General features: G+C 63.1%; 110 protein-coding genes, 3 tRNA genes and 2 pseudogenes (2 of these 115 running past the window's edge). 44 read left to right on the top strand and 71 right to left on the bottom strand.

Features of this window, described 5'->3' with window-relative positions; all coding sequences use genetic code 11:
• From dnaA to ACUYV6_RS00840, 8 genes are all read left to right on the top strand, one after another.
• Positions 1–1,218: the 3' portion of a chromosomal replication initiator protein DnaA gene (gene dnaA / locus ACUYV6_RS00875; protein WP_449277136.1), read on the top strand. The gene continues 186 nt to the left of window position 1, outside the view; 1,218 of the gene's 1,404 nt are visible here — the last part of the coding sequence; the start codon falls outside the window, past its left edge; it ends in the stop codon at positions 1,216–1,218.
• Positions 1,219–1,658: 440 nt separating this feature from the next.
• A complete protein-coding gene (dnaN, locus tag ACUYV6_RS00870; protein ID WP_449276759.1) occupies positions 1,659–2,801 on the top strand; it encodes a DNA polymerase III subunit beta in 1,143 nt (380 codons plus the stop codon).
• A 9-nt stretch (positions 2,802–2,810) separates the two neighbouring features.
• The gene (recF, locus tag ACUYV6_RS00865; RefSeq protein WP_449276758.1) at positions 2,811–4,145 is read left to right on the top strand and encodes a DNA replication/repair protein RecF; all 1,335 of its coding nucleotides are present in this window, start codon (positions 2,811–2,813) and stop codon (positions 4,143–4,145) included.
• On the top strand, positions 4,142–4,633 hold the full coding sequence (locus ACUYV6_RS00860; protein ID WP_449276757.1) for a DUF721 domain-containing protein: 492 nt from the start codon (positions 4,142–4,144) through the stop codon (positions 4,631–4,633). Before recF ends, ACUYV6_RS00860 begins: the two co-directional genes overlap by 4 nt.
• A gap of 196 nt (positions 4,634–4,829) precedes the next feature.
• Complete coding sequence (gene gyrB, locus ACUYV6_RS00855; RefSeq protein ID WP_449276756.1) at positions 4,830–6,827, top strand: DNA topoisomerase (ATP-hydrolyzing) subunit B; 1,998 nt, start codon at positions 4,830–4,832, stop codon at positions 6,825–6,827.
• Positions 6,817–9,387 (top strand): DNA gyrase subunit A, encoded by a 2,571-nt coding sequence (gene gyrA, locus ACUYV6_RS00850; RefSeq protein WP_449276755.1) that lies wholly within the window; start codon positions 6,817–6,819, stop codon positions 9,385–9,387. Before gyrB ends, gyrA begins: the two co-directional genes overlap by 11 nt.
• The gene (locus ACUYV6_RS00845; RefSeq protein ID WP_449276754.1) at positions 9,380–9,787 is read left to right on the top strand and encodes a DUF3566 domain-containing protein; all 408 of its coding nucleotides are present in this window, start codon (positions 9,380–9,382) and stop codon (positions 9,785–9,787) included. The genes gyrA and ACUYV6_RS00845 overlap by 8 nt, the downstream gene beginning before the upstream one ends.
• 75 nt (positions 9,788–9,862) lie before the next feature.
• A tRNA-Ile gene (locus tag ACUYV6_RS00840) sits at positions 9,863–9,936 on the top strand.
• Positions 9,937–9,998: 62 nt separating this feature from the next.
• On the opposite strand, the gene ACUYV6_RS00835 is transcribed toward ACUYV6_RS00840, so the two are convergent.
• Genes ACUYV6_RS00835 through ACUYV6_RS00825 form a run of 3 tightly spaced genes read right to left on the bottom strand, consistent with a single transcriptional unit; the run spans position 9,999 to position 11,526 of the window.
• A complete protein-coding gene (locus tag ACUYV6_RS00835; protein WP_449276753.1) occupies positions 9,999–10,757 on the bottom strand; it encodes a hypothetical protein in 759 nt (252 codons plus the stop codon).
• A 2-nt stretch (positions 10,758–10,759) separates the two neighbouring features.
• A complete protein-coding gene (locus ACUYV6_RS00830; RefSeq protein WP_449276752.1) occupies positions 10,760–11,263 on the bottom strand; it encodes a hypothetical protein in 504 nt (167 codons plus the stop codon).
• A gap of 5 nt (positions 11,264–11,268) precedes the next feature.
• The gene (locus tag ACUYV6_RS00825; RefSeq protein WP_449276751.1) at positions 11,269–11,526 is read right to left on the bottom strand and encodes a hypothetical protein; all 258 of its coding nucleotides are present in this window, start codon (positions 11,524–11,526) and stop codon (positions 11,269–11,271) included.
• A gap of 356 nt (positions 11,527–11,882) precedes the next feature.
• On the opposite strand from ACUYV6_RS00825, the gene ACUYV6_RS00820 reads away from it, so the two are divergent.
• Complete coding sequence (locus tag ACUYV6_RS00820) at positions 11,883–12,542, top strand: hypothetical protein (RefSeq protein ID WP_449276750.1); 660 nt, start codon at positions 11,883–11,885, stop codon at positions 12,540–12,542.
• 29 nt (positions 12,543–12,571) lie between these two features.
• On the top strand, positions 12,572–13,447 hold the full coding sequence (locus ACUYV6_RS00815) for a hypothetical protein (RefSeq protein WP_449276749.1): 876 nt from the start codon (positions 12,572–12,574) through the stop codon (positions 13,445–13,447).
• A 70-nt stretch (positions 13,448–13,517) separates the two neighbouring features.
• On the opposite strand, the gene ACUYV6_RS00810 is transcribed toward ACUYV6_RS00815, so the two are convergent.
• Positions 13,518–15,635 (bottom strand): trehalose-6-phosphate synthase, encoded by a 2,118-nt coding sequence (locus ACUYV6_RS00810; RefSeq protein WP_449276748.1) that lies wholly within the window; start codon positions 15,633–15,635, stop codon positions 13,518–13,520.
• Positions 15,636–15,739: 104 nt separating this feature from the next.
• Here ACUYV6_RS00810 and ACUYV6_RS00805 point away from each other — a divergent pair, with 104 nt between their 5' ends.
• The 3 genes from ACUYV6_RS00805 to ACUYV6_RS00795 are packed head-to-tail and all read left to right on the top strand — an operon-like array spanning position 15,740 to position 18,587.
• Positions 15,740–16,963: an NAD(P)/FAD-dependent oxidoreductase gene (locus tag ACUYV6_RS00805; protein ID WP_449276747.1), complete on the top strand. Its 1,224-nt coding sequence runs from the start codon at positions 15,740–15,742 to the stop codon at positions 16,961–16,963.
• On the top strand, positions 16,960–17,865 hold the full coding sequence (gene folP, locus ACUYV6_RS00800) for a dihydropteroate synthase (protein ID WP_449276746.1): 906 nt from the start codon (positions 16,960–16,962) through the stop codon (positions 17,863–17,865). Before ACUYV6_RS00805 ends, folP begins: the two co-directional genes overlap by 4 nt.
• Complete coding sequence (locus tag ACUYV6_RS00795; protein ID WP_449276745.1) at positions 17,862–18,587, top strand: pyrimidine reductase family protein; 726 nt, start codon at positions 17,862–17,864, stop codon at positions 18,585–18,587. The genes folP and ACUYV6_RS00795 overlap by 4 nt, the downstream gene beginning before the upstream one ends.
• Here the strand turns inward: ACUYV6_RS00795 and ACUYV6_RS00790 are convergent.
• Positions 18,571–19,563 carry an FUSC family protein gene (locus ACUYV6_RS00790; protein WP_449276744.1) on the bottom strand — a complete coding sequence of 331 codons (993 nt, stop codon included), beginning with the start codon at positions 19,561–19,563 and terminating at the stop codon, positions 18,571–18,573. The two genes, ACUYV6_RS00795 and ACUYV6_RS00790, sit on opposite strands and share 17 nt — an antisense overlap.
• A 181-nt stretch (positions 19,564–19,744) precedes the next feature.
• On the opposite strand from ACUYV6_RS00790, the gene ACUYV6_RS00785 reads away from it, so the two are divergent.
• Together ACUYV6_RS00785 and ACUYV6_RS00780 are read left to right on the top strand one after the other, a co-directional pair.
• Positions 19,745–19,817, top strand: a tRNA-Ala gene (locus ACUYV6_RS00785).
• A 148-nt stretch (positions 19,818–19,965) separates the two neighbouring features.
• Entirely contained in the window at positions 19,966–20,457 is a 492-nt protein-coding gene (locus ACUYV6_RS00780; protein ID WP_449276743.1) for a hypothetical protein, read from the top strand.
• On the opposite strand, the pseudogene ACUYV6_RS00775 reads toward ACUYV6_RS00780, so the two are convergent.
• From ACUYV6_RS00775 to ACUYV6_RS00725, 11 genes and pseudogenes are all read right to left on the bottom strand, one after another.
• A pseudogene (locus tag ACUYV6_RS00775) lies at positions 20,377–21,420 on the bottom strand (recombinase family protein); the annotation flags it as partial. The gene ACUYV6_RS00780 and the pseudogene ACUYV6_RS00775 sit on opposite strands and share 81 nt — an antisense overlap.
• A 457-nt stretch (positions 21,421–21,877) precedes the next feature.
• Positions 21,878–22,564, bottom strand: a complete 687-nt coding sequence (locus ACUYV6_RS00770) for a DNA alkylation repair protein (RefSeq protein ID WP_449276742.1) — start codon at positions 22,562–22,564, stop codon at positions 21,878–21,880.
• Positions 22,565–22,768: 204 nt separating this feature from the next.
• The gene (locus ACUYV6_RS00765) at positions 22,769–23,551 is read right to left on the bottom strand and encodes a class I SAM-dependent methyltransferase (RefSeq protein WP_449276741.1); all 783 of its coding nucleotides are present in this window, start codon (positions 23,549–23,551) and stop codon (positions 22,769–22,771) included.
• Between the two features lie 27 nt (positions 23,552–23,578).
• Positions 23,579–23,929, bottom strand: coding sequence for a PadR family transcriptional regulator (locus tag ACUYV6_RS00760; RefSeq protein ID WP_449276740.1), 351 nt, complete (start codon positions 23,927–23,929; stop codon positions 23,579–23,581).
• Between the two features lie 139 nt (positions 23,930–24,068).
• A complete protein-coding gene (locus ACUYV6_RS00755) occupies positions 24,069–24,320 on the bottom strand; it encodes a hypothetical protein (RefSeq protein ID WP_449276739.1) in 252 nt (83 codons plus the stop codon).
• Positions 24,321–24,401: 81 nt separating this feature from the next.
• Complete coding sequence (locus ACUYV6_RS00750; protein ID WP_449276738.1) at positions 24,402–26,648, bottom strand: FtsX-like permease family protein; 2,247 nt, start codon at positions 26,646–26,648, stop codon at positions 24,402–24,404.
• Entirely contained in the window at positions 26,645–27,442 is a 798-nt protein-coding gene (locus ACUYV6_RS00745; RefSeq protein WP_449276737.1) for an ABC transporter ATP-binding protein, read from the bottom strand. The genes ACUYV6_RS00750 and ACUYV6_RS00745 overlap by 4 nt, the downstream gene beginning before the upstream one ends.
• A gap of 219 nt (positions 27,443–27,661) precedes the next feature.
• Positions 27,662–28,438: a MerR family transcriptional regulator gene (locus ACUYV6_RS00740; RefSeq protein ID WP_449276736.1), complete on the bottom strand. Its 777-nt coding sequence runs from the start codon at positions 28,436–28,438 to the stop codon at positions 27,662–27,664.
• A gap of 15 nt (positions 28,439–28,453) precedes the next feature.
• Positions 28,454–29,227, bottom strand: coding sequence for an ABC transporter permease (locus ACUYV6_RS00735; protein WP_449276735.1), 774 nt, complete (start codon positions 29,225–29,227; stop codon positions 28,454–28,456).
• Positions 29,224–30,027, bottom strand: coding sequence for an ABC transporter ATP-binding protein (locus ACUYV6_RS00730; RefSeq protein ID WP_449276734.1), 804 nt, complete (start codon positions 30,025–30,027; stop codon positions 29,224–29,226). The genes ACUYV6_RS00735 and ACUYV6_RS00730 overlap by 4 nt, the downstream gene beginning before the upstream one ends.
• Complete coding sequence (locus ACUYV6_RS00725) at positions 30,024–30,392, bottom strand: DUF1048 domain-containing protein (protein ID WP_449276733.1); 369 nt, start codon at positions 30,390–30,392, stop codon at positions 30,024–30,026. Before ACUYV6_RS00725 ends, ACUYV6_RS00730 begins: the two co-directional genes overlap by 4 nt.
• 68 nt (positions 30,393–30,460) lie before the next feature.
• Here ACUYV6_RS00725 and ACUYV6_RS00720 point away from each other — a divergent pair, with 68 nt between their 5' ends.
• Positions 30,461–31,477 (top strand): ABC-three component system protein, encoded by a 1,017-nt coding sequence (locus ACUYV6_RS00720; RefSeq protein WP_449276732.1) that lies wholly within the window; start codon positions 30,461–30,463, stop codon positions 31,475–31,477.
• A 3-nt stretch (positions 31,478–31,480) separates the two neighbouring features.
• Here the strand turns inward: ACUYV6_RS00720 and ACUYV6_RS00715 are convergent, their stop codons facing one another.
• Complete coding sequence (locus ACUYV6_RS00715) at positions 31,481–32,506, bottom strand: hypothetical protein (protein ID WP_449276731.1); 1,026 nt, start codon at positions 32,504–32,506, stop codon at positions 31,481–31,483.
• A gap of 691 nt (positions 32,507–33,197) precedes the next feature.
• On the opposite strand from ACUYV6_RS00715, the gene ACUYV6_RS00710 reads away from it, so the two are divergent.
• Positions 33,198–34,202, top strand: a complete 1,005-nt coding sequence (locus ACUYV6_RS00710) for a hypothetical protein (protein WP_449276730.1) — start codon at positions 33,198–33,200, stop codon at positions 34,200–34,202.
• 116 nt (positions 34,203–34,318) lie between these two features.
• Here ACUYV6_RS00710 and ACUYV6_RS00705 read toward each other — a convergent pair whose 3' ends face one another.
• From ACUYV6_RS00705 to ACUYV6_RS00665, 9 genes are all read right to left on the bottom strand, one after another.
• Positions 34,319–35,155 (bottom strand): hypothetical protein, encoded by an 837-nt coding sequence (locus ACUYV6_RS00705; RefSeq protein WP_449276729.1) that lies wholly within the window; start codon positions 35,153–35,155, stop codon positions 34,319–34,321.
• The gene (locus tag ACUYV6_RS00700; RefSeq protein ID WP_449276728.1) at positions 35,152–35,724 is read right to left on the bottom strand and encodes a hypothetical protein; all 573 of its coding nucleotides are present in this window, start codon (positions 35,722–35,724) and stop codon (positions 35,152–35,154) included. The genes ACUYV6_RS00705 and ACUYV6_RS00700 overlap by 4 nt, the downstream gene beginning before the upstream one ends.
• Complete coding sequence (locus ACUYV6_RS00695; protein ID WP_449276727.1) at positions 35,724–36,413, bottom strand: hypothetical protein; 690 nt, start codon at positions 36,411–36,413, stop codon at positions 35,724–35,726. The genes ACUYV6_RS00700 and ACUYV6_RS00695 overlap by 1 nt, the downstream gene beginning before the upstream one ends.
• A complete protein-coding gene (locus ACUYV6_RS00690; protein WP_449276726.1) occupies positions 36,410–36,958 on the bottom strand; it encodes a hypothetical protein in 549 nt (182 codons plus the stop codon). Before ACUYV6_RS00690 ends, ACUYV6_RS00695 begins: the two co-directional genes overlap by 4 nt.
• Entirely contained in the window at positions 36,955–37,599 is a 645-nt protein-coding gene (locus ACUYV6_RS00685) for a hypothetical protein (RefSeq protein WP_449276725.1), read from the bottom strand. The genes ACUYV6_RS00690 and ACUYV6_RS00685 overlap by 4 nt, the downstream gene beginning before the upstream one ends.
• Positions 37,596–38,060: a hypothetical protein gene (locus ACUYV6_RS00680; protein ID WP_449276724.1), complete on the bottom strand. Its 465-nt coding sequence runs from the start codon at positions 38,058–38,060 to the stop codon at positions 37,596–37,598. The genes ACUYV6_RS00685 and ACUYV6_RS00680 overlap by 4 nt, the downstream gene beginning before the upstream one ends.
• Complete coding sequence (locus ACUYV6_RS00675) at positions 38,057–38,896, bottom strand: hypothetical protein (RefSeq protein ID WP_449276723.1); 840 nt, start codon at positions 38,894–38,896, stop codon at positions 38,057–38,059. The genes ACUYV6_RS00680 and ACUYV6_RS00675 overlap by 4 nt, the downstream gene beginning before the upstream one ends.
• Before the next feature lie 357 nt (positions 38,897–39,253).
• Positions 39,254–39,994, bottom strand: coding sequence for a MerR family transcriptional regulator (locus tag ACUYV6_RS00670; RefSeq protein WP_449276722.1), 741 nt, complete (start codon positions 39,992–39,994; stop codon positions 39,254–39,256).
• 198 nt (positions 39,995–40,192) lie between these two features.
• Positions 40,193–40,741, bottom strand: coding sequence for a YdeI/OmpD-associated family protein (locus tag ACUYV6_RS00665; protein WP_449276721.1), 549 nt, complete (start codon positions 40,739–40,741; stop codon positions 40,193–40,195).
• A gap of 117 nt (positions 40,742–40,858) precedes the next feature.
• Between ACUYV6_RS00665 and ACUYV6_RS00660 the strand changes: the two genes are divergently transcribed.
• The 4 genes from ACUYV6_RS00660 to ACUYV6_RS00645 all read left to right on the top strand — a co-directional run bounded on the left by ACUYV6_RS00660 (position 40,859) and on the right by ACUYV6_RS00645 (position 43,981).
• Positions 40,859–41,302, top strand: coding sequence for a VOC family protein (locus ACUYV6_RS00660; RefSeq protein ID WP_449276720.1), 444 nt, complete (start codon positions 40,859–40,861; stop codon positions 41,300–41,302).
• Positions 41,303–41,368: 66 nt separating this feature from the next.
• On the top strand, positions 41,369–42,301 hold the full coding sequence (locus tag ACUYV6_RS00655) for an EamA family transporter (protein ID WP_449277135.1): 933 nt from the start codon (positions 41,369–41,371) through the stop codon (positions 42,299–42,301).
• Between the two features lie 71 nt (positions 42,302–42,372).
• The gene (locus ACUYV6_RS00650) at positions 42,373–43,470 is read left to right on the top strand and encodes an alpha/beta hydrolase (RefSeq protein ID WP_449276719.1); all 1,098 of its coding nucleotides are present in this window, start codon (positions 42,373–42,375) and stop codon (positions 43,468–43,470) included.
• A 67-nt stretch (positions 43,471–43,537) separates the two neighbouring features.
• Entirely contained in the window at positions 43,538–43,981 is a 444-nt protein-coding gene (locus tag ACUYV6_RS00645; protein ID WP_449276718.1) for an NUDIX hydrolase, read from the top strand.
• Positions 43,982–44,042: 61 nt separating this feature from the next.
• Here ACUYV6_RS00645 and ACUYV6_RS00640 read toward each other — a convergent pair whose 3' ends face one another.
• Positions 44,043–44,537 carry a DNA/RNA helicase gene (locus ACUYV6_RS00640; protein ID WP_449276717.1) on the bottom strand — a complete coding sequence of 165 codons (495 nt, stop codon included), beginning with the start codon at positions 44,535–44,537 and terminating at the stop codon, positions 44,043–44,045.
• A 156-nt stretch (positions 44,538–44,693) separates the two neighbouring features.
• On the opposite strand from ACUYV6_RS00640, the gene ACUYV6_RS00635 reads away from it, so the two are divergent.
• Positions 44,694–45,203, top strand: coding sequence for a peptidylprolyl isomerase (locus ACUYV6_RS00635; RefSeq protein ID WP_449276716.1), 510 nt, complete (start codon positions 44,694–44,696; stop codon positions 45,201–45,203).
• Between the two features lie 8 nt (positions 45,204–45,211).
• Positions 45,212–46,159 (top strand): rhomboid family intramembrane serine protease, encoded by a 948-nt coding sequence (locus ACUYV6_RS00630; protein WP_449276715.1) that lies wholly within the window; start codon positions 45,212–45,214, stop codon positions 46,157–46,159.
• Between the two features lie 149 nt (positions 46,160–46,308).
• On the opposite strand, the gene ACUYV6_RS00625 is transcribed toward ACUYV6_RS00630, so the two are convergent.
• Positions 46,309–46,581 (bottom strand): cell division protein CrgA, encoded by a 273-nt coding sequence (locus ACUYV6_RS00625; protein WP_449276714.1) that lies wholly within the window; start codon positions 46,579–46,581, stop codon positions 46,309–46,311.
• Between the two features lie 60 nt (positions 46,582–46,641).
• On the opposite strand from ACUYV6_RS00625, the gene ACUYV6_RS00620 reads away from it, so the two are divergent.
• Genes ACUYV6_RS00620 through ACUYV6_RS00610 form a run of 3 tightly spaced genes read left to right on the top strand, consistent with a single transcriptional unit; the run spans position 46,642 to position 48,199 of the window.
• Positions 46,642–47,412 (top strand): class E sortase, encoded by a 771-nt coding sequence (locus ACUYV6_RS00620; RefSeq protein WP_449276713.1) that lies wholly within the window; start codon positions 46,642–46,644, stop codon positions 47,410–47,412.
• On the top strand, positions 47,409–47,567 hold the full coding sequence (locus tag ACUYV6_RS00615) for a hypothetical protein (protein ID WP_449276712.1): 159 nt from the start codon (positions 47,409–47,411) through the stop codon (positions 47,565–47,567). Before ACUYV6_RS00620 ends, ACUYV6_RS00615 begins: the two co-directional genes overlap by 4 nt.
• Positions 47,564–48,199 (top strand): anthranilate synthase component II, encoded by a 636-nt coding sequence (locus ACUYV6_RS00610; RefSeq protein ID WP_449276711.1) that lies wholly within the window; start codon positions 47,564–47,566, stop codon positions 48,197–48,199. Before ACUYV6_RS00615 ends, ACUYV6_RS00610 begins: the two co-directional genes overlap by 4 nt.
• 167 nt (positions 48,200–48,366) lie before the next feature.
• On the opposite strand, the gene pknB is transcribed toward ACUYV6_RS00610, so the two are convergent.
• The 7 genes from pknB to ACUYV6_RS00575 form a co-directional block, all read right to left on the bottom strand.
• The gene (gene pknB / locus ACUYV6_RS00605) at positions 48,367–50,085 is read right to left on the bottom strand and encodes a Stk1 family PASTA domain-containing Ser/Thr kinase (protein ID WP_449276710.1); all 1,719 of its coding nucleotides are present in this window, start codon (positions 50,083–50,085) and stop codon (positions 48,367–48,369) included.
• A 72-nt stretch (positions 50,086–50,157) separates the two neighbouring features.
• On the bottom strand, positions 50,158–51,882 hold the full coding sequence (locus ACUYV6_RS00600; protein WP_449276709.1) for a protein kinase domain-containing protein: 1,725 nt from the start codon (positions 51,880–51,882) through the stop codon (positions 50,158–50,160).
• Positions 51,879–53,366, bottom strand: a complete 1,488-nt coding sequence (locus ACUYV6_RS00595; protein ID WP_449276708.1) for a peptidoglycan D,D-transpeptidase FtsI family protein — start codon at positions 53,364–53,366, stop codon at positions 51,879–51,881. Before ACUYV6_RS00595 ends, ACUYV6_RS00600 begins: the two co-directional genes overlap by 4 nt.
• Positions 53,363–54,766 carry an FtsW/RodA/SpoVE family cell cycle protein gene (locus ACUYV6_RS00590; protein ID WP_449276707.1) on the bottom strand — a complete coding sequence of 468 codons (1,404 nt, stop codon included), beginning with the start codon at positions 54,764–54,766 and terminating at the stop codon, positions 53,363–53,365. The genes ACUYV6_RS00595 and ACUYV6_RS00590 overlap by 4 nt, the downstream gene beginning before the upstream one ends.
• Positions 54,763–56,013 (bottom strand): Stp1/IreP family PP2C-type Ser/Thr phosphatase, encoded by a 1,251-nt coding sequence (locus tag ACUYV6_RS00585; RefSeq protein ID WP_449276706.1) that lies wholly within the window; start codon positions 56,011–56,013, stop codon positions 54,763–54,765. The genes ACUYV6_RS00590 and ACUYV6_RS00585 overlap by 4 nt, the downstream gene beginning before the upstream one ends.
• A gap of 2 nt (positions 56,014–56,015) precedes the next feature.
• Positions 56,016–56,591: an FHA domain-containing protein FhaB/FipA gene (locus ACUYV6_RS00580; RefSeq protein WP_449276705.1), complete on the bottom strand. Its 576-nt coding sequence runs from the start codon at positions 56,589–56,591 to the stop codon at positions 56,016–56,018.
• Complete coding sequence (locus ACUYV6_RS00575; RefSeq protein ID WP_449277134.1) at positions 56,588–57,355, bottom strand: FhaA domain-containing protein; 768 nt, start codon at positions 57,353–57,355, stop codon at positions 56,588–56,590. The genes ACUYV6_RS00580 and ACUYV6_RS00575 overlap by 4 nt, the downstream gene beginning before the upstream one ends.
• 183 nt (positions 57,356–57,538) lie before the next feature.
• Between ACUYV6_RS00575 and ACUYV6_RS00570 the strand changes: the two genes are divergently transcribed.
• From ACUYV6_RS00570 to ACUYV6_RS00560, 3 genes are all read left to right on the top strand, one after another.
• Positions 57,539–57,622 (top strand) — tRNA-Leu (locus tag ACUYV6_RS00570).
• Positions 57,596–57,982, top strand: coding sequence for a hypothetical protein (locus ACUYV6_RS00565; RefSeq protein WP_449276704.1), 387 nt, complete (start codon positions 57,596–57,598; stop codon positions 57,980–57,982). The genes ACUYV6_RS00570 and ACUYV6_RS00565 overlap by 27 nt, the downstream gene beginning before the upstream one ends.
• A 69-nt stretch (positions 57,983–58,051) precedes the next feature.
• On the top strand, positions 58,052–58,360 hold the full coding sequence (locus ACUYV6_RS00560; RefSeq protein WP_449276703.1) for a hypothetical protein: 309 nt from the start codon (positions 58,052–58,054) through the stop codon (positions 58,358–58,360).
• On the opposite strand, the pseudogene ACUYV6_RS00555 reads toward ACUYV6_RS00560, so the two are convergent.
• From ACUYV6_RS00555 to ACUYV6_RS00545, 3 genes and pseudogenes are all read right to left on the bottom strand, one after another.
• A pseudogene (locus ACUYV6_RS00555) lies at positions 58,250–59,293 on the bottom strand (recombinase family protein); the annotation flags it as partial. The gene ACUYV6_RS00560 and the pseudogene ACUYV6_RS00555 overlap by 111 nt on opposite strands.
• 278 nt (positions 59,294–59,571) lie before the next feature.
• Positions 59,572–60,219, bottom strand: coding sequence for a hypothetical protein (locus ACUYV6_RS00550; RefSeq protein WP_449276702.1), 648 nt, complete (start codon positions 60,217–60,219; stop codon positions 59,572–59,574).
• A gap of 104 nt (positions 60,220–60,323) precedes the next feature.
• Positions 60,324–60,815 carry a single-stranded DNA-binding protein gene (locus ACUYV6_RS00545; RefSeq protein ID WP_449276701.1) on the bottom strand — a complete coding sequence of 164 codons (492 nt, stop codon included), beginning with the start codon at positions 60,813–60,815 and terminating at the stop codon, positions 60,324–60,326.
• Between the two features lie 141 nt (positions 60,816–60,956).
• Here ACUYV6_RS00545 and ACUYV6_RS00540 point away from each other — a divergent pair, with 141 nt between their 5' ends.
• Positions 60,957–61,181: a DUF2188 domain-containing protein gene (locus ACUYV6_RS00540; protein WP_059062908.1), complete on the top strand. Its 225-nt coding sequence runs from the start codon at positions 60,957–60,959 to the stop codon at positions 61,179–61,181.
• Here ACUYV6_RS00540 and ACUYV6_RS00535 read toward each other — a convergent pair.
• From ACUYV6_RS00535 to nrdI, 22 genes are all read right to left on the bottom strand, one after another.
• On the bottom strand, positions 61,178–62,950 hold the full coding sequence (locus tag ACUYV6_RS00535) for a TraM recognition domain-containing protein (RefSeq protein WP_449276700.1): 1,773 nt from the start codon (positions 62,948–62,950) through the stop codon (positions 61,178–61,180). The two genes, ACUYV6_RS00540 and ACUYV6_RS00535, sit on opposite strands and share 4 nt — an antisense overlap.
• Positions 62,951–63,020: 70 nt before the next feature.
• Positions 63,021–63,566 carry a hypothetical protein gene (locus tag ACUYV6_RS00530; protein ID WP_449276699.1) on the bottom strand — a complete coding sequence of 182 codons (546 nt, stop codon included), beginning with the start codon at positions 63,564–63,566 and terminating at the stop codon, positions 63,021–63,023.
• Positions 63,538–64,089, bottom strand: coding sequence for a hypothetical protein (locus ACUYV6_RS00525; RefSeq protein WP_449276698.1), 552 nt, complete (start codon positions 64,087–64,089; stop codon positions 63,538–63,540). The genes ACUYV6_RS00530 and ACUYV6_RS00525 overlap by 29 nt, the downstream gene beginning before the upstream one ends.
• Entirely contained in the window at positions 64,086–65,591 is a 1,506-nt protein-coding gene (locus ACUYV6_RS00520) for an ATP-binding protein (protein WP_449276697.1), read from the bottom strand. The genes ACUYV6_RS00525 and ACUYV6_RS00520 overlap by 4 nt, the downstream gene beginning before the upstream one ends.
• A 58-nt stretch (positions 65,592–65,649) precedes the next feature.
• On the bottom strand, positions 65,650–67,110 hold the full coding sequence (locus ACUYV6_RS00515) for an SCO6880 family protein (protein WP_449276696.1): 1,461 nt from the start codon (positions 67,108–67,110) through the stop codon (positions 65,650–65,652).
• Between the two features lie 132 nt (positions 67,111–67,242).
• Positions 67,243–68,667: a conjugal transfer protein TrbL gene (locus tag ACUYV6_RS00510; protein ID WP_449276695.1), complete on the bottom strand. Its 1,425-nt coding sequence runs from the start codon at positions 68,665–68,667 to the stop codon at positions 67,243–67,245.
• Positions 68,668–68,703: 36 nt separating this feature from the next.
• The gene (locus ACUYV6_RS00505; RefSeq protein WP_449276694.1) at positions 68,704–69,027 is read right to left on the bottom strand and encodes a DUF6112 family protein; all 324 of its coding nucleotides are present in this window, start codon (positions 69,025–69,027) and stop codon (positions 68,704–68,706) included.
• 102 nt (positions 69,028–69,129) lie between these two features.
• Positions 69,130–69,432, bottom strand: a complete 303-nt coding sequence (locus tag ACUYV6_RS00500; RefSeq protein ID WP_449276693.1) for a DUF6112 family protein — start codon at positions 69,430–69,432, stop codon at positions 69,130–69,132.
• A 70-nt stretch (positions 69,433–69,502) separates the two neighbouring features.
• Positions 69,503–70,672: a M23 family metallopeptidase gene (locus ACUYV6_RS00495; RefSeq protein WP_449276692.1), complete on the bottom strand. Its 1,170-nt coding sequence runs from the start codon at positions 70,670–70,672 to the stop codon at positions 69,503–69,505.
• Positions 70,673–70,684: 12 nt separating this feature from the next.
• On the bottom strand, positions 70,685–71,374 hold the full coding sequence (locus ACUYV6_RS00490) for a hypothetical protein (RefSeq protein WP_449276691.1): 690 nt from the start codon (positions 71,372–71,374) through the stop codon (positions 70,685–70,687).
• A gap of 81 nt (positions 71,375–71,455) precedes the next feature.
• Positions 71,456–72,604: a ParB N-terminal domain-containing protein gene (locus ACUYV6_RS00485; RefSeq protein ID WP_449276690.1), complete on the bottom strand. Its 1,149-nt coding sequence runs from the start codon at positions 72,602–72,604 to the stop codon at positions 71,456–71,458.
• Positions 72,601–73,443 (bottom strand): hypothetical protein, encoded by an 843-nt coding sequence (locus ACUYV6_RS00480; protein ID WP_449276689.1) that lies wholly within the window; start codon positions 73,441–73,443, stop codon positions 72,601–72,603. Before ACUYV6_RS00480 ends, ACUYV6_RS00485 begins: the two co-directional genes overlap by 4 nt.
• 283 nt (positions 73,444–73,726) lie before the next feature.
• Positions 73,727–74,131 (bottom strand): hypothetical protein, encoded by a 405-nt coding sequence (locus ACUYV6_RS00475; protein WP_449276688.1) that lies wholly within the window; start codon positions 74,129–74,131, stop codon positions 73,727–73,729.
• The gene (locus ACUYV6_RS00470) at positions 74,124–74,930 is read right to left on the bottom strand and encodes a DUF2637 domain-containing protein (protein WP_449276687.1); all 807 of its coding nucleotides are present in this window, start codon (positions 74,928–74,930) and stop codon (positions 74,124–74,126) included. Before ACUYV6_RS00470 ends, ACUYV6_RS00475 begins: the two co-directional genes overlap by 8 nt.
• A complete protein-coding gene (locus ACUYV6_RS00465) occupies positions 74,927–75,901 on the bottom strand; it encodes a bifunctional DNA primase/polymerase (RefSeq protein WP_449276686.1) in 975 nt (324 codons plus the stop codon). Before ACUYV6_RS00465 ends, ACUYV6_RS00470 begins: the two co-directional genes overlap by 4 nt.
• Positions 75,902–76,071: 170 nt before the next feature.
• Positions 76,072–77,445 carry a hypothetical protein gene (locus ACUYV6_RS00460; RefSeq protein WP_449276685.1) on the bottom strand — a complete coding sequence of 458 codons (1,374 nt, stop codon included), beginning with the start codon at positions 77,443–77,445 and terminating at the stop codon, positions 76,072–76,074.
• 218 nt (positions 77,446–77,663) lie between these two features.
• Positions 77,664–78,062: a hypothetical protein gene (locus ACUYV6_RS00455; RefSeq protein WP_449276684.1), complete on the bottom strand. Its 399-nt coding sequence runs from the start codon at positions 78,060–78,062 to the stop codon at positions 77,664–77,666.
• A 216-nt stretch (positions 78,063–78,278) separates the two neighbouring features.
• On the bottom strand, positions 78,279–79,136 hold the full coding sequence (locus ACUYV6_RS00450; protein ID WP_449276683.1) for a helix-turn-helix domain-containing protein: 858 nt from the start codon (positions 79,134–79,136) through the stop codon (positions 78,279–78,281).
• Between the two features lie 12 nt (positions 79,137–79,148).
• A complete protein-coding gene (locus tag ACUYV6_RS00445) occupies positions 79,149–79,715 on the bottom strand; it encodes an NADPH-dependent FMN reductase (RefSeq protein ID WP_449276682.1) in 567 nt (188 codons plus the stop codon).
• A 49-nt stretch (positions 79,716–79,764) separates the two neighbouring features.
• A complete protein-coding gene (nrdF, locus tag ACUYV6_RS00440; protein ID WP_449276681.1) occupies positions 79,765–80,790 on the bottom strand; it encodes a class 1b ribonucleoside-diphosphate reductase subunit beta in 1,026 nt (341 codons plus the stop codon).
• Between the two features lie 37 nt (positions 80,791–80,827).
• Positions 80,828–82,984 (bottom strand): class 1b ribonucleoside-diphosphate reductase subunit alpha, encoded by a 2,157-nt coding sequence (gene nrdE, locus ACUYV6_RS00435; RefSeq protein ID WP_449276680.1) that lies wholly within the window; start codon positions 82,982–82,984, stop codon positions 80,828–80,830.
• On the bottom strand, positions 82,981–83,469 hold the full coding sequence (gene nrdI / locus ACUYV6_RS00430; RefSeq protein WP_449276679.1) for a class Ib ribonucleoside-diphosphate reductase assembly flavoprotein NrdI: 489 nt from the start codon (positions 83,467–83,469) through the stop codon (positions 82,981–82,983). The genes nrdE and nrdI overlap by 4 nt, the downstream gene beginning before the upstream one ends.
• 205 nt (positions 83,470–83,674) lie before the next feature.
• On the opposite strand from nrdI, the gene ACUYV6_RS00425 reads away from it, so the two are divergent.
• The 7 genes from ACUYV6_RS00425 to ACUYV6_RS00395 all read left to right on the top strand — a co-directional run bounded on the left by ACUYV6_RS00425 (position 83,675) and on the right by ACUYV6_RS00395 (position 90,560).
• The gene (locus tag ACUYV6_RS00425; protein WP_449276678.1) at positions 83,675–84,361 is read left to right on the top strand and encodes a pyridoxamine 5'-phosphate oxidase family protein; all 687 of its coding nucleotides are present in this window, start codon (positions 83,675–83,677) and stop codon (positions 84,359–84,361) included.
• Positions 84,358–86,190 (top strand): phosphoenolpyruvate carboxykinase (GTP), encoded by a 1,833-nt coding sequence (locus ACUYV6_RS00420; protein WP_449276677.1) that lies wholly within the window; start codon positions 84,358–84,360, stop codon positions 86,188–86,190. Before ACUYV6_RS00425 ends, ACUYV6_RS00420 begins: the two co-directional genes overlap by 4 nt.
• A 123-nt stretch (positions 86,191–86,313) precedes the next feature.
• The gene (locus ACUYV6_RS00415; RefSeq protein ID WP_449276676.1) at positions 86,314–87,264 is read left to right on the top strand and encodes a metal ABC transporter substrate-binding protein; all 951 of its coding nucleotides are present in this window, start codon (positions 86,314–86,316) and stop codon (positions 87,262–87,264) included.
• A gap of 104 nt (positions 87,265–87,368) precedes the next feature.
• The gene (locus ACUYV6_RS00410; protein ID WP_449276675.1) at positions 87,369–88,058 is read left to right on the top strand and encodes a metal ABC transporter ATP-binding protein; all 690 of its coding nucleotides are present in this window, start codon (positions 87,369–87,371) and stop codon (positions 88,056–88,058) included.
• The gene (locus ACUYV6_RS00405) at positions 88,055–88,990 is read left to right on the top strand and encodes a metal ABC transporter permease (protein ID WP_449276674.1); all 936 of its coding nucleotides are present in this window, start codon (positions 88,055–88,057) and stop codon (positions 88,988–88,990) included. The genes ACUYV6_RS00410 and ACUYV6_RS00405 overlap by 4 nt, the downstream gene beginning before the upstream one ends.
• Entirely contained in the window at positions 88,987–89,874 is an 888-nt protein-coding gene (locus tag ACUYV6_RS00400; protein ID WP_449276673.1) for a metal ABC transporter permease, read from the top strand. Before ACUYV6_RS00405 ends, ACUYV6_RS00400 begins: the two co-directional genes overlap by 4 nt.
• Positions 89,875–89,903: 29 nt before the next feature.
• The gene (locus ACUYV6_RS00395; protein ID WP_449276672.1) at positions 89,904–90,560 is read left to right on the top strand and encodes a metal-dependent transcriptional regulator; all 657 of its coding nucleotides are present in this window, start codon (positions 89,904–89,906) and stop codon (positions 90,558–90,560) included.
• 34 nt (positions 90,561–90,594) lie between these two features.
• Here the strand turns inward: ACUYV6_RS00395 and ACUYV6_RS00390 are convergent, their stop codons facing one another.
• From ACUYV6_RS00390 to ACUYV6_RS00350, 9 genes are all read right to left on the bottom strand, one after another.
• The gene (locus tag ACUYV6_RS00390; protein ID WP_449276671.1) at positions 90,595–91,272 is read right to left on the bottom strand and encodes a metal-dependent transcriptional regulator; all 678 of its coding nucleotides are present in this window, start codon (positions 91,270–91,272) and stop codon (positions 90,595–90,597) included.
• Positions 91,273–91,344: 72 nt separating this feature from the next.
• Positions 91,345–92,421: a DNA-methyltransferase gene (locus tag ACUYV6_RS00385; RefSeq protein WP_449276670.1), complete on the bottom strand. Its 1,077-nt coding sequence runs from the start codon at positions 92,419–92,421 to the stop codon at positions 91,345–91,347.
• A 325-nt stretch (positions 92,422–92,746) separates the two neighbouring features.
• Positions 92,747–93,496: a helix-turn-helix domain-containing protein gene (locus tag ACUYV6_RS00380; RefSeq protein ID WP_449276669.1), complete on the bottom strand. Its 750-nt coding sequence runs from the start codon at positions 93,494–93,496 to the stop codon at positions 92,747–92,749.
• Between the two features lie 159 nt (positions 93,497–93,655).
• Positions 93,656–95,317: a copper resistance protein CopC gene (locus ACUYV6_RS00375; RefSeq protein WP_449276668.1), complete on the bottom strand. Its 1,662-nt coding sequence runs from the start codon at positions 95,315–95,317 to the stop codon at positions 93,656–93,658.
• A 44-nt stretch (positions 95,318–95,361) separates the two neighbouring features.
• Positions 95,362–96,102, bottom strand: coding sequence for a YcnI family copper-binding membrane protein (locus ACUYV6_RS00370; protein ID WP_449276667.1), 741 nt, complete (start codon positions 96,100–96,102; stop codon positions 95,362–95,364).
• A 42-nt stretch (positions 96,103–96,144) separates the two neighbouring features.
• Complete coding sequence (locus tag ACUYV6_RS00365; RefSeq protein ID WP_449276666.1) at positions 96,145–96,738, bottom strand: DUF5134 domain-containing protein; 594 nt, start codon at positions 96,736–96,738, stop codon at positions 96,145–96,147.
• A 106-nt stretch (positions 96,739–96,844) separates the two neighbouring features.
• A complete protein-coding gene (locus ACUYV6_RS00360) occupies positions 96,845–99,085 on the bottom strand; it encodes a heavy metal translocating P-type ATPase (protein ID WP_449276665.1) in 2,241 nt (746 codons plus the stop codon).
• Entirely contained in the window at positions 99,082–101,097 is a 2,016-nt protein-coding gene (locus ACUYV6_RS00355) for a cytochrome c oxidase assembly protein (protein WP_449276664.1), read from the bottom strand. The genes ACUYV6_RS00360 and ACUYV6_RS00355 overlap by 4 nt, the downstream gene beginning before the upstream one ends.
• 50 nt (positions 101,098–101,147) lie before the next feature.
• Positions 101,148–101,369, bottom strand: coding sequence for a heavy-metal-associated domain-containing protein (locus ACUYV6_RS00350; RefSeq protein WP_449276663.1), 222 nt, complete (start codon positions 101,367–101,369; stop codon positions 101,148–101,150).
• Between the two features lie 205 nt (positions 101,370–101,574).
• Between ACUYV6_RS00350 and ACUYV6_RS00345 the strand changes: the two genes are divergently transcribed.
• The 5 genes from ACUYV6_RS00345 to ACUYV6_RS00325 all read left to right on the top strand — a co-directional run bounded on the left by ACUYV6_RS00345 (position 101,575) and on the right by ACUYV6_RS00325 (position 109,492).
• Positions 101,575–101,952: a BlaI/MecI/CopY family transcriptional regulator gene (locus tag ACUYV6_RS00345; protein ID WP_449276662.1), complete on the top strand. Its 378-nt coding sequence runs from the start codon at positions 101,575–101,577 to the stop codon at positions 101,950–101,952.
• 66 nt (positions 101,953–102,018) lie between these two features.
• The gene (locus ACUYV6_RS00340) at positions 102,019–102,777 is read left to right on the top strand and encodes a M56 family metallopeptidase (protein WP_449276661.1); all 759 of its coding nucleotides are present in this window, start codon (positions 102,019–102,021) and stop codon (positions 102,775–102,777) included.
• A gap of 165 nt (positions 102,778–102,942) precedes the next feature.
• Positions 102,943–106,434: a MobF family relaxase gene (gene mobF, locus ACUYV6_RS00335; RefSeq protein WP_449276660.1), complete on the top strand. Its 3,492-nt coding sequence runs from the start codon at positions 102,943–102,945 to the stop codon at positions 106,432–106,434.
• Positions 106,435–106,627: 193 nt separating this feature from the next.
• On the top strand, positions 106,628–106,963 hold the full coding sequence (locus ACUYV6_RS00330; RefSeq protein WP_449276659.1) for a hypothetical protein: 336 nt from the start codon (positions 106,628–106,630) through the stop codon (positions 106,961–106,963).
• Positions 106,964–107,206: 243 nt separating this feature from the next.
• Positions 107,207–109,492 carry an AAA family ATPase gene (locus ACUYV6_RS00325; RefSeq protein ID WP_449276658.1) on the top strand — a complete coding sequence of 762 codons (2,286 nt, stop codon included), beginning with the start codon at positions 107,207–107,209 and terminating at the stop codon, positions 109,490–109,492.
• Here the strand turns inward: ACUYV6_RS00325 and ACUYV6_RS00320 are convergent.
• Both ACUYV6_RS00320 and ACUYV6_RS00315 read right to left on the bottom strand, forming a co-directional pair.
• Positions 109,489–109,839, bottom strand: coding sequence for a helix-turn-helix domain-containing protein (locus tag ACUYV6_RS00320; RefSeq protein WP_449276657.1), 351 nt, complete (start codon positions 109,837–109,839; stop codon positions 109,489–109,491). The two genes, ACUYV6_RS00325 and ACUYV6_RS00320, sit on opposite strands and share 4 nt — an antisense overlap.
• A 210-nt stretch (positions 109,840–110,049) precedes the next feature.
• Positions 110,050–110,502: a tyrosine-type recombinase/integrase gene (locus tag ACUYV6_RS00315; protein WP_449276656.1), complete on the bottom strand. Its 453-nt coding sequence runs from the start codon at positions 110,500–110,502 to the stop codon at positions 110,050–110,052.
• A gap of 74 nt (positions 110,503–110,576) precedes the next feature.
• On the opposite strand from ACUYV6_RS00315, the gene ACUYV6_RS00310 reads away from it, so the two are divergent.
• Positions 110,577–112,676, top strand: coding sequence for an MMPL family transporter (locus ACUYV6_RS00310; protein WP_449276655.1), 2,100 nt, complete (start codon positions 110,577–110,579; stop codon positions 112,674–112,676).
• Positions 112,642–112,914, top strand: partial view of a sensor histidine kinase gene (locus ACUYV6_RS00305; RefSeq protein WP_449276654.1) — the beginning only. The gene runs 1,011 nt beyond the window's last position; 273 of the gene's 1,284 nt are visible here — the first part of the coding sequence; its start codon is at positions 112,642–112,644; its stop codon lies beyond the right edge, outside the window. The genes ACUYV6_RS00310 and ACUYV6_RS00305 overlap by 35 nt, the downstream gene beginning before the upstream one ends.

Here is a 112,914-nt window from a genome sequence, read left to right as displayed (position 1 = left end):
AACTTCATTGTGCTCGTCGATGTCGATGCGCAGCCGGCTATTGATCCTGAGCCGACAGAAGTGGCCTCACCCGAGGCGGCGCCGTCATCGTTCCCGCCGGCGACAGCAGTTCCCACGCCGGCAACGGAGCCGGTGCAGCGCTTTCTGGGAACGCCGTTTTCCACGAACGGCGTCGCAGATGATCACGAGAATCGACTCAATGAGAAGTACCGTTTCGACAGTTTCGTCATCGGGCAATCCAACCGACTTGCACACGCGGCTGCGTACGCCGTCGCCGAGGCGCCCGCCAGGGCGTACAACCCGCTCTTCATCTACGGCGATTCCGGTTTGGGCAAGACTCACCTGCTGCATGCGATCGGCCACTACACGCGAGAGCTCTTCCCTGCGAGCCGTGTGCGATATGTCAGCTCCGAGGATTTCACGAACGACTTCATCAACTCGATCGCGAATAATCAGGGTGCAGCGTTTCACTCGCGCTATCGCGGCGTCGATCTGCTCCTCATCGACGACATCCAGTTCCTCGAAGGCAAGGCGGAAACCCAGGAGGCGTTCTTCCATACCTTCAATACCCTGCATAACCAGAACAAACAGGTCGTCATCACCAGTGATGTTCAGCCCAAGCAGCTGCGCGGCTTCGAGGAACGAATGCTCTCGCGCTTCGAATGGGGCCTCCTCACCGATATCCAGGTCCCCGATCTCGAGACTCGCATCGCAATTCTGCGCAAGAAGGCGCAGCGGGAAGACCTCGAGATTGACGACAGCATCCTCGAATTCATCGCATCGAAGTTCACCTCGAATATCCGTGAACTCGAGGGAACACTGATTCGCGTCACAGCTTTTGCGAGCCTGAATCAGCAGCGGATCGACATGAATCTCGTACAGACCGTGTTGAAGGATCTCATTTCCCTTGACGAGGACAACGAGGTGCAGCCGTCGGACATCATCAATCGGACGGCTGAGCACTTCGACCTTGCAGTCGATGACCTCTACGGCCCCTCTCGTGCACAACAGATCGCCACAGCCCGACAGATCGCCATGTACCTCTGCCGTGAACTCACCCCGATGTCGCTGCCGAAGATCGGACAGCTCTTCGGAGGTCGCGATCACACAACGGTGATGTACGCGCATAAGAAGATCGCCCAGCTCATCGCTGAACGACGCTCGATCTACAACCAGGTCACGGAACTGACGACCCGAATCAAGCAGGGTTCGCGCTAACGGCGCGTCGCCTTTGTTCACCTCAGAGGATCGCGTTTTCTCCACACTTCTCCACATGTCTGTGGATAACTGGGGACAACTTCGTTCGATTTGTGGACGGTTCCACTCAGGCTGTGTAGAAGCCAGATCACCTCGGGGCTCGCATGTTCATGCGGTTTCGTCCCGATACCCACCCGTTCGACAACTCACAATGTTGTAGTTCCCATGCGGAGTCTGGCCGAGGTCGAGTTATCCACAGTCTCCACAGCCGTTAACACTGTTAACACTTCTCATACACTCTTCGGCGATTCCATCACGCTGTGGATGAACGGGCCTTCCACCCTCCGATTCAGAATGACACCCTCTGCGATGAGCCAGAGTATGCAAAGATTGTGGGGCCGAACCTGCGCGACGGAGCTGCGTCATTGTCAGCACCGGCCTGTATCGAATTGAGGGACCAGATGCGTTTTACCGTCAACCGCGACGTGTTTAGCGAGGCCGTATCGTTCGTGGCGAAGCTCCTCCCGCAGCGTCCCACTCAGCCACTGCTCAGCGGAGTCTTGCTCGAGGCACACGAAGGCGAGCTCATCCTCTCCTCGTTCGACTACGAAGTTTCGGCTCGCACCGCCATCACCGCTGATGTCAACGAGGCCGGTCGTTCGCTGGTTTCCGGTCGCTTGCTCGGTGAGATTGCGCAGCGTCTTGCGCACGCGGATGTCGAGATCTCCCTCGTCGAGAACCGGGTTCAGGTGCGGTGCGGGTCGGCATCGTTCAGCCTGCCGGCCATGCCGGTGGAGGAGTACCCGCAGGTTCCGCGCATCGACGAGGTTTCGGGCTCGGTACCCGCTGAGGTCTTTTCTGAGGCCGTCGCCCAGGTCTCGCTCGCGGCATCGAAGGATGATGTCACCCCGGTCATCACCGGCGTGCAGTTCGAGATCACTGAGAACTCGCTCACCCTGACGGCTACCGACCGGTATCGTGTCGCAACGCGGGGCATCGATTGGGAGAACCAGACCGGCGAGGATCACCTCAGTGCCCTTGTCCCCTCGAAGATCGTGACCGAGGTCGGCAAGACCTTCGGTTCCAGCGGTCAGGTGCGGGTTGCGATCGTGAAGGATGGCGAGCGCGAGCTCGTAGCCTTCTCGGGCGGCAACAAGACGGTGACCTCCCTGCTGATCAAGGGAAACTATCCACCGGTTGGCCGGCTGTTCCCGGACGTCGTCGAGAACTACGCAGTGGTGAACACCTCTGATCTCATTGAGGCTGTTGGTCGTGTTGGCCTGGTGCTCGAGCGAGAAGCCGCGCTTCGCTTCTCCTTCTCAGAAGGCCGTGTCACGCTCGAGGCCGCCGGCACCGAATCTGCTCAGGCAGTGGAAACAGTCGACGCGCACCTCGTGGGAGATGAGATGGTCGTCTCTCTGAAGCCGCAGTTTCTGCTGGATGGGCTGCGGTCGACCCATTCGGAGTTCGCGCGTATCGGGTTCACGCGTACCGACAACCCAGGCAAGCCCGGTCCCGTGCTCATCACGAGTCAGCGCAGCAAGGACGAGGCGAACGAGGAGAGCTTCCGCTACCTGCTTCAGCCGAACCTGCTGCTTCGATAGGAGTATCGGGTGCGGGTGACGCATCTCTCGCTGCTCGACTTCCGCAACTACCGCACCGTCGAGCTTCCTTTGGAGCCCGGCGCTAACCTGATCGTCGGGCGCAATGGGCAGGGCAAGACGAACCTGGTTGAAGCGATCGCCTACTTCTCTTCGCTTCGGTCTCATCGTGTGTCCGGAGACTCCGCGTTGATTCGCGCGGGTGCGTCGGCGGCCATTGCAAGGCTGGGCGTTCGTGCTGAGGAACGAACGGTCAGGCTGGAGCTCCAGATCAATCGATCTGGCCAGAATCGTGCGCAGATCAACGGCAACACTGCGCGATCTCGGGAGCTGATGAGGTGGTTCTCGTCGGTCACGTTTGCTCCGGAGGACCTCACGATCGTTCGTGGAGAACCATCCGTGCGGCGTCGGTTTCTCGATGACGCCTTGGTCGCGCGTTCACCGGCTGCTGCGGGGGTGCTCTCCGACTACGAACGCGTCGTGCGTCAGCGCACGTCGCTTTTGAAGTCGGCGCGCGCGAACGGCGCTGGGAGTGGCGTGGAAGCGACGCTGTCGGTGTGGGATGAGCAGCTGATCGAGTATGGCACTCGCATCATGGAGGCGCGCAGACAGCTCATCATCGATATGGCTCAACCAGTCCGCGAAGCATACGGTCGCCTAGTGGGGGAGGATCACTCGCCGGCGATGAGCGTGAACGAGACGCTGCTCACTGCGCTGGAGCGCGGAAATGTTCCACGTGAAACGCTTGAGCAACTGCGGAGTCCTGACGTTTCACGTGAAACACTCGCCGACTTCTACCGCCAAGCGCTCTGGGGTGTGCGCCAGCAAGAGCTGGAACGGGCGGTCACGTTGATCGGGCCGCATCGTGACGATCTCGGCATGGAGCTTAACGGGCTTCCCGTAAAGGGTTATGCAAGTCACGGAGAATCGTGGTCTTACGCTCTGGCACTCAGACTGTCACTCGCATCGATCTTGCGCGATGAGTCGCTCGCGGGTGATCCAGTGATCATCTTGGATGATGTCTTCGCCGAGCTTGATGCGGGGCGGCGTGCGCGCTTGATGCATGCGTTGAGCGACTTCGAGCAAGTCATTGTGACCGCCGCGGTCGAGGGGGATGTGCCAGATACCGTCGACTGGAGTCGTACGGTCATTCGTGCCGGCGAAATCGTCCCGGCGACGGAAACGTCAGTTCGTGATGGTGACGAGGCAGGAGAACACGACAGGAGCGTGCCTGATTCGAGTGAGGTCTCCGATGTGAGCGAAGGGCGCGATGAACGCGCACCCCGTCAGATGCCATCGGATCCTTCCCATGAGGAAGAAGTCCCAGATGAGGGTGCAGAACAATGAGTGCGCAGCCGAAGGATCCAGGCTTCGCAAGCGCCGCCTATCTCCATGCCAAATCCGTGTGGAAGGGCATTCCGGTGTCGCGCCGACGAACTCGAAGCCAGAACACGGGAGAGGGGATGGCCTTCGGAAAAGGGCGGGATCCCAGACCGCTCGGCGCTGTGCTGAACGCGACCGCGAATGACATGGGATGGACTCCGGAGCTGGACCTCGCTCGGTTGCTCGCAGACTGGGAGAGCTTCATCGGGCAACCGACCGCGGAGCACACAGAAGTGCTGGGCATGCAGCGCGGTGTTCTCCAGGTGCAGTGCGATTCGACAGCCTGGGCGACGGAGTTGCGCAGGCTTCGAGCACAGATCCTCACCCGGATCCTTGAGAAATACCCTGATGCGGGTATTTCCGAGCTTCGCTTCCTCGCACCCGGTGCCCCGAGCTGGCGTCATGGTCCGCGCAGTGTTCGCGGACGTGGGCCTCGGGATACCTATGGATGATCTCGGCGCTTTCTCGGTCGGCGCTGTGACCCTCGGATCCGATTGTGTCGTGACACGGGGGCGATCTTGGACAGGAAATGCCCTTCACACGCCCGGAAACGGGCATTTCCCGGCTCAGAATTGGTAAGCTGAAGGGCGGATACTACCCGGGGGTCCAAATGCGCTCTACGACGCCCAGAGAGAGATTAATCAAGGCATGAGTTCAGAACAGGCCGCGACTGCGGATGAGTACGGCGCCGGCGATATCCAGGTGCTCGAGGGACTTGAAGCGGTTCGCAAACGTCCCGGCATGTATATCGGATCGACCGGGCCTCGTGGACTCCACCATCTTGTATATGAGATCGTCGATAACTCGGTCGACGAGGCACTGGCCGGCTACTGCGATCGAATCGACGTTCGTATTCTCGCCGATGGATCCGTACGCGTAGTCGACAACGGGCGCGGTATTCCCGTCGATCCGCACTCCAGTGATCCGAGCAAGTCCAGCGTCGAGGTCGTCCTGACGGTCCTGCACGCCGGCGGAAAGTTCGGCGGCGGCGGCTACGCGGTCTCCGGCGGTCTGCATGGAGTGGGATCCTCCGTCGTGAACGCGCTCTCGACCCGCTTCGACGTCGAGGTCAAGCGTCAAGGTTTCACGTGGAACATGTCCTTCACCGACAGCGTTCCGGACGCCCCGCTCGCGCAGGGTGAGCCCACTTCGGAGACTGGCACAACGATCACTTTCCTGCCGAGTGCGGAGATCTTCGAGACCGTCGAGTTCGACTATCAGACTCTGCGCACGCGTTTCCAGCAGATGGCGTTCTTGAACAAAGGGCTGCGCATCGTGCTCACCGACGAGCGCCCGCAGGAGTCGGAGTTGAATGAAGAAGGCGAGCTCGTCGAGCCCCCGGCTCCGCACGACGAGTTCCACTACGAACGCGGCATCGAAGACTACGTCAAGCACCTGAACACGGCGAAGCGCGCCGACCTCGTGCACGATGAGATCATTTCATTCGAGTCGGAAGATACTGAACGGAAGATCGCCGCCGAGATCGCCATGCAGTGGACGACTTCCTACTCGGAGAGCGTCCACACGTTCGCGAACACGATCAATACCCATGAGGGCGGTACTCACGAGGAAGGATTCCGAGCGGCGCTCACGAGCCTCGTGAATCGATACGCTCGCGAGAAGAATCTGCTCAGGGACAAGGATGACAATCTCTCCGGAGATGACGTCCGTGAAGGATTGACCGCGGTCATCTCTGTGAAGTTGGGTGAACCCCAGTTCGAGGGACAGACCAAGACGAAGCTCGGGAACACCGAGGCAAAGGCCTTTGTGCAAAAGGTCGTGGGGGAGCAGCTCACCGACTGGTTCGATCGCAACCCGAGCGCGGCGAAAGACGTCATCCGCAAGGCCATCCAGGCCGCCACTGCCCGTCTCGCGGCTCGGAAGGCGCGCGAGACCGCACGCCGTAAGGGCCTCCTGGAATCCGGCGGCATGCCCGGAAAGCTCAAGGACTGCTCTTCCAAGGACCCGTCCGCATCCGAGATCTTCATCGTCGAGGGAGACTCGGCAGGTGGCTCGGCCGTCCAAGGCCGCAACCCTGAGACGCAGGCGATCTTGCCGCTGCGCGGCAAGATCCTGAATGTCGAGAAGGCGAGACTCGACCGCGCGCTGGGCAATGCCGAAGTGCAGGCCATGATCACGGCATTCGGTGCGGGCATCGGCGAAGAGTTCGAGTCCGAGAAGGCCCGCTACCACAAGATCGTGCTGATGGCGGATGCTGATGTCGATGGACAGCACATCACGACACTGCTGCTCACCCTGCTCTTCCGGTACATGCGCCCATTGATCGACCTGGGCTACGTGTATCTCGCGCAACCGCCGCTCTACCGTCTGAAGTGGTCGAACGCAGAGCACGAGTATGTGTTCAGCGATGACGAGCGCGATGCGAAGCTCGAGGAGGGCCTCGGCAGTGGCCGGAAGATCCCGAAAGACAACGGGATCCAGCGCTACAAGGGCCTGGGCGAGATGAACTACGAAGAGCTGTGGGAGACCACGATGAACCCCGAGACCCGCAGCCTGCTGCAGGTCACCATGGACGACGCAGCAGCGGCCGACGAGATCTTCGCCACCCTCATGGGCGAAGATGTCGAGGCCCGCCGCAGCTTCATCCAGCAGAACGCGAAGGACGTGCGCTTCCTTGACATCTGAGAACACCACCCCCGAGACCGCAGACTCTGCGCTCGACGCGAGCGAGCAGACGAACGATTCGTCGCAGGGGCGCATCGACAGCGTCGATCTCCAGCTCGAGATGCAGCGCTCCTACCTCGACTACGCCATGAGCGTGATCGTCGGGCGAGCCCTGCCCGACGTCCGAGACGGGTTGAAGCCTGTGCACCGGCGCGTGATCTACACGATGTTCGACGGCGGGTACCGCCCGGATCGCGCGTTCTCGAAGTGCGCACGTGTCGTCGGCGACGTCATGGGCAATTACCACCCCCACGGCGACTCCGCGATCTACGATGCGCTCGTGCGACTCGTGCAGGCGTGGTCGCTGCGGTATCCGCTCGCGCTCGGTCAGGGCAACTTCGGATCCCCCGGTAACGATGGGGCAGCTGCGCCGCGATACACCGAAACGAAGATGGCACCGCTCGCGCTCGAGATGGTCCGCGACATCGACGAAGAGACCGTCGACTTCCAAGACAACTACGACGGACGTACGCAGGAGCCGACCGTGCTCACGAGCAGGTTCCCGAACCTGCTCGTCAACGGTTCCGTCGGCATCGCCGTCGGTATGGCGACCAACATTCCCCCGCACAACTTGCGAGAGGTCTCCGAAGCGGCGATCTGGCACCTGGAGCACCCCGACGCTGATCGCGAAGAGCTCCTCGAAGCGCTCATGCAGCGCGTCAAAGGCCCCGATTTCCCGACCGGCGCACAGATCCTGGGCACCCGCGGCATCCGCGATGCGTACACTACGGGTCGCGGATCCATCACGATGCGCGCGGTCGTCAACATCGAAGAGCTCCAGGGTCGTACCTGCCTCGTCGTGACTGAACTGCCGTACCAGGTGAACCCCGACAATCTCGCGATCAAGATCGCGGACCTCGTGAAGGACGGGCGCGTCCAGGGCATCGCCGATATCCGCGATGAGACCAGCGGACGAACCGGTCAGCGGCTCATCATCGTGCTCAAGCGCGATGCCATTGCGAAGGTCGTACTGAACAATCTCTACAAGCACACGCAGCTGCAGGAGAACTTCGGCGCGAACATGCTTGCCATCGTCGATGGGGTGCCGCGCACGCTGCCGCTCGACGGTTTCATCACCCTGTGGGCGAAGCACCAGGTCGAGGTCATCGTTCGCCGCACCGAGTACCGGCTGCGGAAGGCCGAGGCGGAAGCCCACATTCAGCGCGGCTATCTCAAGGCGCTCGATGCGCTCGACGAAGTGATCGCACTGATCCGCCGTTCGCCCACCGTGGACGAGGCCCGCACGGGGCTCATGGAACTGCTCGACGTCGATCAGATCCAGGCCGACGCGATTCTCGGCCTGCAGTTGCGTCGACTCGCCGCTCTCGAACGGCAGAAGATCCTTGATCTGGCGGCCAAGCTCGAAGCGCAGATCGCGGAGTACCAGGGCATTCTCGCGTCGCCGGAGGAGCAGCGCTCGATCATCATCAGGGAGCTCACCGAGGTCGTCGATAAGTACGGTGACGAGCGCCGCACCAACATCCTGCACGGGTTCGACGGCGACATGTCGATGGAAGACCTGATTCCCGAAGAGGAAATGGTCGTCACTGTGACGCGCGGCGGGTACATCAAGCGCACCCGCATCGATAACTACCGTTCCCAGCACCGCGGGGGCAAGGGTGTTCGTGGCGCGCAGCTGCGTGCCGATGACATCGTCGAGCACTTCTTCGTCACGACGACGCACCACTGGTTGCTGTTCTTCACGAATACCGGTCGCGTCTACCGGGCGAAGAACTACGAAGTGCCCGAGGGCGGTCGCGATTCGAAGGGACAACATCTCGCGAATCTGCTGGCGCTGGCGCCCGATGAGCAGGTCACGCAGATCCTCGATGTGCGCGACTACAGCAACACGGGGTATCTGGTGCTCGCCACACGGGACGGTCTCGTCAAGAAGACGAGCCTCGCCGAGTACGACACGAACCGTACCGGCGGCATCATCGCCATCAAGCTTCGCGAGGGCGACGAGCTCGTCTCCGCGCTCGTCGCTGAGGCCGACGACGACATCCTGCTCGTGTCTCGCCAGGGTATGTCGCTGCGATTTACTGCGTCTGATCAGGCACTCCGCCCGATGGGACGTTCGACGAGCGGCGTGCGAGGAATGAACTTCCGTGATGGCGATGCCCTACTCACCGCGCGCCGTATCGGCGAGGGTGGATACGTCTTCGTGGTCACCGAGGGTGGCTATGCGAAGCGCACCTCAGTCGATGAGTACCGGGTGCAACAGCGTGGTGGCTACGGGATCAAGGTCGCGAAGCTCGACGAGCAGCGCGGCGATCTCGTCGGCGGTCTTATCGTGGCAGAGTCGGATGAAGTGCTCGTCGTACTCGCCAGTGGCAAGGTGGTCCGCTCGAACGTCGATGAGGTACCTGCCAAGGGCCGCAATACGATGGGCGTCGTCTTTGCACGATTCCCAGAGCAAGACCGTATTATTGGCATCGCGCGAAATTCTGAGCGCGGTCTCGAGGAGGCCGAATCGGGTACCGAGACCGCCGCCGAAGACAAGGACGAAGTGAATGAGTAACACGGTCGCCGACAAGCTCGCGAGGAAGACCCGGAAGAAGGCTCCTTCCAAGCAGGTTCGGCTGAAGCTCGTCTACCTCGACTTCTGGTCTGCGGTGAAGTTCTCCTTCCTGCTATCGATCTGCTTCGCCGTGGTCGGTATCGTCGCGGTCGTCTTGAGCTACACCGTGCTGCTGCAGACCGGCGTGCTCGAGAAGGTCGACGAGCTCTTCATGGACATCGTCGGTGAAGAGAACAGCCTGATGAACATTCTGGGCTTCACCCAGATTCTCGGATTCTCGGTGGTCGTCGGGATCCTGAACATCATTGTGGGTACGGCGCTCGGTGCTGTCGGTGCGCTCGTCTACAACCTGTTGGTGCGCGTGCTGGGCGGATTCCAGCTCGGCTTCACCAGCAACTGACGGAGATGACTCGCCGGGCTCGCACGGCCGATTTCTGATTTCGCGCGAGTTCCGGTAAAGTCGATTCTCGGTCAAGGGGCTATAGCTCAGGCGGTTAGAGCGCTTCACTGATAATGAAGAGGTCCCAGGTTCAAGTCCTGGTAGCCCCACCGTATTACATGCCTCACAGGGCAGCAGCAGTTCGGGAACCGCCCGCTTCAAGCGGTATCGATTAGAGTCCTGTGCGACTCAGTTCGACGCGAAGCTGATGGAACCACGGATCGGTATTCTCAGTGCCGAGCGCGGAGTATCTCGGATACAGCTGATCCGCAATCGTGCGTGCGCGATGTCCCTGCCCAGCCAGAACGAGGAATGTGCCGTAGCCCGAGGCGATGAACATCGTGTAGGCGTGATCAGGGCCGAGAGTTCTGAGCACGATACGCAGGGCAGTTCGGCAGAGGCGTGCAGGGCGGATGACGTGCCCCTTCTGCGCGAGTGTGTCGGCGCGGTCGAGGAGCTTATCCGCGTAGCCCGTGGTTCCCCGGTCGCCCACCGATACGACGATGACGGCGACCCCTAGGATAAGCGTCAGCCAGAGCCCGACGCCTGGCGATGCACCCCCCAGGGGTTCGGGAATGCCGACCTCGTTGATCTCGAGCAAAACCACGAGCGCCCAGAGTGAGATGAATAGGCCTAACAGTACCGACGCCGACCGTACCCATGATGTACCGAGTCGGATGATGCCGAAGAGGTTCACCCCGACGATCGCGACTGCGAGGAGGGCGAAGATCAAACGGGCGTCGCTGATGCGGATGATGTCGGCGGCAGCGTCGTGTCCGCCTGTGATGAACGGTAAGAACGCTGCCCCGAGGATCAGCAACCCGAGAACTGTATTGATCAGGCGGAACAGTCTCCCCGCGAGCCAGCTCTCTACTGGCGGGGGCACGGGCGCGGGGCCGGTGGGCACTGTCTCTTGCGGCTGTGCGGTCATTGTCATACCCCCGCTCGTACGAAGGTGTTCCAGGAGATGGTGCCGAGGAGTACGACGAATGCGACGAGTAGCACCGCGAGTACCCAGAGCACGGCGCGGAACTTCGGGGCACGGGCTGGGCCGATCAGGAGGGTGAGGAGCAGCGGCAGGCCCCCGACGATGACGGCTGTCGTCGTGATGCCGAGGAACCCGCGGAGCGGGCTCGTACCGATGGAGGGAAGGAGGAACGCGAGGGGAAAGCCCGCCGCAAGCCCATAGACGCCGTTCTTCACGAGCCCCATGAGGCCGACGATCACGGGCCAGAGCACCGCCACGGCGATACCGATGCCGAGTAGGTAGGTGCCGACTCCGGGCCTTGTTGACTGAGCCGAACCATATATCGGATTGAGCCCTCGGCTGCGGAGCACGTCGTCAGCTTTGTCAGCTCGCCCTGCGCTCGCGAGCTCGGCGGCGTCCGATCGCGCGAGGTCGCGGTCTAGCCAGATGTCTCGATCTCCGATGCTCATGATCGCTACCCTCTCTCGTATTCTGACGCGAGCTTCACGCTGTTCCGTTTCGCGGTGAGAACGATCAGAGCGATCAGCGAGCCCAGCGCGGGAGCGATCCACACCCAGGGCAGCGCCCCTGATCCGTCACCACCCCAGTACTCGAAGAGCTGCGACGTCACAGGAATCAGCGAAAGGCACCCGGCGAAGCCGATCCAGAGCATCAGAAACAGCCACCATGGCGGACTGACCGAGCGGCCGCTCTCGTACTCGTTGCGAGGCATGGCAGCTCTCCAATCTGGAACGGCAGAACATGCGCCCCTGGCTAGCAGTCTTAATTGACACTAGTCTATGTATACGTCGTGTCGAATGTAAGTGACAGCGGTGGAACGTATACGACCAGGCATGTGGCAGGGTGCCTGCTACCCAGCGAAGGAGCATTGGTGTGGCATCGTTACGCAACAAGCGGGCAAGAGTCGCCGTTTCTCTTTCAGTGTTTGGCTTGCTTCTTACCGGGTGCACGAGCGCTCCTGTTCCGACACCAGCTGAAGAAGTGACGCCGGTGGAGGAAGCACCCGAATTCTCCATCGAAGATGTCGATTTCACGACGTTGGAATGGTCTCTCTCTCACCATGGGCAAATGATCCCAACAGACGGTCTGAGCTTCGCAGACGGTCCCGCGATCATCGAAACAGTCGAGTACACGATCGGGGCAGACGGGATCGTCTACAGCGATGCAGACGGCGACGGCGATCTTGATGCCATCGTTCCGGTCAGTGCCGTCGATGTGGTTGGTGGCGGAGTGGATCTTGGCACAGCCTGGTATCTGTGGGCTGATGAGGAGGGCTCTGCGGTGCAGGCCCCCGTTCCCGCTGCGCTCAGCCATTGCGACATCGTCGTGGAGAGCGTCGCAGCGGTGGACGGCGGCTTCGAGGTTCGCGAGTTCCACCTCCGCTCCGGTGAGGAGACCTATACCGAATGCGGTGAACTCGGCAGCGACGAGCGGACCCGCACGGTGACGATCAGCGCCGACGGCCCGGATGGGGAACTCTGGCCCGCGCAGACGGCTCCTTTCGAGTCGTTCGGCGGAGCGTGCCCGATCTCGACGGCTTTCCACGGAGACCCGGCGAACGCTGACCATTTCCCAGTACCGAATGCGGAGGCCACGCCGCTCGCGGGCGACCAGATCAATACATGGCCGGTCGAGGAGTGGCAGATCTTCCGCGACGGGTATCAGGGTTGGAAACTCGTCGGCGTGAACGTCGATGGCAGCTCCGGCTGCGCTTGGACCAGGCTCTAACCTGCACGCATTCGACTGAGGAGTAGCCAATGCCCCGATCCACCCGCTTCGCCCGACCAATGCGTTCGAGCCTTGCATGTGTTGGCACCGTGATGGCCGTGGCGAGCTTGCTTCTCGTCGGTTGCGCAACGGCAGAGCCTGCGCCTGTCACACCAGTTCAAACTGAGGATCCCGTCGAAGAGGAGACGCCGGTTCCAGTTCTTGAGGACTTCGACTTCGGCAACGCCGACTGGTTGTTCGTGTCCCATACCGAGACCTACCCACCCCTCGCGGTCTCACTGACCGATGGAGCCGCCGACGTCGAGGGTGTGCAGTACACCGTCGTCGCTGACGAAGTACTTTTCAGTGACGCTGATGGCGATGGTGACCAGGACGCAATCGTTCCCGTTGAAGCGTACGCGGGAGGCAACTCGGTTGACCGGCAGTGGTACCTCTGGGCCGAACACGACGGCGAGGCCGTGCAGGTTGAGATGCCTGTTGCGCGGACGATCCACTGCGGCACGGTTACCGCGAACGTCACCGCAGTTGATGACGGCTTCGAGATCCACGAGTTCCGACACGCGATGGGGGAAGACAACCTTGCATGCACTGATCGTGGTTCCGATGAACGGGTACGCACAGTAGGGATCACCGATCAAGGCCCGAACGGGACGCTTTGGCCGGTGCAAATCGCACCCTTCCCCGCGTACGGCGGGATCTGCCCGGCCTCGGCCGAGTACGACACGTATCCCCTCGGTATTGACGTCTTCGCCGTACCGAATGATCAGGCTGAGCCGATAGCGGCTGAAGGGCTGCACGAGTGGCAGCTCGAATCATGGTCGATCTACTCTATGACCGTCCCCGATTGGGGGCTTATCGGAGTGCACGTCGGTGCAGACTTCGGGTGCGCCTGGGCGCCGAGGTAGACATCAAGTTGCCTGAGCCTTCTCTACCGATCGCGGTGAAGCGCCCGGGCGTCTGTTGACGTATCGGCGGCTATCGTGATGATTCGTCTGATCGAGATGCTGCTTGCGAGCACGGTCGCGCCGTGACGCAACAGGTTTCCGGCCGTGAGTCGGGTTCTGCCCGAAGCTCAGCGCAGCCCGATGCATCGAGCGCACCTTGCACATACTGCTGATTCGCCGAACACACCACCTCGCGATGTGTGCGGGCGAGGGAGTCGAATGGGCAGTTGTTGAGCCGGATCGATCCCGCCTCGATCTCTGCCTCGAACCCGAGGGCCCCGAGCGCGGCCGTACCCCGGGAGAGTGGATCATCGGCGTCGCAGTCCGGTTGCGCACCGCCTGTCACCGCTTCGACTCCGCTCAGGAAGGCGGATTCGCGTACCGCCAGATCAAGGTCAGCTGCGCTCCCGTCGCTCTTTGCACCACGAGAGAGCATGATCGAGCGAGCGAGAATATGCCCCATGGTGTCGTAGCTGCGCGAGGGGAGCGAGATCGGAAAGGCGGTGCGCGACCTGCGGTAGTGCTTCGCGGGGCGGCCCGCACCGGGCCCCTCACGGCCGGTGGTGCGCCGCGACTCCGTCTCGAGCAGGCCGCGAGATGCAAGACGCTCGAGATGAAACTTCGCGGTGCTCAGGGGCATCCCTAAGCCGCGCGCCACGTGTTCCCGGCTCACCGCATCGTGCTGTGCAACCACGAAGTCGTACACGCGGTGCCTCGTCGAGTCGGCGAGCTCACTGACGGCCTGCAGACTCTCTTCGTAAGATGCGGTCTGGCCTGTCGCATCGTCACCCGCGCCGCATGCCCGCAACATCTCGCGTGCCCACGCGTGCACGTCACGCCCGAGCACGCGTGCTCGCAGTGCCCGCATGCGCTTACCTACCCCACCAGTCGGCATGTCGAGCGCGGCACGCATGCCATTCGTCATGCTGTCGGGTGAGGAGGGATCCACCATGATGGCCTCTGCAAGTTCATCGGCCGCACCGGCGGTCTGACTCAGCACGAGCACGCCGGATTCGTCGATGCGCGCCGTCGCGAACTCCTTGGCGACAAGATTCATGCCGTCGCGCAGCGGCGTCACGCACATGACGTCGGCCGCGAGAAAGAAGTCGGCAAGTTCAGGCACCCCGATCGAGCCGGTGACCGTCTGAATAGGTGTGTACCCGACGGTGCCGTAACGATCGTTCACGCGCGCGGTTGCGGTCGCGACCTGGGCCGCATACTCCTGATACGTGGGAATGCGCTCCCGGGTGGGGGTGATGACCTGCACGAGCACGGGGGGTGGATCAGCCCGGTCCCATGATCGGAGCAGCGCTTTGAAGGCACCGATGCGTTCGGGGATGCCCTTCGTGTAGTCGAGACGATCCACACTGAGCAGCATCTGACGCCCCGATGCGCCGTACCGCGCGCGCAGTGACTGTGCCGAACCCTGCTCGAGTGAGGTGCGGGCCGCGAGCAGCACCGGTGCGGTGTGGAGCGAGATCGGGAATGCGCGCACGTCAGGGGATGGGTGCGGGCCAAGTGCCTCGAGTGCGACTCGCAGGTGCGTCGCGTCGGCTTCGCGCTGCGTGCCGATGAGGTCGGCTGCCCCGACACCCACCATGAGTTCCTGCGCCCACGGTTGCGCTTCGAGCATCTCGGGGGGCGGGAACGGGATATGGATGAATACGGCGATGCGAAGATCTGGGCGCAGGTCTCGGAGCATCTCGGGGAGTAGCAGCAGGTGGTAATCCTGCACCCAGACGAGCGCATCGCGTGATTCGGTCCTGGCGATGCGTTCTGCGAATGCGCGATTCACCTTGCGGTAGGCGTCGAACCAGAAGGCAATGTCACCCGCCGTCGCCGAATGCGTCGCGTACTCGGGGAGGCCGTGGAAAAGCGGCCAGAGCACCTGGTTCGCGAAGCCCTCGTAGTACGGCTCGTACTGCGACGGCTCGGTGCGGACGGCGACGAATCTCTGGCCGGCGATCGTGAAGGGCTCCCCGGGTGCATCATCGAGACATCCGACCCAGGTGCACCCGAGCGAAGCCGACACGGGAGCGAGAGCGCTCACGAGCCCTCCGGGCGCGAGTGACATGCGTCGGTCGCCTGTCTCGGTCGTCTCCCATACGATCGGCAGGCGGTTCGCGGCGATGATGATCTCCGTGGTCATTGACAGCCATTTTCTATCGACAACATTCCTTGCTTAAATTGCATCATAAGCCTAATCTGGGGCTACGCGGGGTACAGCAGACTCGATTCGACAAAGGAGTGGCGATGCCCGGAACAGTGATCATCGGCGGTGGCCTTGCAGGCGGTCGTGCGGCGCGCACGCTGCGAGAGCTCGGGTACGCGGGCGACGTGACCATCCTCACGGGCGAAGAACACTACCCGTACGAGCGCCCGCCGCTCTCGAAAGAGGTGCTGCAGGGCAAGAGCGAACCCGAATCGGTGCTGCTGAAACCAGAGGAGTGGTACACCGAGCAGCGCATCGAGGTACGCACCGGGGCGCGGGCGGCCGCGATCCACCCCGATACCCGTACCGTGGTGCTCGACGACGGAACAGAGCTCGACTACGAGAAGCTGGTCATCGCTACGGGCGCGCGTGCGCGCACGCTGCCACTCGAGGGATGCGACCTCGACGGCGTGCACTTCCTTCGCACGCTCGACGATGGAGTGAGGCTGCGCGAGGCGCTCGCGTCGGGTGATCGGCGTCTCGTGGTGGTGGGCGCGGGGTGGATCGGCATGGAGGTTGCCGCCTCGGCGCGAACTCTCGGCAACGAAGTCACCGTTGCAGCCCGCGACGGCGTGCCACTCGCGAGCGCGCTCGGTGACGAACTCGGAAGAGCCTTTCAGCGCATGCACGAAGGTCACGGTGTGCAGTTTCGCATGCGTGCGAAGGTCGAGCGGATCGTCGGTGACACCCAGGTGACCGGCGTGGTGGTCGATGGAGAGACCATTGCCGCCGACACGGTGGTGATCGGCGCGGGGGCGATCCCGAATACCGAACTCGCCGAAGCTGCTGGGCTCAGCACAGACAATGGGATTCTGACCGACGAAGGATTCGCGACGAGCGCCGGGGACATCTATGCCGTGGGTGATGTCGCGAGTGTGATGCATCCCGTCGCGAAGCGCCGCCTGCGCAGTGAGCACTGGGCGAACGCCCTCAATCAGGGAAAGGCGGTGGCGCGCGTGCTCACCGGTGAGACGGTGAGTTACGACGAGATCCCGTACTTCTACACCGACCAGTTCGACCTCGGCATGGAGCTCTCCGGGTACCCTCACCTCATGCAAGACGCGAAGATAGTGGTGCGCGGCGATCTCGCTGCGAAGAAGTACATCGCCTTCTGGGTGCGAGAGGGGAGCGTCGTCGCCGGAATGAACGTGAATATCTGGGACGTCAATGAAGCCGTGCAACAGCTCATTCGCGGCGGCAAGCAGATCGATGAGTCGAGGCTCGGCGACACGAGCGTCAGCCTCGAAGATCTGATCGCTTCGTGATCGTCGACCCGCGCATCGACGCCGAGGTCCATCGCCTCGGCGACACGACGATCGATCTCCATCGCAGCGTCGCCGTGATGGCGATCGTGAACCGTACCCCCGACTCGTTCTACGACCGTGGCGCGACATTCGAACTCGATGCTGCGGTGCAGGCGGGGGTGCGCGCATTCGGTGATGGGGCGGATCTGCTCGACGTCGGCGGAGTGAAGTTCGCCCCGGGCCCGCAGCTGCCGATCGACGAGGAGACTGAGCGCGTCGTGCCGTTCGTGCGCGAACTCGCACCGCACGGCCCCGTGAGCGTCGACACCTTCCACCCCGAGGTCGCGCGTCGCGCCATCGAGTCCGGCGCCGCCGTCATCAACGACACCACCGGGTTGCACGATCCGGCGATGGCCGACGTCGTTGCCGACAGCGACGCGCTGCTCGTCATCGCGCACAGCGTCGCGAAGCCCCGCACCAAACTTGTCGGGCCGATGTACGAGAACGTGGTTGCCGAGGTGCTGCAGTTTCTCGAGGCGCGAGTCGAGCTCGCCCTCGCGCACGGGGTGCGCCCCGAGCAGATCATCGTGGATCCGGGTCACGACCTCAACAAGAACACCCTGCACAGCCTCGAGATCACGCGGAGGCTCGAGGAGTTCGCGACACTCGGGTATCCGCTGCTCGTTGCGCTCTCGAACAAAGACTTCATCGGGGAGTCACTGCACCGCGAACGCTCCGAGCGGCTGCCCGGTTCGCTCTCGAGCGCCGTGTGGTGCGTGACACAGGGCGCACGCATGGTGCGCGTGCACAACGTTCCCGAGACGGTCGACGCGATCCGCATGTTCGAAACCATTCAGGGCTGGCGGGAGCCCGCGTACCTTCGACACAACATGCCGATGCTCGGAGCGGAGGTGCACGCATGAGCGAATCGACCGAACTCGACTGGTGGAGCGCATACCCGTTGCCGCCTGCCGGCCGCGCTCATGTGCGCATGAACTTCGTGTCGAGCGCCGATGGCGCGGTCACGATCGATGGTCGCAGCGGTTCGCTCGGGGGAGCGCACGATCGTGAGCTCATGCTGGTGCTGCGCACCCTGTGCGACGTCGTGCTCATCGGCGCGGGAACAGTACGCGCTGAGGGGTACGGCGGCCTCGGCCTGCCAGATGGGTTGCAGAGGCGGCGCGTATCACTCGGGCTTACCGAGGTGCCGCGCATGGCGATCCTCAGCGGGTCGCTCGATCTCGCACCCGACATGTCGGTGTTCACGAAGGCTGAGCACCGACCGCTCGTGATCACGCGCGAGGGCGCGCCGAGTGAGCGGCGTGAGGCGCTCGAGCAGGTCGCCGATGTGCTCGATTTCGGGGAATCTCGGGTGGATCTCGGCGCTGCGCTCGCGCACCTGGCCGATCACGGCCTCTCTCGGGTGCTCTGCGAGGGCGGCCCATCGCTGTTCGGATCGCTGCTCGAGGCCGATCTGGTCGATGAGGTGTGTCTCACCATTTCGCCGAAGTTCGTCGCAGGCGAAGCCCCGCGTATCGCGAACTCGTCGGCAGCGCACCCACGGGATTTTCGTATCGGGAGCCTGCGCTCAGATGATGAGGGCTTCGTGTTCTTGCGTTACGAGCGGACTACCTCCGATGCATGAGGGCGGTGAGGATTGCGAGAAGCGCGCCCACCAGGGTATCGACGACGCGTTCAAGCGCAAAGGCAACGTATCCGCCGCTTGAGGAGACGGTCGAAGTGATGAGGAGCACGAGTGGTGTGATCATCATGAGCGCGAGCGCGTAGTTTCGCACGACGACGAGTTCGATGGTGAACTGCAGGGCTCCGATGAGCACGGCGAGAAGTACCGGGTATGCGCCGACAGGTGCGATGATCATGAAGAGGAGCGCCCCGATCACCGTGCCGATCGTGCGGTGCAGGCCGCGCTGCAAAGAGAATCGGCGGCCACCGACGAGCCCCACAACCGCGATGCTCGAGCACACCGTCCAATACGCGTGTCCCTGATCGAGCCAGACGAGACTGATCGCGGTTCCGAGGATCGCGGCGATCCCGATGCGTGTGATGAGCATGAACTCGTCACGACCGATCCATGGCCCGGGGAGCAACTCGCTGAGCGGGCGGGCCGGGAGCCTGCGCTGCGATCGCAGCACGAGGGGGAGGATCGCGAGGAGGTAGGCGAAGCACGTGCCGAAGAGCATTGCCCCGAGTAAGACCAGAGGATCGTTCGCTCGCTCACCGTCGACGATGCCGGTGACATTCGAGGCGAGCCCGTAGGCGAGCACGAAGAAGACCGGGCCGGGAGGGCCCACCCGAAAGCCGAAGCACAGTGCTGAGGCGGAGATCGCGACGAACACGAGTCCTGCGGCGAACGCCAGGGGCCACGGGGTGAGCAGCACGCCGCAGACTGCACTGAGCAGGAGTGCGAGCATGATGAACGGGAGCGCTTTCGCTCGCTCTTTCGCGTTCGCCTGGGCGGCGAACAGGGCGATGAATGCTCCGGCAGCGGTTTGCAGCCCGATGTCTTGATGTCCGAGCAGCGTGAGTGCCAGCAGCGGCACCGCGATCGCAAGGCCGGCACGGGTCGCGACGCCGTATCGCGGCGGACCGGGTTGCGGCATGCGAACGAGGCTGCGAAACGCTCCTACGACCGCGTTCGAGCGAGTCGGTTCACCTGATCCACTCACGTATCTACTGTACTCGCGGCCCGATTTGTCCCCTGCACCGACATCCGGCTATAGTATTCAAGTCCGAGCAACGGTTTCGCACTGAAGTTCGGAAGAGCGACACCAGTTGTCACTCGGGTCCTTAACTCAGTTGGTAGAGTGCCTGCTTTGCAAGCAGGATGTCGGGAGTTCGATTCTCCCAGGATCCACAATTGAAGACGTACTAGAACACCTGACATCAGTCGAATCCGGTGTTGGTGTGAGGGCGGCGAAGGGCTCGGCGAGTCGGATCGTCGCCCTTTCGTCTTCGCTGATGTCGATGCCGTTGGTGAGTGCCTGGTTGGCGAGCCGCTTGCCGTGGGCGTTGGTGCGGGCGTAGAGGGTCGCGCAGTCGACCAGCAGGCTGAGTGCGGTGCTCAGTTGTTTGCGTGCTCCGGTGTGGTGATCGTGTTCGGTGGCGAGGCGGCGGTCGATGTCGGCGAGCCCGGAGCGGATGCGGTCTTGGTGGCGCTTCAAGGTCTCCAGGTCGATGGCGTCGGCGAAGTGCGCGGCGAGGAGCTTGTCGCTCTCGATCTGGAGCCGCTTGCGGTTCTCAGTCAACTCGGCCAGTTCCTGGGAGCGGGAGGCCAGGCGTTCGTCGAACGCCGCCTCGACCTGCGCGGCGAGGGTGGCGTACTCGGCCTCGGTGATCGCGATGTCTCTGTAGCAGTCGGCGACGAGTTGCTCGGCGACGCCGACCGGCACGGCCCGCCGGGTGCAGTTCTTACGCTTGGAGGCCCGGCCGGAACAGACGTAGTAGCCGTAGCGGACGCCTTGCTTGTTGGCGGGGTAGTCCAGTTGCATCCTTGATCCGCACGATCCGCACGATCCGCAGTACAGGGTGCCTTTGAGGTAGTGGTCGTGGGAGCGTCGCCGTTCGGAGGCGATCTTGCGCGAGTCGAGGAGTCGTTGGACGTGCTGCCAGGTGTCAATGTCGATCAGTGGCTCGTGGGTGCCGGGCTGCTCGGCGCCTTTGTAGCGGACGATGCCGATGTAGTAGGGGTTGCGCAGCAGTTTGAAGAACCCCGACCGTGCCACCGGTCCGGAGGGTCGCTTCGGCGTCGGCACGGTGGTCAGCCCGCGGGCGGTGACTTCGGTGAGCAGGTCGACGACGGTGCGGTCTCCGGTGGCGTACTGCTCGAACACCCACCGTACGAGGGGTGCGCGTTCGGGGTCGATCTCCACCGTGCGGTACTCGCGGCCCTGCTCGTCGCGTTTGCGGACGTTGAGGTAGCCGATGGGAGCGCGCATCGGCGTGCTGCCGGTCTCGAACTTCTGCGTCAGGCCCTTGGTGACTTCGGTGGCGAGGTTCTTGGAGTAGAACTCGGCGATGGACGACATTATGCCGTGCAGCAGCATCCCCGAGGGGGTCTCGTCGATGTTCTCCGTCGCCGAGACCAGCGTGACCCCGGCTTCGACGAGGCGGCGGTGGATCTCCACGTCATCGACCCGGTTGCGGGCCAACCGGTCGACCTTGTGCACGATGCAGTACGTCACCTGGTGGGTGGCGATGTAGTCCAGCATCCGTTGCAGGTCGGGTCGGTCAGCTGAGCGGGCGGATTCTCCGGCGTCGACGAACTCTGCCACGACCCGCGCGCCGAGAGACTCGGCTTTGCGGGTGTTGGCCTCACGCTGAGCGGGGATCGAGAACCCCTCGTCGCGTCCGCCCTTTGAGGCTTGCTCTTTGGTGGAGACCCGCTGATAGGTCACCGCCGTCAACAACGGGAAGGTTTCAGTCGGGCGAACGGGTGCTGGGGCGATACGTGGGGTCATGGTCTTCTGCTCCTTGCTCACCCGCCCTCGGTGCGGCGGGCGTTGACTCTGCTTCGTTTCGTTGCGTGTCGATGTGGCGCTGGTGCTGGTCGAGTTCGTGGGCGTGGAGTTCGTCGGCGAGGTGCAGCACGAGCGCGACCAGACGCTTGTGGTCAGCCGCTGTGCGCGGCCGAAGTTCGGCTGAGATGCGTCGGCCCGTGCTCGTGCTGCGGTAGTGCCTCATACTCCGCAGGTACGCGCACAGTCCGCTGGGGCGTCGCGAGGCGTTCCCTGGCCTCGACGCGAGCTTGACGGCGCTCGCTGCGGCGGACCCGGATCAGCCGCACGAGGCTGATAGGGCCGTGGATGAGGAACTTGAAGCCGTTGAGGATGCACAGCAGTCGGAGTTGCAGCCACGGCCTCGGAGCTGGCTATGGGCTCCCACTCGGGACGGCTACGCGTGAGCATGCGAAGCGCCTTAGAGCGCCTTCTGCACCTGGTCAGGTAGCAGGTAGGTGGCGAGTCGCAGTGTTGGGCGGCTCATTCGATTCCTGTGCTTGTCGAGGAAGTCGAGGAGCCGCTGTTGATCGATCTTGCCGACTTCCCGCAGTGCGGTTCCGACGGGCTTGGTGACGATCTCGCTGGGGTCGTCGAGGAGCAGTTCTGCTAGTGCGATCGGGTCGTCGAGGTCGCTTTGGCGGATCAGCCAGAACGATGCGGTGATCGCCGTTCGTCGCTCGATCGGGGCTTCGGATCGGGCGAGGTCGAAGAGGGGCTGGCGTGACTTGTCGAGGAGGTACCACCCGATCACCCGCGGAGCCGCACGGTCGACGAGATCCCAGATGTTGATGAACTCGTGGTGACTCATATAGGTGTCGTAGAGGCGGCGTCGTTCGTCATCGGGTAGACCGCGGCGTCGTGCTTTGAAGTCGAGGACTGACACGCCGACCATCCGCATCTCGTACCAGGGACTGGACAACAGTTCTGGAACGTGCTCAAGATCGAGGTCGGTCCACTCCTTGGCCGTGTCGAATACGTCCTTCATGCGCACGCCGATCGCGTCTAAGCCGCTGCCGGCTGGCAAGCGTCGAACGATCTTGTCCTTCTCAGTTGCGCTCTGCAGGTCAACCAGTGCGTCATGGATCTGACGTTGAGGTCGTGTCATCCTGTTCCTTTCTTCGTAGGGATCGGGGAGCGACAGTTTCAAGTTTTATCGATAGCCCTGGGCGTCGGCGGGTTTACGGGCGTCTTGGGCCTCTCGTAGCGCCAATAGCCCGGCCAAGATTCTGTTCCCGGGTTCTTTCGATCCGCGGATGGGCGCGACTGTGCTCGCTCGATGAAGCGTGGCGATTCGGAGATCGCCGGCACTTTAGGTGACGAGCCCACGGCCGAGCAGGTGGATCGAAAGGTGTGGTGCGTGCCGCTCGGCAATTCGGGCGGTGCGAATCGCATAGTCGTTCAGCCCGGTATCCTCTCGTGCGGCTGCGCCGAGTGGTCCCTCGATCCCGAGGACTTCGATATCACGCAGGTTAGCCGCCTGAAGCTCTGTTTCGAACTCCGCTGGGTCATGGTTGTACGAGACCCGGTCAAAATCAGTGCCGTTAGGATCATTGCCCCCGCTCAGTACGGCCTCCAGATGGCGTTGGATCTCCGCATCAGCGAGCTCGCCTCGGGAGGCGCGCACTGCAGGCTTCGCCCACCTGGACATCGCCGCAGCGATCACCTGCCCGCCAGAACGACAGACTCGGGTTGCTTCGGCTAGGGCACGCTGACGGTCTTCGGCGAGCGGGAGGTGATAGAGCGGTCCCATGAGCAGAACGGCGTCTACGCTGCCAGTCGCCTGCGGCAACTCGCGTGCGTCACCCGGTTCCGCGTTGATCCCCTTGGCCCGTGCCTGCTCGACATGCTTGGTCAGGAGATCGATCACGAGGACGCTATACCCGAGCGAACTGAGCCACTGTGCGTATCGACCCGACGCGCCGCCTACGTCGAGGATTGTCGCAGGCGCATTCGGCAGCCAGCGACGGAGCAATTCGCAGGTGCGATCCCACTCCACGAAGTTCTGGGGCAAGACCATGCGGGCATCTTCATCACCTTCCTGATACAGGCCGCGGAGCACCTCATCGGCGTCAGTCATTGTGTCGTCGATCATTACCAACCTTCTAGATGTGTGATGCGGTCACGGTCTAGCTATTCCTGTGGCTAGGTCGACGAACCTGTCGACGACGGATTTCGTATTCCGCCACTCCTCGAGTTTGAGGTCGAGATGCCGCTGACCTAGATCGGTGATGCGGTAGTTGGTGCGCGGTTTGCCTGACGAAGAGAGCTTGGCGGACGAACGTACGTGACCGCCGGATTCGAGGCGCTTTACTGCCGAGTAGAGGGTGGCCTGCTTGATCGAGTAGTCCTCGCCAGCGACTTCGGTGATGCATTGCGCAAGCTTGTACGCGTACGACGGGCCCGATCGAAGCAACGCCAGCACCAGGAGGTCTACGTTTCCACGGATGGCGTCAGCGCCAATCACAGTCATCCCCTTCCTATTACTCGGATACTATGACTGTCATAGTATGACAGTCATAGTAGCAGTTGCCCATTGAAGCCGGGGCCAGATAGCGGCCCACGCTTCGCGTTGTGGCTCGGGAAGGCAGCTCGCGGGAGGACTGGGTGTCTCATAAACACGGGTCCAATGTGGTGCATTCCGGCCACATGGCGCAGTAACACCGATCGATCACGTAGTCGCGGTCCAGGTAGAGGGTGGTGGCGGTGATCGAGCCCTCGGGCTCGCTGCCGCATAGGGTGTTCGCCCCGAGCGCGATGACGTGGCCTACGTTGACCGGTTTCTCGCCGAACTCGCTGAGCAGGATTGCCGACCCGTGGCGGACGAAGATCAGCTTGACGCAGTCATAGGCGATGGGGCTCACCGGGCGGTGGAAGGTCTGCGTTCGTGCCGAGACTGGTGCGTATGAATGCGCTCTCGACTTCGGCATTCTCAGCTCTCGTGACTACCCGGTGATCGCGGCTTCGGCCGGTCGTTGTCTGGTGGACCACGAGCCGGGAAGGAGCGTGGCCAGCAGACTGAGCAGGACCACGAGACTCACCACCGCGATGTAGATGCCCGGTGAGCCGGACGGAGAGAAGGTGTCAGCGCGCCCGAGGCTGAAGGCCACCGCGGTCACCCCAGCGGAGAGGGTGCCGACCAACACGCCGATGACGGCTACCAGGAGGGCTTCGACGGTGAGCATCCGCAGCACTTGTCCGCGGGTGAGGCCGGTGAGACGTTGCAGACCAAACCCGCGGCGACGCGCGAGAGTGCTTGAGGCGAGTGCGTTGATGACGGAGATCGCGCTGTAGGCCACGATCATGGCGACGATGATGTAGCTGGCGATGCTCTGCGTGCGCTGCGTCTCGGCGAATGCGGTGATCAGTGCTTCTCGGTCTGAGACCGTCACTCCGTCGACGACTGCTGTTAGGTCCTCGATGTCAGCGATCAGTTCGTCGGCGGGGCGGGTGCCGTCGCTGGCTACCAGGATCATGGTGACCTGGCCTGCTGTGGTGTGCTCGGCGAGGACGTCGGCCGGCAGCACCATGGTGTCGTAATCGTTGTCGGCGGCGAAGAGCGCGACAACTTCCACGGCCAGCGACCTGTTGTCGCCCATCCGCAGCGTCATCGGGTCGCCCACGTCCACGCCGAGTTCTGTGGCCTGGAGGACGTTTAGAGCGACCGTGGGTCCGTGGAGGTTCTCCACACTGCCGTGGGCGATCGTGATCGGCACGATGGCGCCGATGTCTTCGGTCGTGATGCCTTGCAGAGTCCAGACGTCCCACCGGTATGAGCCGTCATGGGGCTGCTCCACATAGCCCGCACTCCGAACATACTCGGAAGCCCCGGACACGCCCGGCATCGCGTTGATCTGGTCGCGGAGTTCGGGGGTGACGCCGTGCTCGGTTGTCACCACGACATCGGGCGTGAGGCTGTCCGCGAACGTCTGCAGGGCTGCAGCTTCGTCGGTGGCCTGCATGTACAGCACCCCGGTCGCGCTGCCGCAGAGGACGATGACGGGAGCCACGACGGCGGCGGTGCGGTCGATCGCGGCGCGCGCGTTGAGCAAGGCCAGTCGCCCTGGTTGTCCGGTCAATGCTCGCAGTGGCCATTGCAGCACGGCCACAAGCGGTCTCGTGAGCAGTGGGCTGATTGCTGCGAGTCCGATCGCCCACACGATCGCAGCCGGCATGCCGGTGCTGGAAGCGAGCGGCCCGTTCAGGACCGTCATCGTCACGATGGCCAGTGCGGTGCCGCCCGCCAGCAGGACCAACCCGACGAAGATCCTCCCGAAGCCCACTGGTCTGCGTTCGGGCAGTCCGGCCTCGGCCAGTGCCTGGGTGGGCCGGGTGTTCGCGGCTCGCCGGCCCGCCACGAAGGCTCCGCCGATCGCGGCGAGCATGGCCGAGGCGATCGCGACGAGTGTCGGAATCCAGCCCAGACGGAACTGAATGCCTTCGGCAACGACCCCGGCATTGACCAGGCCGTCGAGGATGAACGCACCGAGCCACCGGCCGGGCAGGATCGCGACCACGGTCGCTACGGCCGCCAGGATCAGTGTTTCGCCAAGGATCAGCGCTCGCAGTTGTCCCGGGGTGCTGCCGACCGCGCGCAGCAGCGCCAGCTCGCGATGGCGTTGCTGGACCGAGAGCGCCAGCATCGAGGCGACACCGAACAGCGAGACCATTAGCGCCATGGCGCCGAACACGCCAGCCAGAGAGATCAGAACATCGGAGCCGGTGAGGGCCTGCGGTCGTTCGGCGAGTCCTCGCTGGTCATCGACATAGCTGATGACACCTTCGGGCAGCACGGCATCCACACGTTTACGCAGGTCATCGACGCTCGTGCCGGGCACAGCCACCACGGTGATGGCGTCGAGGGTGCCGTCCGGTGCCGGGTCGTCAAAGACGTGGCCGGCGGTCTGGGCCACCCCGGGCAACGCCCCGAGGGAGTCCACCAGGTCCGCGTCGATGCGTACTCGTTCGGGAAGGACGGCTGTGTAGCTCATCTGCGGGACGTCGAAGCCTGGGTCGCCGGCCACGACGACATCGGCATCCGCTAGTTGTCCTGGCGCCATGGAGGTGCGGATTCCCGTTTCCATCAGCCCGCCGCACGCCATCACCATCGCTGCGCCGAGGAGCATTGTCAGGAAGGCCGCGAGGAAGCCCCCCGCACGGTGACGCAAGGTGCGAACTGCGAGCCGGATCATCGACGCCCCCCGTCCTTCGACGGCGCCGGGCCTTGGTCGGCCCAAGCACCCAGGTGAGTCATCTGCTCGGCCACGGCCTCCGCGGTCGGCTGCCGAATCTCACCCGCCACCCGACCGTCGGCCAGGAACACCACCCGGTCGGCATAGGACGCTGCGACCGGGTCGTGGGTGACCATCACGATGGTCTGCCCGGCGTCCTCGACTGTCTCGCGCAGCAGACCGAGCACGTCGCGGCCGGTGCGGGTGTCCAACGCGCCGGTGGGCTCGTCGGCGAACACGACGGCGGGCTCGGTGATCAGCGCCCTGGCGATCGCGACCCGCTGCTGCTGACCGCCGGAGAGCTCGGCCGGGCGATGCCGTCCGCGCTCGCTCAGGCCGACCCGCTCCAAGATCTGCGACAGCCGAACACGATCGGGGCGGCGACCGGCGAGTTCGAGGGGCAAGAGCACGTTCTGCGCCACGGTCAGGGCCGGGAGCAGGTTGAACGCCTGGAAGATGAAGCCAATGCGCTCGCGGCGCAACACGGTCAGCTGCTTCTCCTTCAGCTCGCCGAGGTCTTGATGATCCAGGTGAACCGATCCCGAGGTCGCACGGTCGAGGCCAGCCGCGCAGTGTAGCATGGTGCTCTTGCCCGAGCCGGAGGGCCCCATCACAGCGGTGAAGGCTCCCCGGCCGAAGCCGATGCTCACGTCATCGAGTGCGACGACTTCCCGACGGCGCTTGCCGTAGACCTTGCTCACCGCCGTCAGTTGCACGGCTGCCGACGGCGCGGTCCTCGCATCAGATGTGGACATCAGCGCGGTTCCTGTCGGTGAGCCTGTTTGCGGCGATTCGTGTTCGAAGCAGGGGCGAGAGTCGCCGTCGCGATGGTGGATTCGTGCGCGGTTGTCGCGGGCATCGCGAGTCTCCTTTTTGGTCGTAGGGGTGGTTCGGGCGCTGGCGGACTGCCAGCGTCGAGGCGCCGTGGATCAGGCGAAGCCGCTGGGCGGCGCCGCTAGTGGTAGATGGCCGGGTCAGGCGTTGTGCTTGCCGGCGGGCATCCGCTCGAAGCGGGTGAAGCCCTTCCAGCCTCGTTCCTCGAGGAGGCTGAGGAGTCGCTCGGCGGCCGGAGATGTCTCGGCCACGGCCGCATCGAGAAGGGCGACCACCTGATCGTCGAGCCCGTCGTCGTCCATGTCGCCGGCTTCGGCGGCGCGCGTGGTGATGCGGTCGAGGATGTCGGCGGTCTCGATCACGCGCGGGTCGTCGGCGGACCAGTCGAGTGCGGTGCTGACGAGGCTGTAGAGCCGCACCACATCCGGGTCGTCCAGGTCGTCGTGCTTCTTCGCGATGATCGCGTCGATCCGGTCGGGAACCTGGGCGGCGACGACGATCCAGGCGTCTCGTTCCCTCTCGATGTAACCCTCCTCGACGCCCAGTTCGCGGAGCCGGTCGAGGTAGCCGACGACGCTTTCCGGGAGCGCCATCTGTTCGCCCGCGGCGATCTGGGCGAGCCGCCTGCGGGTGTCTTGAATCCGTCGTGCCTCGGCGCGCAGTCGCGTGTCGATCTCACGAACCCGCGCGGCGAACTGCTCGGGTTCGGCGTCGAGGAGGTCTTCGACCTGGGCCAGCGGCACGCCCGCGCTGGCCAGGACGTGGATGCGGATCAGCCGCACCACCGCGGCGGCGTCGTAGCTGCGGTACCCGGAGCGGTCGCGTTCGGGCTCGGGCAGCAGACCGATCTTGTGATAGTGCCGGACCGCGGCCACCGTCACCCCGGCGTACGCGGCGAGCTGGCTGATGGTGAGCATGCCATCCACCCTGCCTCAGCTGATCTTCCGGCGATAGACGGACATCGCCACGGCATAGGCCACGACGAAAATGCCCACGCACCAGGCCAACGCGAGCCAGATGTCGCCCCCCGCGGGCTGCTGAGCGAACACGTCCCGGATCGTGTTCACGATCGACGTCACCGGCTGATGCTCGGCGAACCACCGCACCGGTCCGGGCATGGATTCCGTCGGCACGAACGCGGAACTGATGAACGGCAGGAAGATCAGTGGGTAGGAGAACACCGTAGCCCCCTCGATCGATGTCGCCGAGAGCCCGGCGATCACCGCGACCCAGGTCAGCGCCAGTACGAACAACGCCAGGACGCCGGCGACTGCGAGCCAGTCGAGCACGTTCGCCCCGGTCCGGAACCCCATCAGCAGGGCCACGCCGACCACAATCACCACAGAGATCACGTTGGCCGCCAGCGAGGTCAGCACATGCGCCCACAGTGCCGCCGAGCGGGCAATCGGCATGGAGTGGAACCGGTCGAAGATGCCGCCCTTCAGATCGGTGAACAGCCGGTAGCCGGTGTACGAGATGCCCATCGCGACCGTGATGAGCAAGATGCCCGGCAGCATGTAGTCGATATACGTACCCGAGCCGGACTCCGGCCCGGTCTCGATGGCGCCGCCGAGGACGTAGACGAACAACAACATGATCGCGATCGGCATGATCGCCGTCGTGATGATCGTGTCCGGACTGCGCGTGACGTGCTTCAACGACCGCCCCGTGAGCGTGGCCGTGTCTGCGAAGAAGTGCGTGGTCATGATGTCCCCTTCTCGCCCGTATCGTCGTCGCCGCTGTTCTCGCCCACCAGGGCGAGGAAGATGTCCTCCAGCGAGGGCTGCTTCTCGACGTACTCGACCTTCGCTGGCGGCAGCAGCTTCTTCAGCTCCTCCAGAGTCCCGTCGACGATGATCCGCCCCTGGTGCAGGATCGCGATCCGGTCCGCCAGCTCCTCGGCCTCGTCCAGATACTGCGTCGTCAGCAAGACCGTCGTCCCACCCGCGGCGAGCTTCTCGACCGCACGCCACACCTCGATGCGCCGCTCCGGATCCAGGCCCGTCGTCGGCTCGTCCAGGAACACCACCGGCGGGTCGCCGATGAGGCTCATCGCGATGTCTAGCCGACGGCGCATGCCACCGGAGTAGGTGGCGACCTTCCGCCCGCCCGCCTCGCCCAGCGCGAACCGGTCCAGCAGGTCGTCGGCGATCGCCCCGGGGTCCGTAAGGTGCCGGAGCTTGGCCACCAAGACGAGGTTCTCGCGCCCGGTGAGGAGTTCATCGACCGCGGCGAACTGACCGGTGAGGCTGATCGACTCCCGAACCCGCCCGGCCTGGGTGGCTACGTCGAATCCGGCGATGCTTGCACTGCCTGCGTCTGCCTTCATCAGCGTGGACAGGGTTCTCACGACCGTGGTCTTACCGGCCCCGTTGGAACCCAGGAGGGCGAAAATGGTGCCCGGCTCGACATCGAAGTCCACTCCGCGCAGGACCGCGAGCTTGCCGTACGACTTCTCCATGCCCCGCAGGCGGATCGCCGCAGTCGTGCTCTGCTTTGTCGTCATGCGCCCGCGCCCCGTGCTTCAGCCTCAGCGATCGTTGCAATCAGCCGCTCCCGCTCCATGTCGATCCACTCACCGGCCGCGTACTTGCTCAGCAGTGTGTCAGCGAACTCGACGGGGTCAGCGCCGACGACTTCGCGGATCGGTGTGTTCGCGGACGCTGCCCGCTCGAACACGGCAGCAACTTCCTCGTGCAGGGACACCAGGACATCGCCCTTCGCGATCACGCCGCGGTACAGCAGGTACCGCTCCAGCGCCTCGGTCGCCGTCCGATAGCCGGTGGGGAGTGCCTTCACGCGTGCCTTGTATTCCCGCCACCGCTTCTTGTCGCCGATGTCGCCGACGATCTTCTCGATGAAACTCGACATCGACTGCCTCCTTCGCGAAGACGTTCCCACCCGTTGCGGGAAGCTCCTGATCTCAGGATGCAGGGTTGATGCGGGATCAAGGTCAAGAACCAATCTCAATCGCCACCGCCTCTATTCAGCGCCTCAATGACGAAGGGCTCGCGCTTCAGCGCCGAAGCCGCGAAATAGAGACGGCTCTCCGAGACGAAGTGGACCCGGCTGAGGACGAGGCCCTGAAGGCGAAGCTGACGCGCGTCTACAACGAACTCGGCGTCGTGTTACCCGAGCTTGTTGGACGGCGATTTGATGAAGTATCTGAGTTCCATCATTCCGTCATCCGCAACCGACGCAGCTTTCTCCAACAAGAGCTGGAGGCTGCTGCCGCGCGACTCGACGCCATTAATACCGAACGACGAACCCGCGACGTCGAGCGCTCTGAGATTCTCCGTCTGCTGAGTGAAACCGTTGCGCTCGACACGTTCCTAGCTGTTCAGCGGGACTTGGCGAAGTTGGAGGCCGACGTCGCCGACATAGAACGCCGCGTCGAGGCGGCGGCATCGATTAGCCAAATCAACGACAGGTTGAAGCTCAAGACTGCAGAACTAGTAACGTCCGTTCGCGCAGAGCTGCACGAACGGACGAGCTCTCTCGACGAAGCCATCGCCCTGTTCGATGAGTTGGGTTCGGAGATATACACCGACCGCGAAGCCACTCTCCTGGTTGCTCCTACGGAGAAGGGCATCTTGAAGGTCACTCCGCAAGTCTCAGGCGACGCGAGTACCGGTGTGCGCAGCGTCGAGACTTTCATGTTCGACACGACCTGCTTGATTACTGCGATCAAGAACAGCCGCGCGCCCGACATCCTGGTCCACGACAGCCATCTGTTCGATGCGATCGATGGTCGTCAGATCGCGTCGTGCCTCAACATCGGTGCTCGGCTGGCTGAACAGCACAGCTTCCAGTACATCGTGACGCTTAACTCAGACTTCATCGACCTCGTTGAAACGCAGAGCGACGGGGCGTTTGATGCCGGGCCGTACATCATGTCGACACGACTCACCGACGCAACCGACGACGGTGGGCTCTTTGGATTCCGTTTCAGCTAGACCCTAGAACGGCGCCTCGTCGCTTATGGCCCACGGGTTCGTGGGCGACGGCGGCAAGGCTCCCTCGGGCAGCGGCAGGCTGGCAACGACGTAGAGGTTCAAGATGTCGTCGCGGTCCATGAACATGATCTGACTGCGCTTGCTAGCGTCGAGAGCGTTGCCGAGCCAGTTGCGGGCGGCCTTGGTGATCTCCCCGCCTGCAACGATGAAGGCGTGGTCCACCAAGACCCTGCGGTTGGTCTCGGGATCGAAGATTTCGTGTGCCAGCATCATAAGTGCCTGGTTGTGTATTTCGGCCATGTTGGCGTTGCCGGTCTTGGTGACGCCGGCGGCGTCGAGTTTTCCCTTCTTGGCCTGGATGCCGAAGTAGAGAATGTGCTGGGTCGGCAAGGTGTAGCGCATCCAGATGTCTTTGCCATACTCCAGCGCCTTGTCCTTGTGGCCGCCTGCCGTGATGCGGTGGTAGCCCAACTGCCTGAACAGTGGGAGCAGCACCTCCTCGATGAGATCATCCTCGTTGCACTGGTCGAGGTAAGCCGCCAGGAGCCGCCGCCGCTCCTGCTCGGCCTTGCTGAAGGGGCGGTGCGGATTGGCGGCAAGGACAGTGACGGTCTGGGTGCCGACGTGGCGGAGGTAGCAGTGACTGTTTTCGCCATAGAACGCCTCGAAGCCTTCGCGGCCGAGAACCTCGTTGAGTTGCGCCAGCGCATGAGGCCGGTCGGGGCCTTCGTTGAGCCGATCGGCTGGACTCATGAACTGGTCGATGAGGCGACAGAAGATCGCGGGTGGATGATTGGGGCCGTCGTGCGGTTCGGCCAGCATCTGTTCCAACACGTCAGCCACCCAGCGGTGGCGGGTTGAGCCGTCGTGCTGAAACTCCGTCTCCAACTCCTGGAAGAACTCCGTGATGTACGTGCTGGAGCGGTAGGGGAAGTACTTGGCCGCGTCCGCGGTTTCGGCGTCGTCACGACCCAGATTGCCTACGATGAGGGAACCGAGGGCTTCGAGGTTGCGGCGCTTGAACTTCACAGTGTCATTCTCGCAAGTGATGCCGACAAACCTCCGGACTACGCGGCGCTCGAGTCCACGGCCGTGTTCCCGTCGTCTGCGGAGGACGGGTGAGATCATTCGGGGGAGAGCAAGTCTCTCGTATGCGTCCAGACGGTCATCCGATGCACGTCGAACCGGCGACAGATGGAGACCACGCTCTCGCCGTTCGCGCGGGCAGTTCGGATAGAGTCCACTTCGCTCTCCGTCAACGGTGTTCTAGTTCGTCTCCTTGGGGTCGTGACGACGCCGGACTCGGGCTCCGAAGCGTCTGCTGACGTGTCACCAGCACCGATTCTCGCCTGCTCCCACGCGGAACCGAGCCGCTCGAACCGACGCCAGGTGTTCGGTTTGAGTCCACCCGCGTCCACCACGTTTGAGAGCCCGAACTGGTGTTGTTCAAACCGGTTTGAACTCTCGTTTTGATGGAAGTGGTCGGCGGGTTTCGCTTCGGAAACGGGCAGACCTACGATCCGCCCGCTTATCACTCCTTCCCGCTCCACGTCCTCGTGGCCTGGCCATTCAGAAGCAAAGCTGCGGTTGTGATGGCGTGATCCGGTGCGGACTGGCAGTCCGATGTTGAGCGTTCGATAGTCTGAAACCCATTCCGGTTCGGAGTATCAGTGGCATCGACGACGGCTCACCGATATCGATGGCGAAGGAGGATCCTGTGATGGCAACTCCACCGCACGACAGCGATCGATCCGACGCGGTCCGTCCGCAACCCGGTGAGGCGATGCGTGTCCACGAGATCGGTGTGTCCGAGGGTTCGAGCGAATCGAGGGATCCGCTTGGTGAGTGGTGGATCGACGGGCCGATTTTCTCGACCGAGCACAGGGGTTCGAGTATCACGACCCTGAGACCGGGTGCGCGACCGGGGCGTTTCACCGCGAGCATGATCGGCCGGCTCTCCTTCACGTTCCTCTTCTGGATCGGTCTCGCGTTCCTTGCCCTGCCGAGGCTTGTCGATCCCATCGCGGCGCCCGCTGTTGAAGACCTTGCCACGCACTGGTGGTGGTGGGTGATCGTGATCCTCGCCGTTGTCTCGATGGTCGTGCTTGGCCCGACCTTCGGGTTCACGAGGCGTGCCAGGGCGCAGTACGGACAGCTCGGACTTCCGGCAGTCGTTGCGGCGCTCGTTATCACTGCGGCCTTCTTCATCGCGCTTCTGCTCCATCTCGCGATCGACATCGACTACATCAGGCACGCTCCCCCGAGCGTGGGGTACTGGGAACTGCCCGACACCGGCATTCTTATGATCTTCCTCGGCGTCGCCGCGGTGGGCACACTCGGGCTTCTTATCGCTCTCCCGTTCTCGATACGTTTCGCGGTGAGAACGCAGCGGAGGATCGCGGCGATCCGCTCGACGGGTACGCGCTACCCCGGGCGGCTCGAACATCTCGATTTCCGACATGGCCGGATCAGCCATCTGAGCCAGTTCAAGGTTCGCGTCGGTTTCGAGGCACCGGAGGGCCCCCGCGTTGTCACTGCGCAGATGGAGGCGGACCCGGAGCGGGTTCCGCTCGAGGGCGAGCCTCTGCTCGTCATCGTCGCGATGATCCGCGGGCGACGAGGTTCGCGCGAGCGGATTCTCATCGAACCCGATCCGGATCGACCCATGCGCTTCGACCCCGACAGCGGCAAGTACGTCGTCACCGCGGATGGGGGCGGTGGCTGAGATGAGCAACGGCGCCACCAAGCGCTGCAGGCCGATCTGGATCCTGCGCCTGGGTGGTGCAGTGGCCCTCATTGCGCTCGGGATTATCACCGGTCTGCTCTGAACCGCTTCGACGGTCAGCTCGGTGAGTCTTCAGGTGCTGGCGGGTACTTCTCCAGCGCATTGGGGTCTCGCAGTCCTGCAGGGTCGGCCTCGATCAGGGCGGTGACGTCGGTCGGATGATCGGTGTGCTTGTCGTGGATCACCACGACGGTGCCGCCAACGACGGGAGCCTGCTCGGACGGAACGCACAGCTCGTCGGAGACGATGCGTGCCCCCGGCGCGTCGCCGAGGCGTGCGGCCACCGTAAACACCGGATCGTCGTTGAGGTACCGACGCTCCCACACCAGTTCGGTGATGGTCGCGACCGTGCGGGTGCCATGCTGCCTGAGTTCCTGGCGGCGCAGATGGACGGCATAGCGTCGCCGCAGGGCACCGCGGAACCCGCGCATGCACAGCAGAGCGAGCAGGATGAGCAGTGCGCCGAGGGCGGTGACGGCCAGCGCGATCAGCGGGCGGGTGAATCCGGGACCCGCGACGAACAGTCCCACCCCGCACCCCAGAATGCCGGCGAGTAGGCCCGTGAACTGCGGCGCGCCGCCGGTGCTCGACCACGGGTCGGCGGAGTCGATGAACACGGCGACACCGATCGCGAACAGCATCGAGACGACCATGATTCCGGCAGGCCACCCCACGGGTATCTGAGGCCAATAGGCGTCGAACAGGTGCGTGAGAGCCGGGTCGGGATGCTGCGGGCACACCGTGGTCTCGTTCGCCGATTGGCATTGCGGGTCGACTCCGGGGAGCAGGAACGCAACTATCGTGAATGCCGCGATCGCCCATCCGGCCGTGACCGAACCGGCCATGCGCAGCAGGTGCGGCCAGCCGTCAGTGGGTACCGGGAGCGCGCTCACGGCGCGTCCTCGGTAGACTCGACCCGAATGACATCGACCACGACCTCGTTCTCGCCGTCGCTGAAGATGAGGAACACATGCGGAGTGAATCGATCGAACTGGATGCGGTGCGCGAAGCCGTGACCGCTGAAATCCCAGGAGAAGGTGCGCTCGCCCGCCTGCACAAGTGCTCGGTCGGGTTCGATGACGAGATCCTCCTCGGCCAGCGGATCTGCGATGTGCAGTTGTGCGCGCAGAGCCCGGGATGGCTTGCCCTCGAGGGTGATGGCCGCCTCGACGCGAGCCTCGTCCTGGCCGTTGTCTCCGGCCTCGGTGATGGTTTCGAGTTCGTCGACCAGGATGCTGGTCCCGGCCAGATCGAAGCGCTCGTCAGGTTGGCAGGCGACCGGCTTCGTGCTGGTGTCGCAGTCGGTCACCTGGTCTGCGAAGACGCCGCAACCGGTGAGGCCCAGCAGAGCCAGTACCATGATGAGCCCGAGGCGGAGCGCGCGATCCTTCATCGCCGAATCCTCCATTCGACGAACAGTGTCGAGCTGCGTCGCGGGTTCTTCGGGAGCAGTGCTGGTCATCATTGTCCTTTCACCGTCATGCCCTCACGCAGCCTGTCGCGGCGTGTGAGGCAGACGCAGCCGAGGAAAATGCCTGACGGGATCACTCCGATGCTGACGGCGACGGCGATGGCCGGGTGGAGGCCGGGAAGGATGTCGGCGAGCATGTTGGTCTCGGTGAGAGCGCCGAAGATCAGGTTGCACAGCAGGATCGGGGTGAGCATGACCCCGGCGGTGCCGATGACGAAGAAGTAGCCGGAGAGAATGGCCCAGATGCGGGCGCGGAACGCTCCCGGACCTTCGTAGCGGATGGGTTTGAGGGCTTCTGCGACGTGCGTCGGCCATCGTGTCACGAGGATGTCGTTGTCGTAGTCGGGGTCGACGGTGGTGTGCCGCACGGCGACCTGCTGTCCGATGAGTCCCTGGCCCGCACCGGCACCAGGCAGCGGGCACATGAACGTCCGAGGCAATGTCAGGGGCTGGTCGTTGTCGCTCGTGTGGACGGCGATGATGAGATCGTCGTCCAGCTGCCCGCCTTCGGGAGAGTCGTTCGGCACCGCAGAGCGAATAATCCCGATGGCTTCTCGGCCCTCGGCGAAGTCCTTGTCGCTCGGGGTCGGGCGCGGCTTCGGCGGCGCAGCGAACTCATTGACCAGGGTCCGACCGATGCGTCGGAGCAGCGACCGTTTCGCTGTCTGCTGGCCGGTCATGGTTGCCCCTTGCTTGGCCGCTGACCCGTGTCATCGATGAAGCCCAGGAATAGAATGTCGTCGAGATCCCTCGGATCGTGGGTGTTGTGACGGAAGCGGACGCGCTGCCCGGGACGCGGCGCCTCGCGCGGGGACTCGCGCGCGGCACGTCGGATCTGCTCACCGCCCGCGAGCTCCGCGATGATCATCATGTCGTAGGCGGGGTTCGACTCCGGACCCATGCTGTCATCAGCGGTGACCTCGGTGATGATTCCCACCGCCTCCTCACCGTCGAGGTATCCGGCAGCCTCACACAGCGACAACGCAAGGAACCACGCGACGAGCGCGACTAGCAGGACGCCGAGCGCGATGACCGGACCCCACCACGGCGGAGCGCTCCCGAACAGCGCCAGGACGATGGACACCGCCAGCGTTGCGATGAACCCGATAGCACTGGCGCCCATCACCACGAACAACACGCGACTGAGAATCGCCCACCGACGTATCCGCGCCCGCGTCTCGGGCGTGCGCGCCGCCTCCATCCACCTCTCGACGTCCTGCCTCATGACGTAAACTCCCATTTCGATCCCTCACGCAGGAAGGGGGACCCTGGCCCGGGCTTGACAGGTCCGCCCTCGCCGCCGATGCGGACCCCGTCGAGTTTCCACCCGCTGCGCCACACCTCGTCGTGCGCCTCGGTGAGGAACACGACCGAATCGGCCAGCTCCGGATCACGGAACGCATACACCTGCCACCTCGTGCCGGGGGCGAAGCGATACTCCCAGGACTCGTGGATCACGTCTGCGAGCTGCGCATCGTGCGCACCCCTGTCCGCGTCCCGGTATTCGAGGAGGATGGTCTGCCCGCCGTCGGCGTCGTCGGCGCGCAGGGTCACCCGTGCCGTCCGCGGAGTGCGGTCGAGCGCGGGCAAGGGGCCACGCGTCTCCCGGACCATTCGCACGAACGTCGGGATCATCAGCACGAGGCAGAGCGCGCCGACCCCGATGAGGAACCACATGAGCACCGGCCCCCAGCCCTGGAAACTCGCGACCAGAACAATGGCGGTGAATACGCCGCATCCGGCGAACACGATGGCCGGAATCGCCCAGTCGTGCCGGATGAGGAACGGTTCCCGCGGCCCCGAACCGACGAGCAGTTTGTCCGCGACCCGTTCGAGTAGCGGGTCCTTCCGATCCTTCGTACTCACGATGCATACCCCCTTGGCCGATACGGGAACGGGGAGCCCGGCCCGACATCGACGGGCCCTGACTGGCCGCCGATGTACACGCCGTCGAGGTTCCAACCGCAACGCCACACTTCGTCGTGCGCTTCGGTGAGCACGACGCGGGTGCTTTCCGGGGAATAGGGGTAGATCTGCCAGATGCTCCCGGGGGTGAAACGGTCGAGCCAGGAATCGTCGATCACGTCAGCGAGATACGTCAGCCTCGTCGCGCCCGCCGAGTCGAGGTACTCCACCCTCACGTTCGTCTCGGCCGTCTCCGAGGCGCTGGTGTCATAGGTGTCGACCACCCTGGCAGGGTAGGCCCGGCTCCGGTCGATCAGCGGGATCGGACGATCCCGGTTCCGCGTCGCCCGCCAGATGAGCATCGGCATGCCGACCACGAACAGTAGTCCGACGACGGCGACCGCCCAGGGAACCCACGTCATGGCGCCCTCCTCTCGGCCCTCCGGAGGAGCTTGCGGCGGATCCTCTCCAGCTTCTTCGGTACCGGTACCGGAGTGATGATCACCCCGCCACTGCTGTCAGCGTTCTCGCGCGGCTCGGTGATGAGCATCCACTGCTGCTCCGCAGTCGTGCCCGCGATGGCGGAGACCGGAAGGCGGAGGATGAAGTAGCCACCAGCCGCCTGCGCACCGAACAGTGCCTGTGACGAGATGGGCTTCGACCCCGAGGGCGGTAGATCCTCACGGGCGAGCCATGCCTCGAACGCGGCATGGATTCGTGAGGCCTGCTCTTCATCGAGGCGGTGATCGAGGGCGATGTATGTCGCCCAGCGCGCCTCTCCGTCGTCGTAGTCCGCTGACGCGCGATGGATCGAGTGCGCGACTCCGTGCGCGAAGATCCACTCGTTCTCAGCGTGTAGATCACGCAGGAGACTCAACCGAAACAGCAGCACCCCGACCGCGACGAGCAGCCAGACACTCACGCCGACCCATGCAAGCGGTGGCACCCAGCCAGGCCAGGTATCGCGGTTCTCACCGTTGATGGTGATACTCCAGCCCGAACCCGTCGGATCAGCGACCGTCTGGAAGATCAGAAAACCGATAGCCGCAAGGGGCAGGAACACCCAGAACACTGGCGCGTAGACGAGCTCGACCCGGCGCGAATCTTCACTGCCCGCCCACCGGGAGACCTCCGCGATCGACTCCGGCAAGGGCACCTCGCGCGGGCGATCGAGGGTGGGCGGCTTCGACGCGAGCGCGTTCGCCCAGATCCATGAATGATCAGGAGAATCCACGCGGGGCGGAATGAGCTGACCCATGTCGCCTCCCGTCCCGTCGGGGATCGCCGCGCTGCGATGAGACTGGTCGTGCCTCCAAGGAGCTTCGTGCGCCGGTATGGCGTCCCTTCTCGCTACCCACATTGTCCCATGACGTGTTCTCCCGATCACAAGTCCCGCGTTCTGGTTCGAGGTGCAACGTTCGGATGGGCGAGCGCGGTTCAAGCTGCCGGCCCCAATCACAACGTGGGTCCTTTCCTGACGAAGAGTGCCTGTAACGCCAAGAAGGCTCAGTACGTCTCATCGTGGACAAAGATCAGCCAGAACTGCACCTATGACAAGAAGCAGGGCGGCTTTACCGCCGAGGGCTGGTATTTCCATTTCCGGGGAGCGTGTTGATCAGAGATTCTGATCCACCCAGATGCCGATCGCTTCCCGGATGCGCTCGGCGCATTCGGTTCCGCCGTAGGTGGCAGCGAACCGGTTGTCGGCGACGTACATGTCTGCGAGACCCAGATAGCGTTCACGACCGTAGGTCGCGATCGGCTGGCTCTCCAGCCATGCGTAGTGGTCGGCGACAGCCTGCTGAAACTCCGTGCTGCCAGGGGCCAGATCCGATTCGGCGATTCGGCGTAGAGTGCCGTTCACATCAGCAGAGCGCTGAGTGAATTCCTGCTGTTCCTTCTTGGACAGACCGCTCCACCAGTTGTTGCTGTCCTTCCAGTCGTTGTCGCCCCAGCGTTGCCGGACTTCGTCCTCGTACTGGGTGTGGTCAAAGCCGTCGAGCATGGCTTCCATGGTGATTTCTCCTCCGTGTTCGATACTGGTCAATGTGCGCTGGACGGATGCGATCTGGCGATCGATCCGATCCTTCTCCCGCTCCAGCCATTCGATATGCTTCCCGAGCGCCGACGCAGTGTCGGTCTGCTGAGAAAGCACCTCAGTAATGGCGGGCAGGCCGAGGCCCAGCCCACGCAACAGCAAGATCCTTTGGAGCTTCGACAAGGCGTCGCTGTCGTAGTAACGCAGGCCACCGTGACCCACGCGCGACGGTTCCAACAAACCGATGTCCCCATAGTGGCGAAGCGTCCGACTCGTCGTGCCGGTGAACTTCGCGACCTCCTGGATCGACCACTCCATCGCTCGCTCCCTCTCTGCTGTTACCACGACCGTAAGTCTTTACGTTACGTCAACCGCAAGCTCAATTTGCAGATTCGCGGCTGCCTCCGGCGGAGGGTTTGCTCCGGTACAAGCATCACGGCGCAAGAAGCCGGCGGACGAGCGGTTTGGGCACTCCTGGAATAGCTCGTGATACTCGGGCTTTGGGAGATTCGTGGATCACGCGCTGAGGCGCTGCACGATCTGGAGGATGCGGACACTCCTTTGCTCGGGTCTTGCAGTCATGAGCTTCAACAGCAGTGGATAGCGTTCGCTCACCGTCAGCGCCTCAAAGCGTTGTCTGGCCGCAGGGTCATGCGAGAGGGCAGCGATCAGGTCCTCTGGAGGCTCCGCCGTTGCCGATCCGGCATAGGCGCGTGCCCAGCGACCATCGGCCTGTGCGAGTTCGATCTCGGCGAGGCCGCGGGGCCGTATACGGCCCTGTTCGAGCAGGCGCTCGACGATCCCGACATTGCGTTGCGACCAGATCGACTTCGAACGCCGCGGCGTGAATCGCTGGATGAACATCGCCGCGTTGTGAGCACGCTTCTGCCCGTCGATCCACCCGCTGCACAGGGCCTCCTCGAGCGCCTGAGCGTATGTGAGTGATGTGGGGGATACGGTGCCCTTCTTCGCGAGCAGCAGCCACACACCGTCGGCGTCGTGCTCGTTCGCGTCCAACCACGCTCGCCACGCGGTCGCATCCCGAAGGAGCACCGAATCAGTCATGTCGTCAGTCCTCACGCCGTAGTGGACTTGCCTGTTTCCAGCGTACTGCGGTGCAGCACTGCGGTGCAGAAGCGTACTGCGGCACCGCGATGCAGGCCCGGGGCGTAGGATCGCGGCATGACCCTCAGAATGGACAATGTCGGCATTGTCGTCGAAGATCTCGCGCCGGCGATTGAGTTCTTCCGTGTGCTCGGCCTCGAGCTCGAGGGGCAGGCCATGGTCGAGGGCGAGTGGGCCGGGAAGGTTACAGGGCTGGGTGATCAGCGCGTCGAGGTGGCCATGATGCGGACTCCTGACGGACAGGGCAGGATCGAGCTCTCGCGCTTCATCGATCCGCAGGTGGTGGCCGATCACCGTCGTGCGCCGGTCAACGCGTTGGGGTATCTCAGAGTGATGTTCTCCGTCGACGACATCGATACGGTGCTCGAGGCAGCCCTCGAGCACGGTGCAGAGCTCGTCAGCAGCGAGGTGGTGCGCTACGAAGATGCGTACCGTCTGTGCTACATCCGCGGGCCCGAGGGCATCCTCATCGGCCTGGCGCAGGAGCTCACTGAGCGCTGATGAGACTTACGCGCCGGATGGCTACCGGCGTGCCCGTTCCACCTCTAGTGTTGAGCTGTGACAGAGATGTTGAACACGGGGCCGCTCCCCGTCGTCGGCGCATCCGGAGGGTCGGGCGGTCGCGGCAATGCGTCGATTCCGCCGGGTGCGGGTGCTGCGCCGCGAGGAACGGACCCCATCGGCATCGGCATGGCCGTCGGCAGTTCGATGAGCGCCCAGTTCGGCGCCGGCCTCGGCGCCCTCGCCTTCCCGGTGCTCGGCCCGGTCGGTGTGGTCGCGGTGCGCCAGGTGGTTGCAGCGATCTTCTTCACTCTGTTCGCCCGCCCGAATCTTCGCCGGATGACCCGACACGAGTGGGGTCCGGTGCTCGGCCTCGCCGCCTGTTTCGGGTTGATGAGCGTGACGCTCTACTTCGCGATCGAGCGGATCGGCCTCGGCCTCGCGATCACCATCGAGTTCTTGGGTCCACTGGTGCTCGCGGTCGCATTCTCACGTCGCCGTCTCGACGTCCTGTGCGTGCTCGCCGCTGCGGTCGGCGTGATCATGCTCGTGCAGCCGGGTCCGAGCAGTGATCTGCTGGGCATCGGAGCGGCACTGCTCGCCGCAGTGGGGTGGATCTCGTACATCCTCCTGAACCGGCAGGTCGGGAGGAAGCTGCGCGGTGTGCAGGGTGCGGCGGCGGCCAGCATCGTCTCGGTGGCGGTCTGGCTGCCCATCGGTGTCGTGTGGTTCGTGCTGCACCCGCCGACGATCTGGGCGATCGCTCTCGCCGCGATCTGCGGCGTGATGTCGTCGATCGTGCCGTTCGCGGTCGATGTGCTGGCGCTCAAACGATTGTCGCCGGGATTGTTCAGCACCCTGGCGAGCCTGCACCCCGTCTGGGCCGCGATCGCGGGCATGCTTCTGCTGCACGAGTTCTTGAATCCGGTCGAGTGGGCCGGGCTCGGGCTCGTCGTGCTGAGCAACGTGGTGGTCACCGGGGCGAGTTTCCGGCGATGAGCGCGCAACCCGAGATGCGGGTACGCCCCCTGACCCGTTCGAACTCTCAGGCCGCAGCCTAGACTGGCCCCATGACGGAGTGGCGCCAGGACATCCTGGGTCCAGGCTTCGAGTGCACGGATCTCGACCTTGGCGAGGATGATGAGGGTCGAGTCGTCGCAACGCTCGTCCGGCACGTGGCTGACCCGCGGCCGTGGTGGCAGCGCATACTTCCTGACCGCCGTGAGCTCGCCGGTGTTGATGTGCTCTATGTGCATGGTTGGTCGGACTACTTCTTCCAACGTCGCTTCGCCCGCTTCTGGTCGGTGCGGGGAGCGAACTTCTACGCACTCGATCTGCGAAAGTACGGGCGCAGTCTGCGCGAAGGCCAGACTCCCGGCTATATCGAGAATCTCGATGACTACGATGCCGATCTTGAGGCTGCGCTCGAGCGCATGGGTCACGGAATAGATCAGCCATCGGGTCAAGAACAAGAGCAACAGTCGAAACCGGACCAACGACAGCAACAGAGCCAGCCTCGCCGCCGGCTGATTCTCGCGGGGCATTCGACCGGTGGTCTCGTGCTCAGTCTCTGGATGGGCCGGCACCCCGGAAGGGCTCATGCGCTGGTGCTCAACAGCCCGTGGTTGGAGTTCCAGCTCACCGGTATGGGGCGTCAGATGCTGGCGCCTCTCGTCGACCTGCGTGCGCGCTTCCAGGCGAAGGAGGCTTCGCCGCAACTCGACTTCGGGTATTACAGTCGAGCGCAGCGCGAGGTCGAAGACGCGAATGATCCCCTCGAGATCGATCTGCGTTGGCGACCTGAGCGTGCTCATGCGATCTCGGCCGGCTGGTTGCGGGCGGTGCTGCGCGGGCACGCGCGGGTTTCCGCGGGGCTCGGGATCACGGTGCCGGTCTGCGTGCTGCTGTCGACTCGCAGCGAGTTGCCCGCACGGTGGAGCGAGCATCTCACGCGCGCCGACACCGTACTCGACGTGGATGAGGTCGCCCGTGCCGCGCTACGTCTCGGGTACTCGGTGACGGTCGAGAGGATCGACGGTGCCCTGCATGATGTGTTCCTCTCGCGGCATGATGCGCGTGACGAGGCTTACGCAAGGCTCGGACGATGGGTCACGGGATGGGCCGTGGGGCAGCGACGGGGTGGGAAGCGCGGCGGCACGATCGACTGAGGTTGCGCCTGCCGAGGATCGAGCACGGCTGAAGATTGAGCACAGCCGAGCAGGATAGGCTCGATGCATGGATTTGCGAGTGGCCGCCTACGCGGTGGTGGAGCGGCGGGGAAAGCTGCTCCTCACTCACTGGCGACGGGGTCGCATGCATGGGTGGACGCTGCCCGGGGGTGGCCTTGAGAGTGGTGAGGATCCCCGTGACGCCGTCGTACGCGAGGTGTTCGAGGAGACGGGCCTGGACGCGCGTGTCGGCAAGTTGCTCGGGGTCGATTCGCGGGTCATGGTGCGGGAAGAGGTGCCTGAAGGCACGGATCCCGAACTGCATACGATTCGAATCGTCTACCGAGCGACGGTCAAAGACGGCCCGCTGCGGCACGAGATCGATGGCTCTTCCGACGAAGCGCGCTGGGTGCAGATCAAAGACATCCGCTCGTTGCGCACCCTCTCACTGGTGCAGACCGGCATGCGCATGGCCGGGATCGGCCGGCGGTCTCCGAACCGCCAGCGCTAGAGACGGCAGCACGCACTGACGCCAGAGGGCGCTCCAGCGCCAGTGCGTGCGCACATGCGAGTTAGTTCTCGGGGGCTACCCAGAGCTCATCGTCGGCGCGGAATGCCTGCCAGATCGCGTAGCCGATACCCGCCGCGGCAGCGACACCGAGGCCGATCGCGATGATGCCGCCGGCGCGCTTCTTCTTGGACTTGATGAGCCCCTGGCGCTCGCCGAAACGGCGGACCTGCTTGGCCGCATCGGGGTTGTCGAGACGATCGAGCGTGCTGATGGTGCTCGCCAGCGCTGAGGCGACCAGCGGGGTCGTCAGCAGACGGACGCGGTCGGCGGCGCGACGGGCCGATCCGACACCGCGCTCGACGTAGGGACGCACCTGGTTCGCGGCGTTCTCGACGCGGGGGGCGACGTAGGTGTTGCCGAGGCTCTTCGCGTGGCTCGTGGCCTCGTGCAGCACATCGCCCGCGTGGCCGAGAACGAAGCGCTGCTCATCGAGAAGTTCCTGGGCGTTTTTGCGCAGACGGCGCTGTTCGCGTCGGTGCTTGCGTGAGAGTGCCATGAGTCCTCCGTTGCGTCAGTGCGGGTTGCCCTCGCGGGCCGCTTACCTCCACGCTACACCGAAGAGACCCGACAGTCTGGGCGGTCTCCCGGGATTCTCAGCCCTCATGGATGGAGGTCACCGCTCCTTCTGGTGCGGTCCAACTAGAATCGCAGCATGACGATTCACACTTCCGTTGCGACCATTCACACCAACCACGGCGATATCGTGATCAACCTCTTCGGCGACCATGCGCCGAAGACGGTGAAGAACTTCGTCGATCTTGCCGAGAAGGGCTTCTACGACGGGGTCATCTTCCACCGCATCATCCCGAACTTCATGATCCAGGGCGGCGACCCCACGGGCACTGGTACCGGCGGCCCCGGCTACACCTTCGACGATGAGATTCACCCGGAGCTCGTGTTCGACAAGCCCTACCAGTTGGCGATGGCGAACGCCGGCAAGCGCCCCGACCTCACCGGCCGTCTCGCCGGTACCAACGGCTCGCAGTTCTTCATCACGACCACTGCGCCCGACTGGCTCAACGGGAACCACACGATCTTCGGTGAGGTCGCCGATGACGACTCGAAGGCCGTTGTCGACGCGATCTCTGCTGTGCAGACCGGCGCCGCAGACCGTCCGGTCGAAGATGTCGTCATGTCCGGCGTCGATATCGCCGCGGCCTAGGTCGCGTGGTGGCGAACGGATCGAGGCCCGAGTTCGGCGAACGGGCCGACTACGGGGCCGAAGACGTCTGCTATCGCCACCCGCGCACGCACAGCTTTACGCTGTGCCAGCGCTGCGGGCGGACCATCTGCACCGATTGCCAGATCCAGTCGGCGGTCGGTGTGCTGTGCCCGGACTGCGTTCGTGAAACGCAGCCGAGCACCGCAAAGCGAGCTTCCCGCTCTGCGAAGGTGGCCGCGCGGCGCCTCGGCGACCACGATAAGCCGGTTGTCACCTACGCGATCATGGGGCTGTGCGCGGTCGTGTTCGTGCTGCAGCTCATCAGCCGCCACTTCGGAGGCGATGAAGTCACCCGGCTGCTCTGGTATGTACCGTTCTACTCGTTGCCCGACGGCACGTACTCGAACGTGGGATTCGAGCCGTGGCGCATGGTCACGGTCATGTTCACGCACTCGACCGGCTTCCTGTTCCACATCCTGTTCAACCTGTACGCGCTCTTCTTGTTCGGGCCGAACCTCGAGCGCATGCTCGGCCGGCTGCAGTACGCGCTCCTGTATCTGTTCTCGGGCGTGGGCGGCGCAGTCGGCGTGATGCTCTGGGTCTATGCGGATCCGATGACCGAGAACGTGCCGACCGTAGGCGCGTCGGGAGCCATCTTCGGCGTACTGGCGGCAACTCTGGTCGCGTTCCGAGCCGCACGCATCAACGCGACGTCGCTCGCGGTGCTGCTCGCCATCAACTTCGGAATCGGCTTTCTGCCGGGAGCCGCGATCTCGTGGCAGGCGCACCTGGGCGGGATGATCTTCGGCGCGATCACGATGTGGGTGCTGCTCAGCACCCGGGGTCCGCGCAAACGGGTACTCCGTGGCGTGGGAATGCTCATCGTCGCCGCGGCGCTCATCGGTCTGTCGTTCGCGTACTTCGTGGTGATGCCGGCGGTGCAGGCGACGATGTGAGGGCCCGGCATCATGCCGAGCCCTCACATCGGTGCAGAAACCGAGTTATCCACAGGGTTATCCCCGCCTGGGGAGGAATTACACCGCTGTGATTGTTTCGGATCGGGCCGGAACTGTGCGGGATACTGAGCCGAGCGGCAACTCTGTCGTCACTTCCACCAGGGTGTCATCAGGAAGCCCACGAGCACGAGGCCGAAGCCGACGAAGATGTTCGCCTGATCGATCTGCGGAATCGGGAGCTTCAAGGTCGCGCTCGTCACGTAGTAGAGCACGATCCAGATGAGTCCGAGCAGCATGAAACCGAACATCACGGGCTTGAACCAGACGGGGTTCGGTGCCTCCTTGCGCGCGGCCGCCAATTCGGCCTTGCTCAGTTCGGTCTCTTTGCCGCCACGCTTGCTCACGTCTTTCGCTGCTGCCATGCGCACGATTCTATCCTGAAGCCCAGGACGCTACCGGAGAGCCCCCATACAATGGGGACCATGAGTTCTTCCCCGGCTGCCGGTGCGCGGCACCGCCGCCGTCGGAAGCGTCGCGCACCCCTGAGCCCCCTCACCGTGATCGGCGAGATTCTGCTGCTCGGCGGGCTGGGCGTATTCGGCTACATCGTGTGGCAACCGTGGCACACGGGCGTGACGGTCACCGCCCAGCAGCAAGAGATCTCGAACGAGATCTCCGCGGGCTGGGATGACAACACGAGTGAGGGGTCCACCGACGGAGTTCCAGTGGCAGAGTGCCCGGAAGGTCAGGAAACGTGCGCGATCCTGCACATTCCGGCCTTCGGGCTCGACTTCGCCGCCCCGGTAGTCGACGGTACTGACTGGAACACCGTGCTGAACTCTCCCGACATGGGCAGCGGACACTACCCGGCGACGCAGACACCCGGCGAGGTCGGCGGCAACTTCGCCGTTGCGGCGCACCGCAACGGTCCGGTGATCGCACCGTTCCGCGAGGTCATGAACCTGCGGGTCGGCGATCCGATGTTCGCCGAGACGCCCGACGGCTGGTACCTCTACCGTTTCCGGTCGATCGAGTACGTCACCCCCGACCAGAGTGAAGTGCTGAACCCCTTCCCGCACCTGGAGGGCGAACCGGGTGAGGATCAGATCCTCACCCTCACCACCTGCCACCCCAAGAACTGGGGCACCGACGAGCGCGCGATCGCCTACGGTGTGCTTGAAGACTTCCAGCCACGCTCAGACGGTGTGCCCGAAGAGCTGATCGAGCTCAGGAAGGGAGGCGATCAGACATGATCTCCCTCATCTGGCGCTTCTTCCCGGGCCCGGCCTGGCTGAGAGTGTTCGTCGTACTCCTGGCCCTCGCGGCGCTCGTGTACGTCGTGATTGTGTACGTCTACCCATGGGTTGCACTGCAGCTCCCCGAACCGGAAGCGACGATCTCACCATGACGCAGATCTTGGTCATCGACAACTACGACAGCTTCGTCTACACGCTGAACGGCTACCTCAGGCAGCTCGGCGCCGAGACGCAGGTCATACGCAACGATGACCTCAGTGTCGGTGAGCTCGAGCAGCTCGTCACCGAAGTCGATGGCGTGCTGCTCTCGCCCGGCCCGGGCACTCCGACTGACGCGGGGGTCTCGGTGCCGATGGTCGGCATCGCGCTGCGCACGGGAATCCCCCTGCTCGGTGTGTGCCTCGGCCACCAGGCGATCGCTGAAGCCCTGGGCGCGACCGTTACCCATGCGGAAGAGCTCATGCACGGCAAGACCTCGCGCGTACAGCATCACGGCGATGCCTTTTTCGCGGGCGTGTCCGACGAATTCACCGCCACCCGCTACCACTCGCTCGCTGTGGTGCGAGACACGATCCCCGACGAACTCGTGGTCACCGCCGAGACGGCATCGGGCATCGTCATGGCCCTGCGCCACCGCGAGCGCCCCATTTACGGGGTGCAGTACCACCCGGAATCGGTGCTCACCGAAGGCGGCTACCGTCAGCTCGGCAACTGGCTGGATGTCGTCGGACTCCCGAATGCATCGGCGGTCGCAGCCTCGCTCTCACCGCTCATCGTGGAGTAGGTTAGCCCGCCACCCCACGCTTCGCTCTGTGGGCTGCCGCCGTGGGCGGCACCGCGGGCGATCCAAAACGCGATGCGTTCTGAGTTAGCCCGCCACCCCACGCTTCGCTCTGTGGGCTGCCGCCGTGGGCGGCACCGCGGGCGATCCAAAACGCGGTGCGTTTTGGATTAGCCCGCGCAATACGAAATCTCGACGCGAACGCCTTGATCCTGCTTCCCGACCACGCTCTGGTTGATGATTGTGATCGGAGACTCCTGCTTGCAGTCGTCGGAGGGAACCGCGAACGGGTCCACACTCACCTGCTGCAACAACGCCATTGCGGCGTCGAGCGACTGCCCTGTGACGTCGGGAACGGATACCTTGCCGCTCGAGACGGTCAGCGTGACCGACTCTCCCGAGCCCAGGCGCTCTCCGGGCTTCGGATCGACATCGAGCACACGACCTTCCGGTTCGACGGGGTCATCCTTCTGATTGACCACACCGACCTTGAGACCGAGGCCCTCGATCTCCTTCGTATAGTCCTCGACAGACATTCGCGCGATATCCGGAATCTCCGCCGACTCCGGGCCGATTGAGACGGTCACGGTCACGGTGTCACCCGCGGTGACGCGTGCGCCGGCCTCCGGGTCCGTTGAGATGACGCTGCCCGCAGCCACATCTTCATCGGAGTGTTCGACCTCGATCGGGATCAGGCCGAGGTCTTCGAGGGTCTCCTTGGCGGCTTCGGCTTCGATGCCTGCCAGATCCGGGATCTCACGCATCGTGCTGGGCTGGTACTCGCGCGGCACCAGCGTGACGAGCCAGAAAATCACTGCCGCGATGATCGCGCCGATGGTCAGGATCGCGGCCCAGGTCCACAGCACCGGTGGTCGGCTCTGCGTCCGTGCGCCGCCACCGCTCTCAGAGAGCTGGCGCAAGGCGAGGTCGGAGTCCGAGACCTCTTCTCCGCCGGAGAAGAGCAAGTTGTCGTCACCGGCCGGGGTGGCGAGCTTCGGCATCGTGCCGTCGGCGGCCATCCGCAGTGCTTCGCGGAATTCGGCGGCGGTCTGGAAGCGGCGGGCGCGATCCTTCGCCATCGAGTGCAGCACCACGCGATCGAGTGCCGGGCCCACGCTCGAGTCGCGCTCGCTCGGCGGGGCCGGACGCTCGCTGACATGCTGGTAGGCGACCGCAACTGCGGTGTCGCCACGGAAGGGCACGTCACCAGTCAGCAGTTCATAGAGCAGTACACCGGTAGAATACAGATCGGTGCGGGTATCGACCGTGTCGCCCTTCGCCTGCTCAGGTGAGAAGTATGCGGCGGTGCCGAGGATCGCAGTCGTCTGCTGCAGCGTCGACGACGTCTCGGAGACCGCTCGCGCGATGCCGAAGTCCATGACCTTCACCTGGCCGGTGGTGGTGATCATGATGTTGGCCGGCTTGATGTCGCGGTGCACGATGCCGGCCCGATGCGAGTACTCGAGCGCGGTCAGCACCGACTCGACGATGCGGCACGCCTCGGTCTGCGAAAGCTTGTTCTCGGACGCGAGCTGTCGCAGGTTCGTGCCCTCGACGTACTCCATCACGATGAAGGGCAGCCGCTGCGGGCCGTCGGCGGTCTGGATCAGGTCATCGCCGGCATCGAATACGCGCACCACCGTCGGGTGCGCCATGCGAGACGCGGACTGCGCCTCTTGCCGAAAGCGCTCGCGGAACTCGTCATCGCCCGCAAGATTCGCCTTCATGATCTTGATGGCGACTTGCCGACCCAGCTTGGTGTCGGTACCCCGGTAGACGGTTGCCATGCCCCCCTGACCCACGAACTCGCCTATCGCGTAGCGACCGGCGAGGATGCGCTGTTCCGCATCGCTCGGCGTCTCCGGCATGGTCACCTCTTCCGTGGTCATAGTCGGTCTCTAGTCTAGGGGGGACGAACCTCTGATCATGCTCTGTAGAGACCCCTGCGACTCAACCGTTATCTATTCCTCGTCATCGTCTGATACCGCCCCCACGACCTTGACGGTAAGTGCGGCAGATTGACCTGATTCCTTCGTTCCGGACCCGTCACTGCAGGTGAAGCCGTACGTGATCTTCATCGACTTTTCCTGTCCGGCTTCTACAGTCGGAGTGTTCTGGATGTGAGCGCCTGGTGACTCGGTGTCGAGATACGCGCTTCCATCGACATAGACCGTATATGTAGACACAAAGAGTCCGGACGGGCACTGAGCAGTCGACAAGCCGACGTCAAAAGCCTCAGCAGAATTCACTTGACTCGGTCCAGTTGGTGCATTCCGAGGAGCGCTAATATCTCCGACTGCTCCGTTATAGGTGAGTACGATCCTCTCATTCAAAGGAACCTGGCTACCAGTCGGATTGACGTCGATCACCTGGCCGGCGTCAGCTATCGAAGGTGAGCCCTCGGTGCGATTGATGTTCGTGAAGCCCAGACCCTGCAGATAGCCTTCGGCCTCGTCGACATTCATGCCGATGAGCTGCTGTGCGTCGACGACACCGGTTGTGGCGGGTTCCTCCGTCGGTTCCTCGGAAGGCGTCGGCGAGGCCGACGTGGGAGTGGGCGTCGTCGTCGCAGGCGAGTCTGTACCGCTGCCGTTGATCAGCGCGAACACGGTACCGGCGCCGATGAGCAGCAGCAGCACGATCAGCGTGATGAGCGGCCAGCGCCAGGGGCTCTTCTTCTTGCCCTCTTCGGCGCCTTCCTCGACCTCTTCGCCGTCGACGGCATCGAGCTGCGCAGTGCTGGGCAGCGCCTGCGTCTGCGGCATGACGGTCGTGGCGGCATCGTCGCCCCCGGTCTGCGGCAGCACGGTGGTCGCGGCATCGCCCGCGCCGAGGATCTGCGGAACGTAGCTCGCCGCCTGCTGCACGTTACCGCGGTGCAGGGCCGCGGCGGCGTGAGCGAGCTTGGCCGCGGTCTGCGGCCGACCGTCGGCGTCCTTCGCGAGGCACGCGAGCACGAGATTCGACACCGGGCCTGATACGTCGTCCGGCAGATCCGGGGGCGTGTCGTTGATCTGCGCCATCGCGATCGCGACCTGCGAGTCGCCGGTGAACGGACGCTTACCCGCGAGGCACTCGTAGGCGACGATGCCGAGCGAGTAGATGTCGGTCGCCGGGGTCGCCGTGTGACCGCTCGCCTGCTCGGGGGCGAGGTACTGCACGGTGCCCATGACCTGGCCGGTCGCGGTCAGTGGCACCTGATCGGCGATCCGGGCGATGCCGAAATCGGTGATCTTGACGCGACCTTCGGGGGTGATCAGCAGATTTCCCGGCTTGATGTCGCGATGCACGAGCCCGGCGTCGTGAGCGGCCTGCAGGGACGTCGCGGTTTGCGCGACAATGCCGAGTACACGATCGGAGGGCAGCCGCCCCTCGCGTTCGATGATCGATGAGAGCGGCTCGCCGGGCACGAGCTCCATCACGATGTAGGCAGAGCCCTGCTCCTCGCCGTAATCGAAGACGTTGGCGATGCCCTCGTGGTTGACGAGTGCAGCGTGACGGGCCTCGGCGCGGAACCGCTCGAGGAAGCCCGGATCGCCCATGTACTCGTCTTTGAGAATCTTGATGGCGACGGTGCGGCCGATGATGCTATCGCTGGCCTTCCACACTTCTCCCATGCCACCGACGGCGATCCTCGAGCTCAGCTCGTAGCGTCCGCCGAATGTGACTCCTGCAGTTGGTCTCATTCGCTCAACACCGCTTCCATTACTTGTTTTCCGATCGCAGTGGGAAGCTCGAACGAGCTGCCCTCAAACCCATACGCTTCTCCGCCCCCATCGGCGATCAGCACGGCCACCGCCACCTCCGGATCATCGGCGGGAGCGAATCCCGTGTACCAGAGGTTGTAGGGCAACGGATTGCCCGCCTCGTCTTCGCCGTTCTCCGCGGTGCCGGTTTTGCCGGCGACCTGCACTCCGGGAATCGCCGATCCGGCAGCTGCGCCGTCGGATGAGGAGACCCCTCGCTCCATCATCTCACCGATGGTCTGAGCGGTGCCCTTCGAGATGGGCTTGCTGAACACCTCGGGGGCGTATTCGCGCTCGACGCGCAGATCTGGAGTGATGACACGATCCACCAGCTGCGGCTTCATCACCTCGCCGTCGTTCGCGATGCCGGCCGACACCATGGCGATCTGCAGGGGCGTCGCGATGACATCGAGCTGACCGATCGACGCGATCGCAGCCTGTGCCTCGTCTTCGGGCACCGGCGACTCGCTGGGCGTGACGGGCACCGGAATCTCGAGCTCCTGGCCGAACCCGTAGGCGGCGGCCATATCGGGGATCGTGCTCTCGTCCATCTTCATCGCGAGTTCGGCGAAGGGAATGTTGCACGACAGCGCGAGTGCGCGGTCGAGCGATACCTCGTCACCGGGGCCGCAGGTCGAACGCGAGGCATTGCGCATGACCGCGCTCGATTGCGGCAGCTTGAGCTCTGCGGGGTTATCGAACTTCGAGGTCGACTTGGCCTCTTCGGCCTCGAGGGCTGCCGACACCGTCACGAGCTTGTAGACGGAGCCTGGGTGGTAGAGGGAGCCGGCGATCGCCCGGTTCGCGAGGGGGCGATCGGGATCGTCTTCGAGCGCGCGATAGTTCGTGATGATCTCGGCATCGTTGTTGGTGGAGAGCTCGTTCGGGTCGAACGTCGGGGTCGACGCGAGAGCGAGAATACGACCGGTACCAGGCTCGATCGCCACGACCGCGCCCTCGAAGCCGCCCTCGGTGAGGCCGTTGTACGCCGCCTCCTGCACCTTCCGCGAAATGCTCAGCTCAACGGAGCTGCCCTGCGGGTCGACGCCGGTGATGGTGTTCATGATGCGGCTGAAGAACTGCGCGTCGCTTGAGCCCGACAGGTCTTGGTTCATGGCGGCCTCGACACCGGTGATGCCCTGGGTGTGCGAGAAGTAGCCGGTGACCGGGGCGAACAGGGGTCCGTCGCTGTACTGACGCAGAAACTGGAAGCTGTCGCCCGTCGGCGTCGAGTAGGCGACCGGGTCGCCGTCGACGAGGATCGACCCGCGCTCGACCTTGTAACTGTTCTTCAGGGTGCGGGTGTTGTACTCATTGTTTCGCAGTTCGTCGGCTGAGACGAACTGGATCATCGTGACCGCGAAGAACAGCACGACGAACATGCCGAACACGGTTCGGGTGAGGAATCTGAGCGGCTTGTTCATGCGCGGATCACCAGCTTCGGCCGGTTTCGGACGGAGTTCGAGAGGCGCAGCAGCAGGGCGATGATGATCCAGTTTGAGACGAGGGAGGATCCGCCGGCCGCGAGGAACGGCGCCGTGAGTCCGGTGAGGGGGATCACGCGGGTGATGCCGCCCACCACGATGAACACCTGCAGCGCGATGGTGAACGAGAGGCCGGCGGCGAGCAGCTTGCCGAAATCGTCTTGGCCGGCGAAGCCGATCCGGAGCCCGCGCGCGACCAGCAGGAGGTACGCGGCGAGCACCGTGAACACGCCGATGAGACCCAGCTCTTCACCCAGGCTCGCGAAGATGTAGTCGCTCTGCGCAAACGTCGTCAGCTCGGGGTAGCCCTGGCCGAGACCGGTACCGGTCATGCCGCCGTTCGCCATGCCGAAGAGGCCGTTGATCATCTGGTGCCCCGCGCCATACGGGTCGGCGAACGGGTCGAGCCAGTTGTTGAAGCGCACCTCGACGTACGACAGGGTCTGGCTGGCGAGGATGCCGCCGAAGAGGAACAGGCCGACACCGAGGATGATCCAGCCGATGCGCCCCGTGGCCAGGTACAGCATCGACAGGAACAGGCCGAAGTAGAGCAGCGAGGTGCCGAGGTCGCGCTGGAACACGAGCACGCTCATCGCGACGAGCCAGAACACCAGCAGCGGGCCGAGATCGCGGCCGCGCGGGAAGCGGATGCCGAGAATCTTCTTACCGACCATCGCGAGGGCGTCACGGTTGCGCACCAGGTAGCCGGCGAAGAAGATCGCGAGCAGGATCTTCGCGACCTCGCCGGGTTGGAATGAGAAGAAGCTGCCGAGGCGGATCCAGACCCGCGCGCCGTTGATCTCGGCGCCGATGCCGGGAAGCATCGGGAGCAGCAGAAGCAGCAGGGCCGAGAGGCCGAGCAGGTAGGTGTACCGGAACAGCACCAGGTGGTTCTTGATGATCCAGATCACCGCGATCGCGACGAAGATGGCGACCGCCGACCAGACCAGCTGACGTACGGAGTCAGCGCTCCAGCCGGAGAGCCCGGTCGCCAGGTCGATGCGGTAGATCATCGCGATGCCGAGCGAGTTCAGCATGACCGCGATCGGCAGCAGCAGCGGATCCGCATCCTGCGCGCGCAGGCGGATCGTGATGTGCAGCGCCAGCACCGCCGCGATGAAGAGCACGCCGGGCGCGAGCAGCGTGGTCTGCACCGACCCTGAGATCGTGAGGTCGATGATGCACACGGCACCCACGCCGATCGCGAGCGAGAACAGCACCAGTGCGAGCTCGAGGCTCCGAAGCAGACGGGGGGCGCGGATCGCCGTGATGCGCTGCAGTACCGTCTCGCTCGTGCGGGTCTTCTCGAAGCTGCGCGGCTCGTTGCTCGAGTTGCTCATTCTTCGTCGCCCCCCAACCGGAGGACGATGTCGCGGGCCTCTTCGATGGAGCCCGCACTGAGCGTGCGCTCGAGCTGGCGACGTTCGTTGCCGTCGAGGTCGGTAATCGGAATCTCGGTATCCTCCGCAACGGAGTGGAGAGGGAACGATCCGAGGTCTTGCTGTACGCCACGGTAGATGATGACGGTTTCGCCGTCGGTGCCGACGAAGTAGCGCGACTGCGTCCACTGGTAGCCGATGATCGCGGTACCCACGAGGGCGACGACGACGCCGAGCACGCCGAGCAGCCACAGCATGCGGCGACGCCAGTTGCGGCGGCGGGTCTCGGCGATGAGTTCGGCGAGGTACTCGTCGACGCGCGGCTCGAAGTGGCTCTCTTCGATCTGCGGTGCGCGCCGGCTCGGACGGCGGCGGCCGAGCAGCTTGGTGCGGGCCGTGCTCACGGGCTCGTGGTCCGGCAGCTCGGCGGCGGCCGAACCGGCGAAGCGCGGGCCGAGGAGGTGCTCGTCTTCGACGGGCTCGGGCAGTGTCTCGACGAGCACGGCCGTGACATTGTCGGGCGCACCGTTCGCGAGGCTCTTGTCGATGAGGTGGTCGACCGCATCTTTCAAGCTCGAACGCTTGCGCAGCACCTTCTCGATATCTGAATCGTCGACGTAGCCGCAGAGACCGTCGGAGCAGAGCAGCCAGACGTCGCCGACCTTCGTATCGAGTACCTCGGTGTCGATATCGGGTGAAGAGTCGACGTCGCCGAGCACGCGCATCAGAACGGAGCGCCGTGGGTGGGTCTTCGCCTCCTCCTCGGTGATCCGGCCGCTATCGACGAGACGCTGCACGAAGGTGTGATCCTTCGTGATCTGCTTCATCTTGTCGTTGCGCAAGCGGTACAGACGCGAGTCGCCGATGTGGGCGACGGCGAGCTTGTCGCCAACAGTGAGGAACCCCGTGAAAGTGGTGCCCATGCCCGACAGTTCGGGCCGATCCTGCACCGTTGAACGGAGCATGCGATTCGTATCGAGCAGTGCGGCCTTCAGCGCGAGGGTGCTCTCCGTGGGATCGCCCGTCGGTTGGTTCTCGAGCTCGGCCATCGACTTCGCTGCGAGCGCCGAGGCGACATCGCCGCCCGCATGGCCGCCCATACCGTCGGCGACGAGGAACAGCCGGTTGCCGGCGTATCCGGAGTCCTGGTTATTGGAGCGCACCATTCCCACATGGGAGCTGATGCTGCTTGCATAGCCGACCGTCACGCTCAGGGCCTCAGCTCGAACGTGGTCGTGCCGATGGTGACCGGGGTGAACGGGGGCAGAGGCACCGAGTTGGTGATGCGGGATCCGCTGACTTTGGTGCCGTTCGTGGAGTCGAGATCGGTGAGGGTCCAACCGTCGCCGACACGGTTGAGGCGGGCGTGATAGGTCGACGTGTATTCGTCGACGATGACGAGAGTCGAGTCTCCGCTGCGACCGATGGTGAGTACGTCTTCGTCGAGCGGGATCGAAGTGCCCGCGGCAATGCCATCCGTGATGACCAGGTTTCTCGCCGGGCCGCTGCCACCCGCGGACGGGAGCGCGCCGCCGCTCGGAGTAACCGAGGGGAGGGTCGTGCTCGCTGCCGGACTCGCGGCCGGGCTGGCCGGGAGTGCCGCGCTCGGCGAAGCGGAGACCGCGGCGACCGACGGACCGCCGGAGCCGCCACCCTTCTCGTCCTTCATGCGGCGCACGGGAGCGCCGAACAGGTCGCTGCGCAAGGCGTAGACGATCGCAAAGATGAAGAACCAGAGCAGCACCAGAAAGCCGATGCGCAGGATCATCAGGGTCAGTTCGCTCACAGGCCCCTCCAGAAATCGTCCTCGATGCCGGCGGCATCGCCGGAACTCGGACTCGGGGTAGATCGTGGAGCCGGTGCGGCCGCGCCGCCCTTTCGGCTCGCGCGGTCAGGAACAAGTTCGAAGCGGAGTTTGGCCTGGCCAATGGTGATGACCGTGCCGGGAGCCAGGGCGGCTTCGCGGAACCGGGAACCCTGGATCTTTGAGCCGTTGGTCGAGCCGAGATCGCGTGCGAGACCGGCCTTGCCGTCCCAGATGAGCTCGAGGTGCTTGCGCGACGCAGCAGAGTCGGTGATGCGTATATCGGCATCGCTGCCACGGCCCACGACCGTTGTGCCGCGACGCAGCTCGTGCCGGTTCCCGTCGATTTCAAGGACCGGCTTCCAGGTGACCGCACCGTCGACGCGTGAGGAGTCGACCTCGAGGACCCCCGTCGTGAGTGAGTCGTCGGCGCGCACCTCGACATCGGCGCCGCCGAGCAGCTGGTAGCCCTGGCTGCGGGCATGCTTCGTGACGACGGCGATGAGTTCGCGCTCAAGAGTGTCGCCGAGTTTCTGCAGGCGCTCGGCATCGGTCTGCGAGACGCGCACCAAGAAGCTGTTCGGGGCGAGCGTGCGGTCGCGGTCGACGATCACCGCGCCGATGTCGAGCTCACGTTTGAGTGCCGAGGCGATCTCCACCGGCTGCACGCCCGAACGGAAGGTGCGGGCGAAGGCGCCGTTGACGGCGCGCTCGAGGCCGCGTTCGACGCTGTCGAGGATGCCCACGAGCCCTCCCTTCTCGATGGTCGTCATGTGCCGTGCCTTATGCATGCTACTCGGAACGGCCTGGCAGCGGCCAACAAACGCGGCGAAACGGCGGCTTCGCTTTGCACCTGAGTCGCGGTTCTTGGTAGTGTATGGGGGTTGTCGAAGCAACGACCGCGCACGGTCGGAGTGTGGCAGCGACTCGCGCGAGTGGCGGAATTGGCAGACGCGCTGGCTTCAGGTGCCAGTGCCCGCAAGGGCGTGGGGGTTCAAGTCCCCCCTCGCGCACCCAATGAGCGATGTTGTAACCCGGGCCTGAAGAAACAGGTCCTGGGTTACAACATCGCTCTTTTCATTGCTAGCGGTGCGCTGCTCTGCCCAAGCGATGGCTTGCTGCTTGGTGGTCTCGTCGAGGATCGTCTCGAACGGTGCTGCGGTGTCGGCGTTCAGTTGCGAGTTCTCGTTCAGGTAGATGCGGGTGAAGAACGTCTGGTTCGCGAGGCGCTTGTTTTGGTCATCGCAGCGCTCGTAGACAGCTGCGAAATCTCGTGCGAGCTCGAGGGCACCGTCGATGAGGTCGCGTGCACCCTGATAGTCATTGTGGTGTTCAGCGATCTGCGCTTCGATGCCGTCGAGTTCGGCGCGTAATCTGGTCTGGAACTTCTTCAACTGCTCGAGCGTGAGCGCGTCAGCAAGGTGAGCCTCCAAGAGCTTGTCTTGCTCGATGAGGATCTGCTTGCGGCGGTCGGTCAGGTCACGGATGGACTGGTTCGTGCCTGCGGTCAGCTGGTCGAACTCGTGCATAAGCATGCCTTGCAGTGCGTCACTCATTGCGGGGGTAAGGGTGATGCGCTGGTAGTAGTCGGCGACGAGCCTCTCGACCCGGCCAACGGGCGCGTAGGGCATGTCGCAGGTGGTGCGCTTGTTGTTACGGCCCAGGCAGATGAAATACGGGTAGATGTTGCCGTGCCGATTCTTGGCGTGAATGATTGTCATCCGCTGCCTGCACCTGCCGCAGTACAGTGAGCCCTTCAGGTAGTGGTCGTGTTTTTGGGTGCGGACCCCGGACTGGGCGTGGGAACGCAGTACGGCCTGCACCTGGTACCAAACCTCTGGTTCCACGAGCCGTTCGTGCGCGCCGTCATAGCGGACACCACGGTAGACGACATCACCTTTGTAGTAAGGATTTTGCAGCATTCGATGCACGCTCGACAGACCCAAAGGACGCGCGGCGCGTTTCGGAGTCGGAACACCACGAAGACCTTTGTTCGTCAGTTCGGTGCGCAGCTTGGCGAGGCTGTAGTTCCCGGACGCGTACGCGGTGAATGCCCATTTGACCAGGCGTGCCCGCTGGGGGTCTTGCTTGATCCCGCGCACTTCGCGGCCGAGCTCGTCACGGTGCAGGGTGTTGAGGTAGCCGATCGGGGCACGCATTGGGGTGCCGCCGGTCGAGGCCTTCTGCACGAGACCCTTCATGACCTCGTTGGCGAGGTTGACGGAGTAGAACTCCGCGATCGAAGACATGATGCCGTGCAGCAGCATCCCAGACGGCGTCTCGTCGATGTTCTCCGTTGCCGACACCAACATGACCCCCGCTTCCCGGAGGGCCAGATGGATCTCGACGTCGTCGGCACGGTTGCGGGCGAGTCGGTCGACCTTATGGACGATGCAGTAGGCGACCTTGTGACGTTTGACGTAGGAGATCATCTCCCGAAGCGCTGGCCGGTCAGCCTTCTTCGCTGACTCACCCGCGTCAACGAACTCCTTGATGATCGCCGCTCCCAGCGATTCGGCCTTGGAGTGATTCGCGGCTCGCTGCGCGGGGATCGAAAACCCCTCGTCCCGACCACCCTTGGTGGCCTGTTCCTTGGTAGACACCCGAAGATATGTCACGGCCGGAGCAAGCAGGCTCTCGGCGGCAGCGGATACGGGGGCGACGTCGTCGAGTACAGATGTCATGGCGGGGCCTCTTTCGATAGTTCTCCCCGCCACCACCTATTGTGGGCGGGTTGTGATGTTACCTTCCTTCACCGGTGCGGTCCCAGTCTCCGACCGGCTTCAGCACCTCGGGACGAGTCGCCACGGGCGAGGGCTCAGAAGCACGGCGTACTTTTGCTTCGGCTAGGGTGAACCGGACGAACAACTCGGTTAGCGCGGTCATGTTCGGGCGATCCCGATGGGCGACCCGAAGCTCGAACGAACGATCCGACGCCCGAGGTTTACCCCGCGAGATACCGTCACCCATCACGGCCTCGCTGTTCATCAGCAATGACCTGACGGATCACGGCATCCTGCTCGGCAGTCCTCGCCTTGACTTGCTCCTCAACGAACGCCAGGAAATCCTTCGTCCGCTCAGCCACCGGCATCTCTGCGGTAGAGGGTTCGGTCCAGCCGTCGGCTTCGCCGCCGGGCCAAGCGGTGATGCGGGTGGGACGGTCGCGGTCCAGGCGCGTGCCGGAGATCGTGATCCAGTCGCGCAGCCGTTCACGGGTGATAGCGAAGTCGTGGTGCCATGCGAGGGCTTGGTTGCCTTTGGCTTGCGGATCGAAGCAGAACAACCAGTGCTGCTTCAAAGCGGAAAGCTCCCACAGCAGCTCGGGGTGGCGGTGCCACATCGGGGGCACGACTTGGGTGGGGAGGCCGTAGGTGTGGCGGAGCCAGTCGACCCAAGCATTCAACTCGAGGAGCTCGTGTTCGAGGTCTGCTGGGGGCAGGTTGCGCCAGTTGATCGGGCGCGGCACCTGCCCGAGCGCCGCCGCAAGATCGTTCACATAGGCCTGCTTCGCGAACTCCCGAGTCTTCTCCTCCACTCCTGGAGGGAGATCATCGAGGTTCACGTCATCGAAGTCCGGCTCCGAGGTGTCCGGAGGCATCTGATCAGTCATGGGTTACTCCTGAAAGAGCGCACGCCACTTCCGTGGCGCAGCGAGAAGCGGGGCGGGTGCGGCGACCAGGCTGAGCCCGTGCCGCCGCACCCACGTTGAGGGGTTCAGCGGGCAACGGCTTCACGCTGGGCCTGGTCCGTGCTGGTTGCTGCGGGTGGTTCGGGGGCGAGGTCTGCTTCGCGCTGCGCGAGTGCCTGCTGCACGCGCTCCCGGCCCGGAGCCTCATGCTGCGGTGTCTCGCGTTCGGGGCTGCGGCGGTCGACGGTGTAGCGGGTGATGTTGTTGTCGTGCCCGATGCGGGAAGCGATGAACTGTTCCCGCTCGGTGCCGTCGTCCCCGGTGTAGGTGCGGGTTTCACCTTCGGCGATGAAGTTGTCGCCCTTGCGGAACTGCTCGTGCGCGAGCTCGGCGGACTTGCGGAACATCACCAGGTCAGTGAATTCCGGATCGAGCTGCATGAACGTCCCGTCCTCCTCGAACCTGGCCTGGGGCTGCCCGACACGCATATAGACGCGGGCATCACCCTTGCTCGTGAACGTCAGCTCCGGATCGGTGGCGACGAACCCGGAGAGGGACTCCTTCGTGCGGATACTCATCAGCAGGTACTCCTATCGATTCAGGCCTCGAAACGGTGAGGCACCAGATAGGTGCGGACCAGGTTCGGCGTGAATGTCAGGGGCGTCCGAGATAATCCATACACGGGCAGACGGCCCGATGTGGCGAGCAAAGGAGCAGTCATGGCCAAGGGTGATATCTCGACGTACAACGAAGACGGCGTGTGGAAGTCGAAGGTGGAAGGTAGCAGTCGTGCAGCCCACGCGGGCGGCACGAAAGCAGAGCAGCAGGCTGTCGGTCGACAGATGGCGCAGGACCGCGGGGTCGAGCACACGATCCGCAAGATGGACGGCACCATCGGTGAGAAGAACTCCTACGGCAACGACCCTCATCCGCCCAGAGGCTAGCCAGCGCCACCGCTCGACTGCAAAGCCTGCTCAACCCCGCTGCGATCGACGCGGAGCAGTTTCGCGTCTGGGCGTGCTGGCCAGGGCCGGAGGGTGGTGATGATGGGGCGTGCGGTGCGGAGCATCACCACCCCGGTCCCGAACGGCAGGGTCCGCAGCACGTCGGGTGGGAGGATCGGGACGCGGCGGATTGAGCGTTGGCTGGAGTGCGCGCCGTATGCGTCGGTGGTGATGGAGTCGGTGGTTTCGTCACGGTCACCGATGAGCGTGGCGAGGTCCTGCAGATCGCGAGAGTTGGATGCTCCGCCGAGGATGATCTTCACGATCGAGGCATCCCATATCGCGTTCGCTTGGTTCTCGCCCCACTTCTCCCGCGCCTGCGCAAGTGACTGCAACACGGGTAGCGGGGTGATGCCAGTGCCGCCGCCTTCTGCCATCAGCGTTGGCAGTGATGGGAGCGGGGCAAGGTTCCCGATCTCATCCAAAGCCAGCAGCAAAGGAGGGTCCATCCGTGCACCGGGCGAACGGGCGGCGATCTTGCGTGCCGTCTCCACCAGGTCTTCGATGAACGCTGCGACCAGCGCAGACGACGCCCCCGCCCCGGCACCGGTAGCGAGTAGGTAGAGGGTCCCATTCCCGAGAAGGAATGCTTCGGGATCGAACTCCTCACCCGGTGCAGGGCTGACCGCGTCGAGGACGCGCGGGTCGGCGAGAGCAGCAAAGGCGAGGGACACGCCTTGCCAGATCGAGTCACGGGTGCGGGGATCTGCCTGCACCATCGCGTCCAAGCTGTCGGCCCACCCCTCCGCAGCCCCTGGACGCGACGACAAGATACGCACAGCATCGGCCGCAAGGGTCGGGTTCAATGCCCACTGGTAGAGGGTCTTCGCATCCCGCCCGTCAAGGGCAGCCGCGTGGAGGAGACCTTGGATCGCGGCGGTGGTTTTCCCTTCCCAGAAGCCCGCGTCTTGCACGCCACCGAATCCGGTGGCGGTGGCGAGGCCTTTCGCTCGGATCATCGCGGTGAGCGGGTCCTGACAGCCCCGCACCGGCGACCACCGCATCCCCGCAGGCAAACCCGGCGCGAGCTGCTGCGGATCAAAGACCGCGACAGGCCCCTTGCGTTCCCTGGCCTTCAGCGTCGCGGTGAGGTTGTCGGGACGCGTGCTGGTGGTGATGACCGCTCCGGGAGCATCGAGGATCGCGTTGATCACCACATGCAGACCCTTCCCGGAACGTGGCGGACCGATCAGGAGGATCGAGTCCTCGACCGTCGCCCACACCTGCCCGCCCTTCGCCGTCCCCAGCAGATACCCGACCTCCTCAGGTCGAGGCCTCTCCGTCAACGACGGGCGGAGCGTCGCGGCCGTCTTCACCAGGGCCCTCGCCGAAGCCACACGTGTGACCTCGGTCGCGGTCGCGGTCCCTGCGAGCCGGTGCGGATCAGTCTTCGACCGGGAACGGTAGATCGCCCGAGCAACGAAGAACCCCGCCGCACCCAGTACGGCGAGGAACACGAACACGACAATCCAATAGAGAACCGGGTTCAGCCCCTCAGTTCCGAGCGCCGTTCCCGGATCCGCGGGGTGCGCGAGGACGGCGAGCCCGCTAGTGAACCCACCCGCAGGCTCCGGCAGGTCCGTCAGGAACGCAACGACGGACCCCGCAACCCGCAGAAGCCCCGTGAACGCGGCAGCCGCGACGAGCAGACCGAGGGCGAGGTTGATGAACAGATCGTTGGCGGGTTTCGCCTGTGTAGGACCAGACACAAGAAAGCACCTTCCTGACCCCAGAGATGGGTGCGGTGGGGTCAGGAGAACAGGTACGAGTAGCGCAGCATTAGTTGATCGGCTGCACCGAGGTCGTGCCCGAGATCCGCCCCAACAAGACGACCTCACCTTGAACCGGAGCGGTTTCGTTCCGATCGATGAGAGCGCGGGCCGTACCGGTGTGGTCGGCGGAGGCGTGTCGCAGGACGATCGCGACAGCGACATCTTCGCCGGGGACGAAACCTTCGGCGGTGAACTCCACCAGGCCCGGAACCTGCATTGGTTCCTTGGCGTGTTCGGGTGGCGCGAATCGTGACCTCGGTTGTTCCCGCGGCGGGGTAAGGATGTCGGCGTGCGTACTGCCGTCCAGTTCCCTCACCTCCACCCGAGTCGGCGATCCGAGACAGGCGACGAGTTCGGTGACCGTCGCAGCGGCATCATTGCGGGCGACAGGGGTGGCGGCGAGCTTGTCACCGTTCACGGTCACGATCAACAGGTCGTCGGAGACGGCTTCGAGGAGGATCTGCGGCAACACCGCAGGCACCACCACACCGGTGTCGCTTGCGGTGGTGCTGGGATGGGCAGGTTTACGGGGACGGGAACGTCGAATGCTCATGCCAGGAAGGTGCGACCCTGCCCGACCACCCCAGATCGTCCCGACGCGCGGGCTCAGTGGAGAGGGCTTCTGCGCGTTCGGCGAGCCGGTACGTGATTTCCGCCCAGTTCTCGGCGACTCGCAGCAGCTGCAGGTAGTCGTCAGAGGCGATCTCCCCCTCAGCGAGTGTCTGCCATGGGTACGAGCCATCCGTGCTCGGCACATAAGCTTCCGATTCCCACGACCAGGAAGTGGGGACTCGTTCGTCGTCTCGCCAGTCGGTGCCGGTGTACAGCTCCGTGACTGCGAACCGGGACTCGCGCCCCTCCGACGGGCAGAAGACATAGTGCCCGGCCCCGAACGTCACCGGGTCCTCGAACGCCAGAAACACATGCTTGTTGTATTTCCGGCCAAGAGCTCCCATCCCGTCGTGTAGCGCCATCATGTTCTGCGACAGCTCCTCTTCAGTGAGCCGCCCTGGCGGGCTAACCACTTCTGGGGAACTCTGCTGCTGCGCAAAGTCCTCATCCTCGTCCTCAATCACGACGACACTCCATGACTCCGAGGAGCGCCGGTCATCCGCTGGGTCGTATCGAACGCTCGCAGTTCCTCGGGGTGGAGTTGGTGCTGCACGACGTAACTGGATTCCTTGATCCGCCAGAGGCCCTGTCCAGTACCAAGTGATGGGAGCAGCTTCTGCTCGGTGCCGGTGAGTCCGAGGGTCTTGCCGGTGGTTCCGATCTGGTCGGATTCTTGTCGGTAGATGATCCGCGATTCCGCGTTCGCAAGCAGACTGTTGGCGAGGGATCTCATGGCGGAGCCCTGGTCGCCGACGTTGTCGAGGTCGGTGAGTTTGTGGAAGATGAGCAGGTTCGCGATCCCGTAATGACGGGCGAGCCGCCAATGCGCATCCATCCGCTTCAAGAGCGCGGGATGGGACATCAGCCGCCACGCCTCGTCATACACCACCCACCGCTGCCCACCATTGGGGTCCAGCAGCGCGGACTCCATCCACGCCGATGAACATGTCATCAGAACTGAGATCAGGGTCGAGTTCTCCACCACTCGGGACAGGTCGAGGGTGATCATCGGCAGCGTGGGGTCGAACGTCACCGTCGACGGCCCATCGAAGAGGCCTGCGAGGTCACCGGATACGAGACGACGCAGCGCATGCCCGACCATGCGGCCGTCTTCCGCGAGCCGCTCATCATCTCCGTGGCCGGGGTTGAGGATGTGGTCGACGACCATGGGGAGGATCGGCACCGACGCCGATGACACCACCGCCTGCAATGCGATATCGATCACCGTGTGCTCCAACGGGGACAGAGATCGTTCCAGCACGGTCTCCGCCAAGGCACCGATCAGATCTCGTCGTCTGGATGCGACCGTGGAGGCCCATTCGCTGTCTGAGAGCCCCGCGGGACGGTAACCCTCGTCGAGCGGATTCAGACGGTTCCTCAAGCCGTGCCCGAGCACGATCGCCTTCCCACCGACAGCTTCAGCGACCGCGGTGTGTTCCCCTTTTGGATCGCCGGGAACATACACGCGACGTCCGAACGGGATCGACCGGGTGTACAGGCTCTTCGCCAGCGATGACTTCCCGGATCCGACGATTCCCGCGAGGACGAGGTTCGGGGCGGTAATGATGCCCCGCTGGTACAGCACCCACGGGTCGTACACGAATGATCCGCCGGAGTACATGTCTTGTCCGACGAACACTCCCTGCGACCCGAGTCCTCCTTCAGCCAGGAACGGGTACGCGCCCTGCAAAGCAGCTGACGTGTCTTGATGCGCGGGCACCCGGAATCGCCGATACGAACGCAATCCTGCGGGCCCTGGCTCGCCGCTCTTGGGGAGGTAGTTCGTTGAACGGGCCTCGGCACGTTCCGTCGTGAGTTTCGCTTTCTCCGCCGCGCGCTGCTCGGCATGCTCACGGACGATGACTTGCCGGGCGGCATGTTCGCGAGCCTTACGCTGCTTACGGCCGGTGCCGTCCTCTACGAGAACAGTGGAGTACAGCCTTCTCTGGTTTTCTGAGGTTGCCATGAGTCTCGGCCTTCCTGACCTGGGAATGTAATAACACCAGTTAGGTACGCCCTTCTCCTCACAACCCGCGACACAGGGGAAGCGCCGCCGCGACGAACGCTTGCGCCTGCTGCCCCACCAGTCGTCGGGTTTCGCAGGAGGCTTGGATCGCGGCTTGTTCGATCGCGGACACTGCGGCTTCGAGGTCGCCTGCAGTGGGAGCGGAGACTGCGAGGAGTCCGGTGTAGCGGAGGACGCCGTGACCACTGGTGAGGTCTGCTTCTTGCTGGAGAACATCTTGATACTCGGCGGCCTGTTGTGCGTCTTCGATCTGACCGACTTTCTGCCGCTGTGCTGCGTCTGAGATGTACTCGGTTTTCTTCTTGCGGATATCGCGGGCGGCCTGGTCGGAGCGGATCGGATCACACAGCAGCGTGAACGCTCGCCTGATCCCGGAAGACAAGAGCACGGGTGCGAGGAAACCTGGGTAGACGAGGGATCGTGGCCACTCGCTGATCCACAAGACCGCGTGATGCGCGCTATCGGAGCGAAGCCCATCCCACGTTTCCTCGACCGCTACTGGGCCAGCAGCGGCGAGATCCTGCCCGATCTCGCCCGAGCGTTCCAGGGTCGCGGCGATCGCCGGGTCGTAGGCGGAGCGCAACATGATCGCGAGATGGCCAGGGGTGTACCACTCGGAGGGTTTCAGGTCAGCCGTGCGCAGCGCGGTCGTGAGAGTATCCATTTCCTGTTTCAAGACGACGGCTGCACCTTTCAGGCTTCCGCCTGCGGTGCGGATCGCGCGAGATGCCGCCCGCATATCAAGGGACAGGGAAATGGTGGAGATGTGGCGTTCCCCGGCGGGGCCTGCCCGGTCGATGAGCTCCCGGTAGGTGCGCGCCACCCAGGAGTCGTCGTCGTTGCCGTGCTCGGCCCACCACTGCGCAAGCCCCGACCCTGAGTCAGGGACGGTGCGCTCGAGCACTTGGAGGCGTGCGATGCGGGTGGATCGGCATGCGGTGGAGAGCACCCTGCCCCAGGCGTGGACGCGGCGTTCCTGCTCTCCGGGGTCGAGAAGGATGAACGACGGGTGCGTCACCTCCAACAGCGCCGTCAACGTCTGAGCATGTGGGTCATGCACCATGACCGCCCCGGTCTCTGGGTCTTCATACTGGCGCAGCGATGCCGCATCTCCGGGGAGCGCGAGTGTCCCGGCCGGGCGGGGTTTGACGATCCGGCGACGGTACCGGTTCTGCTTCAGGATGCTGCGGAGGAGCCAGTGCAGGGTGATGGGCACCCATTCGCCGAGCTTCCGTCCGCTGACGGGCACCCATGCGAGCGCTACTGCGGTGCCCCAGATGGGTGCGGTGTAGAGCGCTGCAGGACCGCCGGTGTAGAGAGAAGCAATAAACACAGCAACTGCGACGGAGAGAGCGATCACTTGCGGGAGGGAGAGTCCGAGGATGATGCCGCGTTTGGTGAGGCGGGAGAACTTCACCGGGGACAGTTCGAACTCATTCTGGGTAGATGCGGTACTCATGCGGTTCCTCCTGAAGACGACGGGTGCGCAGGTCAGGTACGAACACAACGAGGAGCGGGCGGTAACCCGTGTGTGGGTCACCGCCCGCGTGACGGACGTTCTTCCTCTTCTCCTCTCAGGTGCGGGGCTGCATCAGGACTTCGGGGCAGGCTTCGGTGGCGGCGGCGCTTCACCGCCTGCGGGTTTCGCTGGCGGTGACTTCGGCGGCGTACTCGAAGGCGGGGTGCTCGGCGGCGGTGTGGAGCGGTCCGGCGGGGGTGGTGGGGTCTGTGCTTCGCTCGCGGCTCCGGCATGGTTGTCTGCCGTGCGGCCGATCGCGCCGCCGAGTTTGGGACCGGCTTCGGCAGTGCCCTTGGCGATCTTCGCCCCAGCAACGGCGGCGATCCCGATCGGTCCTGCCGCAGCGCCTGCTCCGGCCCCACCCGCTGCTGCCGCTCCACCACCGGAACCGGCTGCCGCACCGCCAGAGCCCGCGGCAGCACCACTCCCACCAGCAGCCGCAGATCCGCCACTTCCAGCAGGCGTGGCAGGTTTGCCAGATGGGGGCGGAGGAGTCCCGCCACCACCGCTGCCGCTGTTGTTGCCGCCGTCGAGGACCTTCTGCGGACCCGCACCTTCCGGCTTTCCGGGCAGCGGCATGGGGCGGTTCATGGCCTGTTTTGATTCTTGTTCGGCGGACATGACATGGTACATGTCGAAGCCGACGAAGCTGATGAACTTGTACACCATGTACGGGGCGAACGCGGCGATGAACATCAGCACGATTCCCGCGATCGGATCCGCGATCGAGGACAGGTCCAGATCTATCGGGGCATTGACCTGGTTGATGGCGACGAGGAACACCACCACGATCACGAGCTTGGAGAAGATCAACGCGAGCACGAACGAGGCCCACTTCCCAAACCACCCCTTGGTCGCATCCCAGGACGCTCCTGACAAGGCGATGGGAGCCATCACCACTGCGACGAGGATCAGTGCTTTCCGGATGAGCAGTGAGAACCACACGATCGCTGCCGCACAGATCGCGAGGAAGCTGAGGAAGATCGTGATGATCGCGCCTGCTCCGGGGGCGGTGAGGTTAATCGCGGTGAGCCCGGCGACGAGAACCCCGATTTTCTCTCCCATCTCTTCCAAGGTTGTCCCGGTGGCCTGGATGATCCCGATTGAGAGCTGATCGACGACCTCCAGCAGGGTCGCGGTGAGGGTGATCACCAGGAATGACCCCAGCACGCTCTTTGCGAGCCCCAGGGCTGCACGGGACAGGGCGGTGGGGTCGCGGCGGATGAGGCCGGTGATGAGCTGGAGGCAGAAGAAGATCAGCATGATGAAGATCGCGATCCCGAAGATCACGTTGTACACGCCGATGTAGCCCGCCCCGGTGACATCGACCAGGGTGGTGGAGTCGAACAGCGCCCACACGCCCTGGAAGATCCAGGACGCGGCCTGCCCGATGGCTTGTGCGAGCCAGTCGAAAGGGGCTGCCACGAGGGTGGCGGCCCCTTCACCGACGGCGTCGCAGACGTTGCTGATGATGGGGACGTCGCAGATTCCAGCCACTGGGTTCCCCTCCCTTCTATGGGTAGAGGCGGTGGGCTAGGAGACGGTCTGGCCGACGTTCCAGAAGAAGTTGATGAGCGTCACGCTCGCGCCGGTGATGATCGCCGCGCCGCAAGAGATCAGCACCCCGACCTTCCCCCTAGAGGCCAGATGCGGGTTGGAAGAGTTCGACCCGAACCCCCACACCACCGCGGAGACGATGAGAGCGAGGACGGACAGGATCAGCCCGATCGTCATCACTGCGCCGACGACGGTGCGCAGTGCGCTAATACCGGGGAGGCCGGAGTCGTTCGGGGAGATGTCGATGTTCGCGGGCAGGACTGCGGCGACGGTGGCGAGGGTGTCGAGGACAGCAAGCATGGAGGGCTCCTTCACAGGCGTTCTCCCGCACCGGGACGGTGCGGGTCACCCGTCAGGTGCGACCCCCGAAACACCCGCCCCCAAGCCCTGGAATACCCGGTGTTAGAGGGTGTCGCCGAGGTTCAGGAGGAAGTTCATCCACGCGACACCGGCCCCGGCGAGGACAGCGGCACCGAGGGCAACGAAGACCCCGACTTTACCTTTCCCCGCGACACCGGGGTTGCCATTCGAGGACGAGACCGCCCAGATGACCGCGGAGACGACAAGCATCAGCACGGAGACAATGAGCACGATCGTGAGCAGCGCGCCGACGATGGAGATCAGAGTGCTGCGACCTCCCACCCCGGACAGATCTGGATAGACGTTCTCGGCCGGAAGCAAAGCCAGTAGAAGCGAGGTGGTCATGTGGTTCTCCAAACGTGAGTGGGGCAGGTAGGCACCGGTCAGGTGCGCCACCCGCCCCACTCGCTCACGCTCAGGAGGAGCAGCCGGGGCCGCCGCCTGCGGGGGCCTCAATGCCCTCTACGCCGCGCTTGGCGAGCCACGGCTCGGCATCGACCGCGGGTGATGCGGCTCCGCCGGGGTGGACTTGGAAGTGCAGATGCGGGCCGGTTGAATGGCCGCTGCTGCCAACGTCACCAATGTGCTGGCCCGCGATGACGCGGTCACCTGCGGTGACGTGGATGCCGTGCGCCCACATGTGGATGTACTTCGTTGCGACTTTCTCCCCGCCGATGGTGTGCTCGATCGTGATCTGGCCCGAATACCCATCAACCATGCCCGCATAGGTCACGACCCCGTCCGCGAGAGCGAAGATCGCTGTGCCATCGGCGGCAGCCCAGTCGGTGCCGGAGTGGAAACTTGCCTCGCCTGTGATCGGGTCGGTGCGCGGCCCGAATGTCGAGGTACGCACATACGTGCCGGTCGGCAGTGGAAACACCAACCGGCTCGTCTCAGGGATATCCGCATCCCCAGGTGGGCCGCTGCCATTCCCGCTGCCGCGAACGGTGAGAGCGTCGAGGATGGTGCGCGCCACGGGCTCATAGTTCTGGTACCGGTCTGGGTAGGCGGACACTTCGACGGCTTGGGCGGCTTCGCCCTTGTCCATCTGCTGCCACCCCGGAATGTCCAGCAGCCCCCGCGGTGAGGGATAGTTCGGCCCGTCTGGGCCGCCGAAGAACGCCTTCGCTTGGTAGGTGGTGTCCATGAGCTCGGCGACGGTGCCCCATCCGGCCTGGGGGCGCATCTGGAACATGCCCAGGCTGTCGTGATCGGATCCGTTGCCGTCATTCGGGTAGTCACCGGACTCGGGATAGGTGCCGGTGTTCGCGAGTTGCCGGAGCGTGGACTCCGTCAGTGCCGCCATCAACGCGATGAGGATCCCATCCCGCCCCACCCCAGGAATGATTGCGCCGGTGGTGATGATGGTTCCGGCGTGGGTGAGCTGCTGTTTGTTCAGCGTGAACGTATACCCGTCCTTCATCGTCACTTCGAGCGACTCCGGGATCGGCCCGAGCACCACATCCGAGGCGACACAGTTCGCCTGATTCGTGACCGCAGGGTTCATGACCACCCCAATCCCCAGGAGCCCGAGCATCGGCGCGAGGAGAACAAACACGAGTGCGGCGATGGCTGCTTTCTTCACGATCGCCCCGCTCTATCGGAGGGGGTTGTCGAGTTCGGACAGCCGGAGCAGATGACAGCGGTCAAACACCGGCTCACAAGACACGAACACGGTGAACGCCACCGCATGCGCGCTGTCGACCGGATCGTCGTACCAGACGCCCTCACGCACCCTGGTGCCCTCGACCGTGTAGGCGTAGGTGCCCTTCGTGATTTGCCCACCGGAGGCGGTGACGGCTTCGTCCCACTGGGAGGGGATGAAGATGCGGTCGATCTCGATTGACTGCCGGGTGCGGTACTCGGCGAGATCCCGCCACGTCCACGCGGACGGGAAGTAGCCGTCGAGGTCAGCGATCAGCCCCGGAGTTTCGGTGCCAGAGGGGTCCGCGTCCTCGACCAACACCGCACGGTGATCCGACGGATTCAGCAGCGTGAACGTGTCCCACGTGAACAACGCCTCAGCGACCGAACGAACGTACACCTCCGGGTCATCCGTCTGGGCAAGTCTCGGCAGTTTCGGTTCTCCGGGCTCCTTGCTTGTGGGCGGTGCTGTCGACGACGAGCCCGGCAGTGTGCTCTCGGAAGGGGCGTGGGGTGCGGGACCGGTGATGAGGCCGTAGATACCGATCCCGGCGAGGATCGCGATGACAAGGCCGGTGACGGTGAGGGCGATGATCAGGCGACGCTTGCGGCGCTGCTGATCATCCAGAACGGGTACAGACATGAGAAGCCTCCAAACACGAAAGAAGGGCGGGCAGAGTCACCCATCAGGTGCGCTGCCCGCCCAGACCCCCAGCCTTCTCGGCTACCCGTCCGCTGCGTCAACGCGCACTTCGGGCACCTCGGAGCCCTGGCCCTGTGCGGTATCGCGGGCTACCCGTGCCTGCTCGAGAAAGCTTGAGGCTGACGTGATGTAGGTGGCGACGAGGTCCCACTGCTCATCGTCGGCGTATTTGCCGAACTCGGCCGGGCTATAGCGGTCCCACCAGCCGTGCTCCCGACGCAGCAGATCGACGAGTTTGCGGATCGCATGCTTTTCTCGCAGTAACGGATCCACGTCCTTCCACCCCGCGACCTGAGCACCTGTGATGTCTTTGCGGAGTTGTCGGAGCCGCGCCAGCGCACGCGTCGCTTCTTTCAACGCATCCTTGGGGTGATCTTGTGCGGTGATGAGCTCAAGCTCCGTAGATGCGGCCGCGCGAATAGGGTCTGGTTCGTCCGGACCTTGTGCCCACTGTTTGAGGGTGTGGATCGCTTGCAGAAGCTTCACACGTAGATAGCGGCCGTTGACTTTCCCGTCCTCATTCAGTTCCAGGAGCGCCTCGGCTGCGGCTTGGCGGATCTCAGGATGCTCAGCATCACTTGCAGCAATCTGTTTGAGCTCAACCACCTGGTCGAGCATCGAGTGTGAATCCCGACCCGTCACGGCTTTCGCTGCCTGCACCCTCGCTTTCCCACCCCCAGTAACCGGACCAGGCGGCGGGGGTGTTGAATCAACACCCCCGCCCACAATGCTCGAGGAACTCGCCTCATCCGGGTGCTGTGTAAGACGTTGATCACGTGTGTCTGAGCCAAACCGGGTAGTGGCCTCACGGCGGGCTGCTTCATCGGCGTAGAGCGCTTTGAGTTCCTCATAAAGTTCGGCTTGCTCGATCGGGGTGAGTATCTTGTGCAACGTGTTCTCATCCTGAATTGCCAGCACTGTCGATAGCTTGTCGGAAACGCTGGGCACGACCCATACCGGGACGGTACGGTGTCCAAGGTCTCGCATCACTGCCAGACGTCTGTTCCCAGAGATCAGCACGTTTCCGCTGGTGATCACGATCGGTGACAGCAGTCCAAATCGGCGAATAGACTCCGCCAGTTCCTCAAGATCTCCGAGGTCACGACGGTAGGAATGGCCCTCGGTGATCTCATCGATCGCATGCTCCAGCACCAGATGTCCGCGACTCATGACACACCCCCTTGCTCCTCTCCCAGGTCAGGTACGGCAGCCATCCGGCGGGACGATTCCACCAGAACCTCGTCTCGCAGCAAGTCAGCAATCTCATCGCCGAGGAGGACACGAGCGAACAAGCCGAAGGTGCCGTGCTTTCGACGCTTGGACTGCGTACCGACCACCAGACGCACCAGGCCCGCCCACGCTTCTGGAGTGAAGCCGAGCCGTACCGCGATATGCCGCTCCTTCGACACGATCTCTAACGCTGAGTGCGCCGACGATAATCCGGTGATGCGGTGAGCGATGTAATCCACTGCTTGCTCGACGGGGCGGGCAGGCCAGTCGGTGAGGACGAGGAACACGCTCGTGGCGCGGATCACCCGATCGACCGAATGATCCTCGCCCACATCCCGCCTGGTATACAACGAATGAGCATGCGGGTGTACGTCGTAGAAGAACTCTTCGTGGTGCCCGGCCCGCATCGGTTCTTCACCGGGACGTTTCGAGGGTCGGCGTGCTTTGTCTTGAGAGGTCATGTTGCGGTCTGCGTGCACCTCGGCGGCGATGCCGAGCGCAACGGCGCGGGTGATCACCGCCCACGGGTCATTAGCGCGCAAGGTGGTGCGCTGGCGCATCGCCACGAACGCCTCATAGGCGGCATCGGCGGGATCTCGACGCCATGCTTTCGCGATCGGCGTGTACTTCTGTGTGGCGTAGATCATCAGTTCCGCCGCGACCGGGCTCGACGCCCACGCATCATGTTCGTTCAACTCGATCAGTAACGCGCGCAGCCCTTCACCGGTGGTGAAATCCGGGACCGGCTGATGGCTGTTCTGGGACGGGTGGTGGTTCATAGCGACTCCCTCAAGCGCAAAAACTTCTGTCGATACTGGGTAGGTACGACACCCATCCCGCGAAACCCTGAACGGTCCCCAAAGGGCGGCCCTTCAGGCCGGAACCGTGCGCGTGTCGCGTAGCGAGCAGAAGCGGCGGGCATGACGGAGCCAGCAGGCCTGCCCGACATGTTCGGCAGGTCCCGGGACTTGTGCGTTGTCGCGCAGGTAGCGCCGGGGCACGAAGCGGGTTAGCGGATGCGGGGGTCGTGCGACACCTGGATGGTGCCGGAACAGGCAGCGCTCATCGGCTCACCCCCGCTCTCCCTAGAGACCGCTGCACGGCGGCCGTCGGGGAGGTTACTGGCTCAAGTTCACGCTGCCGTCGGGCAAGACGCTCCTGGATGAGGGCGCGTCCGTCACGTACCCCGGCGAGGACTGCGTCGCGCAGTTGCACATTCAGCTCTGTACCGCGGTCGACGATCGCCCCACCGGCACGCGCTGCAACGTCAGTGGGTCGCACCCACTGCACGCCCGGACGCTTCGATCGCGGATCGAGGTGGTCTCGTGCAATTGTCGGGTCGCCGTGGGTTGCGAACTCGCTCTCTCGCCATTCATCGGTGAGTGCTGCAGTGGCCTCCGCGTTCACGTCGGTCTCGGCACGGCGCGGTGTGCGGTCAGGACTGCTGGTATGGGTGGGATCAGTCATGGGGGTCTCCGTCCTGTTGACGGTCAGGTGCGTTCAGCCAGCGGCCTACCGTTGTTGGATGTACGCCCAGTTCGGTGGCGATCTGCCGATTCGAGATCCCCTTCTTGCTCATCGTCAATGCTTGTGCCCGCGGATCTTCCCGCGACGCAGGAACCCTGCCAGCACTAGCTGCCGGTGACAGTGACCGGGCAGGATCCCTCGTGACCGGCGGGTGCGCCCGCTGCACAGCGGTCACAGAGGTTGCTGCGAGCCGAGGCTCTTCAGAATGACGGTCAGTCGTGTCAGGTACGACCTGCGGTGTCGGGTCGGATGCGGTCGTGGTCGGGGTGCTGTTATGGGTGAGTTCGACGGTGAGATGCGTCATCGCCAGCAGCACCAACGGCGGCACTGACGCGACCAGCGCGGCGACCAGCGCAGGCACGCGGGTGTCGGCGGCGACCACCGCGTGGGTGATGTTCGCGGCAACCGACACGCCGGCGCCTGCGGTGAGGAGCAGCCACGCGAACCGACGTGCAGCTCGCGCGGAATTGCGAAGTGCGACGACGCTGATGGTGGCTTCGAGAATTACACCGTCCACGATCAGCGGCCAAATCCAGGCCTGCTCCGCGGGGCTCCCGGAGAGCACCGCAAGATCCCGCAGGGTCGTAAACGACAGCCAGAATGCGCCGAGGGCGAGCAGGTTGGTTCCGATGACCGCGAGCACGACCACGAACCGTGACACTCCCGCAACAGCACCCTCAAGCGCGGGCACCTGCCCTCTCGCTTCGCGGTCGTATGTCGTGGAAATCGTTGTGGTCATCGGGTGACCGGATCTTTCACTCCCCACCCAGCGACAGAATCGCCGGGGTCGTCGGTGAGCTGGATGCTGCGGTGAGCAGGACGGATCGTCGTGAGGATCTCCCGCGCTGCAAGGTCAGCAGATGTAGCTGCGGGTGCAAGCAACCCGAGGGTGTCGTGTTCGGGGTGACCGGCCTCCGCGAGGCGGCATGCCGCCCAAAACAGGCCCGCGTTCCGGTTCCCTTCACCAAGTGTGGACACCCACCCGGCAATCCGCTCCGCCGATGCCTCCCGCGTATGCACTGCGGCAAGAAACTGAACAGTTGGTTCAGGCCACGGAATGAGCAACTCTCGGATCTGGTCGGCATCGATCGGGCGCAGATTCTTGCCGCGGGCGATCACTTCGTAACGGCGGTCACCATGCTCGATGTGCAGGGTCGAAGGTGGGGCGATGATGTAGCCGCCGAGGCCTCGAAAATCCACGTGAGCGCGCCCCCGCGACCACGAGGCTTGGTCGTGCTCCGGGTGTGTCGGGTAATACAGGTGCAGTCCGTCTGAAGGTGAGCGCACCGCTTGCCCCCAGCCGCTGATCAGGCCCTGTTGCTGCAGGGTACGTAGTGTCGGGTAACCGGTGCCGGTAGCATGCACATCGATATCGAGCACCTCCACGTGCTGCCCGGTGGGGATACCAATGTTCGCGAACGGGAACCTCCGCCACCAACGATCGACCTGCGCGGTGTCGGTGGTTGCGTCTTGGAAGCCATGCGCGGTGAGTGGACGTTTGCCGCCCGGGATGCAGGGAAAAACTGCGACCCCGGCTGTAGCATATGCGGCAGCTGCGGCCGGCAACTCGGCGGGGAGGGGTGTGGGCAGGATCCAGCTGGTGGAGTCGATCATGGTCACGTGGCACCCCCTGGAAACATCCGCGCTGATGAAGTACTCGTGCGCGGGGTCATCCTGTAGGTGCGGCAGCACGAGTGCTGTCGGGGTCACCGGTGATGCAGAGTCCGCTGGCGAGCTTTCCCTATGTCTGTTTCAAGCACTACCCGAGCCCGCGCCGTGTGGCGAGCGTTTTCGGTGAAGATGCGCCGTTTTGTATAGAACATGCGCCAAATCGTCAAACACTCCGGACCCCACCTCCACCGCCAGCAACCACAGTTCTGCTAGAGGTCCCGGCCTATTCCGGTGTCGGGTGAGGGGCGTTCTGGATCTTCTGGATCGGGGTCGAGGTGCTGTTCTCGATCGGCGAGGAACTCGCTGAGCAGTACCCCTTGCTCCAGCCGCGTCATCGGTGGCTCGGGCGACACGCCACTCGAATGTTCGGGTGCGGCACTGATCCGCCCCGTCGTGAGAACCTGCGCGTTCACCTGCCTGAGCACTTCGTCAGGCGCATGGTGCTCGGTGTTGTGCTCCAAGATGCGGGCGATTTCATTCAACACTGCGCTGTCATGCTCGACCGGGGAGAACGCGGCCGACGCCGTCATTCCGTCACCGACCGGCATACGTCCGACGACAACTCGGAACTCACCGGTTCCTTCGAGGCCAACCGCGTCATACACCCCGGGCGGTACCCAGTCGTGTGCTTCCGACGCACGCCCCGCATACAGTTCACCCCGGTCTGGGTCCGCGGGGTCGATGATGCGCACGTCAGGGTCGGCGGCGAACAGCACCGCTTCCAACTGCTCCCGCTGCCTACGATCCAGTAGCGATACACCCTGCCCGGTCTTCTCGCGTTCGACGAGCGTTCGGAGCGTCTGGATCGCGATCAGGTCAGCGGGCAGCCATTCACGGTGAAACCCTTCGGGCAGAATCATCGTCCGAGGCCCACCCTCAGCAAGTAACCCGTGCAGGGCGTGTTCACGGCGTTTCGCGAGAGCGGTTAACTCCGTGTGCCACGCCCCATGATCCCACGCAAACCTCATGTCTTCGAATTCGCCCTCGTAGGCAGGCGCGATCGTGACGAGGTAATCTTCTTTCACCGGCTCTACCGGCAATTGTTCGCGTTCCACGAGGTCGATCAGGCCGTCACGCACCCGCTCAGCCCGCTCGAGTTTCGTGAGCGTGTCCGGCAGTCGGGACGCTTGGATTGCTAGCGAGAGGCATTCGTCACGCCACTGCTCATGCGCGTCATCGAACCGATCAGTATCAGGTGACCCGTCTGGGAGGCGGAAACTTTCGGTGCGGGGTTCGGGTGGGAACATCTCTGCGACGATCTCGGGGATTCCACTCTCTTCGAATGGTTCCCAGCCGCGTGACGGAATCATCACCTGGCGCGGCGGTACTTCCGGGGTGCCGGTGACAGGAATCCAGGACGTGATGCTCGCCACATCGTCTCCAAACTCTTCCCCGAATACTCGAGACCCGTCGGTGCGAATGTCACCAGGTTCACCCGCGAGTTCCTCAACGAGCACCTCGCCGACAATGTAGTCAGCCTCGGCCTGGCTGCGGGCGAGCACGTCGAATTCGATCACCACCCGGTGCGGTTGCAACGGATCGGGCACATACCCGAGCGGCGGCGTGATACTGGAATCGGACATGACGGGTTCTCCTTTGTGTTTTAGCCATGCATCTGCGCGTCAGGTGCAGATCAGGTACGGCAAAATTGCAGGCTGCACTTCCGGGATAAGCCACTCCGGCGAGGCTGTCCAGCGGGGATGGTGAAGATGCGCGAATGCGTTTAGAACATGCGTCAAAACATCACCTCCTCACCCCCTGAGGTCCTTCGGCCGATGAGGGCTGCGGCACAACAGGTGAGTCAGAGATGATGTGCCTGCCCGGCTGGCTCGTGACGCGGAGCGTCAACTGCCTCTGAATTCAGCGAATGTTCGCGCTCCTGGAGTGCACTATCCAGGTAGCGGTTCACGACGGTGCGGTTGGTGCCGTCGACCCCACCAGTAGTTGATATCCGATGGAACGAGTAAGCCGGGTACGGGGTCGATTCCCGTAGTGCCTCTAGCCAGGCATCGACATCCTCTGGCAGTACCCAATCCTGTGGCGGCGGATTCGACTCTAGAAATTCGGGTGCGCCCGCATAAGCGGGCGAGTCGTCGATCATGTCGTGGATCGTTGTCGCCATGGTGCGTGCCAGTGTCACGGGGTTGCGGTCGGCGATCACCGTGGGGTCTTCCTCGGTGTCGTCAGACCAAATGATCACCCCGAGGAAGTGAGAGGTCGGCCACCTTGGGTGTGTCGCGGCATTGTCAGCAGTGCTAGTGGGCGGGGTGTGTTTCTCTGGTGATTCGGTACCGATCGTGGTGATTCCTTCCTTCACGGGTTCGTCGAGCGGCCTGGCGCGATCGACTATCCCTCAGGTAGGAAGGTGCTTTGCGTTTTTCGACATTCGCTGAGGCACCCACATTTCTCGGGAGCCTCAATGTCCCTGCGGTGCGCCGTGAGTGCGCCGGTAGAGCTGCGGCGAAAACCCGTGGATGTGTCGGAATACCCGAGAAGCATGGCTTGAGTCATACCAGCCAACCTGCCGCGCAATGGCATCGATGGGGCGAGGGTCCGACACTAGAAGCTCCGCCATACGTTTCGCACGCTCTGTTCGTAAAAACTCCGCCGGACTCCTCTGCAGGTGTTGCCGGAACAGTCGAGACAGTTGGAACCGGGATATCGAAACCGACGCAGCCAGGACATCGATGCTCCACGGGTAGTCGAGTTGCTCGAGAAGACGCGACACTGCCTGGCGGACTGCGGTGTTACCGGGGTCGTGCTCGGTGGTGGGGCGCGTGAGAATGTCGAAGAGTTCCGCGATCCGGCTGAGCTGATGCAGTGCGGGGGCTTCATTCTGGTGACTGTCGAGCAGAAGGCGAAAGGAAGCGTTTAGGTGGGATAGGGCTTGGGAAGGCAGATCGATGAGGATGGGATCAGACTGGCCCGCCTTCGAAGACAGCAAGAGAGCAGGTGCGCTGGATTTGGGGATCCAGCGCACCTGCTCGTGGAGGAATTCGGTATCGACGCATGCCGTCGTGGTCACGACCTGACCGGCCGGAACTCCCGCATACCAGTGCCCGGGAGGCAACAGCACAACTTGACCTTCACCGAGATTGAGTTCACCGGTCTGATGCAGAATCGTGGTGGTGCCCGAGTTGATGACCAGCACTTTCATCCGGTCAGAGGTGGTGCGGGCTGTCGCGGACGAATGGACCACTCGTTGCACCATGACCGGAGACGGCACACCCTCCGCATTATCGGTTCGTGTTCTCCTTTCGATAGCGTCCGACATGTGTTCTCACGCCTATCCGCGACTCTCGACGAGCTGGGTAAAGCGGCTGACGTAGTCCCTGAGGAACCGCACTGTGGATTCCTGGGTGATTCGGTCATCATCGTCGAGCAGCGTGGGCGATTGGGAGAGGAACACTTCGGGCTGCCCGGGTGTGGGCATGTCGAAGTAAGATAGCGCTAGCCGGACGTTTTTCTGCGAACTGTACCCGCCCATGCGGCCCACAGAGTGGCTGACGATCCCGGCCGGGAGACTCTTCCAGGCGACGTCGCTGTTGGGTTTGGAACCGATGTCGATCGCGTTTTTCAGGCACGCAGGGATGGTGCGGTTGTTCTCCGGGGTGACGAACAAGATGCCGTGAGACGCTTTGATTGTTGCCCGAAATTCTGAGTATTCCGGCGGGACAAGCATGTCAGTCACGTCGGGATCGTCGTAGTCGAAGTTATAGAGCGGAAGGTCACGAATCTCAACGATTCCTGCTTCGTAGTTTCTAGGAAAATAGTCGATGAGGTTGTGGGCGATCTTGCGGGTGTAGGAGCTCCGGCGAAGACTGCCGACAAGGATGGAAATGTTTCGGGTCACGCTACGTCTTTCAGTGAATGTGTGAGTGCAGGGTGGGTGATTTTGTGTATCAGAAGTCCCAGTCGTCGTCGCTGGTGTCTTCGGCTTTCCCGATGATGTAAGAGGAACCCGAGCCGGAGAAGAAGTCGTGGTTTTCGGCTGAGCCGGGTGAGAGGGCAGCAAGGATCTCGGGGTTGACCTCGGTCTCTTCGGGGGTGAAGCGGGCGGGGTAGCCGAGGTTCATGAGCGCCTTGTTCGCGTTGTAGCGCACGAACACCGACACGTCGTCCATGAGTCCGAGCGGTTCATAGAGGTCACCCGAGTATTCGAGTTCCAGTTCGTAGAGTTCTTCCAACAGCGCGTAGGTGAACTCGCACATGTGTTCCTGTTCGGCTGCCGAGTGGGTTTCGAGGCCGCGTTGGTACTTGTATCCGGAGTAGTAGCCGTGCACGGCTTTGTCGCGGAGGATCAGCCGGATCATATCTGCGGTGTTGGTGAGGGTCGCGTGGACAGAGAAGTGTAACGGCAGGTAGAACCCGGCGTAGAGCAGCAGGGACGACAGCAGGGTGGAGGCTACTTTTCGTTTGAGCGGATCATCACCGTAGTAGTGCACCAGGACTTGTTTGGATCGTTCTTGGAGGAGGTCGTTGCCGACGGCCCATCGGTAGGCGTCGTCAATTTCTGGGGTGCTGGTGAGGGTGGAGAACACGCTGGAGTAGGAGCGTGCGTGCACGGCCTGCATGAATGCGATGTTCGTGTAGACGGCTTCTTCGTGCTCGGTGCGGGCGTCTTGGATCTGGCAGATCTCGCCGACGGTGGCCTGCACGGTGTCGAGCATGGTGAGCCCGGTAAATACGCGCATTGTGAGGGTGCGCTCTTCGGGGGTGAGGGTCTGCCAGGCAGGCAGGTCGTTCGAGAGCGGCACTTTCTCGGGGAGCCAGAAGTTCGCGGTGAGCCGGTTCCACACTTCCAGGTCTTTGTCGTCACTGATGCGGTTCCAGTTGATGGGTCGCAGGCGAGCGGCGGGGTCGTGCCGGAACCCGGGCGGGGTGACTGAGATCTCGGTGATCGGACGAGTGAGGTCGAGGAGAGTCATAGGGATTCCTTGATACAAATCGGGGTGGGTAAGGTGATTAGAGGGCGCAGGAGACACAGTTCTCGATCTCGGTGCCTTCGAGAGCTGGCTGGCGCAGCCGGATGTAGTAGAGCGTCTTGATCCCGGCCCGCCAGGCATAGATCTGGGCCTTGTTGATGTCGCGGGTGGTGGCGGTATCGCGGAAGAACAACGTCAAGCTCAACCCTTGGTCCACGTGGCGGGTCGCGGCGGCGTAGGTGTCGATGATCTTTTCGTAGCCGATCTCGTAGGCGTCTTCGAAGAACTCCAGATTCTCGTTGGTCATGTGCGGGGCCGGGTAGTAGACACGCCCGAGTTTGCCTTCTTTGCGGATCTCAATCTTCGCTGCGATCGGATGGATCGAGGCGGTCGAGTTGTTCACATATGAGATTGAGCCGGTCGGTGGGACAGCTTGCAAATAGGCGTTGTAGATCCCGTGCGCCATGACCGACTCCCGCAGTTCCTGCCAGTCAGCACGGCTCGGGATTGCGACGTCGGCCTCGGTGAAGAGGTCGCGGACCCGCTGGGTGGCGGGCTGCCAATCACGGTCGGTGTACTTGTCGAAGTAGGAGCCGTCGGCATACGCCGAGGTGTCGAAGCCTGCGAAGGTCTCGCCGCGCTCGATCGCGATCCTGTTCGAGGCGCGCAGGGCGTGGTAGGTGACGGTGAGGAAGTACAGGTCGGTGAAGTCGATGCCCTCCTCGCTGCCGTACCGGATGCGCTGGGAGGCAAGAAAGCCGTGGAGGTTCATTTGTCCGAGCCCGATCGCGTGCGATGCAGCGTTTCCGGCAGCTACTGATGGCACCGCGTCGACGTCGGTCTGTTCCGACACGCTCGTGAGTGCCCGCACCGCCGTCTCCACGGTCTGTCCGAAATCAGGCGAGGCGAAGGCCTGTGCGATGTTGAGCGAGCCGAGGTTGCAAGAGATGTCCCGGCCCACGTTCTCGTATCCGATGGCGGCGTCGTAGCGGGAGGGGGTGTTCACCTGGAGGATCTCGCTGCAGAGGTTCGACATGTTGATCCACCCGTCGACCGGGTTCGCGGCGTTAACGGTGTCTTCGAAGAGTACGTAGGGGTACCCGGATTCGAATTGCAGTTCGGCGAGGGTTTTGAAGAACTCGCGCGCACTAATCGTGGTCTTCCGGATCCTCGGGTTCCCGACCAGGTCGTCGTAGTGCTCATTGACAGACAAATCTGACAGCGGTGTGCCGTATTCGCGTTCCACGTCGTAGGGGCTGAACAGGTGCATGTCCCGGTTTTCCTTCGCGAGCTGGAAGGTCACATCGGGAATGACGACACCGAGGGAGAGGGTCTTGATGCGGATCTTCTCGTCTGCGTTTTCCCGTTTGGTGTCGAGGAACCCCATGATGTCAGGGTGGTGCGCGTGGAGGTATACCGCTCCCGCGCCCTGGCGGGCACCGAGTTGGTTGGCGTAGCTGAAGCTGTCTTCGAGGATCTTCATCACCGGGACGACGCCGGAGGCTTGATTCTCGATCTTCTTGATCGGTGCCCCGGTCTCGCGCAGGTTCGTCAGCAGCAGGGCGACCCCGCCGCCGCGTTTGGACAGTTGCAGGGCGGAGTTCACGCTGCGGCCGATGGATTCCAGGTTGTCTTCCAGACGCAGCAGGAAGCAGGAGACGAGTTCACCGCGCTGCGCTTTGCCGGCGTTTAAAAACGTTGGCGTCGCTGGTTGGAAGCGGCCCGTGAGCATCTCATCGACGAGGCTGGTCGCGAGTTTCGTGTCTCCTTGCCCGAGGTAGAGTGCGGTGGCGACGACGCGATCCTCGAAGCCTTCCAGGTAGGTGGTGCCGTCGAAAGTTTTCAGCGCATAGGACGTGAAGAACTTGAACGCTCCCAGGAATGTGTGGAATCGGTGGCGTACGCCGTGCGCGTGCTCGTGCAGCCCACTGATGAACTCTGGCGTGTAGGCGGCAAGGAACTCCGGTTCGTAGTAGTCGTGTTCGACCAGCCAAGTCAGGCGATCGTGCACTGATGGGAAGGTTTTCGTGTTTGGAACGACGTGCTGCCGGAAATACTCGTCCGCAGCTTCCTGGTCTTTGTCGAACTGGATCGACCCGTCTGGGGCGAACAGGTTCAGCTGTGCGTTGAGGGCGTGGTAGTCCTTACGGACGCCGATCCCGGTACGTGGCGGAGTTTCTTGAGTCATGGTGATCATGCGGGGTTCCTCTCATTGGAGGCCTGTGCCCAAAAACGGGTCAGGCCGTGGGTGACGTTGTGGATATCGCGCTGGGTACCCAGCAGTTCGAAGCGGTACAGCTCGGGGACGTGGCATTTGGCGGAGATGATGGGGCCTGCGAGGCAGTAGTCCTCACCGAAGTTCGTGTTCCCCGCCGTGATCACGCCCCGGATGAGTGACCGGTTGACCGGGTCGTTCAGAAACGAGATCACCTGCTTCGGCACCGCCCCAGCGTGCGCGCCGCCACCATACGTAGGAACGACCAGCACGAACGGACGAGCTACCCGAATCATCCCCTCGCTGCGGGGGCGCAAGGGGATGCGCGCTGCGGGCCGGTCGAGCCGCTCCACGAAGCGTCTGGTGTTCTCGGACACGCTGGAGAAGAACACCAGATCCGGAGACTCTGTGAATGTCAGTTCCCGCGTCAGGGGTACGGCCTGCCGTGAGCGAAGCGCGGTCGACATCGGGGTTCTCCTCTCCTGTCCGGCTGCCACGTGTCGCGTCAGCAACCACTACATGTTGTGCTTGACCCTCAGCGGAGGGGGCGTGTCTAGTAATAACATCACTGTAGTTCGTTTATGTACGACACGCCCACATTTGTAACTACGGCATGTCGAACATAGAATATTAGTTGCGCAGACGTACTGCGAGCGGAGGATCAGAGTGACGGTGGAAAACTCAAACGAAGGAAGCTGGTTGGAGGCGATCGCACTGTTTCAGCAGGCACGAACCGGCGATCACCGGGCCGGGATGCAATTGCTGGAGACCTCAGCCGACCCGACCCGCGTGGTGCACAGCCTGCTGCGGATGCTCACGGTCTTCCTTCGCGGCGAAGAGACCGCCAAGCTCGACCACTTCATGGACGTCTCCTATCGAGCCGGGCCCCCACCGCCATCAGCCCCTCGTAAACCCCAGGAGCGACCAGCTCAAGAAGGGCTCGTGACGAGACTTCACGGGAGAGCGAGGCTCGTCGAGCCGATGCGTGACATGCTCGCCACCCAGACCCCGATCCTCACCACCGTCACGAGGACAGGGGTGCCGGAGGTGGGGCCAAAGTGGTCGATGCCTGCGTGGAACGACCACACGCTGGTCTACAGCGAACACGCCAAGGGTGCACATATGGCGAACATTCGCTCGGGCTCCACGGCGGTCGTGACGGCGATCGACCAAGACACCCGAGTGGGCTACCGCTTCTCCGGCTCTCCGGAGGTGCACGAGCAGGGAGCGGTGTTCGATGCCGCCGTTGACTTTGCAACCGAGCAAGGGCTTAAGCGGCCCGTCGCAGGAGTCCTGATCCGCATCCATCACATACACACCCTCACGCAGGGATCCGGGACAGGAGAACCCCTCGAATGAACACGAGCATCGACCACACCTTGAACGCTGCAGACATCACCACGCAGTCGATCCGCGAGTTCGTGCAGGAATGGGCAGCGATCACCACTCCCACGCGAGTGGAAGTTGTCAGCGCGGCCGATGATGCTCGGCTCATCCAAGAGGCGCTGGATGCCGGTGAGCTGCTCCGGGCTGGTGAGGGGCGCTACTATGCCAGGTCGCATGTGAACGACACGGCCCGGTCGGAAGCACGCACTGTCGTCGCGACCAGCAACCCGTCGGATCGTGGCGTCTACAACAACTGGCATCCGGCCGACGAGGTCACCGCGACATTACGAGGGCGAATGCGTGCAGCCTCCGCAGGTAAGACCATGTATGTGGTGCCCTACCTCATGGCCGTACCCGGGACGCCCCTCGCCCCGTTTGCTGCAGGCGTGCAGCTCACCGACGACCGCACCGTCGTGCTGCACATGATCCGTATGGCTCGCGTCGGCCTCCACCTATTCGACGACCTTGACGATCCCGACTTCTTCGTTCGTGGCGTGCATGTCACCGGTGACCTCGACACCTTAAACCAGGGCACCCCCGAAGATCAGCGCCTCTTCGCCACAATCGCAGACCAGCGCACCATCCTGCACTACGGCTCCGCATACGGTGGCAACGCGCTCCTCGGGAAAATCGCCCATGCTCTGCGTCTTGCCTCCTACGACGGTTGGGTCTCCGGACGATTCCTTGCCGAGCAATTTCTGCTGCTCGGCATCGTCGACACCCACACCGGCCGCACCTATCACGTGTGCGGCGGGTTCCCCAGCGCCTCAGGCAAGACGAACCTCGCGATGACCCTGCCGCCTCACACTCTCGGGGACCGGTACCGGGTGGAGTTCTACGGCGACGATATCGCCTGGCTCTGGGCGGGAGACGACGGTCGGCTCTACGGTATGAACCCCGAAAACGGGATCTTTGGTGTCGCGAAAGACACCAACGAAACCACGAACCCTTCAGCTATCGACGCCATGGGCCCCGGAAGCGGCGCGATTTTCACGAACGTTGCCCGCCACGACCTCACCGGGGAGGTGTGGTGGGAAGGCAAAACCCCAGAGCCGCCAACGCAGATCGAAGGATGGCGCGACTGGACCGGTCACCTTATCACCGACCGCGACGAGCGCACGAGGAATGACCCCTGGGCGCACCCGAACAGTAGATTCGCGACCGCACTCGTCAACATCCCCACGCTCGCTCCTGCCGCTGACCATCCCGCCGGAGTACCAATTGACGCGATCATCTTCGGTGGACGCACGAGTGACCGTGAACCTTTAATCCGCGCGATCACCGATCTCGCGGAGGGTGTCTACGACGGCCTCACCTTGGGTGCTGAGGCCACCTTCGCAGCCGAGGGCCTCGACGGGCAACTGCGCTATGACCCGATGTCCATGCGACCCTTCCTCTCCTACCCGGAAGGGGACTACGCCCAGCACTGGCTCTCCATCCTCGGCAGACTTGCCCACCCACCGATCTTCGCTCACGTCAATTGGTTCCAGCGAGACCCAGATGATGGCCGCTACCTCTGGCCCGGGTACCGAGAGAACCTCCGTGCCCTCCTTTGGCTTATCGACCACCACCACGGACGCGCGAACGGGCAGCACACCCCCGTCGGTATCGTCCCCACACCTGACGAACTCAACCTCGACGGGCTCAATCTCCGAGTGGGCGACCTTGACCGGCTGCTCCGTATCGACCATGCGCGATGGGGTGCTGAGATGCACCACCGTAGCGAGCATCTCGCCCAATTCCCGAACCTCCCCGAACCTATTCGTGACGAGCACAAACGCATCACCACTCAATTCGAATAGCGGTGAGTTCAGTCACCTAAAGAACAAAGTTCGCGGATGCTTGAACATTTAAATCGATTGCTATGCTTCATAACTACGACACTCCAAACAAATAAGTTTTCTGAATAAAGAGAAAGATGTTCAATGCGCACTCAATCACGACTGATTGCCGGCCTGGGAGTCGTGGCGGCAGCCGCGCTCCTGATCACAGGTTGCTCCGCCACCCCGCAAGAGAGCAGTAGTGACGAGCCGCTCACGGTGTATGCGACTACCGGGTATCTCGCGGATGCGGTCGTGAATATTGCCCCCGACGCTGTCGTCACCACGATGGTCGGGCCCGGCGGAGACCCACACACATACCAGCCGTCGACCCGGGACATCGAGAAGATTCAGAGCGTCGATGTGGTTCTGTGGAATGGACTGTATCTGGAAGCACAGATGATCGACCTGTTGGAGAGTCGCGGGGATCGTCAGCTCGCAGTAGGCGATGAACTCCCGGAGGATCTGCTGCTCGAGTGGCCGGAGACCGACGATGCGGGTAACCCGCTGCACGACCCGCATGTGTGGAACAGCCCCGAAGCGTGGTCACTTGTCGTCGGCTATGTGGCTGACAAGCTCGGCGAGATCGATCCCGACAACGCCGCGGAATACCAGGCGAACGCGACGGCGTATCAGGGGCAGATCGCTGAGGCTGCCAGCGAAGTCGAAGCACTTCTCGCGAGCGTGCCGGAGCCTCGGATCTTGATCACCGGCCACGACGCGTTCAACTACTTCGGTGACACCTATGACCTCACCGTGCATGCGACCGACTTCGTCTCCACCGAGGCAGCTTTGAGTGCGGGAGAACTATCAGAGCTGGCGAAGATGATTGCCGACAACAAGGTGCCGGTGATCTTCCAAGACAACCAGGCCAACCCGCAAGCCATCACGAGCCTGCAAGAAGCAATTCGAGCGCTCGGCTGGGAGGTCGAGATCTCCGACGAGGAACTCTATGCAGACTCCCTCGGTGCAGATCCCGGAGTCGACACCTACCTCGGCGTCTTCCTCCATAACGCACACGCTGTTTCAGACGCCCTCGGACAGGAGGCACAGTGACCGACACTACGACAACATCCACCACACCCACCACGTCCCCCAGACAAAACATCCAGCTTGCGTGCTCGACGGTGAACCTGTCGGTCGCGTACCGGGACGATCCGGTGCTGCGCGGCGTCGATTTTCGCGTCCCGCAGGGGGTCGTAATGGGTATCGTGGGGCCGAACGGGGCCGGGAAATCCACCCTGATCAAGGCGATGCTCGGGCTCGTGAAACCCCTCACCGGGTCGAGTGAGTTCTTCGGCAGCCCGCTCGCGCGGGTGCGGCAGCGCGTCGGATACATGCCCCAGTCCACAAGCGTAGACTGGGATTTCCCGACCACCGTTCTCGACGTGGTCACGATGGGCACCTACGGCTCCCTCGGCTGGCTCCGCCGCCCCGGAAAAATCGAACGCGCCCGCGCTGTCGAAGCGCTGGAGCAGACAGGGATCCCCGACCTCGCATCTCGTCAGATCGGCGAGCTTTCCGGTGGGCAACGTCAGCGTGTTTTTCTCGCCCGCACCCTCGTGCAGGCACCGGACCTGTACTTCATGGACGAACCGTTCCAAGGCATTGATGCGAAAAGCCAGCAGGCCATCGTCACCGTACTCCACTCACTGCGCGAACAGGGCAAGACCGTGGTCATTGTGCATCACGACCTCGCCACAGTGCGCGATTATTGCGACCACGTGACCCTGCTGAACCGCCGGATCGTCGCCACCGGACCTGCAGAAGAATCGTTCACGAAAGACAATATTCGCACCGCCTACGACGTCACCGCCGAAGACGACGCCTTTCTCGAGTTCACCTCATGAGCCCGATCGAGTTTTTCGACAACCACACCTACCGCATGGTGTTATTCGGGACGATGACGATCGGCCTGGTTGCAGGGGCGCTCGGCAGCTTCGCGTACCTGCGCAAGCAATCCCTCATCAGCGACGTCATCTCCCACGCCGCACTCCCCGGCACGCTGCTAGCATTCCTGACCGCTGTCGTGGTGCTCGGCACCGATGGACGCAACATGATCACGTTGATCATCGGCGCAGTCATCATCGGCACCATCGCAGTGCTGTTCGCCAACGGCACCACACGCACCTCGAAGATCCGCATCGACACCGCGATGGCAGTATCCCTGACGATCTTCTTCGGCGCAGGCATGCTCCTCATGCGGATCATCGCCAACGGAGCCTTTCCCGGCAAAGGCGGCATCCAGGACTACCTCTTCGGCAACGCCTCCGTGATCACGATCGCCGACCTCACCACCAGCATCACCGTCGGTGCCCTCGCATTGGTGCTCATGGTCGTGTTTTGGAAAGAATTCGCGCTCCGCACCTTCGACCCCGACCATGCCACCGTGCTCGGCTTCCCAGCCCGCACCATCGACACTCTCATGTTCACCACGATCGTCATCGCCACCGTGATCGGGGTCAAAGCCGTCGGGCTCGTGCTCATGGTCGCATTCGTCGTCACCCCAACCGCCGCCGCACGGCAATGGACACGTACCCTGCCCAGCATGGTGGCACTCTCCGCCATCTTCGGCGCGGCAGGCAGCGGGATCGGCGCATACCTGTCGATCGCATTCGGCAACATCCCCACCGGGCCGCTGATCGTGCTCACCCTGTTCACCATCTTCGTGGTTTCTCTGCTATTTTCCCCGCGCCGCAGCATCATTACCCGCGTCCTCTCGCGCAGACGCGCCCGCACCATGCTGAAGCAGGAACTCCTCTTGGAAAGGACCGCGCGATGAGTTTCGCCATTGGCACTATGCTGCTCGCCGTCGTTACCGCCGTCGCTTGCGCGCTCCCCGGTACCTTCGTGGTGCTGCGTCGCGGGTCGATGCTCGTCGACGCAATCGCCCACTCCGTGCTCCCCGGCATCGTTGTCGGCTACTTCATCACCCGCAACTTCGACTCACCCCTCCTCATCATCGGGTCCGCCCTCGCAGGACTGCTGGTGGTCCTCGGCGCAGAATGGCTCTCCCGCACCGGCCTCCTCACCGGGGACGCCCCGCAGGGACTCATCTTCCCTGCCCTGTTCAGCGGAGGGGTGATCTTGGTGAGCATGAACTTCGCGAACATCCACCTCGACACCCACATGGTGCTCGCAGGCGACCTCAACATCGCCGCGTTCCGACATCTGATCATCGGCGGTGTTTCCGTAGGCCCGTCCTACATGTACGTGATGCTCGCGGTCCTGCTCGTCAACGTCATCTTCCTCACCGTGTTCTACTCAAAACTCAAGGTCACCACGTTCGACTCCGAGTTCGCGGGCAGCCTCGGCATTCGCACCGGGCTCATCAACACCGCGTTCATGTTCCTCGTCTCCGTGACCGTCACCGCCGCGTTCAACGCATCGGGCGCGATCCTCGTGATCGCACTCGTCGTCGTGCCGCCCGCCACGGCCTACCTGCTCAGCACGCGCCTTCCCGTGATGATCACGCTCACCGTGATCATCGCCTCTGTCGGTGCGGTGGCAGGCTTTTGGGTCGCGTACGTTCTCGATGCTGCCACCAGCGCGGGGATGTCCGTGTTCTACGGGCTCATGTTCGCTGCCGTGCTGGCAGGCACACGGCTTGCACAACGCCGAAGACAACTCGCACACCACGAGATCTCAGCACTGGCCTCCGCGTAAACGGGGCTTCCCGACGTGAACATCAGACCATGAAGGAGAACACCGCGATTCAATACTTGAAGGTAATTTGGCATCTTCAAGAACACAACCGCGCCCCCGTCAGCGTCACCGCCCTCACCCGCCGTCTTACCAGAGCCCCGGCCACCGTCTCGCAGGCCATCAAAGGACTGAGCGAGGCGGGCCTCATCCGCCACGAACGATACGGCCCCATCGATCTGACCGACGAGGGCCGCAAGGTCGCGCTCGTCGCGATCCGACACGAACGGATAGCGCGCGCATTTCTCTGCAGCGTGCTCGGCATACCCTGGCCAAATATTGCAGAGGAAGCCTCAGGAATCAGTCTTGCCCTCACGACCACGCTCGCAGAGCGTATGTTCCAGAAGGCCGGATCACCGATTGTCGACCCTTACGGGCACCCCATCCCAGATATCACCGGCCACCTCAGTAAGGTTTCCGATGCCGCACTGAAAAGCCACTCCGTCGCAGTAGATCTGCGTATCACACGGGTGGTGGAAGGTGATCGCGAACTCTTCGAACGTTTCCAGATGCTTGGTCTTACCCCCGACTCGCCCGCGCAAATCACACATATCGATCACGCAACCGGTGTCATCGAGCTGGACACCTCGACCGGGAAAGCAAGCCTGGGACTTACCGTCGCTGGTGAGATATACGCTGTCACTGCCTAAGCGGCAACAGACCGGCTCACCCCGACGCACACCACTATTCGAGCATCGCCACCCAGACCGCATCCGTCGCAGAACGCCCAAGCGGCAGCACCGCCTCGTGTTCCACGACAGCCACCTCTAGCGTGTCCGTGTAGGGAGCCGCGGCTCTCGTCTCCAGAACGGTCCCGTACACGATGCCATGATCCGCGAAAAACTGCAGCAAATTCGGGTCATCGTCAGAAATCCGCTCTACCCGAACCCGTGCCCCCGCGCTGACGGTCGTGAGCAGCACCGCATCGGGCCTCGTCACCGTCCCGTCCGCCGCAGGAATCGGGTCACCGTGTGGGTCGCGCTCCGGATATCCGAGAAGCTCATCGATGCGGTCAATCATGAAATCCGATACGGCATGCTCAAGCATGTCCGCCTCTTCATGCACCTGATCCCACCGATACCGCAACACCTCGACCAGAAACGACTCGATCAGTCGATGCCGACGCACCATCGTCACTGCATGCGACTGCCCCTCCGGCGTCAGGCTCACCGCACTGTAGCGGGCATGCTCCAGCAGGCCCTGTGTACTGAGCTTCCGGATCGCATCAGACGCTGTCGACAACGCGACCCCCGTGCGTGCTGCGACCATTGACGCGGTCACCGGAACATCGGACCACTCCCCAAGGCTCCACACCGCCTTGAGATAGTTTTGAGTACTCTCCGACAACGTAGACACCGACATAACCGCAGTTTACCAAACATTAAACTACGACACGGCGAAACTTTTCTGACCTATGCAGCGGTGTTGAGGCGACTACCGATCTAGCCGTGACAGCACCAACGGCGCATAGGACGGGTCTTTCTCGATCCCGACAATCGAGCATCCGAGGCTCACTGCAGCCTCGATTGTCGTCCCCGACCCGGTGAACGGTTCCAGCACCACTCCTCCGGGCGGGGTGATGAGTGTGACCAGCCATCGCATCAACCCGAGCGGTTTCACAGTCATGTGCGAAACCCCAAAAGCTCGAGGTCGTTCAATCGTGGAAGGTTTGTGATCGAAGCGGAAGATAGGGAACTTCTTCGAAAGCGACTCGCCTTGCCATGTACCGGTCAACATATCCACGGCATCAGCCTGAGAAAGGTCGAAGGCAACGTTTGTGGGCCACCTGTTATCTGCGAATCGGGCACCGTCGATATTGATGCCACCAACCCCATGCGCGAGGACATTACGGATCGTATTTTCCTCCGGTGGTTTGCGGGCGATGATGATCGGTTCAAACGCGGGCCGAAGCGCCGTACCCCATCCTTCCCACCGTTGCGCATCGTCGGTGACCGGCCTGCCTTTGGACAGCACCGTGCGGGTTGCACCGAGTACTCCGTCATGCTCAGAGTTCTGCACGGTACGGTCCTGGCGCTGCACACCATGGTGTTTGTCGATTGCGTGCGAGATGTCCATCGACTTCGGCATCCCCGTGGTGTGCAACCATGCAATCTGGTCCCGGATCTCAAACCCTGCATTCTCAATCCCGCGCACCATCCGATGCCACGTGCGTGTACCACCGAACGCTGCCACATACGCACCAGGCTTCAGCGCATGCAGTGCGCCCGCAGCCCACGCCGTGCACCACGTCTCGAACACCTCCGGCTCACGCATTGCACTCGTGTCGATGTGTGGTAGCGATTCGCGGAACCCGGTCGCGTCGTCCCAGGCCTGCCCATTGAAGCTCAGCCCGTATGGCGGATCGGTAACGAGCGCGTCAATACTGGCCGCGGGCAGGAGCGGGAGGAGGTCGACCGCATCCCCGAGGTAGAGCGTCGCCCGTTCATTAGCGAACACTGGTTCAGGCAGTTCGGTTAGGCGCGCGGTGGGCGGCGGTGTGAAGTCTGGCATGACGTGGGCTCCCTGTTGTTTGGGGCTTGTTCGCCGCCGTGTGCGATGAACAGGCCCACCCAGCAGGTACGGGCCATCCCGAGGAGCCCCGAGCCCACACACCGCCACCGTGAACGACGCCCCAAGAACCGCTATTGGGCGCTTCGCGTCATATGACGAACCCACCAGAATCTCGACGATACCCAGTGCTCGAGATCTCCCACACACGATCGGCAATCAACGAGAGAGCGGGATTTATTACATCAGAAGTCACGATTCAGGCCAGCGCTGATCACACTTATTGACTTGCTAAAGTCGTCATTGGCATTGGTTTCGAGGTGCCTTCTCAGCTGCGGTAGAAGCTTGCATAGACACTCGGAGCTTCTCCATATCGCTGTTTGAAGGCTCGCGAAGCGACCGTAGGGTCGCTCCAGCCCACTACAGCAGCGATCTCAGCTACCCCGAGTCTCGTAGTGACGAGAAGCTCAGCCATTCGGTCCGCTCGCAATGTACGGAGGAATGTCGCGGGTGAGAGGCCAACTTCAGTTCTGAACAAACGCACCAATTGCGAGTTGGATAATGCCACTTTGCTAGCAAGCTCATCGATTCGCCAGACACGACCCAGGTCGGCGCGCAAAAGAGCAATTGCTGTGAGCACTTCCCGGCGAGACGGTGCGCCCGCCCCCATTACCCGCCTCTCTGCTGTACCTGCCAAGCGCCCCACCGCATCGAATATATCTGAGGCAATCGACAGCACTTTAAAGAGTGCACTCGCATTACTGGACTGCTGCGCCAACCATGCCAAAGACGGCGTGAGATGACGCATCACTGGAGCTGTGACCTGTAGATGCTGCAGTTGCACCTCCCTACTTAACGCACGATTTAAATGGTGTACCAGAGGATGCGTGATTGAAATCCAACGCAACTGATCATTCAGATAGTCAGGATGGATGTATAACGTGACGGTGCGCGTGTACCCTGCAGGGTAACCTCGATATTCTAATCCCACTGGGATGGTCAGAATAGTTCCTGACTCCAGAAGAACCTCATCGGTCGAGGAACTCACCCGGGCCCAACCAGCAATCGTGAACACCACCTTCACACGCTTTGCCGTTACGGAACCCGACGGACTATGCGCTGTCTGATCTCGCGCAAACAACGGAGACCCGATAGCAGCAGATGGGCTCGTCTCAGAAACACACAAAGTTCTTCGCATATGTCGGGAGTCTGACTTGTACCGCTGGTCTTCTGTATGTCATGGGATGGTAATGGTGTCGATCGCGATGGGCTGGTCGTAGTTCGAGATACGGGCGGTGATCTCGACCTGCCATTTGCCGCTGACGGGGAGGGTGAGCGACGATTCATACTTCCCCGTCGCGGTGTCTAGTTTTGTGACCGCGGTAATGGGCCCCAGCTGTTGTTCGGGGAGCCGTGCCGAGACAAGCACCTCTTCCGTGGCGATAGGCTCTCCGCCGTAGGCGAGTTGAAAGACAAGAGTATTGGAACCGATCGCGGTGGGACTTAATGAGCCTTCGACGACCAGGCCCTGCGATTCGATTCGCACCGAGGTCTCCTGCGAAGTTGCGGTTTGGGGCCGAGTGCTGTCGTGGTGGTGTGCATGGTTCGGACTGCTATTTCCGAGATATCCAGTGATGGCAATAACAACGACGATGAGGGCAGCTTCGTAACTGAGGATGCGTTTGAGCGTCGCCCAACGCAGACCGGCCGAGGGGTGCACGATAATGCGCGGAAGGAGCCGAGTACGGTTCCAAGCAGCGAGGGCAATGACCGCCGCAACGATACTGAGTTTGAGCAACAGGGTCAGGCCATAGCCGGTATCGACTAGCTGTGACGGCGCATCGAGGATCAGCACGGTCATGACGGTGCCGCTAACCGCGAGAAGAATCACACTGTACAGAGCGAACCGGGAGAAGCGTATAGTCAGCCTGACTGCTCGTTCGACATCCGCTGCGGTGCTGGCACGACGCGGGCCGACTGACGCCAAGAACTGAAGGAGCCCAAGCACGCCGCCCATCCAGAATGCACCGACGATGAGGTGCGAAACGTCGGCGGCGATAATGAGCCACACCGGTTCGGTCGTCTGGGAGTGCCCCACCAGAACCGGCGTTGCAGTCGCTACCGCAGCCAAGACAACGGACGAGACCCGAGCGGCCGAGGAATGGACATGCACGGCGAGCAGATATGCGGCGAGTCCCGTGATCAGCGCGACAGCGGCGACGAGCGTCGGTGGCCCCTGCACTCCTGGCAGCCAGCTGCTGGGGTCGAGTATCGATCCCAGACTTTCACCGGTTATGCGCAGCGCAGAGGCAGGGACCAGCATGCAGGAAGCGGCAACCCCGCACCACAGGGCCGCTTTGAGAAGACGGCGCGTACCCCGAGGGAAGAGTTGGCGGTGTCGTAAGACGATGCTGTGGAAAAACAAGAGTCCTGCGAATATGAACAGCCCGAGGTATTGGATCGCGGTCAGTACAGTGACGGTCGACTCGGTGGAGGCCGGAGTCTCGATTTCGGTGCCGAGCGTCGAGGCTGATGCAGATGCTATGCCGATGTGAAAGGTGATCGCGCCGCCGACGGGGTGCCCGTCGGCGGACACGATCCGGTAACTGAGCGCATACGTGCCGTCGGCGAGCCCGCCCGGTAGGGAGATGATGACGGAATCGTCGCGTGTCTGTGCGTCAAGGGTGACCGGTTCGCCGTAGCTGGGGAAAAGGCGGATCGCGCCGTCAATGAGCCGCACAGGTTCATTGAACTGCAGCTCAGCGCTCACCGGGGCGCCCTTAAGAACCTCCCCGTCTCCAGGAGTGGTACCCAGCAGAATAGCGTGCGCACTCGCCGGGAAAACGCCATTGCTCAGTGCCAGCACACCCCCGAGGAGGACGGCCAGCAGCACCCGCATTACCATCCCCTCGAAAGGACGCCTCTTTCCTGCGACGGTCAGGCTCATGCCTGCTTGCGCCCCCGAACCAGTGCGACGATGCCGGTAAGGAGCCCCAGGGTTCCGATGACCAGTGCGGTGATTACCAACGGTGTCTGCGCGCTCGAGGCCTCATCCTGAGTCACTGCTTCCGAACCTTCTGCAGTGTGCTCGCCGTGACCGCTGTTCGCGCTTGCCTCAACAATAGTAATCTCCGGCGATGGGAGATCGAGCTCGTGCGGATCCTGACCTTCGGCCGCAATCTGTACCCACGCCGATTCACCCTGTTCGCAGGTCTGCACTGTGGGGAAGTACAGCGTCGTGCCCGCTGCATCGTCAGGGAGTTTCAATGACAGTTCGAATGCGTCTCGCTGACCGTCGGGCAGTGGAGTCTGAGTTGTGTAGATGACTTCCGCGATTCGTTCGGTCATTTCGTTACCGTGACTATCAGTGATCGGTGTCTCGAGGATCTCGGAAACCGTCTCGACCGAGTAGAGCGGGTTACGGGTTGGGGTGACTGAAGTGATCTCTTCGGGGATCTGGATCGACACGGCCGTCGTCGCTGACCCGTCACAGCCATGCGGAACACTGAATGTGAGGAGTGAGTAAGCCCCGGCTTCTGCCGTGTCCGAATTGATCGTGACGTGCGCGTTCGCGGCCACGGCTCCACCAAATGCGAGCGCGACCGCCCCCAGCATCGCCGCCCCAGCCATCCAGAACGGGCGCTTCGCCCGAGACGACATCTGCTGCTGTGTGATTTCTTCCATTTGTTTTCCCTTCTCTTTATGTCGCCCCGGTTTGGGGCAACCTCAACCGACAAGCATCGGCAGGCACATCGCTGCCATCCCGAGGCACATCAGTGCCCCAGAAGCGACATCTCCGGTGTGCCCTGCCCACGTTCGTTTTCCGCCCCGCACGCAGTCAACGAACTCCACGACGAAAACCGCTCCGGCAACGATCAGCCCCGCAGTCACCGCAACACCGGTCAGCGCAGCACCAATTGGCAGGGCGGAGTGATCATGCCCGGAGGCCGACGGGTCCGCATCGGCCATGACAGCGACCATCCACACCATCGCGAGCATCATGACCACATGTACGGCCTGATGCCAGGCACCATGTCCGCCGAGCGTACGGCGGGATACTCTGCGTGATGCCTGGAGGACCAACATAATCGCGTACCAGACTGCAGCAGTAACGAAGAACACGAGTTGCGGTGTACTGGGAATCGCCGCCCACCACAGCCATGCCATGGTCGCCATATCGGCCGCCATCACTGCGTGGAGCGCATGTCCGATCGCCTGAAGCGACCGTGACCCATCTACGAATACGCGAAGCACTGAGTAGACGGTGAGTGCAGAAAATAGGACGGTAAAGCCCCACTGCACGACCGGATCAGTGAACAATTACCCTCCAGATTATCTCTACATCATGTAGTAGATACTGTAGTGGGGTTTGTCCCGATTCCGCAAAGTGATGTTCGAAAATCGCACCTTGCCGTCGTAGCGAAGGTCAGTGTGTTCGGTGAAAGTTCTGGAGCCTGAGGCTGTTGTAAACCACCAAGACAGAGGACAGCGCCATGGCTCCTGCAGCAATGAGGGGATTGAGGAAGCCAGCGGCAGCGATCGGGATTGCGGCGATGTTGTACCCGAACGCCCAGCCGAGGTTGACGCGGATGGTCCTGAGGGTGCGTCTCGACAGCACGATCGCATCTGGAATGACCGCGAGATCATCACGGACCAGGATGATGTCAGCAGACCTGAGTGCGATATCGGTGCCGTTCACGAGAGCGAGCCCAAGATCTGCGGCGGCGAGGGCGACGGCGTCGTTGATCCCGTCGCCAACCATGGCAACGCGTTCGCCCTGAGCTTGCAGTGCACGCACGACATCGGCTTTCTGCGCAGGGAGCACTTCGCTGTGAACGGTGCCGATGCCAAGCTTGGCGGCGGTGTGCTCGCCCGCGGCACGGTTGTCACCGGTGAGAAGCACCGTGGTCAACCCCTGCCGATGCAACGCCTCCACGGCCTTTTTCGCACCCGGTTTGGTAGTGTCGGTGAGCCCGATCGTGCCGATGACACTTCCCGCGTGCGCGACAAACACAACCGTTTCCGGAGCAGAATCACCGATATCGGGAGCAAGGTGATCGTCTATTCGAATTTGGTGATCTCGCATGTAAGCAAGGTTTCCGATGCGGGCATGTTCGCCGTCGATGATCGCGGAAGCTCCCTTACCCGGGACGGCTTGAAACTCGTGAGGTGGTTCGAGGTCGGTGATCTGTTTCTTCGCCGCCGACACGATCGCGCGGGCGATGACATGTTCTGAACCTTGCTCCAGGGATGCAGCGATGCGCAGCAGTTCATGTTCTGCAACACCCGCTACTGGGGAGATGCTGCTGACCATCATTGTGCCGCTCGTGAGGGTGCCGGTTTTGTCGAGAACGACGGTAGTGATGGTGCCACTTGCTTCGAGTGCGTCTTGGCCTTTCACCAAAATTCCGAGGCTTGCCCCGCGTCCGATGCCGACCATGAGCGCGGTCGGGGTAGCGAGGCCGAGTGCGCAAGGGCAGGCGATGATGAGCACGGAGATTCCGACCGCGAAGCTGCGTTCGAAGGATGCTCCGGCAATCATCCAGCTCGCACCGACAACAATTGATAGGGCGATCACGGCGGGAACAAAATAGGTGGTGATTCTGTCGACAAGAGTCTGCACACGGGCTTTCCGGGCCTGAGCCTGTTCGGCGAGCACCGCCATCTGTGCGAGTTGAGTGTGCGCGCCAACGGAGGTGGCCTGCACCTCGAGTCTGCCATTCGTGCTGATCGTTCCACCCACCACAGCATCCCCTGAGGCAACGTCCGCCGGTAGCGGCTCACCAGTGAGCATGCTCGTGTCTACAGCCGCGGTGCCGGTGACGATCGTCCCATCGGCAGGAATCGTCTCGCCAGGCAGGACGACGAACATGTCATCAACCCGGAGTTGAGAGACAGGCTGGATACGTTCCTCACCGTCCTGTGCGATACGAACGTGGGTGGATGCAAGCTGATTCAGCGCTCCGAGTACATCCCCGGCTTTGCGTCTGGATCGGGTTTCGAAGTAGCGGCCCGCGAGTTGGAAAGTCGTCATGCCCGCGGCGACGTCAAGGTAGATCGAATTCGCACCTTCGGGTGCAATACCGAATCCAAGCCAGTACCCGGCGCCTTCGGCACCAACCCCAAACAGGAGTGTTACAACTGCCCACCCGAAGGATGCGGCGATACCGATGGACACGAGCGTGTCCATGCTCACGTTGCCGTAGCGAAGGTTTCGCACGGTCGCTTTATGAAAAGGCCACGCCGCCCAAGTGACAATCGGCAAAGCAAGTGCCACACAGAGCCACTCCCAGCCAGGGAACCGCCAACCGGGAACGAGAGCGAGAACAATCGTGATATCCATGAGCGGTACTGTGAGGACCGCAGCAAGAAGAAGTCGCCGCCGAAGCGAGGTGATCCGCACCTCAGTGGCGCGACGAGACCACGCATCATCCGCATCGTCATGGATGCGAGCCCCGTACCCAGCTTTTTCCACTCGTTGGAGCGCTTCGCTTGTTCGATCGCTGCTCAGTCCCGTGACGAGTGCACGTTCGGTCGCATAGTTGACGCTGGCAGTTACGCCATCGAGCTGATTCAGCGCGCGCTCGACCCGGCCAGCACACGCTGCGCAGGTCATTCCCGAAACGTCGAACTGCACGGGTTCGACGAGATCCTGCTGCAGAGTCATACGTTCGTGTCCTTCGTGAAATGCGGTCCGCCCTGTTTGGGGCGGGTGCGGGTTTGGCGGCTGGCGAGGGTTTCGAGCATTCGGTTATAGTCATCGAATTCATCATCCCTGCCGGTATCAAAGTGGCGATCTTTCCGTCGGGCATCTTTTGCATCCTGACGAGACCACTGAACTCCCAGCGTGATAATCACCAACAGCAGTGGCAGTTCGCCTCCCGCCCAAGCGACCCCGCCACCGAAATACTGAGACTGAGCGAGGTCTGCCCAGGGCAAGTCAAGGTAACGATAGAAGTTCTCGGCAACTATATTCCCGTCGCGGGTCATGAGGATGACGCCGAAGAACGCGTGGAAAGGCATCGCGGCCAACGCAAAACCGAGCTTGCCGATATGCGGAAGCGGGCGCGGAGGGCGGTCGACACCGATCACGAGACCGTAGAAGAGGTACCCGGCGATCAGGAAGTGCACGTTCATTAGCTGATGCGCCCAGTGGAATCGCATGTACTCGCCGAAGATTCCAGAAAAGTAGAGCCCGTAGTAGGAGCTGACGAACAGGATGAACACGAACAGTGGGTTGTAGACGAATCGGAGCGCCCGCCACTGCAAAACCCAGAGCAACCAGCTATGCACTCCCGCCGGGAGGCCAGGGTTCGAACGGGTGGCCCGCAGCAACAGCGTGATAATGCCACCCATGACCAGCAGAATCGGAGCGAGCATATTGAGACTCATGTGCACGATCATGTGGATTCCGAAATCAGGAGCGGAGTATTTCCCGAATCCGGAATTCGTCACGAATATGACCACGACCCAACCGAGTACCCAAGCGATGGTGCGCCCGACCGGCCACGCATCACCACGACGGTGAAGTATATGCACTGCCGCCAAGTAGACGATTATCGCGGCAAGGGCGAGCACGAGGAAGATAAGGTTGGGACGCCAGTGCGTGAACAACACCAGCGTTGCGGGAGCTGCGTCGACCTCGAAACCGAGGAACACTTGAGATATGCTCGTTGGCACGAAGTACTGCGGCGGCGGGATGCGAGTCATCGCCGCGGTTACACCCACCCAACCGCTGATCGCGATCGTGGCGACCACTATCAAAACACTAACATGGCGCTCCACAAGCCGACGCCGACGCCATACGAACCACCCCGCTGCGAGCACACTGACCAGGATCGCTAGGAACATGCCACGTGAGACGATCTGCCAACCTGTCACCGAGTCGAATAGACCAGTGCCCGCTAGTTTGAACCAGGCCAGGAGAATATCGGCTGCAACGACTACGACAAGCGCGACGGCCAGCGCCTTAAACATACGGGTCAGCATCTCTGGAGCAAGCAGCCTCCCAGAAGCGACCCGAAACGAGGCGACCATCAGTGCTCCGAAGACCGCGTTCGTCAGCAACGTTTGATAAGCACCGGCATCACTGCCGAAATCATGCTCCGGACCGACCAGGATCTGCCCGACAACCACCGGCGCGAGTATCCCGAAACACGACGCCCACAAAGGTATAAGCAGTCCCGTCCAACGCTCGACGACCATGCTCACGAAGAACGTCACGAGAGCCGCGAGAAGCGACACAGTCCAAGCCTTCGGAAACGCACTCGCCTCATACAAGAAGACCCATGCCCCATCGGTCAAGCGAGAAAATGGGAACCCGTTCTTGCTTAGCATTTCAAACAGCACCATTGCCGCAGAAGACGTCGCCCAGACAGCCGACGCAACCCGGAGCACCGACAACTCGAACACGGCCCCTAGCCGGTCAGCCGCCCGACCCCGTGCGTCACGAAAGAACAGCAGCGACAGCAATGCGCCTATGGTCACCATTGACGACAGGTCCGCTACGCTCTGCCCGATCGCAGTGAGGATTGCGACATAAAACCCCGGAAAGCTTGTACGAAGTGCTTCATACGGAGCCGGTCCCGCAACGAGAGCGGTGATGGCCGGAGGTAACAGTACGAGAAGAGCCGCCACCAATGCACACGCCACAACAAGGCCCCGGCGACGGGCGATCACAGGATGATCGGTAGAACTTGGCACCTTCGGTGAGGCGGTCAGCGTTCGACTCAATCGTCGTCGCCCCATGATGTCAGCTCGTACCCAGCCTCTGCAACGGCGTTCTCCAATGCGGATCGTTCTAGGATCCCACCGACACTGACTACCACCCGACCGGTAGTCGCATCGATCTCAGCATCCGTCACGCCCGGGACTCGGTCCAGCTCCGCAGCCAACGCCCGCTCGCAATGCGCACACGTCATCCCATTGACTTGCAGCACCAGGTCATCCATCACGTCACCCGTCCCTCACATGTCGACATGAAGCTCGCACGTAAGTCTACAAGATGTCGAGTTAGGTCGCGCTGAGAACCAGGACTCTCGCCAACTACAAGTTGTAGACTAACTCTGCGACCGAGTATTCGCAGTTGCGATCAGAAGGTAAACGAACTGAGGACCTACAGCTGTAGGTGACTCACGAACTCGAGGAGGTGACGCGGTGACCGGAGCACGTACTCGCAGGCCGGGAGAACTTGAAGAAGCTATCATGCGGCTGCTGCGGGAGCACGATCGGCCGTTGAGCGCACGAGAACTGCAGGACATGTTCACGGGGCGTATACCCGCATATACAACCCTGATGACCGCGCTCACTCGACTCGAAAACAAAGAGCAGGTCATTCGATCCGGCAATTCACCCCGAAAAGTGCGATTCCATGCTGCCCGCTCCGATGAACAGCATGCGAGCGAGACGATGCTGACCGCACTCGGCAAAGCAGGAAACCGGAAGGCGGCGCTGCTCGCGTTCGCCGGAAACCTCGATGAAGAAGAAGTCGCCCTCCTCAGCGCCGCTTTCGGGAAATCACGCCGGAAGAGCTAATCTACGATGCTTTGGTGGATTTTGCTTTGCTTTGCTGCCGCTGCAGCGACTGCACTGCTATCCCCATTGCTTCTCACCGTCGGTCGGTGGCAACTGCTGCATCCTCGAACCGCGCTGACGGCATGGTTCGGGGCGTTCTTCCTGGGCCTGCTCCTTATTCTCGGCGGGCTCGCGGGTAGTGTGCTCGGTGCCGTCGCCGCTTCGGAATCCGTCTCGACGAGAGAATCAGTCTTCCTCACAGTAGCGGGCTGGCTCGGGCTTGGGGTTTTCGGGGCAATCGTTGCCCTTGTCTCGGTCTCGGTCGAACCCCTCGTCGAACTGAGCAAGCAGCGGACTGCCGCGCTTGCACCGATTGCGTCAGCTCGTGAACAGCACGGACGTTTTGCGCTGGTTCGGTTCCACTCATCTGAACCGGTCGCGTTCACGGTGCCGGGGCGGAGACCGGAGATCTTTCTGTCCTCCGCGGTGGAACAGCTTCTCACCCCAGCGCAGCTTCGAGCCGTGATCGCGCATGAGTACGCACACCTACGACAGCACCACGGATGGGCTCTCCGGATTGCTCACATCAACACGATGTGCCTCGCGGGACTGTGGCCGGGGCGTGCATTCCAACCCGCCATCACGCTTCTTGTCGAACTCGCCGCCGATGACGCTGCCGCGCGTCAAACAGGCGCTGCAAACCTTGCAAACGCACTCACTGTCCTGGGCAACGCTTCCAGCGACCAGAGCATGCATCTTAGAGCCGCCCGGCTCACTGAAAGACGCTGGCCGCGAGCATCGCGACGACGCCTTCCCGGTGTGCTACGAAGCGTCGTTCATACATGATCGCCAATCCAGAACATGGCGCGCACCTGTGAAAATCTGTGGTCGACCCCGACTGTAGACTCTATATCGTGCTGCGCTGCCGCTTATTTCTAAGTATGTAAGGCCTGCAATCCAGAGAAAGCGCGTCGGCACACCTTTCTGTATGTGACGGTATCGATCAGAGTGATGACTGCCGGTGAAGGGTACCGGTATCTACTGAACTCTGTCGTCACCGGCGACGGTGATCGTGACGCCGCCGCAGCGCTCACGAGGTACTACCTGGAATCTGGAACCACACCTGGCACATGGATCGGGTCGGGCCTTTCCGGAATCTCAGGTGATGTCGCTGATGGGGATTCTGTGTCTGAAGAGCAGCTTCGGCGGCTCATGGGTTACGGGCAGGACCCGAGCACGGGTGAGCAGCTTGGTCGCCCGTACCGGAAGTTCGCCACCGCCACGGAGCGGGTTGAGCGTCGCGTCGAGAAGCTCCCCGAGACTCTCACGACTGAAGAGCGCGTGACGCAGGTCGGGTTGATTCAGGCTGAGGAAGCGGGGAAGCCGACTGGTGCGCCTGTCGCTGGTTTCGATCTTACGTTCTCCGTCCCGAAATCCGTTTCAACCCTGTGGGCGGTCGCCGACGGAGGGGCTCAGGCACTGATCGCGCAGGCGCACCGCGTCGCGATCCAGGACGTGATCGAGTTGCTGGAGCGGGATGTTGCTGCGACGAGGGTGGGTGCGAAGGGTCCGCGTGGTGCGGTGGCTCAGGTGCCGGTGCGGGGTGTGATCGCGGCGGCGTACGACCATTATGATTCGCGGGCGTCTGATCCGCAGTTGCATACGCATGTGGTGATCGCGAACCGGGTGCAGGCGGTGCGGGATGGGAAGTGGCGCACCCTCGATTCACGCGCGCTCCACGCAGCAGTGACTGGGCTGTCGGAGCATTACAACGCGGTCCTCGCCGACCGGATCACCCAGGTGCTCGGTGTCGGGTGGGAGGCGCGCGAGCGTGGTGTGGGCCGGTCGACGGCGTGGGAGATCATCGGGGTCTCGCAGGGGTTGATGGATGAGTTCTCGTCGCGTACCCGAGATATCGAGCAGGTCAAAGACCGCCTCGTAGCTGACTATGTGGAAAAGCATGGCAGGCAGCCGTCCCCGAAACTGCTGTGGCAGTTCCGACAGCAGGCGACCCTCGAGACCCGACCATCGAAGCAACAGCACTCCCTGAGTGACCTCACCGCGCAGTGGCGCGAACGAGCCACCCAGGTACTCGGAGAGGACGCACCGACCTGGGCCGCAGCACTTCTCGCAAATAGCGCAGCCGATCCCTTGCTGAGAGCCGACGACATTCCGCTCGATGACCTTGACGCGGTAGCTGCGGTCGTAGTGGAGCGGGTGGGTGATCGGCGGGCGACGTGGAAGCGATGGAACCTCCACGCCGAAGCTGTCCGTCAAACAATGGGTTTGCGGTTCGCCACCGCCCAAGATCGCGACACCATCACACAGCAGATAGTTGAAGCAGCTGAACACGCCTCACTCCGATTGACGCCGCCGGAGCTGACGTCAAGCCCACCCCTATTCCAACAGGCCGACGGTACGAGTGTGTTCCGTCCAAAAGCGTCCACCGTTTACTCCTCCAAACGCGTCCTTGCCGCCGAAGACCGACTCCTTACCGCGGCAGAGAATCGCACTGCGCCGACGGTGCCGCTTGCGTGGATCGAGCAGGCCGCCCGTACAGAGAACAAGGACGGGTACACGTTGTCGCCCGATCAGGAACAGGCGATCGCGAAGATCGGCATCTCCGGCCGCACTCTCGATGTGCTCGTCGGCCCAGCCGGGACCGGGAAGACCACCACCATGCGAGCCCTCCACCACACATGGGAGAGACGACACGGCCAAGGCTCAGTCATCGGGCTCGCACCCTCCGCTGCAGCAGCCGAAGTACTCGCCGAGGATCTAGGCGTGGCGACGGAGAACACAGCGAAGTGGCTCCACGAACACCGCCACGGCAACTGGAACCTCACCGCCGGTCAGCTCGTGATTATCGACGAAGCATCTCTCGCAGGGACCCTCGCCCTCGACACCATCACCACCCACGCCCAAGAAGTGGGCGCGAAGGTGCTGCTTGTCGGCGACTGGGCACAACTCGCCGCGGTCGACGCGGGCGGGGCATTCGGGATGCTGGTCCGTGAACGCGACGATACCCCGGAGCTCACTGATGTGCGCAGGTTCCGAAACGACTGGGAGAAACACGCCTCCCTAGGCTTGCGCATCGGTGACACAGACGTCATCGACACCTACCTCGCCCATGACCGCATCACCCCTGGCGGATACGAGGAGATCCGCGAACAGGCCTATCAAGCCTGGCAAGCAGATCAGGCAGCGGAGAAAGCTTCCGTGTTGATCGCCGAAACTCTCGACACCGTCTCCCAGCTCAACACCCGAGCCCGCACCGACCGGATCCTCGCAGGCGATGTCGCCCTGGACGGCGTCCGCCTGCATGACGGGAACGAAGCCTCACGGGGTGATCTCATCGTCACCCGCAAGAACGATCGCCGACTCTCGCTCGGAAGAGGCTGGGTGAAAAACGGCGACCGCTGGACCGTAACCCGAGCACATGACGATGGGTCCCTCACCGTCCGTCGATCTCATTCGAAATGGCGCACCACGATCACCCTGCCCGCCGCATATGTCGCCGAGAATGTGGAACTCGGATACGCGCTCACCGCGCACCGCGCCCAAGGCTCCACCGTGACGACGGCACATGCGATCGTCTCGTCACCAGAAATGACCCGCGAGTCCTTGTACGTCGCGATGACCCGCGGCCGGGAATCCAACCGCGCCTACATCGCCACCGACCAGCACCACCTCGAAGAACACCAGCACCGCGACGACCTACAGATGACCGCACGGAGCATCCTCTACGGCATCTTGCAACACGTCGGCGCGGAACCATCCGCCCACGACACCGTGACCGCCGAGCAAGAGACGTGGGGGTCACTGGCTCAACTCGCAGCAGAGTACGAAACCATCGCCCAAGAGGCCCAGCAACACCGCTGGACCACCCTGCTCGAGCACGGAGGCCTCAACATCGAGGTCATCGATGAGCTCGAGGATACCGAGTCGTTTGGAATTCTCACCACTGAACTGCGTCGCCTCGAAGCGGTAGGCCACGACATCGAGCAACTCCTGCCACGGATCGTGCAGGCCGGGAATCTCGACGGCGTCGATGATCTCGGGTCACTGCTGCGGTACCGGATCCAGAAGATCGCCAGCACCTACCCGCCCTCAGCGAGGAGGGAGGCGGGGCTCATCGCTGGGCTCGTCCCGCGAGCTACGGGCATCAGCGACCCTGCGATGCTGCGTGCCTTGAACGAGCGTGAGCACCTCATGAAGCAACGCATCGATACGCTCATCCAGGCCGCAATCGAGCAGCCCGCACCGTGGCTGAGCACACTCGCCGAGCGGGACCAAATAGTGCAGCGCGATGTGGTTCGCGCGGTCGTCGCATACCGTGACCGTTGGGGCATCGCTTCAACAAGCGCCCTTGGGCCGGTACCGGCCGATGATGCGCAACGCATCGATTACGAACGCACCCAAACCGCACTCACCAGACACCGAAACGACACCGCTGAGGGAACTCGAGGAGTCCCGCAGCGACCGGGTGGGCGGACGCTGTAGGCACAGTCCGCCAACCCCAGGGGGTCTTCCTTCTTTCCTGTGCTCGCCGTATCCTGATGTTGGCAGGAGCAACCACGCGCCGATCCCCGCAAGATGGGGGTGCGGCAGACCGTTCGGGAACGATCTCGGGCACTCAACCACTCAGGACCAGCCACACCGCGATAGTCCTGCGTGCGAAAGTGAGGCCCACATCATGCTCCTGAACCGGCTCTGGAACACCAGCGTCCACACCCGCATCTTCCTCCGCAGGTGGATGCCGACGAATATCCTCCTCGACAACTTGCGCACCCGACGTGGCCTCAAATGGGGAATCCCCGCGATGCTCCTCGGCGTCGTCTACCTGCTGATCGCAGTCACCTGCATTGGGCTCATTGAGCAAGGCTGGAGCAAATGGCTCTACCTGGCCTTCTTCTGGGCACTGTGGAACGGGCTGAAGTTCCTCCTCTTCTGGCCGTGGAGCCTTGTGCTCCTTGCGCGGGCGCGGATTCAGCAGACACGTCGGCACCGCGGCGCAAGTGCGCGGGCGTGATCAGCGTGTCGCGTGGTACTCCCGCTTGGTTTCGGGGATTCTAGAGTCACGATGTTGATCTCGCGACGATAGACGGCCGACCACAGGTTCCCGTCGGTCAGGAACCTCAATGCACCGGCACCGTCCCTCCCACTCTCAATCCCGCGCCCGCACCATGACAACCACCGTCGGGCGGTGGTGATGATGAGGAAAGTCACTAGGGTTCAGGGTTCCCAACACGCGGGCATCCTGGACGGCTGGTCTATGCCCAGCTCGGTGGAAGATCTTGCCCGGATCAATGTCATCTACGGAGGCAACGGCAGCGGCAAGAGCACACTGGCGCGCGTTCTGTCTGAAATGACAACCGAGGAGCCAAGCGATACCGTCCTCCACATCGATGTCCATGATGCTGCGGCGACGAAGCGGCAAGTGTCTGACCGATCAGATCCCTTCTGGTCTCGGCTGAGGGTTTTCGACAAGCAGTTCGTCAGCAAGAACTTACTTTTCGATCTCAACGGTCGCAGCGACGCCCTCCCGTTGCTCGTGCTCGGCGAACCTAACGTTCAGAGAGACCAGCGAATCGCTGAGATCGATGCCCGACTCGAAGAACTCTCTTCCACTCTGCCCGGCACACGTAAGGCCGCAGAATCAGCGAGCAAGGCTGCAAGGAAGCTTGCAACCGATACTGCACGAACGATTGGCCAAGAATTGCAGGCTGCCGGTGGTCGCTATTCCGCACGCGGTTACGACGCACGACGGGTCTCCCAAGCGCTCCCGGGAATCGACGAGGTGGTCCATCAACGCTCTGACGAGGAGATGGCAGCCGACCTCCGCGTCGTACAAGGTCAGCGACTCGACCCGACCGACTCGATCGCGCAGGTCACCTTCAACCTGCAAGCGATTCAAGATGATGTTTCGTCCGCGCTCCGGCAGACGATCACGAACGCTGCCTTGGAAGGGCTGTCCGGGAACCCGGCCAACGAGTCCTGGGTGCAGCAAGGGCTTCGGCTTCACGATCATCGCGACCAATGTCTATTTTGCGCGAGCACGATCACCGAAGAGCGTCGCCAGGCTCTTGAGAACCATTTTGACGAGAGCTTCAAGCGACTGCAGGAACAGCTCCAGACACTCGATCAGCGTCTTGAGCGAGAAGAGCAAACGCTCGAAGACACGCTGACTTCGGTCCGAGAACCGGGGCATCTCTACACAGATCTCCTGGATCAGTACCAGGCATGCGTGCGGCAGCTAAGCAACGCTGCTGAAGCGTACCGCGAACGCATTGCCGCGCTGCGTTCACAGATCGCCCAGAAGCATGCTTCGCCCTTCGGCGTCCTTGAAATTGACCATCTCCCCGGTGCGGTCTCCATTAGCCTTGAGCCGCTCAACGACGTCCTCAAGCAGCACAACACCCGGTCTGCCTCATACCAAGAAGCCGTGAACGATGCTGCACGCAGGGTCGAACACGCACGCCTGGCGTCGATCGTTGCCGACTACCGCGCGCACCTCGCGGAGGCTAAGGAGCAGTCTGAGTCCGCAGATGAGCTCCAAAAGGAACAAACAGCCCTCTCCGCAGAACGCGAACGCATCAACGTAACGGACCTTGACCCCTCACCATTGGCGGAGGAGCTGACGCGAGATGTGGCAAGCCTCCTCGGTCGCGACGAACTCGTCTTCGCCAAACAAGACGACAGATACTCGATCCAACGCAACGGTAAGCCTGCCACGGCACTCAGTGAAGGCGAGCAGACAGCCATTTCCCTGCTCTACTTCCTGTGCAGCCTGCGCGATGAAAAGACCCGCAACATCAACGCGACCATCGTCATTGACGATCCCGTTTCGAGCCTCGACCAAGAGATCTTGGTTGGCGCGTCCAGTCACCTCTGGAGCACGTTGGTCGGCAATAGTTCTCAACATCAGGTGATCCTGCTCACCCACAGTTTTGAGCTCTTCCGTATGTGGAGTAACCAACTCGACCGATTGCCTCCAAGCGTCAAGAAGGACTGCAAGTACTCGATCTATGAGCTCCGAGCCCGCTACCAGAACCGCCCCGACGGAACCACGCGCCGCCGTCCAACGATGATCTCGTGGACAGACAAGAAACTGCGGAAGAAGCTGCGCTCCCAGTATCACTACCTCTTCTGGCGTGTCGCCGACGTTCTCCGGGCCGACGCCACCGAAGGAGACCTCGCCACAGAGCTCGAGGCAAGCGCAATCATTCCCAATGCAGCGCGGCAGATGCTTGAGGCATTTCTTGCCTTCAAGTACCCCAGCAAGATCGGCGACTTCGAAGGATCTATGCGCAGAGCCTTTGAAGCCAAGGCCGTCGCCGACCCCCTGCGCCAACGAGTCACTCGATTCGTTCATCGCCAATCACACAACGAAGAAGCCGACATCAGCAAACCCGTCCGGATCGGTGAAGCAATCACCGTCCTGCGTGCAGCATTCGAGTTCATCAACGCAGTCGACCCCGATCACTTCGACGAAATGTGCGCGGCCCTCGATCTCAACGCCGCCGAGATCCTTGGCGCAGCGGACCTCGCTGGCGTTTAGCCTCGTGCGAGCTTGCGTCCGACGCGACGAGTATTGGGCCTGGACTCGACACCTGCCCGCTTCAACGCCCGCCACACCATCGAGTGACCCACGCCGAGCTCCCGTGCGATCTCACGAGTTGTCAGTCCCGACTCATAACTGCGAACCGCTTGAGTGACTTGAGCGTCTTCCAGCCCTTGACGGCGGATCCTGACACCAGCATCCACGAGCAGGTCCCGCACCGTTTCCTTGCCTAACCGATGCTCACGTGCGATCGAGATCAGCGACGCTCCGGACTGGTACGCCGCGACCATTGCCTGCAACGCATCGGTAGCGACCGGGGTTCCAGCCGTCTCAATCGGCGTCACCACAGGTCCACGAACATCGCTCCGAGGCACAGCTAGACTGGAAACCGACACGCCTTGGCCGTCGGAAGACTCGCGTGAAATCAACGATTTCAAGGCAACGAACGAGGATACAGTTTTCTCCCGGTTGGGCACGCGAATGAAATGGCCCCTGACCTGGGATTTTATCTCTCGGGTTGGGGGTCATTTCGCGTTGAAGTGCTAGAAAAAGTGCTAAGCCTTGCCGAGGTGGGCGGCGAAGCGGTCTACTGCCGACCTCTGCATGGTCGGGGTGACGTGGGAGTAGATGTTCATCGTCGTGGTGATCGTTGAGTGTCCTAGACGTTCTTGGACAACCTTGGGGTGCTCTCCGAGTTCGAGCAGCAGCGTCGCGTGGGTGTGGCGCAGCCCCTTGACCGTGACGCGGTGCAGGGTGTCGAATTTCGCGGTCGCCCACTTCAAACGGCGATCCCATCGGCTCGTCATCGCGTCGGGTGAGCGCAGCTTGCCGTCGTCGTCTCCGAAGATGTAGGCGTCGGCTTTCGCTAGCTCGAACGAGAGTTCGGCGCGGGCGACCTTGTATGAGGCGAGTACTTTCAGGGTCTCGGCGTCGACGTCGATGAGGCGGGCTTGTTCATTCAGAAGTGAAGCGGCGAATGCTCGATGGGCTCCTTGCGGATACTGCATCAGTCATTTGGTTGATCTTTGTTTCAGTCTCTTCCGCGATGTTCAGAGTCACCGTGCCTGGTGGAGTTGATGGCATGGCAGATTCCCTAGCTCCCTTAGGCTTCTCTGATCGGTTGACCTCGCGTAGAGGCGCGTGGATCGCTCTCGGTGTCGCTGTGCTCGTCATGGTTGTGATGTTCGGTGTATTCGGCGGCGCGCAGGCACCGGCGCGCAGCGGGCAGGCTCCGGTGGGGTCGGAGTCGATGCAGGTGAGCGAGTTGTTGGAGCGGTTCCCGAACGCGGATCGTCAATCGGTGCTTGTGGTCGCTTCCCGCGAAGATGGTGCGGAGCTCTCCGACGCAGATGTCCACGCCCTCGCGGCTCTGCTTCCGGTGCTGGACGCGCAAGCGGCAGGAGAGTCGTCGGGGCCTATAATCAGCGAGGACGGGCAGGCTGCGGTGCTCATCACCCCGATCACCGTCGGTGCGGACAACACCGAGACGGCCGAGGTCATCAAGGAAGTCCGCACCGAAATCAGTGCGAGCGCACCCGCGGGGCTGGTGCTGCAAGTCACGGGTGGTCCAGCGTTCGGTGCGGATATCGCGGCAGCGTTCGAGGGCGCGGACTTCACGCTGCTGCTGGTAACGATCCTGATCGTGGCGATCCTGCTGATCGTCACCTACCGTTCACCGGTGTTGTGGCTGCTCCCGCTGGTCGTGGTCGCTCTTGCCGACGGGCTGGCGGGCAGAGTGACCGCCGCCGCGGGATCGTTCTGGAATCTGGAGTTCGATGCGGGAATCGTGAGCGTGCTCGTGTTCGGTGCGGGCACAAACTATGCCCTGTTGCTGATCTCCCGGTATCGGGAGGAGTTGCAGCGCACCGAGGACGATCGGGCGGCGCTGAGCACGGCATGGCGCAAGACGGCGCCCGCGATCCTCGCCTCGAACTTCACGGTAGTGCTCGCGCTGCTCACGTTGCTGTTCGCGACCATCCCGATGACACGCGGGCTCAGTGTTCCGGCTGCGCTCGGGCTGCTCATTGCGCTGGCGGCGGTGCTGTTCGTGCTGCCGCCGTTCCTCGCGGTGTGCGGGCGCCGAGTGTTTTGGCCGTTCATCCCGCGACCGGGACAAGAAGCCAATCAGGGGCGGGCCTGGCGCGCGGTCGCCTCTCGCGTGTCAGAACGTCCCGTCGTGAGCCTATTGGCGGGGCTCGCGCTGCTCGCGGTCATGGCGACCGGATCGTTCGGCACCTCGGTCGGCCTGGATCAACTGGAGAAGTTCCGGGTGCAGTCGGAGTCTGCGAGGGGATTGGAGACGCTGTCGGCGCACTTCCCGCCCGGCGAAGCGCAGCCGACCTGGATCATCACCGACAGCGAGGCGGCGGGCGAGGTCGCAGCAGCCGCAAGCGAGGTTGAGGGTATCGTACGCGCCCACCCCGCCGGTAACACGGATGACGGCTCGTTGACGAAGGTGATGGTGACCAGCGAGTACTCGCCTGGCACGGAGCAGAGCCTCGCCCAGATCGCTGAACTGCGTGTGGCTGTGCATCCGATCGAGGGGGCCGATGCGCTCGTTGGTGGCGCGGTTGCGACGGAGTTGGACGCGCGGGCAGGCAACGAACACGACCTCCTGTTGGTCGCGCCACTGGTGCTCGCGGTGAGCTTCCTCGTGCTCCTGCTCCTGCTGCGCTCACTGGTCGCACCGGTGCTGCTGCTCCTGGTGAACCTCGCCAGCGCGGTCGCCGCGATCGGTGCAGGAGCATGGCTGAGCCGGGTGCTGTTCGGTCAACAGGCCCTCGACCTCCAGGTGCCTATCCTTGCATTCCTATTCCTCGTCGCCCTCGGCATCGACTACACGATCTTCCTCGTTCATCGGGCACGCAGCGAGGCCACGCGGCTGGGGACGCGTGCTGGCATGGTCGAGGCCGTTGCTCACACCGGCAGCGTCATCACGAGCGCCGGCATCGTACTTGCTGCGGTGTTCGCCGCGCTCGGTGTGCTCCCACTGGTCACCCTCGGACAGCTCGGCTTGATCGTCGGCATCGGCGTGCTGGTGGACACCCTCGTGGTGCGCACCGTGATCGTGCCTGCGATCTTCAGCCTCGCGGGGGATCGCATCTGGTGGCCAGGGAAGCTGCATGCCCGACGGGGAGAATATACTCATGAGCCTCGTTCACCTTCCATTGACGTCCACTGACCCGCCCGGCCCAGGCGTCGCGGGAACGACGGTGCGGGCGATGACGATCGGTCAGCACCTCATGGCAGTCGTGCTGACCGCGATCGGGGTCATCCGCGCCGTCGGCGACGGCGTGGGGATGCCCGCGGCGATCATCTCGGGTGTCGCGATCCTCGCCTGGCACACCGCGGGCACGATCCTGCCGTCGAAGACCCGCTCGCGCAGCCTCGCGGTGTGGTGGCTGCTCGGGTTCGCCGCG

The organism is Leucobacter sp. GX24907 (genome assembly GCF_053567335.1).
The sequence above is the reverse complement of the archived record's forward strand: the minus strand, read 5'-3'. Positions and strand labels throughout refer to the sequence as shown.

What these genes read in the sequence shown, in the direction of transcription:
- dnaN (WP_449276759.1), top strand. Translation starts at nt 1,659, where the DNA reads ATGCGTTTTACCGTCAACCGCGACGTGTTTAGCGAGGCCGTATCGTTC.
- ACUYV6_RS00860 (WP_449276757.1), top strand. Translation starts at nt 4,142, where the DNA reads ATGAGTGCGCAGCCGAAGGATCCAGGCTTCGCAAGCGCCGCCTATCTC.
- gyrB (WP_449276756.1), top strand. Translation starts at nt 4,830, where the DNA reads ATGAGTTCAGAACAGGCCGCGACTGCGGATGAGTACGGCGCCGGCGAT.
- ACUYV6_RS00845 (WP_449276754.1), top strand. Translation starts at nt 9,380, where the DNA reads ATGAGTAACACGGTCGCCGACAAGCTCGCGAGGAAGACCCGGAAGAAG.
- ACUYV6_RS00835 (WP_449276753.1), bottom strand. Translation starts at nt 10,757, where the DNA reads ATGACCGCACAGCCGCAAGAGACAGTGCCCACCGGCCCCGCGCCCGTG.
- ACUYV6_RS00830 (WP_449276752.1), bottom strand. Translation starts at nt 11,263, where the DNA reads ATGAGCATCGGAGATCGAGACATCTGGCTAGACCGCGACCTCGCGCGA.
- ACUYV6_RS00825 (WP_449276751.1), bottom strand. Translation starts at nt 11,526, where the DNA reads ATGCCTCGCAACGAGTACGAGAGCGGCCGCTCGGTCAGTCCGCCATGG.
- ACUYV6_RS00820 (WP_449276750.1), top strand. Translation starts at nt 11,883, where the DNA reads ATGATCCCAACAGACGGTCTGAGCTTCGCAGACGGTCCCGCGATCATC.
- ACUYV6_RS00815 (WP_449276749.1), top strand. Translation starts at nt 12,572, where the DNA reads ATGCCCCGATCCACCCGCTTCGCCCGACCAATGCGTTCGAGCCTTGCA.
- ACUYV6_RS00810 (WP_449276748.1), bottom strand. Translation starts at nt 15,635, where the DNA reads ATGACCACGGAGATCATCATCGCCGCGAACCGCCTGCCGATCGTATGG.
- ACUYV6_RS00805 (WP_449276747.1), top strand. Translation starts at nt 15,740, where the DNA reads ATGCCCGGAACAGTGATCATCGGCGGTGGCCTTGCAGGCGGTCGTGCG.
- ACUYV6_RS00795 (WP_449276745.1), top strand. Translation starts at nt 17,862, where the DNA reads ATGAGCGAATCGACCGAACTCGACTGGTGGAGCGCATACCCGTTGCCG.
- ACUYV6_RS00790 (WP_449276744.1), bottom strand. Translation starts at nt 19,563, where the DNA reads ATGCCGCAACCCGGTCCGCCGCGATACGGCGTCGCGACCCGTGCCGGC.
- ACUYV6_RS00770 (WP_449276742.1), bottom strand. Translation starts at nt 22,564, where the DNA reads ATGACACGACCTCAACGTCAGATCCATGACGCACTGGTTGACCTGCAG.
- ACUYV6_RS00765 (WP_449276741.1), bottom strand. Translation starts at nt 23,551, where the DNA reads ATGATCGACGACACAATGACTGACGCCGATGAGGTGCTCCGCGGCCTG.
- ACUYV6_RS00760 (WP_449276740.1), bottom strand. Translation starts at nt 23,929, where the DNA reads ATGACTGTGATTGGCGCTGACGCCATCCGTGGAAACGTAGACCTCCTG.
- ACUYV6_RS00750 (WP_449276738.1), bottom strand. Translation starts at nt 26,648, where the DNA reads ATGATCCGGCTCGCAGTTCGCACCTTGCGTCACCGTGCGGGGGGCTTC.
- ACUYV6_RS00745 (WP_449276737.1), bottom strand. Translation starts at nt 27,442, where the DNA reads ATGTCCACATCTGATGCGAGGACCGCGCCGTCGGCAGCCGTGCAACTG.
- ACUYV6_RS00740 (WP_449276736.1), bottom strand. Translation starts at nt 28,438, where the DNA reads ATGCTCACCATCAGCCAGCTCGCCGCGTACGCCGGGGTGACGGTGGCC.
- ACUYV6_RS00735 (WP_449276735.1), bottom strand. Translation starts at nt 29,227, where the DNA reads ATGACCACGCACTTCTTCGCAGACACGGCCACGCTCACGGGGCGGTCG.
- ACUYV6_RS00730 (WP_449276734.1), bottom strand. Translation starts at nt 30,027, where the DNA reads ATGACGACAAAGCAGAGCACGACTGCGGCGATCCGCCTGCGGGGCATG.
- ACUYV6_RS00725 (WP_449276733.1), bottom strand. Translation starts at nt 30,392, where the DNA reads ATGTCGAGTTTCATCGAGAAGATCGTCGGCGACATCGGCGACAAGAAG.
- ACUYV6_RS00720 (WP_449276732.1), top strand. Translation starts at nt 30,461, where the DNA reads ATGCGGGATCAAGGTCAAGAACCAATCTCAATCGCCACCGCCTCTATT.
- ACUYV6_RS00710 (WP_449276730.1), top strand. Translation starts at nt 33,198, where the DNA reads ATGGCAACTCCACCGCACGACAGCGATCGATCCGACGCGGTCCGTCCG.
- ACUYV6_RS00700 (WP_449276728.1), bottom strand. Translation starts at nt 35,724, where the DNA reads ATGACCAGCACTGCTCCCGAAGAACCCGCGACGCAGCTCGACACTGTT.
- ACUYV6_RS00695 (WP_449276727.1), bottom strand. Translation starts at nt 36,413, where the DNA reads ATGACCGGCCAGCAGACAGCGAAACGGTCGCTGCTCCGACGCATCGGT.
- ACUYV6_RS00690 (WP_449276726.1), bottom strand. Translation starts at nt 36,958, where the DNA reads ATGAGGCAGGACGTCGAGAGGTGGATGGAGGCGGCGCGCACGCCCGAG.
- ACUYV6_RS00680 (WP_449276724.1), bottom strand. Translation starts at nt 38,060, where the DNA reads ATGACGTGGGTTCCCTGGGCGGTCGCCGTCGTCGGACTACTGTTCGTG.
- ACUYV6_RS00675 (WP_449276723.1), bottom strand. Translation starts at nt 38,896, where the DNA reads ATGGGTCAGCTCATTCCGCCCCGCGTGGATTCTCCTGATCATTCATGG.
- ACUYV6_RS00670 (WP_449276722.1), bottom strand. Translation starts at nt 39,994, where the DNA reads ATGGAGTGGTCGATCCAGGAGGTCGCGAAGTTCACCGGCACGACGAGT.
- ACUYV6_RS00665 (WP_449276721.1), bottom strand. Translation starts at nt 40,741, where the DNA reads ATGACTGATTCGGTGCTCCTTCGGGATGCGACCGCGTGGCGAGCGTGG.
- ACUYV6_RS00660 (WP_449276720.1), top strand. Translation starts at nt 40,859, where the DNA reads ATGACCCTCAGAATGGACAATGTCGGCATTGTCGTCGAAGATCTCGCG.
- ACUYV6_RS00655 (WP_449277135.1), top strand. Translation starts at nt 41,369, where the DNA reads ATGTTGAACACGGGGCCGCTCCCCGTCGTCGGCGCATCCGGAGGGTCG.
- ACUYV6_RS00650 (WP_449276719.1), top strand. Translation starts at nt 42,373, where the DNA reads ATGACGGAGTGGCGCCAGGACATCCTGGGTCCAGGCTTCGAGTGCACG.
- ACUYV6_RS00645 (WP_449276718.1), top strand. Translation starts at nt 43,538, where the DNA reads ATGGATTTGCGAGTGGCCGCCTACGCGGTGGTGGAGCGGCGGGGAAAG.
- ACUYV6_RS00640 (WP_449276717.1), bottom strand. Translation starts at nt 44,537, where the DNA reads ATGGCACTCTCACGCAAGCACCGACGCGAACAGCGCCGTCTGCGCAAA.
- ACUYV6_RS00635 (WP_449276716.1), top strand. Translation starts at nt 44,694, where the DNA reads ATGACGATTCACACTTCCGTTGCGACCATTCACACCAACCACGGCGAT.
- ACUYV6_RS00625 (WP_449276714.1), bottom strand. Translation starts at nt 46,581, where the DNA reads ATGGCAGCAGCGAAAGACGTGAGCAAGCGTGGCGGCAAAGAGACCGAA.
- ACUYV6_RS00620 (WP_449276713.1), top strand. Translation starts at nt 46,642, where the DNA reads ATGAGTTCTTCCCCGGCTGCCGGTGCGCGGCACCGCCGCCGTCGGAAG.
- ACUYV6_RS00615 (WP_449276712.1), top strand. Translation starts at nt 47,409, where the DNA reads ATGATCTCCCTCATCTGGCGCTTCTTCCCGGGCCCGGCCTGGCTGAGA.
- ACUYV6_RS00610 (WP_449276711.1), top strand. Translation starts at nt 47,564, where the DNA reads ATGACGCAGATCTTGGTCATCGACAACTACGACAGCTTCGTCTACACG.
- pknB (WP_449276710.1), bottom strand. Translation starts at nt 50,085, where the DNA reads ATGACCACGGAAGAGGTGACCATGCCGGAGACGCCGAGCGATGCGGAA.
- ACUYV6_RS00600 (WP_449276709.1), bottom strand. Translation starts at nt 51,882, where the DNA reads ATGAGACCAACTGCAGGAGTCACATTCGGCGGACGCTACGAGCTGAGC.
- ACUYV6_RS00595 (WP_449276708.1), bottom strand. Translation starts at nt 53,366, where the DNA reads ATGAACAAGCCGCTCAGATTCCTCACCCGAACCGTGTTCGGCATGTTC.
- ACUYV6_RS00590 (WP_449276707.1), bottom strand. Translation starts at nt 54,766, where the DNA reads ATGAGCAACTCGAGCAACGAGCCGCGCAGCTTCGAGAAGACCCGCACG.
- ACUYV6_RS00550 (WP_449276702.1), bottom strand. Translation starts at nt 60,219, where the DNA reads ATGACTGATCAGATGCCTCCGGACACCTCGGAGCCGGACTTCGATGAC.
- ACUYV6_RS00545 (WP_449276701.1), bottom strand. Translation starts at nt 60,815, where the DNA reads ATGAGTATCCGCACGAAGGAGTCCCTCTCCGGGTTCGTCGCCACCGAT.
- ACUYV6_RS00540 (WP_059062908.1), top strand. Translation starts at nt 60,957, where the DNA reads ATGGCCAAGGGTGATATCTCGACGTACAACGAAGACGGCGTGTGGAAG.
- ACUYV6_RS00530 (WP_449276699.1), bottom strand. Translation starts at nt 63,566, where the DNA reads ATGAGCATTCGACGTTCCCGTCCCCGTAAACCTGCCCATCCCAGCACC.
- ACUYV6_RS00520 (WP_449276697.1), bottom strand. Translation starts at nt 65,591, where the DNA reads ATGGCAACCTCAGAAAACCAGAGAAGGCTGTACTCCACTGTTCTCGTA.
- ACUYV6_RS00515 (WP_449276696.1), bottom strand. Translation starts at nt 67,110, where the DNA reads ATGAGTACCGCATCTACCCAGAATGAGTTCGAACTGTCCCCGGTGAAG.
- ACUYV6_RS00505 (WP_449276694.1), bottom strand. Translation starts at nt 69,027, where the DNA reads ATGCTTGCTGTCCTCGACACCCTCGCCACCGTCGCCGCAGTCCTGCCC.
- ACUYV6_RS00500 (WP_449276693.1), bottom strand. Translation starts at nt 69,432, where the DNA reads ATGACCACCTCGCTTCTACTGGCTTTGCTTCCGGCCGAGAACGTCTAT.
- ACUYV6_RS00490 (WP_449276691.1), bottom strand. Translation starts at nt 71,374, where the DNA reads ATGTCTGTACCCGTTCTGGATGATCAGCAGCGCCGCAAGCGTCGCCTG.
- ACUYV6_RS00485 (WP_449276690.1), bottom strand. Translation starts at nt 72,604, where the DNA reads ATGAGTCGCGGACATCTGGTGCTGGAGCATGCGATCGATGAGATCACC.
- ACUYV6_RS00480 (WP_449276689.1), bottom strand. Translation starts at nt 73,443, where the DNA reads ATGAACCACCACCCGTCCCAGAACAGCCATCAGCCGGTCCCGGATTTC.
- ACUYV6_RS00475 (WP_449276688.1), bottom strand. Translation starts at nt 74,131, where the DNA reads ATGACTGATCCCACCCATACCAGCAGTCCTGACCGCACACCGCGCCGT.
- ACUYV6_RS00470 (WP_449276687.1), bottom strand. Translation starts at nt 74,930, where the DNA reads ATGACCACAACGATTTCCACGACATACGACCGCGAAGCGAGAGGGCAG.
- ACUYV6_RS00460 (WP_449276685.1), bottom strand. Translation starts at nt 77,445, where the DNA reads ATGTCCGATTCCAGTATCACGCCGCCGCTCGGGTATGTGCCCGATCCG.
- ACUYV6_RS00450 (WP_449276683.1), bottom strand. Translation starts at nt 79,136, where the DNA reads ATGTCGGACGCTATCGAAAGGAGAACACGAACCGATAATGCGGAGGGT.
- nrdF (WP_449276681.1), bottom strand. Translation starts at nt 80,790, where the DNA reads ATGACTCTCCTCGACCTCACTCGTCCGATCACCGAGATCTCAGTCACC.
- nrdE (WP_449276680.1), bottom strand. Translation starts at nt 82,984, where the DNA reads ATGATCACCATGACTCAAGAAACTCCGCCACGTACCGGGATCGGCGTC.
- nrdI (WP_449276679.1), bottom strand. Translation starts at nt 83,469, where the DNA reads ATGTCGACCGCGCTTCGCTCACGGCAGGCCGTACCCCTGACGCGGGAA.
- ACUYV6_RS00420 (WP_449276677.1), top strand. Translation starts at nt 84,358, where the DNA reads ATGAACACGAGCATCGACCACACCTTGAACGCTGCAGACATCACCACG.
- ACUYV6_RS00415 (WP_449276676.1), top strand. Translation starts at nt 86,314, where the DNA reads ATGCGCACTCAATCACGACTGATTGCCGGCCTGGGAGTCGTGGCGGCA.
- ACUYV6_RS00405 (WP_449276674.1), top strand. Translation starts at nt 88,055, where the DNA reads ATGAGCCCGATCGAGTTTTTCGACAACCACACCTACCGCATGGTGTTA.
- ACUYV6_RS00400 (WP_449276673.1), top strand. Translation starts at nt 88,987, where the DNA reads ATGAGTTTCGCCATTGGCACTATGCTGCTCGCCGTCGTTACCGCCGTC.
- ACUYV6_RS00395 (WP_449276672.1), top strand. Translation starts at nt 89,904, where the DNA reads ATGAAGGAGAACACCGCGATTCAATACTTGAAGGTAATTTGGCATCTT.
- ACUYV6_RS00390 (WP_449276671.1), bottom strand. Translation starts at nt 91,272, where the DNA reads ATGTCGGTGTCTACGTTGTCGGAGAGTACTCAAAACTATCTCAAGGCG.
- ACUYV6_RS00385 (WP_449276670.1), bottom strand. Translation starts at nt 92,421, where the DNA reads ATGCCAGACTTCACACCGCCGCCCACCGCGCGCCTAACCGAACTGCCT.
- ACUYV6_RS00375 (WP_449276668.1), bottom strand. Translation starts at nt 95,317, where the DNA reads ATGCGGGTGCTGCTGGCCGTCCTCCTCGGGGGTGTGCTGGCACTGAGC.
- ACUYV6_RS00370 (WP_449276667.1), bottom strand. Translation starts at nt 96,102, where the DNA reads ATGGAAGAAATCACACAGCAGCAGATGTCGTCTCGGGCGAAGCGCCCG.
- ACUYV6_RS00360 (WP_449276665.1), bottom strand. Translation starts at nt 99,085, where the DNA reads ATGACTCTGCAGCAGGATCTCGTCGAACCCGTGCAGTTCGACGTTTCG.
- ACUYV6_RS00350 (WP_449276663.1), bottom strand. Translation starts at nt 101,369, where the DNA reads ATGGATGACCTGGTGCTGCAAGTCAATGGGATGACGTGTGCGCATTGC.
- mobF (WP_449276660.1), top strand. Translation starts at nt 102,943, where the DNA reads ATGACTGCCGGTGAAGGGTACCGGTATCTACTGAACTCTGTCGTCACC.
- ACUYV6_RS00330 (WP_449276659.1), top strand. Translation starts at nt 106,628, where the DNA reads ATGCTCCTGAACCGGCTCTGGAACACCAGCGTCCACACCCGCATCTTC.
- ACUYV6_RS00325 (WP_449276658.1), top strand. Translation starts at nt 107,207, where the DNA reads ATGCCCAGCTCGGTGGAAGATCTTGCCCGGATCAATGTCATCTACGGA.
- ACUYV6_RS00315 (WP_449276656.1), bottom strand. Translation starts at nt 110,502, where the DNA reads ATGCAGTATCCGCAAGGAGCCCATCGAGCATTCGCCGCTTCACTTCTG.
- ACUYV6_RS00310 (WP_449276655.1), top strand. Translation starts at nt 110,577, where the DNA reads ATGGCAGATTCCCTAGCTCCCTTAGGCTTCTCTGATCGGTTGACCTCG.